Below are 115,343 nucleotides of genomic sequence, written 5' to 3' on the forward strand. Positions count from 1 at the left end.
GAACTCGGTACAGGAAGAGCTTGTCACGCAGATGGTGAAAGACCTTACCGACCAGATTTTCAATGCCACGGTTGCCAACTGGTAGCTCTTTTCTGCTTCTTGTCCTCGTGCGTCCCTGTCTGTCATCGGTTTTCTTGTCGTCAGCCGTCGCCGCCCCCTGCCGCCTGTCATCGCTTATCACTGCTCAACAACTTCTATGGACATAGCCCGACTCATCAACCATCCGGAGAATCTGAACAAGGAGACCCTATACGGTCTCCGGAGTATGCTTGCGCTCTATCCCTATTACCAGCCTGCACGTATCCTGCTGTTACAGAACCTCTTTCTACTGCATGACTCTACATTCGACGACGAGCTGCGCCGTGCCGCCGTGTATATTTCCGACCGCCGTGTCTTATTCAAACTCGTTGAAGAAGCGCATTATCAGTTGGTTTCACAGCACACTCAGGCTGTGGATGGTCCGGTCGGTAGTGAAGGGGAGACGGGAGAGGAGAAAGATCGCACCAGTTTGCTTATCGACAGTTTCCTCGAACAGATTCCAGAGGAGGCCGGTGATTCTCAGAAGAATGGGACACAGCGCAGGCCGACTCCTGCCGATGCCACAGTAGACTACGTTGCCTATCTGTTGGAAAGCGGGAGCGGACAGCAAAAAGAAACGGCTCCGCAGCTCAAGGGACAGGAGCTGATCGACGACTTCATCTTCAACGAGGGGGGAAGAATCACTTTACAGGAAGAGACAGAGTACGAGCCTGAAGGACCTGATGGAATTGAAGATGTCGAGAATGAGGATACCGGGTATTTCACAGAGACATTGGCAAGAATCTATATCAAGCAAGGGCGATATTCAAAGGCATTGGGAATAATTAAGCGATTAAATTTGGTTTATCCGAAAAAAAATCGTTACTTTGCAGACCAAATACGGTTTCTGGAGAAACTGATAATAAACAACAATAAAAAATAAAAGAAGAAAATGTACACGTTATTCGTAATCCTTATCGTGATTGCAGCACTCTTGATGATAGGTGTCGTACTGATTCAGGAGTCAAAGGGTGGTGGGCTTTCATCAAACTTCTCATCATCTAATGCCATCATGGGAGTCCGCAAGACGACTGACTTTATCGAGAAGACTACTTGGGGGCTGGCGATAGCCATGGTCGTCATCAGCGTTGCCAGTGCTTATGTCGCACCTACAGCAAACACAGATGAGAGTGTTATCGAGAAGGCTGCGACAGAGGGTAACACGACAAACCCGAACAACTTGCCTAATTTCGGTGCAAGCCAGCAGAAACAGGCTGCTCCGGCTGCACAGGGCGGTGCCGCACAGACTCCTGCCACCCCTTCTGCACCTGCAAAATAACAAACAAATGCAAAAAAGTACGGGAAATGTTTGCCTAAAACAAATAAAACCCGTACCTTTGCACTCGCTAAAATGAAACAGCCGTCATAGCTGTGGAAATAGCCGACATGGTGGATGTAGTTCAGTTGGTTAGAGCGTCAGATTGTGGTTCTGAATGTCGTGGGTTCGAGTCCCACCCTCCACCCTCCAAGAAACAAGCGGAAATCCTTTATGTAAAGGGCTTCCGCTTTTCTCTCTATAGACAGAAATGCAACCGGAAACATACTGGCAACGTCCGTAACTTTAAATTGCAATATTTTTTTAACTGAAGTCTGCCTGAATTCTTTCAAGACATTGGTCAGGAGACCGAAAGCTGATCGTTTGTTGGAAAATAGTGAGACGGAGGCTTGGGATATTCATCAGGGGAGAAGGAAACCGTATCGTTTTGGAGGAACTGGAATGGGGTGTACAGCTTATGCCAAGGCGATATAAACAGCACACAGTGCCAGGGTGATGGAACTTATGCGTGCAGCCTGTTGCTGGTAATCTGTAAAGAATCTCCGGAGACAACTGCCTGCTGCCAGCCAAAGCAGGTTGGCACCCGGACCGGCTATCAGCAGCCATGCTCCTACGGCAAGCAGATCGGCCAGTTCATTGCTGTAGGGCAGTACAAAAGTACTGAAAGCGGTCAGGTCGAACAGCGGCATCTTGGCATTTGTCATCTGTACCAGCATTCCGCTTGTGAAACTGCAATCATCATGCTTTCCGCCAGACTCCTGTCTGTTTTTCTTCACCTTATATGCCAGAAACAGTATATAGGCTGCTCCAAGATATTTCAGATATTGAATATATCCCGCAAAGGCGAGCCCAATACAGTGAGCCAGTACGGCCATCAGGCATACTGCAATGGAAAATCCTGTCAGCAGGCCGAACCACATGACAAGTGACTGTCTCCTTCCATACTTCAAAGACATGGCAAGAGAATAGATGTTGGCTGGACCTGGCGTGTATCCGACAACCAATATCTGCAGGAGCAAACTGGGGAGAAGCGAGAGCGGCATATTGCTGTTGTGGGTTTTATAGGAAACGCTGTATCATGACCGGACGGTTCGGCATGAGACTGCAAATTTACGAATAAAATCGCACACAGCTTTCTTTTCATTCTCAGAATTGCATTGTGTCTTCTGTTCTGATGGCAGTTCTGACAGCCGGACCAGCCCAGACATTCAAGATAGAAGTGTAATGTTTGTGACATTCTCAACGTTAGGCAACAAGCCTTCTGAAATATTCATTTTCGTTTTTTTTGTTCCAACTGATTTATAATTCGGGAATTTTATCTAAATTTGTACCTCATTATCAGCGAACAGAGACAGGAGCTGTTCTGTGGCCCTCAATGATAAGTCAGATACAGAATATGCCATTAATATTACCCGGCGGACTTCCCGCTATCGATATACTGAAACGCGAGAACATCTTTATCAGAGATGTATCGCAAGGGCAGGGAAGCGTAGAACGGCGGCTTCGCATAGTTATACTTAACCTCATGCCATTAAAGGAAGTGACGGAAACCGACTTCGTGCGTCTGCTGTCCAACAGTCCGCTTCAGTTGGAAATCTGTTTCATGAAGCTACGGAGTCATGTCTCCAGGCATACGACAGCGGAACACATGAAGAGGTTTTACCGTGACTTTGGTGATATTCGCAAGGAACGGTTCGACGGATTGATTGTCACCGGTGCGCCTGTCGAGGGAATGCCTTTCGAAGAGGTAGACTATTGGGACGAGCTTACAGAGGTCTTCGACTGGGCGCGGCAGTATATCACCTCGACGCTTTATATCTGCTGGGCAGCTCAGGCAGGGCTTTATCATTTCTATGGTATCCCGAAGCATCCTTTGGATAAAAAGATGTTTGGAATCTTTCCGACTGTTGTGTTGAGTCCCGATCTGCCGATTTTCCGTGGATTCGATGATGTCTTCCAGATGCCGCAGAGCCGTCATACAGAGATACGGCGTGAAGATATTGAGCCGGTAGCCGGTCTCGAAGTCATAGCCGACTCGGCAGAGAGCGGTGTGTCAATAGTCATGTCGCATAGTGGGTGCGAGTACTTTATCACGGGTCATCTGGAGTATGCTCCCGATACACTTGACAGGGAGTATCACCGTGATCTTGGCAGACGGAATGATGTTGCAGTCCCCAGGCATTATTACCGTGAGGACAAGCCGGAGAAAGGGCCGCTTGTAACCTGGCGCGCACATGCTAATCTACTGTTTTCCAACTGGATTAACTGGGTGCTGGGGGATAGGTGATGGGAGTTGATGAGATGAACTTTTGCAGTTCATCCATCCTCTCTAATCATTCATATTCACATCGCCTCACATTCTCCATCCATATGCACTCATGCCCATCATATAACCCATCCATATGCACTCATCATCACCGGTCTTTCATCGTCCATCACCCATTCCGATAGAATTACTTGCCCCGGCAAAGAATTTAGCATGCGGCATTGCTGCCATCGACCATGGTGCAGATGCCGTATATATCGGAGCTTCCCGCTTCGGTGCCCGCCAGTCGGCAGGCAATAGTGTGGAAGACATCCGTACACTGTGTGAGTATGCCCACCGGTATCGTGCTACCGTCCATGTCACCCTCAATACGATTGTCTATGATAACGAACTGGCGGAGACGCTTTCTCTTGTCCGTACACTTGTCAAGGCCGGTGTTGACGCTTTCCTTCTACAAGACATGGGGCTGATGAGCGAGGTCAGAAAGATAGTCCCCGACACTGTGGCCCTTCATGCCAGCACGCAATGTGATACACGGACGGCAGAGAAGGCCGGATGGCTGGCCAGGCAGGGTTTCGACCGTGTCGTGCTGGCTCGTGAACTGTCTTCCGATGAGATAAAACGGATTCACAAACAGCTGCCCGGGCTTGAGCTGGAAGCATTTATACATGGCGCTTTGTGTGTAAGCTATAGTGGAATCTGCTATGCCTCACAGTACTGTTTCGGCCGTTCCGCCAATCGTGGTGCCTGTGCCCAGTTCTGCCGGCTGGCATTCGATCTGGTCGATTCTGCTGGCAGGACCATAGAACATCAGCGGCATTTACTGTCGCTGAAAGATATGAGTCAGATTGACAACCTTGAGGCATTCATACGCTCTGGTGCGTGTGCCTTCAAGATAGAAGGTCGTCTGAAAGATGTTGACTACGTGAAGAACGTCGTCTCGGCTTACAGTCAGCGTATTGACGAGATAATACGCAGATATCCAGACGAGTTCCGTCGGGCATCGCTGGGAAAGGTTCGCTATTCGTTCACTCCCGACCTGAAAAAGACATTCAACCGTGGCTATACCGATTACTTCTTCAAAGGGCGGCAGGCTGACATTTTCTCACCTGATACGCCAAAGGCATTGGGAGAGTTTGTCGGAACGGTGAAGGAAATTCGCCGCGACAGCTTCAATGTAGCCGGTACGGCGACTTTTGCCAATGGGGATGGGCTATGCTTTCTCACAAGCAAGCGGGCTGACGGACCGACAGGCAGGCAAGTCGGTGGTGCAAGTAATCTGCAAACAACCGCCCCGTCTGCTCGTCACCCCGTCATCCCGCCCACTCATTTAGAGGGTTTTCGTATAAACCGTGTTGCAGGCAACCGGCTTTATCCGTTCAAGATGCCAAGAGGATTGAAACCCGGTATGGCTCTGTATCGTAACCAGGACCAGGCCTTTGATAAAATATTGAGTGGGAAGACGGCGGAGCGCAAGATTCCAATAAAGATACGGTTTGGGGTCAAGACTTCCTCCACCCTCTCTGAAGCGCACTCATCAGATACTTTGGAATTTCATGGAAATATATGGGTGAAAGCAGAGATGAGAAGTGGGGGAGACGTGGCTGAGGCATCAGTCCCTTTCGCTCTCCAGGTGGCCCGGAAGCCGCAGCACGACAATATTGTCCGCCAGCTAACGAAACTGGGAAATACGGTTTATACATGTACGGATGTGGAGATAGAAGAGGGGGGAGGGCGGTTCTTCCTGCCAAGCAGTGTGCTTGCCGAACTGCGCCGTAACGTGGTCGGGCGACTTGATGAACAGGTAAGGGGAATGAAGCGCATGACCATTCACCGTCTCTCTGTACATGAAGAGATAAGTGATAAGTCCCGGTTCTCGTCGGTAAATCCTTCCCAGTATGAGAAATTCCCCTACCTATATAATATCTCCAATGATGCTGCACGCCGGTTCTATGTGCAACAGGGACTCGGAACGGTCCGCCCGGCCTTTGAGATTGAGCCGTCCAAGAGCACTCCGATTCTCATGCAGTGCCGTCATTGCATCCGTTATTCCCTCGGCTACTGTGTCAGACGTGGCGGACGGAAGCCTGTATGGCAGGAGCCTCTCTTTCTCGTACTGCCCGACAAACGCCGCTTCCGTCTGGAGTTCGACTGTGAGCACTGCCAGATGAACATTCACCCAGCATAAGGCAGAATCCTTCCCGAAGCCTTGGACCAAGCGGTCTGTCCGCAGGGTATTTTGACAAGCAAAATCTTAACAAGTCAGCCTTTCCAGCCTCCTGGAAGGCTTAAATTCAAGCAATATGCGAAGAAGTTATTCTCTGTTACCGATAATTCTCTTAGGAATAAGTTTGCTGATGGCAGGCTGCTACCACAAGAAGACACCCTCTTCTTTCCGTCTGCCCGACAGTATACAGGAAGCCCAGATTTCCCGACGCCTGCAAGCCGGGGGGGATTCCCTGTTGAAACAGAGCGACAGTACAACAGATGATTGGCAGGGAGCGGCAGGCAGCGTCGATTCGCTTTCCTTCCGTGTAAAGCATCATTATTCACAGGGATTCAACTTTGTCGTCACGTCCGATTCTCTGATGCTGATTCGCCAGCAGCCCGAGGAAGCCGTGAACCGGATGGAGACGGACTCCTTTGCCGTGCGGAGGGGAAAAGGCATCGTGGTGGCCGATGTGCGCATTCTCCCGAATGACAAGCAGGATTCAGTCTGGGTAGAGATAGCCACGGAGGACTATGCTTTTGGATGGGTCCATGAGGGGCATCTGTTGAAGCAGGTTGATCCGGACGATCCCATTTCGCAGTTTATCTCTACTTTTTCGAATATCCACCTGCTCATCTTCCTGATTATCATATCTGTCATAGCCGTGGGATACCTTGCCCGCAAGATACTGAAGCAGAACGCACATATCGTACACTTCAACGACATCAACTCCCTGTACCCAACGCTGCTGGCTGTCATCGTAGCCCTCTCGGCAGCTTTCTATGCCAGCATTCAGCTCTTTGCACCGGAGACATGGCGTGAGTTCTACTTCCATCCTTCGCTCAACCCCTTTTCCCAGCCCTTGCTGCTCAATATCTTCCTGGTGCTTGTATGGGCGATGCTGATTATTGCCATTGCGACGGTAGATGATGTGCGCAGGTTGCTGCAGCCGGCTGAGGCTCTCCTTTATCTTTCCGGACTTGCAGCGGTGTGTGCCGTCAATTACATTGTCTTCTCGGTTCTCACCTTATACTATATAGGCTATCTGCTTCTTCTCGCCTATATCTACTATGCCTTCCGTATATATATGCGGCATAGCAGCGAGACTTATTACTGTGGCAGTTGCGGCAGACGGCTGCACCGGAAAGGCCGGTGTCCACACTGCGGGGCAGTGAATGAATAGCCTCCTTTCCCCATGGAACTATCATTTACACTGCACACTGATTCTTTACTGTCAGTGTGCCGAGGGTAAACACCATTGGTGCTGAGGGTGTACACCCATGGTGTCAAGGCTCAGTACGGATCACGCTAAGTATTAATCTGACAGAAGTAGTTTGTTATTCGGATAGAAGTTTGTTTGCAGAAAGTAAGCTTTCTGAATAAACATCTGCCCCCCGATAAAGAGTCTGCCGCAGAAGAATATACTTTAGGATAAAACATAGCCTGACATTCATCCAAGGCAGATGCGCCTGTGACCGGTCTGTTGTGAAATTATTTTCCTGTCACTGCCGTCACACTGTAAATACATATAACACACTAATAGACAATGTATTTGTGAAGACTGTTAAAAGTGACAGCAAATGAGAAATAAACTTTTGCAATAAACAGTTGGTAATTCTGTCCTCATTGTCAGCATCCTAGCCACTCTAAACTTTAGGAGTTTTTTTCATAAGTAGAATGATCTTACACCCTATTCAGATGGTCTCCTATGAACGCATAAATCCCGGTCTCCATACTTGGAGCCGGGATTATGTTGTTTGTTTGGAATAGTTTTGCTTTGTTTTGCTTAAGCTTCAGGCTTTACAGTCTTTGCAGCGTAGGCTTCCTCGGAAAGGACGGAGACAGTACTCTTATTGTACTTGCCCCTGTGGAAGTAAACGACACCGTCTGCAAGTGCATACAGTGTGTCATCCTTACCCTGTGCAACATTCTCGCCTGGGAAGTGCTTGTTGCCACGCTGGCGAACGATGATGTTGCCTGCAACAATCTTCTGTCCACCCCAGATCTTGACACCTAAACGCTTTGAAGCTGATTCGCGACCGTTCTTAGAACTACCTACACCTTTTTTATGTGCCATTCTTAAGTCCTCCTTTTTAAGCGTTAATTGATTTGATTTCTACCTGAGTGAAGTGGGTACGGTGACCGTTCTTCTTCCTGTAGTCCTTGCGACGCTTCATCTTGAAGACGATTACCTTGTCGCCTTTTACGAGAGGAGCTACTACCTCAGCTACTACCTTGGCACCCTCAACAGTCGGTGCACCTACTGTGACTGTTCCGTTGTTGTCAACCAGCAGAACCTTGTCAAACTCAACAGCCTTGCCTTCTTCCGCATCCTTGATGTGGTTTACGAAGAGCTTCTTGCCCTCCTCAGCCTTGAACTGCTGACCGTTAATTTCTACAATTGCGTACATTTTATTATTGTAAACGGGTTTGTACCGCTGGGCGGCTGAGCATCTTTCCAGCACTTGTTCTGAGCCCGAAACGGCATAATCGGATGCAAAGTTACTAAAATTTAATGTTATACGGATAAGTACGTATGGTTTTTCCTCCCTTGTTAACAATAATTAAAGACGGGTTTTGAAAATCCTTTGAGGTTTTTCAGAACCCGTTTTTAGCGTAGACTTCTTTTCCGGACTATCTGGTCAGTCCTTCAAAGGTATATTCTTCCAGAATTTCGAGTTGGCGGTCATCTTCCTGATAGATGTTGTCGATGTCAAACTCATGTTCATTGTGCATTTTCGGTTTACGCCTCATAGACTTGTCCTCCATAGAACAGCTCCCTGCCGCAGGGGCTGCCTTCGATAATGAGTGATAGGGGAGCGGCAATCCCCTGCTTCCTCGGTTACAAATATATGAAAAAGATTTGAGACATCTGTCAACAGACATGATTTTTTATGGCAGTTTCTGAAATCACCTTTATAGTACATCTGCTTTTCAGGCGATCAGATTCAGCTTTTTCCTTGAAAGAGCATAAGAAGGCAGTGCGACTGGAAGAGAAAGCAGAGCGTGCCGTATAAAAGCATGAAGACACAAGGAGCTGGCAATGTCTATAATAAACATTCATGTAGGCAAAGGTCCAACTTGGAATTTTCAGAATATGCTTTATATGTCTGGATGTATCTTCTGTCTGTCGTGGAGTGGAGATGTTTCACAAAGTTCATTTTAATTTGCTTATTTGAAAAGAATACGATAACTTTGCCTGTCCAAACCCCAAGACCGTTTACCCTATGGAGAAAGTAAAGCTACGTAGTGATCAGGAGATGAAATGGAAAACGCTCTCTTCCGAGCAGGTTGTCAATCGTCCATGGCTGAAGGCAAGACGTGATACCGTCCAGCTGCCTGATGGCAGGATATATGATGAATATTACGTACTTTCGTACCCGGGATGGGTCAATGTGATAGCAGAGACGGAAGATGGAAATATTATTCTGGAACGCCAGTACAGGCACGGTCTCGGCATTGTGTCAACAGAAATCTGTGCCGGGGTGATGGAAGAAGGTGAGACCCCATTGCAGGCGGCCCGGCGAGAGTTGAAGGAAGAAACCGGGTTTACCGGTGGCGAGTGGGAGAGAATCATGACCATAGCCCCCAACCCGGGTGTAATGGACAATCTCTGTCATTGCTTCCTTGCCCGTGGGGTAAAGAAGACGGACAGACCGCACCTTGATGAAACAGAGGATATTGACGTCTGTCTGTATCCCAAAGAGGAAGTCAAGCGGATGCTGCAGGACGGCGACTTTATCCAGGCTTTGATGGTGGCTCCTTTGTGGAAATATTTTTCATCATCGCATCCCTCTCCAGTGTGTGGTCTGGTACAAAATGATTGAACTATGATAACGAAAGACAGCATTGAAGAGGCCTTCTGCTTCTTCCATCAGAAGTATCAGGTTTATGCCTTTTCGCACAGCGAGCGGCAGAAAGACGATATCGAGTATGCCATCAGTTCGTATGTGGAGTCGATGAATCCGGAACTTTATGCGAGGCTTGCAGCAGGAAAGAAAGACTTTCTGTTGACACACTCAAGGTTTGCAGAGGATATGAAAGAGGCTCTCAGCGGTCTTTCCTTGGAGTGATGGCTATCTTCACATTCCTGTATCCCATTGCCTTCAGGAACTGTGAGAACTGCAGACGGGCATTTTCCTCGGCGGCCTTGAGGTTCTCGGATGTCATACAGCGGGCAAGCATTTTTTTGTATGCCCGGTCGTAAAGCTGATTACGATCAGCCGGAGACCAGTCTCCTTTCTCGAAGAAAGAGCGTGACCTGGCTTCGTCGATGAAATTAGAATCAAGCAGTTCTATGGATGGAAGTCGGGCTGCTATAATGCTGTCATTCTCAACGTGAATCCAATGAGGATGAGCTTTATGGAGATCGATGCCGAAGCGTAAAGTTCCATAGTAGATACGTACAAGCTCTGCATCGGAGAAGAACCCTCGCTTTACCGTATCGATAAGTTCTTCATCATTGACAGAAAGGAATTCCCACTGTCCAATGTCCTGAATCTGTCGGATCTGTGTCGGTGTGATGTCTATGTGCTGATCAGCTTCCACGTTGACCCTGTTGGATGAATTAAGCCATAGAAAAAGAATAATGCCGAGGCTGATGAGAGCAAAGAGAATCAGGAGGCGGAATCTGTACAACATCGGAACTATGTTGATAATCCGGTGACTGCTCTTCCCGCTTCCTTGTTTCACCATCTTGGTAATGAATTCGCCTTTTTGTCTGTTTCCCATTGTCAATCCTTTCTATTTGCTTTGATCATTTCCTGTAGATCACTAAGTGTAAATTTCTTACGGAAAGAAATAGTTATATCGGATTCCTTATATCCCATTGAAGTGAAAACAGGTACAAGCTGACGTGCTGCACTTGCCTGTGCCTGTTCGATAATACCCATCTGTGGTATGGCATCAATGATCTGCCTCCTGCCTTGTGCTTCATAACCAGTCAGTTCGGCATCCGTGAAATTTTGACGGGTCAGCGCAACGTACTGTTTTACATCTTTATGGTCTATTTTTGTTGATGTCAGTATGATTTTGGGGTCGGGTAGGGTGATGACAAGCTGTTTCCCTGTTCGCTTTATGTTTTTATCGCTGAAGCCTAACATATCTATATAAGCCTTGAGGGTGGCATCCATGGGGATTGCTATGCGACGGTCTCCCAGAGGGAGATTCACACTGAATTCATGTTTCATGAACGAGCCAGAGACCTTCATCTTGTCATCGTGTGTGATGATTTTGTGAATGTGATATTCTGTGGTATAGAGACGGGAGCATTGCTGTACCTGTGTCACCAACATAGGAATCGTGTCTACGTTCTTTGATGTTGAATCCTCTGTCTTTTGTCTGTCTTTACAGGCAGATGCTACCAATAACGGGAAGAGTAGTAGGATGGTGATTCTCTTCATACTTATTCTGTCTTGTTTGAACACTGCAAATTTAAATAAAAATATTGAATCATGCCATAACTTCCCTGCCGAAACTGTCTTTCCCCTGGGAGACAGGAAACCCGTATGAGCAGTCTGTTTCATCCCAGAAGTCCATAGGATGCAGAAATGTTTGGGAGGTATGAAAGCGGATGCAGAGAGAACCGGACTTCACCTTCTGGGCTGTTCTATGATATTCTGGTGCGAATACAACAACCGCCAAAAACTGTATGTTTCCTTTTTCCCGATTTTGTTTTGATTTCTCGTTTTTTTAGCCTATCTTTGCGTTTGCTTATACGGAAAGTATCAATAAACCAAGATGAAACAGGAAGACGATATCAAGAAAGCGATTGACGTGATGAAGAATGGCGGAATAATTCTTTACCCGACGGATACGGTGTGGGGTATAGGTTGTGATGCAACGAATGCAGAAGCTGTGGCAAAGGTCTATGCGCTGAAACGCAGGGATGACTCCAAGGCACTCATCTGTCTCGTGGATTCGGATGACCGTCTGCAGCGTTATGTGCGCAGTGTGCCCGATGTGGCCTGGCAGCTTATAGATGCTGTGGACAAACCGACAACGTTGATTCTTGACGGTGCGGTGAACCTTGCGGAAAACCTGATAGCTCAGGATGGATCTATCGGGATGCGCATCACGAAGGAACCTTTCTCACATGAGCTTTGCTATCGTTTTCAGAAAGCCATTGTAAGTACATCGGCAAATATCAGCGGTGAGCCGTCAGCACAGAATTACTGCGACATCTCACAGGAAATTATAGACGGGGTTGATTATGTATGCGAGTCAAGACGTCAGGAGCACAAGCCGCATACTCCATCAAGTATTGTGAAGCTGGGAATTGACGGACAGGTAAAAATTATAAGGAAATAATTGATCAGACAGATGGAGGTATCTGAAAGATTGGGAATTATATCTCGGGTGGATACTTGGAGAAAGAAGCATATCTCCGACCGTGAACTGGTCCTTGTACTTGCGTTTGCAGTTGGTTTCCTTGCTTCACTGGCTGCTTATGTCCTTCACTTTATTATCAAGCAAATAGAGGAACTGGTGACTTCCGGCTTTCAAGTTACGACCATAAACTGGCTCTACCTCATCTATCCTGTCGTAGGCATCTGGCTGACGAGTCTGTTTGTAAAATATGTCGTACGTGATAATATCTCACACGGAATCACACGTGTCCTTTATGCTATTTCCACAAAACAATCAAGGCTGAAACCGCACAACACCTGGTCATCCATCGTTGCCTCTGCCATAACCATCGGTTTCGGCGGTTCTGTAGGAGCCGAGGCTCCTATTGTGCTGACAGGCTCGGCTATAGGCAGTAACCTTGGGAAAATCTTCCATTTAGACAACCGTACGCTCATGCTTCTTGTCGGATGCGGGGCAACGGCGGCCGTATCAGGTATCTTCAAAGCTCCGATTGCCGGTCTGGTATTCACACTCGAAGTGCTGATGGTAGACCTGACCATGGCTTCGCTCTTGCCTATTCTCATAGCTTCGGTTACAGCGACCTGTTTCTCTTACTTATTCACAGGAGGGTCGGCAATGTATCACTTTCAAATGGATTATCTCTGGGGACTCGACCGTGTTCCGCCGACAATCCTGCTGGGTATAGCCTGCGGATTTCTCTCCCTTTATTTCATGCGCATGATGTCGTGGTGCGAGAACGGCTATGGGAAGCTGTCTTCCAGGCCTTATCTGAAACTCCTTGTCGGGGGACTCGTGCTCTCGCCGCTGATTTTCCTTTTTCCATCACTTTATGGTGAGGGGTACAGCAGTCTTGGGTTATTCATTGAAGGGAAGACCGAAGCCGACTGGATGCAGGTGATGAGCGGATCTATGTTTGCAGAAAAGACAAATTTTCTCGTACTTTACGTCGGACTCGTCATGTTGACAAAGGTTTTTGCGACAAGTGCTACAAATGGTGCCGGCGGGTGTGGAGGAACTTTTGCTCCTGCTTTGTTCATTGGCGGCTTCGGTGGTTTTTTCTTTGCTCGCCTGTGGAACATACAGCAGTTAGGTGTTTATGTTCCGGAGAAGAACTTCACGCTTTATGGCATGGCCGCCGTCATGGCTGCCGTCATGCATGCACCGTTGACTGGCATCTTCCTCATTGCCGAACTGACGGGGGGATATCAGCTTTTCATTCCACTGATCATCGTGACCATCAGTTCCTACCTTACTATTAATATCTTCGAGCATCACAGTATATATGCTGTCCGTCTGGCAAAACAGGGGAAACTTCTTACGCATCATACAGACAAGTCCATTCTTACCCTGATGAGTATGGACAAAATCATCGACCGTGACTTCACATCGGTTGGCCCGGATATGGAGATGGGGCAGCTCGTCCATGCGCTCAGTGCCAGCCGGAATGATTACATTCCCGTCCTGAATGAAAGCGGAAGTCTTTTGGGAGAGATAGACATCAACAAACTGCGGTATATCATTTTCCGGACAGAACTTTATCACCGGTTTCATGTCAGCCAGCTTATGACACCGCCTGCAGCAACTCTGGGAGCCGGTGACCCGATGGAAGATGTGATGAAAACCTTTGATCGTACGGGAGCACAGAATCTGCCTGTCGTGAGTGTGGATGGTCGGTTGATAGGGTACATTTCCAGAGCACGCCTCTATAGTATGTACCGGCAGTTGGTGGCAGATTTCAGTGCAGAATAAGCTCACTTCTTGGGGCAAAGGATGGAAAGTCCGACCCTTTACCTGCCTGCGAGGAAGTGCAGCTTAGAGAGGGTTCCTCTCTGTTTAATCATCAAAGAAAATGAAAAAAGAAAACATACGAATCGTTTTCATGGGAACTCCAGAGTTTGCTGTGGAAACATTAAAAGCATTGGTAGAGTGCGGCTATAATGTTGTTGCCGTCGTAACCCGTCCGGACAAACCTGTCGGCCGTCATCAAGACAGACTGCAGCCGTCTGCAGTAAAGCTGTATGCTGTGGAGAAAGGATTGCCGGTACTCCAGCCTGAAAAGATGAAAGATCCTGCATTCGTTGAGCAGCTTTGTTCTTTCAAAGCCGACTTGCAGGTGGTCGTAGCTTTCCGTATGCTGCCGGAAGTAATCTGGTCTATGCCGCCATTGGGTACATTTAATGTCCATGCGGCTCTGCTGCCGCAGTATCGTGGTGCAGCCCCGATAAACTGGGCAGTCATCAATGGGGAGACGGAAACTGGAGTGACGACTTTCTTTCTTGACAAGGACATTGACACCGGGAGAATCATTCTGCAGAAGCCGTTTGAAATACCTGATACAGCAGATGTAGAATATGTGTATGATGGGCTGATGCGTCTGGGTGCGGAAATTGCCCTTGAAACGATCAGTCTCATCGCCTCCAAGCTGCCGGAAGAAAATCTGGAGAGTATGGACTTCGGACACATTCTTGATGAAATCAGTACTCCCCAGATGTTTTTAGGATCTGAGCTTCATTCTGCACCCAAGATATTCAAGGAGACGTGTGAAATCTGCTGGAACCAGAACTCCAGGAATATTTATGACTTCGTACGTGGTCTCAGCCCATATCCTGGTAGCTGGAGTAAACTCCATATCATAGAAGGAGAGGTGGACAAACCGCTGGTGTTAAAAATATTCAAGGTTTCCAAGACCAATCGTCCCTGCATGGGTCGCTGTGGCACATTCGTCGTTGAGAAAACCCGCCTTTATGTCAATACTGCTGATTTTCTTCTGGAACTTCTTGATGTGCAGTTGTCAGGCAAGAAGCGTATGGATGTATGTTCTTTTCTCAATGGATTTAAAGAGATAAACAAATACAGATTCTGATTTTTTATTTTTAAGTCAAGTGAGCATGGAGTGTAGATAATCGTTTCGAATAGCATTCGATATTAATGTTTATCATAATCTCTTTTACCTGAAAGGCGTGTGCGGGAGGACGGACGGGCGGTCCGCAGCGGCTCCCGGCACGGCCCGGACGAGGACGTGCCGGGAAGGTCCGGAGCTTCCCGGCACGTCTATCGGGCTGGAATCCCCGCAGATCATTCCGGCCTGTGCCCATAATCCCAGAACGGGACACGGCGGCGGCAACGGATAGCTGCGGACAGACAGCATCAGGCCTGCGTTGACATCCAGGATCCCTGACGGCCGGCGACTCCGTCCGCGATGTCTGTGAACCTGTTTCCGGCACCTCCGGATTCCGTCCCTTGACGCACATGGAACTCCGTTCCGTCAATATTATTACAAGGTCCGGGCCGTAGACACGACCGGTGTCTAACGACAACACGATATGTGACTCACCGACAACACGGTATGTGACGGGTGTCAACACGTTTTCATGAGCAAGTACTTAGTGCTGGAAAAAGCCGGGATGGAGATTCATACGGAACCCTACTTAACGGGGTCGATACGATGCCATCTGGCTGGAAGGCATGGAACTATATTTGCATTCGTCCAAGGACAGATTGTCGGACTGTTGACAGTCGGAGTTATCCTTTGCCAGTCTGGAACAGGTCTTGTACACCTATATCTTCTTGATGACCTTACAGGGATTGCCTGCTGCCAAGACACCGCTTGGAATGTCATGTGTCACGACCGATCCGGCACCGATTGTGGTATTGTCGCCTATCGACACCCCCGGCACAACGACGACATTACCGCCGATCCATACGTTGTTGCCCACGTGGATGGGCAGAGCGTATTCTATCTTCCTGTTCCGCTGTTCTACATCAAGAGGATGACCGGCAGTGTAGAAAGAACAATTGGGTGCAATAAAGACATTATCACCGAAGGTCACCTTGGCCTCATCAAGAATCACGCAGTTGGTGTTGGCAAAGAAGTTCTCGCCCACCTCTATATTATAGCCATAGTCGCAGAAGAACGGACCAACGATAAACATCCCCTCACCTGCCTTGCCGAACAGCTTCCGCAGTCGTTCCATACGCTCCTCCCTGCGTGACGGTGAAATCCGGTTGATTTCGTAACACTCGCTCTCACAGCGGTAAAGGTCTTTCAACACCTCAGGGTCGCTGGCCTGGTAAAGCATTCCTTTCTGCTGTTTTTCTTTCTCTGTCATATTCCTGGCTTTAGTGTTTATATCGACAAAGGTACGAATCTTATTCCAAAGAAACAGAGATTTTTATTCATGAAAAAAATATTTTAAGGAGGAGAAGTGTGAAAAGAATGAAGTTTTTTTGTATTTTTGCGACAATGATTTATCTATCTATAATATGTAAAGGAGAGAAGACATGAACATGATAACTTATGAATTCATACTGAGGCTTTTCATTGCAGCCATGCTGGGCGGAGCCATCGGGCTGGAACGGGAATATCGTGCCAAGGAGGCGGGATTCCGGACACATTTCCTCGTTGCGCTGGGCAGCGGACTGTTCATGATTCTGTCACAGTTCGGCTTTGACGGTGTGCTGGGACATTACGAACAGGTGTCACTCGACCCGAGCCGCATCGCCTCTCAGGTGGTGACAGGCATCGGATTCATCGGCGCAGGAACCATCATCTTCCAGAAGCATGTGGTAAGGGGACTGACCACGGCAGCGGGTCTCTGGGTGACATCAGCCATCGGCATGACCGCTGGTGCAGGCATGTACGTACTGTCCATCGCTACGACCGTCCTCGTGCTTCTTTGTCTGGAGGCACTCTATTTTATCCTCAGACACTTCGGCACACGCAACATCACTGTAACCTTCAGTACGCCGGAAGAGGCCTCTATCCAGCAGCTGCTCCAGCGGCTGCGTGAGAAGGAAGTTGTCATCGACTCCTACGAGATGCAGCGCAAAGATACTTCTTCCGGACATTTTTATGCCGTGACGATGGAGATGAAGCTCAAACGCAACCGCTACCAGAATCATCTGCTCAACTTCATGACAGAGTTCAAAGAGGTAACGGTAGAGACAATTGAATAGGCCGATTTTTACAGACCTGTAAAAAACATAAGACATGGATTTCGACAAAAAAGAGTATGACACCCGGCGGGCAGAACTTGTCCGGGTGCTGGAGCATTCGGTCAGACAGCTGACATTGCCTGAACTGGAGGCTCTTTACTATGATCTCACAGCAAGGGGTTATATACGAGAATAGGAAGAGAGGCAGCTGATGGACAAGTGGAACAGAGAAATACTCCGTCTTGCAGTACCCTCCGTCATAAGCAATGTGACGGTCCCGCTGCTGGGACTTGTAGACCTCGCGGTCGTCGGGCATATCGGAAATGAAGCCTATATCAGTGCCATCGCCGTCGGCACGATGATTTTCAATGTCATGTACTGGCTGCTGGGCTTCCTGCGGATGGGAACGAGCGGCATGACCTCGCAGGCCTTCGGACGGCATGATGGCGGAGAATGCCTGGCTATCCTTGTGCGCACACTTCTTTTGGGGATAGGCATAGGACTGTTCTTTATCGCGGTACAGCAGGAAATAGAACGAGGGATGTTATGGCTGATGAACACGCCGGAAGCCTCATGGAATCTTGTCAGTACGTATTTCCGGATTGTGATATGGGGCGCCCCTGCCATGCTGGGACTGTATGGCCTGACAGGCTGGTTCATCGGCATGCAGGACACACGGACGCCGCTGCTGGTTGCAGTGCTGCAGAACGTGGTCAACATTCTCGCCTCGCTGTTTTTTGTCTTCATACTGGACTGGGATGTCAGCGGTGTCGCTGCAGGGACCATGCTGGCACAATGGACAGGATTTTCCGTGTCCCTTTCGGAGGCATACCGCCGGATGACAGTCCAGACAGAAGAGTTTGTCCTGTCTGGCGGAAAGGGAATCGGAATGCGACTGCGGGCAACGCTCAGGCATGTACTGACAGTGAAGAGAGCATGGGGCGAGTTCTTCCGTGTGAACAAGGATATCTTCCTGCGGACGCTTTGTCTGGTGGCTGTAAACTTCTTCTTCACATCTGCAGGTGGAAAACAAGGGACCATGATGCTGGCCGTCAATACACTTCTGATGACGCTGTTCACGCTCTTCTCCTATATGATGGACGGTTTTGCCTATGCTGGCGAAGCACTGGCCGGCAGATATCATGGTGCTGGTGACAGGGCGGGACTGCATAAAATCGTACGCCGTCTGTTCGTCTTCGGAGTCATTATGGCATCGTTGTTTACAGCCGTGTATGTCGCAGGCGGAGCTGGATTCCTGCATCTTCTCACAGACGACGCAGCAGTCGTGGCATCAGCACGCCCCTATCTGCTCTGGGCTTATCTGATACCGGCAGCAGGAATGGCAGCATTCATATTGGATGGTGTCTTTATCGGTCTGACAGCTACCAAAGGCATGTTGTTCTCGACGGCAGTGGCAATGACAACATTCTTCCTTGTGTACAGTCTGCTCCGGAACTGTCTGGCCAATGATGCCCTGTGGATAGCATTCCTCTCGTTTCTCTTCATGAGAGGTGCGGCTTCTTCCGTATGGGCATATCGTTATTCAACTTTATTTTAGCTCAAAAGGAAACCAACATGAATATTATCTGGATAATTGTGTTTCTCCTGACTCTTCTGTCAGGCTGCGGATATGTAAGCTGGCACGTTTGGCAGCTTCTGCCACTCACTGTTGCCGGAAAATGGATTGTCACAGGAGCTATGCTGCTGTCCATCGTCTGTCTTTTCACCAACTTTATCTTTGGACTTGACGACAAGCCCATGCGGGTTGCCGTAACATTATACGAACTGGGCAACTCTTCTGTCTTCATCGGCTTGTATCTGTTGATGCTGTTCCTGGTACTCGACCTGGGGAGAATGGTTCATCTTATCCCCCGTTCCTTTCTTTACAACAGCTGGGCAGGAACGGTGTCCGTCGTGGCTATCATGACCGGTCTGTTTGTCTACGGATATCTGAATTACCTGCACAAAGTGCGTGTACCGCTGGTATTGGAGTCCTCCAGACATCTGTGCCGCCAGCACCGGCTGGTGATGCTGAGCGACCTGCACCTGGGCTATCATAACCGTGCAGATGAGTTCCGGAAATGGGTGGACAAAGTAAATGCAGAACAGCCAGAACTTATCCTTGTTGCCGGTGATATCATCGATGGCAGCATCCGTGCACTGGCCGACCAGAATATGGCGGCAGAGTTCAGAAGACTGAAAGCTCCCGTCTATGCCTGTCTGGGCAACCATGAATATCTGAGCGGTGAACCACAGGCCAAGAGATTCTATCGAGAGGCAGGTGTACATCTGCTGGTTGACAGCCATGCTCTGGTTCCTCTGGCGGGCGGAGACAGCCTTCTTGTTATAGGCCGCGACGACCGGACGAATAAGCAGCGCACCACTTTGCAGGAACTGATGAAGTCCGCTCCACGAGGCTATTATACGATACTCCTGGATCACCAGCCCTATCATCTGGAAGAAGCACAACAGTGCGGTATTGATTTCCAGTTCTCCGGGCATACGCACTATGGGCAGGTGTGGCCTGTCAGCTGGTTAGAAGACGTCATCTATGAGGATGCTTTCGGGCCGTTGAGAAAAGGGCGCACAGGATATTACGTATCATCGGGAATAGGCATCTGGGGTGGAAAGTTCCGTATCGGGACACGGTCGGAATATATTGTAGCCGAACTCAAGTAAGCGGGACTCTTCGAAAGAGCGTATCAGACTATGCTTCCCGGCCTGTCTGATACGCTCTTTCTTGTTTGTCTTTTCGTAAACCGGTCCGGGTAGACCGGGTTCAGTCCATCAAATTGTTTGGCAGCTACCGGGAACTGTCAACGTGCATTCAGTGTCTGCCTGACGGCCTGCTCTCTGTGCGTTATCTGCACCTCTATTCCATATTTTTCATTGAGATGTTCTGCAAGATGCTGTGCACAGTAGACTGAACGGTGTTGTCCGCCCGTACAGCCGAAACTGAACATCAGGTCGGTGAAGCCACGCTGTATGTAGCGTTCCACATGATGGTCGGCCAATCTGTAGACAGGTTTGAGGAAGTCAAGTATCTCGCCGTCATCCTCCAGAAAGCGGATGACGGGCTCGTCCAGTCCCGTGAGTTTCTTGTAAGGCTCGTACCGCCCCGGGTTGTGTGTGCTCCGGCAGTCGAAGACGTATCCCCCGCCATTGCCTGACGTGTCCTCCGGAATGCCTTTTCTGAAAGAGAAGCTGAACACACGTACCACCAGCGGCCCCTTGCCGTCATACTTGGAGAAAGTGGCGGGTCCGTCCAGCGGATTGGCCTTGTATATGTCTTTCTCGGCAATCCGGAAACCGTCTGCCCTGTTGGCTGCAGGTTTCTCTATACGTGCAAACTGCGGCAGCTGTGTAAGCCGGCGCAGCATAGTCATCATATACGGATAGGGGAAGACACCCTCGCCCAGTGCTAGAAGGTCGCGCAGATTCTGTATGGCGGGGGGGATGGAATCGACAAAGTGTTTCTTCCGTTCAAAGTAACCGCGGAATCCGTATGCCCCCAGCACCTGCAATGTACGGAAAAGGACAAAGAGAGACAGCCGGTTGACAAAATGCCGCTTCGACGGCACCTCGGTATAATTCTTCAGACTCTGATAATAGTCGAACACCAGCTCCCTCCGCAGCTTGAAGGAATATCTGGCACTTGCCTGCCACAGGAAAGACGCAAGGTCGTAATAGAATGGACCTTTCCGTCCGCCTTGGAAATCGATGAAGAAAGGATTCCCCTTCTTGTCCAACATGACATTGCGTGCCTGGAAGTCACGATAGAGGAAGGCATCCATCTTCTCAGAGGTCAGGTCTTTGGCAAACATTCGGAAATTCGCCTCGAGCTTCAGCTCGTGGAAATCCAGCTCCGTTGCTTTCAAGAAGCAGTACTTGAAATAGTTCAAGTCGAAGAGCACGCTCTCCTGATCAAACTCCGGCTGCGGATAGCAGTTGCCGAAGTCAAGTCCGCGGGCACCTCTCAGCTGTATGTTCGGCAGCTCCCGGATTGTACGGCGAAGCAGTTCCTGCTCTGCAAGATTATACCTTCCGCCGGCTTCACGTCCACCCCGGATAGCCTCGAAGAGCGAGGTGTTGCCAAGATCGGACTGCAGATAACATATCTCATCTTCCGATACAGCCAGCACGTGCGGTACCGGAAGCCGCCGTTTTTCGAAGTGTCTGGCAAGATAGACAAAGGCATGGTTCTCGTCGCGGCTCGTCCCGATGACACCGATAACGGAATCGCCTTCCCCATCCGTCAGCCTGTAATATGTGCGGTTGCTGCCGGCTCCTTCCAGTTTCTCTGCACTGACCGGCTCGATGCCTTTCCAGTTTTCATATAACTCTAACAGTCTTTCCATATTCTATTCTTTATGTGACCTGTTTCCGGGCCGCTCCCGATATGCCGCCGGGAGTACGGACGTTTCCATGCCCGTATGCTGAGCATGACATACTTCTCCCCTACCCGACACCTCCGGAACGTGTACTCACTTCATGAAACAGGTGAGGCTTAGTCCTCCAGCTTCTTTTTTATCTCGTCTGCCTGCTTTTCTCCGCGCTTCTTGTTGTCGTACTGACGCAACAAACCGTCTATCAGCAGCAGAATGGCCAGGATGCCGCCTGTGACAAGCAATGACCTCGTAAGATAGTAGATGCCCCCGATAACGACAAAGAGCACAGCAAATTCTTTCCAGTTAATCAATCGTTTCATGCCACAAAGTTAGCGAAAAGATTACAGATAAGGATTGAAAGCAGTGAAGTTTTTCAGGACGGAGACCATTCTTTCCGGCCCACCGGATTGCAGACACCCTCTGACTGCATACCAACTAACGCCTACTTGCATTCCGATCAGGACTTACCTGGGTGCTTAACCGGTGATGTGTCGATGCCCATCACTTATGGAGTTGTCGGTAAACACCAGTCGTGTTGACGGCCCGCTCCTTGCGATGATATTGCCGGGACGGGGGCAGCTTGCAGCTGGAGAAAAGCCGTACCGGCAGTACTTGTCTGATCAGAGGGGCTTATCTCTCTGAAAACAATGCGGAACTGTCAGTTTGAAAGAAATCACACATGGGGAATTATGCTGTTTGAGTTTTACCGGACAGCATTAATTGACTGTCTTTTCCCGACACACAAAGGCATAGCCAGCCAGAGACCTCATCGATTCCAGGAAAATCCTTTCCTGACAAAAACAAAGACGAGATGTCGGGGAAAACGGCAAAAAACGCCCATACAGCATATCCGGATCAAGCCAGACAGCTGTATGGGCGGTTACAGACTACATTTCAGACAGAAGATTTACTCGGCCTTCCCACCGGCTGGGGCAGACTTTTTTTTCTTTTTTGCAGCAGGATCCGTGGCAGCTTTTCTGGCGGCAGAGCCCGTACGGGAAGACTTCCTGACCGGTTTTTTCTTCTCCTTTTCTGCACGCAGACGGTCTTCCTCTTTCTCCAGGGTTTCGACCTTTGCCTGCAACCGGGAGATTTCCTTCGATTTCATCTCAAGCTCTTCACCCTGATTACGGATAGTAGTAAGCAGACCATCCAGCTCTTCATTGTCTATCTCGGCAGGATAAAGGCTGTTGACACGGTTCAGGAAATCGCCCAGCACATTCATGTAATTGGTAAAGGCATCGAACGGACTTGCATAGATGCCACGGTCCATTCCCACACGGGAAGGCTTGGTGGACATGAAACGGAAGTTGTCGCTTGCCTGCAGGTAATCCCAATCTTGGTTGATACGCGGGTCGTTGACAATGCGTACACGGTCGGCAACACTATAGAGTTTGTTGAATGCTTCGCGCTGCATCGGATTACCCAGCCAGGTGCTCACATCACGTTCTTCATCCATCCAGCTCAATGTATCGGGTACGTCAAGACTGTCGACGCTCTTCAGCTTCATGCAGATTTCAGACGGAGTAGAGAAGGTGATACCCCGCTGCCTGGCACATGCCGGCCATGCCTTGAAGAACTCGAGGATGTTACTCGACAGAGGCTGCTCGATACCGAGAGCCGACAGGTTCATGAAGATGCCGATTACCTGCTCTTCCTCCGGGAGTGCCGCAATCTCGTCCATATATGTGTCGGCAAACAATGGATAGCCTTCCCAGTCGGAATTGTTGAAGCGGAGCGAAATGTCATCACTCAACTTCACGTCGCGCAACAACAGTTTCAGGTTCGGATCAAGCGCACAGTTATAGACGTAATGCGGGCTCTTCCAGCCCAGGACATGCTTTGCTCCTTCGGTCAGCATACCTTTGAAACCCATCTGGGATGCCAGCAGTCCGATTTCATCACTGTAGATAAGTGAGGAATTGCGGAGCACTTTCGGTGTCTGACTGAAGTACTCTTTGATTTTCTTTGCCTGACGCTTCACCTCTTCTTTGAAACTCTCTTCATTGGCAAGAGAAGCCAGACCATGGGAATAAGGCTCGGCAAGGAACTCCACGCAGCCGGTGCTGTTCAGTTCCTGCAGCTTCTCAAGTACCTGTGGAGCGTGAATTTCAAGCTGTTCAATACCCACGCCCGAGAGCGAGAAAGTCACCTTGAAGGTCTGTCCGCTCTCCCTGATCATCTGCAACAGAGCATCCAGAGCCGGCATATAGCTTTTCTCGGCGATTTCAGCTATAGTACGTTCGTTTTCAAAGCTGTCATAATAATAATGGTCGGTACCGATGTCAAAGAAGCGGTAACGTTTCAGGTGGATTACCTGGTGTATCTCGAAATATAAACAAATTGTCTTCATTGTCGTTTTGGTTTTATAGGTCATTAGTTTCCTTTCATTCAGATTCTTATTGCCAGCCCAATGTACGGAGGTAAAGCTCACGGATCCATGCGCCGACCTTCTCCCATGTTATCTGGTCAACCTCTCGCTTTCCTTCAACAGCGAGGTAATCGAAGAGGCTCTCGTTGTGACAGATGGAATACATCGCATCTGCCAGTGCATGGATGTCCCAGTAGTCTACCTTGATACAGTTGTCCAGAATCTCTGCGCATCCACTCTGCTTGGAGATGATGGTCGGCGTTCCGCACTGCATCGCCTCCAAAGGCGAAATACCGAACGGCTCGCTGACGGACGGCATCACGTAGACATCTGAGGCCTTCAGGCATTCATAGACTTCATTCCCGCGCATAAAGCCGGGAAAATGGAAGCGGTCGGCGATGCCCCGCTCGGCAGCCAGATAAATCATCTGGTCCATCATATCGCCCGACCCTGCCATGCAGAAACGCACGTTACGTGTACGGTGAAGAACCATGTTGGCAGCCTCGACAAAGTATTCGGGGCCTTTCTGCATCGTCAGTCGGCCGAGGAAAGTGACGACTTTTTCCTTTCCCTTATGGTCAGGACGCGGTATTCCGGCAATCTCCTGCTTCAGCGGATAGACGGCATTGTGTACCGTGAAGACCTTACGCGGGTCCTGGTGATACTGGTTGATGACGGTCTGGCGGGTTAGTTCTGACACACACATGATGCAGTCGGCATTGTCCATGCCGTCCTTCTCGATGCCATAGACCGTCGGATTGACCTTTCCACGAGAGCGGTCGAAGTCTGTGGCATGGACATGGATGCACAGCGGTTTGCCCGATACCCGCTTGGCATGGATGCCGGCAGGATAGGTCAGCCAGTCGTGGGCGTGGATGATATCGAAGTCGAATGTGCGGGCAACGACACCGGCAATAATCGAATAGTTGTTGATTTCTTCATGCAAATTCCCTGGATAACCGCCGGCGAAGTCCATCGCCCCGAGGTCGTTGACGTGCATGTAATTGAAGTCGGCATAGATGTGCTCACGCAACTTGAAGTACAGTTCCGGCGTCATCAGATTGCCGAGACGGTCTTTCACATAGTCATAGCCAAGTTCACGATAGGCGATGGGTACATGATCCATTGCCACAATGTCAGCAAACGTGTGGTCCTCATCACCGAAAGGATGCGGCAGGCAGAGGATTGTCTCGACATCCCCTTGTGCATGAAGTCCCTCGGAAATACCAAAGTTGGCAGTAGCCAGACCGCCATATACATGAGGAGGATACTCCCATCCAAACATTAAAACTTTCATATAGGTTCCTCCATTTTAATATTTATACTTCTCAAGTAACTCCAACGTACGGAGCACCTCGGCGACATTCATGGCAAAGGAGATGGCTCCACGGCCACTGAACGGCGGGTTGCCGTCGAAGAGTTCGGGCAGTGTGCTGAGACAGTGATTGAACATTTCGTCTTCATACCCCACTAGCTGGCGTTCGACGAAACTCAAGCGTGTCTGTTTATAGAGCTTCAGACAGGCCTCAAGATAGAATCCTCCCAGCCATGGCCAGGCTGTTCCCTGATGATAGGCAAGGTCGCGCTGTGTCTGCGGCCCGACGTACATCGGGTTGTACCCACCGCTCTTCGGAGAGAGAGATCTCAGTCCCTTCGGTGTAAGCAGTTCGCGCGTACAGACATCCAGTACGCCCCTCCGCTGCTTCTGGTCGAGCGGAGAATAGTCAAGTGCCACGGCGAATATCATGTTCGGACGCACGCTCCAGTCAATCATCCTGCCATCCACATAATCGTAAAGATAACCGTACTCGTTCAGGAAAGTACTGACGAAAGCCTCCTTGCATCTTTCTGCGAGTACTTCAAGTTCTTTCGCATGTTTCTCTTTGCCGCCCTCCCGCTCCATTGAAGCTACGAAACAAAGGGCGTTATACCAGAGTGCATTGAACTCGACGATATAACCTGTACGTGGAACGACCGGTTTGCCGTTGTTTGTAGAGTTCATCCATGTGATGGCCTCTCCCTTGGCATCGGCATAGAGCAGGCCATTGTCATCCATCCGGAGGTCAGGATGCCTGTCGGCAGCGATATAGTCAATGATGTCATGCAGCAGGGCACCATAGAGTTCCAGACAACGTGCCTTGCCGGCCTCCTTGGCATATTGCTGTATAGCCCACACACACCACAGCGGTACATCCGGCTTCTCCATCTCATAGATGTTGACGCTGAGCGGCCTGCCCTCCATGAATTCACGCAGTCCTTTCCCGGCAGTCTGCATTACCAGTTCGAAATAGTCCTGCTCCTCAATGCTCAAGGTAAGTCCGGGGAGAGCGATGAACTGGTCACGTGCGCGGCACTTGAACCACGGATAGCCGGCAAGAATATAACGTTCGTCATTCTTTGAACGGTTGTGGAACTGATGGGCGGCATTGACAAGACAGTGGAAGAAGTTGTCACGTGGGCTGCGTGACTTGACCTCCGTATCAAACAATTTTTTCAATGAAGAGGTGTCGCTTTCTGTCGTCGATGCGGCGAAGACGATACTCTCACCCTTGCTGATGTTCATTTCGAAATAGCCCGGAACATACAGGTCTTCATTGGAGGCATAACCTCGTTCCTGCTCCTTCGGGTATTCCAGTCCACGGTACCAATAGGGCTCGAAGTGGAATGTGTTCTCTTTCGAGAACTGCATGAAGAGTGAAGGATAGCCGGCATACATACGGGTACTGATGCCGTTGTCCACCTCATTGTACGAACGGTCAGCAACGGAATTCTCATGCGTGAACTGCCGTACACTGCGGAAAGCAAGGAAAGGACGGAACTGGAGGGTCGTCTGTGAATGTGCCTCCATCAGGGTGTAGCGAATCAGAATGCGGTCTTCATAGTGCTGGAAAACGACTTCCTTCTTCAGCAGCACACCACCGACCCGATAGACTGTTGTAGGTACGGTGTCACAGTCGAACTCGCGGATATACTTATGTCCCTGCGGACTGAAGTTGTCGCCCTGATACTTATGCAGGCCAAGGTTGAAGGCGGCCCCATGCTGGATGACCGTAGGGTCAAGCGAGCTGAGCAGTACATGGTTGTCGTCGTCCAGTTCCGGAACTGGCACGACAAGCAGCCCATGGTACTTCCGGGTGTTGCAGTCGACGATGGTCGAACAGGAATAGGCTCCCGAGCGGTTGGTCCGCAACAACTCCCGTGGAAGCGAGTCCTGAAGATTGGTCATCAGAGCCTTTTCAAATTTTAAGTAGCTCATGTCTTAAAAGGTTTTATGTTCTGTTGTTTGGTTCCAAGTCGAAAGAAGGTCGTCATGCGACTAAACTGTTTGGCTCTCCAAAGATACGAAGAAAAAATCAAAATAAAGTCACAAAACACATATATTTTTCCATTGCTGTCCGATTAAAATTAAATAGCATGATTTTCCATACGGAATCTACTTTGAACAGTCAATTCTGTATTGTTTTTAGGAAAGTCCCCCTCATCAAATAAGTTTCGTCAGCTTTTTAACTGCACTCCCAGCGTCATATTGTCAAGGTGTTGAGTGCTCACACGACTGGTGTTTGCCAACACCACCACACGTGGCTGGCATCAGCACGTAGGCTGGAAACAGGAAGACTGGCCTGTCTCTCTCAATATACTATATATCAAGGAGTTAATGAATAATCTATACAGGGGATAGTATACCAAACAGCTATATTTTTTTTCATTCTCAACAAGGTTGAAGGCTCCATGCAGTGGGAAATCTCAGCAGTCCATCAAGGCATCGGACATCAACGGGCAGGAATTCAATCCGGTATCAGGAAATTCACCACCTCCTTCTCTACGTTGATCTTACAGTCTCCGACCGGAGCAGCGTTCAAAAGCCGTCCGTCCACACTGACAGGTGTATGTGGCTCGACCCTCAGCGTAAGCTCACCTGTACGGTAAGGGCGGACACTCCGATGTGTCAGGATCTTCCCACGCAACAGAAGATAAAGTCCCTCGATGATCTGCATCGTCTTAGGTCGGGATACGACAGACACATCCAGCAGTCCGTTATACGGAACAGCATTGGGTGTCTGTCCATAACCTGATGCGTTTCCGATACAGACGGTCATGATGCGGTTCTTGATCTTTTCGGTATTGATATGGAGGTGCATGAGGAAGTCCACCCGCTGGAAGAGAAGCAGGAAACAGGATAGTATGAAAGACAGCCGGCGGGATACGAACAGATGGCGGGTACGGCGGCGGAGGCTCATGATGGTTGCAACGAGACCGAAGTTCACACAGTTGAGGAAATAACGTCTGCAATGTTCATTCTTCCTGTTCCGGTAACGGATACAGCCTATATCGATCTTCCTGACACGCATCTTGTCGAGCCATGCAACCGTCTGCTCTATCTTCGACTCGTCGAATCCCCAGAAATGGGCGAAGTCGTTCAGAACCCCGTTCGGAATCACTCCCAGTGCAATGCGATCACGCTCTCCCGGCTCCATGAGCATCAGACAGTTGACCGCATCGTTCAATGCAGAGTCTCCACCGAAGATGATAATCGTGCGATAACCATTGTTTACCAGCATACGTACCAGCCGTTCCACGCTCCGGGGATTCTCGCTCTGTACCATGTCATACAGTATGTGGTGCGATTGCAGACAGCGTTCTGCCTGTTCCCAACGCTTCACGGGATTGCCAAGCAACCCACCTTTCGGACAATAAACGATGCCCCATCTGTCTTCTTCTACCATAAGTTCAATATTTCTTCTATCTTCGCATTCATCGGCAGTCCGGCATTGAGCCAGTGTATTGCAAAGCCACGCCGTTCCATGCCGCGAAACCATGTCATCTGCCGTTTCGCAAACTGGTGGATGGCTATTTCAAGCTGACGGAACATCTCCTCATAGGACAGTCTGCCGACAAGATACTCCGTGACGAACTTGTATTCCAGCCCGTAATAAATCAGGTCGTCGGCAGGGATGCCACGCTTCAGGAGTCCGTCTATCTCATCCACCATACCCGCTTCAAGCCGGGCTTTCAGCCGGTCTGTTATCTTGCGCCTGCGCTCCTCACGGTCAATGTCCACACCGATTATCAGCGATTCTATGGGCGGGCACGGCCGCTCCTCCGTCGGCTTTGTGAGGTTGTACGTCTCAATCTCTATGGCCCGGACGGCTCGTTGACAGGAGTCCACATCCGTCTTGTTGTGCATGACAGAGTGATTCTTTGCCTTCAGTCCAGCCAGCAGCTGTGTCAGTTCTTCAAGCGACTTGCCCTCCAACGACTTTCTCAGTTCCGGATTCTGTGGCACCGGAGACAGACTGTACCCTTTCAGCACCGCTTCTATGTAAAGCCCTGTCCCGCCACAGAGAATAGGCAGTACTCCCCTGTTCCGCATATCTTCATAACAGTCGAGGAAGTCCTGCTGATAACGGAAGAGATTGTACTTCGTCCCTGGCTCACATATATCTATAAGGTGGTAAGGCACGCGATGCCCATCGACCGTATAGTCGGCCAGGTCCTTTCCCGTGCCGACATCCATGCCGCGATACACCTGCCGGCTGTCTGCACTGATGATTTCTGCGCCGAGCCGGCCGGCCAGGTGTGCAGCAAGGCTGGTCTTACCCGAAGCCGTAGGGCCGAGTATGGTTATCATCCGGCCTGCAACAGTCTTGCCCATGGCCGTACATCCACCTGTATGTTCGTCCTTCATGCCACAAAGATAACAAAAAAATCCCTGCCGGCAAGTCGGCAGGGATTAATATTTTATCCGTCAATGTCTCTCTACGCAAGAGAGAATTGCAGATTTACTCCTGTAAAGGTATTACTTCAGCTCTGCGAAGTACTTGATTGTACGAACCATCTGAGAAGTGTAAGAGTTCTCATTGTCATACCAGGATACAACCTGAACCTGATATGTGTCGTCGCTGATCTTGCTTACCATTGTCTGGGTAGCGTCGAACAGAGAACCGAAACGCATACCGATGATGTCGGAAGAAACAATCAGGTCCTCGTTGTAACCGAAGCTCTCTGTAGAAGCAGCCTTCATGGCAGCATTGATACCCTCAACGGTCACGTCCTTGCCCTTGACAACAGCAACGAGGATAGTTGTAGAACCTGTCGGAGTCGGAACACGCTGTGCAGAACCGATCAGCTTGCCGTTCAGTTCAGGGATAACGAGACCGATGGCTTTGGCAGCACCTGTTGAGTTAGGAACGATGTTGCAGGCACCTGCACGTGAACGACGGAGATCACCCTTGCGCTGTGGACCGTCGAGAATCATCTGGTCGCCGGTGTAAGCGTGGATAGTTGACATGATACCTGACTGAATTGGAGCGTATGCGTTCAGCGCAGCTGCCATAGGAGCCAGACAGTTGGTTGTACAAGAAGCTGCAGAGATAATCTTGTCATCAGCTGTCAGGGTCTTGTGATTGGTGTTGAAAACGATGGTAGGAAGATCGTTACCTGCCGGAGCTGAGATAACCACCTTCTTGGCACCAGCCTTGAGGTGAGCAGAAGCCTTCTCCTTTGATGTGTAGAAACCAGTACACTCGAGTACAACGTCTACCTTGTTGGCAGCCCATGGACAGTTTGCAGCATCCTTCTCAGCAGAAATCTTGATTTCCTTACCATCAACGATGATAGAGTCATCTGTAGCCTCTACAGTGTGCTTGCCCTCACCGTACTTGCCGGCGAAGCCACCCTGAGCGGTATCATACTTCAGCAGATGAGCAAGCATCTTAGGACTTGTCAAGTCGTTGATTGCAACAACCTCATAACCTTCAGCCTCAAACATCTGACGGAATGCGAGACGACCAATACGGCCAAAGCCGTTAATAGCTACATTTACCATTTTTTAACTTAATTTATTTATAAAAGTTCATAAAACAATTTTCTTTTTACCTCCTTATAGAAACATTTCCTTTGTTACGATTGCAAAGATACAATTTTTTTTTTATTTTTGCAGACGCTTTGCGTATTAAATATTATAAAAAATGGCTCGTTTCATCCACAAGATGATGAGACTGTGACACGACGAGCCTTGTTTGCAAACTCCATGTGCCAAAAGGAAGAATGTTAAGGGGGCAGACGACAAGAGAGACGTACAAAATCAACAACATAAATAATATGAGCAAACTTATTCAAGAATTCAAGGATTTTGCTGTAAAGGGTAACGCTGTTGACATGGCAGTCGGTGTAATCATCGGCGGCGCATTCGGCAAAATCGTTTCATCCATCGTCGACGACATCATCATGCCACCCATCGGATGGCTCATCGGCGGTGTCAAGTTCACTGACTTGAAATTCACGCTTCCTACTGTTGACATTCCTGGTGTCGAGAAGATGGAAGCTGCCACCATCAACTATGGCAACTTCCTTCAGACGACATTCGACTTCATCGTCATTGCCTTCTGTGTTTTCCTCCTCGTAAAGGGTATCAACAGACTGTCAAAGAAGAAAGAGGAAGAGGCTGCCGATCCGGCACCAGACCCGAAGCCGACAAACGAGGAGAAACTCCTCACCGAGATACGCGACCTGCTGAAGAAGCAGTAGACACCGTAAATGTCAAAAACCACAGGGCAACAAGGAGGTGTGTCAAAACTTAGAATTCAGAAAAGCCTCCTTTCACATTGACGGTCTCAATCTCTCATAAATATCAGAACAACCGCTATCATTGGGTTATCAACTCCTTGGTAGCGGTTATTCTTTGCAATGATAGCTGTCTTTAGTGGAGATCAAGTTTTGACATATCCTCCTTTTCCATTCATTTCGGTCGCATCTGCAGAACCAATGGCAGATGGTCACTGAAGCCGTTGTTATAGCGCATGCCATTATAGTTGCGACGTGGCTTTACCCCTCCGTACTTATCGTCTTCCTCCAACAGAAACGCCGCGTCATGGACATGACAGCTGATGACCCATGGGCACAGATTCTCGCTCACAAGAATCTGGTCCAGACTTCCCCACGCTCCGTGGTAGCGATAAGTACCTTTGGCTCCGTTGTTCCCATGTGCCCGTGCAGATACGTTTACGAATCCGCGGGTACATAAGAGTCGGACAGAGGGACTGTCGGCATAATCATTGTAGTCGCCCATTACCAGGATTCTGGGGTCAGCATACAGACTGCGGAGGGAATCGACCGCCTGGCACAGCAGTCCTGCCACATACAGCCTGAAAGGTCGGGAATAACGTTCGCCTCCCATACGGCTCGGTGCATGGAGCAGGAAGACGTGCAGCGTATCGCCGTTTTCTATCTCTCCTTCCACGTGCAGAATATCTCGTGTAGGACGCATATCCGCCATTGGAGCAACATGTATCGTATCGGCTTTTATCAGCCGGAAAGAGAAGGGCGAATAGAGCAGTGCCACGTCAATACCACGTCTGTCGTCCGAAGCCGTCATTACATATTCGTAGCGGGCCTTGCGAAGAAGAGAACGGCGGGTAAGGTCAAAGAGCACACTGTCGTTCTCCACTTCGCACAAGCCCACGATGTCAGGCAGATGCCAGCCGCTGCTGTCCTCGCCACAGGCAATGATGGTCTGCCCCGTTCTGTTCAGCTTCTCCCAGTACTTGGTACGTGTCCAATGGCGAGGGGAATCGGGCAGGAACTCATAGTCATTCTTCAATGTATCGTGCCGAGTATCAAACAGGTTCTCCGCATTCAGTTCTACGATGGTCAGACGGCTCTGGGCTGCCGACGGCACGGAGAGCAGCGTGAAGACGAGGATTAACAACGTGCGCATAAAGGTATAGGTTTTTGATAAAAGATAAAAGTTCCCCATTGGGAGTTCATGGAATAAAGCCATTGCCATTATATCCGTAAAAGAAGACTGAGAAAAGAGAAACAGTTTGGCACAGCTTCTTCAGTTTCCGACAGCCGCATCAGTTTTTCACGTGCCTGCGGATTTTTGCAAGATAGGCCTCCATGCCCCCGGCATCCTTGTTGTCGATAATCTGCAGCAGCTCCTTCAGTTCCGTGCGTATCTGTGCCACCTGGTCATGCGTGTAAGGATTGAAGAGAATTTCCTGAAGCAGGTAATCATCCTCGTTCAGTACTCCTTTCGCAATACGCATATGCCGTTTGAAAGTCGTGCCCGGCGCATCCTGGTGCTTCATCACGGCAGCGAAGACAAAGGTAGAGACAAACGGAATGCTAAGCGAGTAAGCTACCGTCCTGTCGTGTTCCTCAAAGCTGTATTCGTAGATGTTCAGGTCCAGCCTTTGATAGAGGTCCTTGAAGAATATCCTTCCCATGTAATCACCCTCGCTGATGATGATTGCATTCTCTTCGCTCAGCTGGTTGAGATTGGCAAAGGTCGGACCGAACATCGGATGCGTAGACACATAGGGGTGTCCGCATTGACCGTACCAGTCTTTCAGTCCCGTCTTCACCGAACTGATATCAGACAGGATACAGTCCTCCGGCAATACCGGCAGCACTTCTTCAAAGGCAGGTATCGTATATTTCACCGTCACCGCATTGATTACAAGTTCCGGCTGGAAGTTCTCCACTTCATCCAATGCCGTAAACCTCTGACAGTTATATGTAAAACGAAGGCGGCGTGCATCTTTCTCGTACGCAGCTACTTCGTGGTCGAAACTAAGCAGGTCGATGAAGAAACTTCCCATCTTTCCTGCACCCATTATCAGTATTTTCATATTCTTTTATTGGTGTCCGATAAAACTTTAACAGCATGATTTCCCATGCGTAATCTCCTTTAAGCAGGCAGTTCCTCATTGTCTTCGGAAATGTAAGCCTCCCTGACCGGATAAGTTGCGCTGGCACAGTTCTTTCTCCAGCTACAAGCTGCGCCCCTCCCGGCAATATTATTGCAAGGAGCGGACCGTCAACACGACTGGTGTCTGCCGACAACACAATATGTGACGGGCATCAGCACATCCGCAGGAAAGGCCGGTTCATTCCTGTCGTTATGGTATACGGCAAGACGCTGAGAACTGGCTTACACGTGAGATGTCCACCGGACGACACTAATATTCTTTCTTTTCAGGATGCCAGGTGGCCGGCGGCCGATGGTCACTTGACAAACAGCTGACAGTTAACTGTTTATCTTTTTAACTGTCGTGGAGAAGAAATACAACAGACCATTACAGCTCCAAGGCTATCCCAACAGCATCCAGCATTCAACATCCGCCACCTTACTGGTTCACGATCTCCAGCTGTTGGCGTACACTCTCCTCATGAATCAGTTCAAAGACCTGTGCGGCGAAGTTGGCATCCATGCCGCAGAGGCTTGCCTGCGCTCCTCGCTTTTCAAGGATTTCATTATACCTGCCAGCCTGCAGAACCGTCATATTGTGCTCTTTCTTGAACGTTCCTATCTCACGGCAGATGCGGAACCGCTTGGCAAGAAGTCCCATCAGCGAGTTGTCAACCTCGTCGATCTGCGACCGGAGCAGGCGGAGGTCCTCCGTAGTTGAATGCACATCACGCACTATGAGCAGCGAAAGGATATAGTCAAGGATGTCGGGTGTTACCTGCTGCTTGGCATCACTCCAGGCCTTCTCCGGATTGCAGTGGCTCTCCACGATCAGTCCGTCGAACCCCAGGTCCATAGCCTGCTGGCAGAGCGGCGCAATCAGGTCGCGTCGTCCGCCGATATGGCTCGGATCGCAGATGATGGGCAGCCCCGGTATGCGTCGCCGCAGCTCGATAGGTATCTGCCACATAGGCACGTTGCGATAGATTTTCTTGTCGTAGCTTGAGAAGCCACGATGAATGACACCCAGCCGCTTCAAACCTGCCTGATTGAGACGCTGCAATGCTCCTATCCACAGTTCAAGGTCGGGATTGACAGGATTCTTTACCAGCACGGGGAGGTCGAGCCCCTGCATGGCATCAGCCAGAGCCTGCATGGCAAAAGGATTGGCAGAGGTACGCGCACCCACCCAGAGGATGTCCATACCGTACTTCAAAGCCAGTTCAACGTGCTCGGGTGTCGCCACCTCCGTTGAAATCAGCATTCCTGTTTCCTCCTTCACCCGCTTCATCCAGGGCAAGGCCGTCTCGCCATTCCCTTCGAAACCGCCCGGTTTCGTGCGTGGTTTCCATATACCGGCACGGAATATATGGCATCCTTTGGCTGCCAGACTGCGTGCCGTTGACATTACCTGTTCTTCTGTCTCTGCCGAGCAGGGCCCGGCTATGACTACCGGACGCTCATTGTCGCTCGGGAGTCGCAAGGGTTCTAAGTCTAATTCCATAATCTGTTTTTTTATTCTTAAATTCACTCTATGTGATGGAGACACTCCCTACGGAGGACTGCCCTACCATTTCAGGGCGGCGATACGGTTGCATGCTTCAGCCATTTTCTCGTCCTTTGCACACAGGGAAATGCGGACATAATGCCTGCCGTTGCTTCCGAAGATGAAGCCGGGAGTGACGAACACACGTGCCTCATGCAATATGCGTTCTGTCAGCTGTTCCGCATCAGCATACTTCTCCGGAATCCTCCCCCACAGGAACATGCCCGTCTGTGAGGCATCGAAACGGCAGCCCAGCAGGGTCATGATTTCTTCGGCAATCACACGGCGGCGGCGATAAACCTCAATGTTATACTGCTGATGCCATTCCGCCGTATTCGTGTTCATGGCTTCCGCCGCTGCCAGCTGTATGCCCCGGAAAGTACCGGAGTCAATGTTGCTCTTCACTTTCAATATCCACGAGATGAAAGTCGGGTTACTGATGCACATCCCCACACGCCATCCGGGCATATTATAAGCCTTCGACATGGAGTTGAACTCGATGCAGCAGTCCTTTGCACCGGGTACCTGCAGCAGGCTCAGCTTCTCTCCTTCGTTGAGAATAAACGAGTAGGGATTGTCGTTTACCACCACGATTCCGTGCCGGCGGGCAAAGTCTACCAGGTGTTCATAGGTCTCACGGCGGGCATTGCCGCCAGTGGGCATATTCGGGTAATTGGTCCACATCAGACGGACACGGCTCAAATCCATTTTCTCCAGTGTTTCAAAGTCAGGCTGCCAGCCGTTGTCTTCCCTCAAATCGTAAGGTACGACCTCTGCTCCGAGCAGTCGGGAGAGTGAGGTGTAAGTAGGATAACCGGGGTCGGGGACCAGTACCTGTTCACCTGGATTGACGAAAGCCAGGGTAACGTGCAGGATACCCTCCTTCGATCCGATAAGCGGTTGGACTTCTGTCCCTGCATCAACGGCAACACCGTACCACCGTTTATAAAAGCCTGCCATGGCCGAACGCAGCTCCGCCGTCCCGGCCGTTGGCTGATAGCCGTGTCCGGTTGTCTCCCGGGCAACCTCGCACAGCTTGTCTATTGTCTGTTCCGAGGGCGGCATATCGGGACTGCCGATGGCCAGAGAGATGATGTCCTGTCCGTCAGCATTCATCTTCGCCACTTCCTTCAGTTTGCGCGAGAAGTAGTATTCCTGCACTTCGTTCACGCGGCTTGCCGGCTGTATCATAGGCTGTCTGCTTTTTATCAATTGTTATCGTCCCGTCTGCAGAGACCGTTCCCCCAGTGTGCCAGGAACTAATGTTCCTTGTACTCTCCTAAGATTCTGATGCTTTTCACCAAAGGAGTGATGGCATCTATCGCCTGTCGATAGCGGGTAAGACTGTCGAAAGTCAGGTCTATATAAAAGAGGTATTCCCACTCATGTCCGATGACAGGCAGCGACTGGATTTTCGTGAGGTTGATGCCGTAGAAGGAAAGGATTGTCAGCACTTTGCTCAGAGAACCCTCCTCATGTGGGAGCGAGAAGACAATACTCGCCTTGTCGGCTTCGGACAGCGGACGAAGGAAGTCGGCCCTCTGCGGACGGCAGGCTACAAGAAAACGTGTGAAATTGTGCTTGTTGTCTTCTATCGAGTCCTCAAGTATCTTCATCCCATAGAGCCGGGCAGCCTCTGCCGAGCAGATGGCAGCCTGTCCGTGGCACTGGTTCTGCGTAATGTAGGCAGCCGCACCGGCTGTATCGGTTGCCTCCACAGCTTTGATGCCGGAATGGATGTCGAGGAACGAGCGGCACTGCATGAGGGCTACGGGATGAGAATGGACCTCGACGACTGTCGCCCAGTCGTCATCAGGCAGGCAGCAGATGCAATGCCGGATATGGAGCCGCTGCTCTCCCACGACCGTCGTACCCGACTTGCGCAGTAGGTCGTAGTTGTGCAGCAGGCTGCCCGCTATCGTGTTTTCTATGGCAAGCAGGGCAATCACTGTAGGGTCGTTGTCCACCTGTTCAAAAACCTCCTCGAAGGTAGCACAGCACGTAATCTGTACCTGCTCACCGGAAAAGTAGGCATGGGCTGCAATGTCGTGGAAACATCCATGTTCTCCTTGTATGGCTATTCGTTTCATCCGTTCCGTTGTTTTACTGTTTCTTCCGTCTACAGAAGGCTGTCAATCAAGAAACGGCCCTGCTCACTGATGGGCGGGACCGTTTCGTTGTCTGTTTCTTGTTTTATATGATTTTCATAAGTTGAAATCTACACGCAACTTCCCGCTTTGCAATCATTTGCAAAGTAAAAGTAATGGAAAGACGCATAAGACTTGCTCATAATCTTCATTTTCGTTTGTATTCGCCTGCAAATATATTACTTTTATTTCTCACAGCCAAACTTTTCTCACAGAATTTATGTTTCCAGAAGTACACCTCCTTCAAAGTCCAGCCAAGGCATTTGGGAATACAGTAGTTTCTTACCCACTGTTAGAACATCATGCGTATCAGGATAGGACAGTTGTAGTCTGACTGTAGATTTTGTCCGGGACTTCAGACAGCTATACTGACAGCTGATAAGCCTGACGGGGGTCTCCATTCTCCAAATAGATTACACCGCAGTAAACGAATCCTAAACGGGACAAGGCCGCCTGCATGGAGCGGTTGTCGGCATGGGTATCAATACGGATGGAGGATGCAAAGGACGAACAATAGCTGATGATATCTGCCATGACACCGTGGACGCCATCAGCGGAAGCCACACGATGGATGACATGATAGGGACGGTCGTCGATCCAGCTGCCACCCTCTATATAAGAATAGGTAGGATCGGGGCCAGGAAGAAAAGCAAACGTGGCGACAGGGAGACCGTCTTCACAAAGCAGATAGGAGTACCCTTGCACTATATCTTGCGTTATTTTCTTTCTCGACGGGTGTGCAGCCGACCACTGATTGGGATTGCCCGAAGCAATCATCTTCTCTCTTCCCTGCTGAATAAGTTTCATCACGAGCGGGAGGTCGTCCATCACAGCTTTGCGGATGGTACGTTTGTCAGCCAAGATTATTCTACTTTCGTTTGTCATAAGAAATCATCTTCAATAGGTTCGGCAATGCAAAAGTACAAAGAAATATCTAACATTAAGCCCTGGAAAAGATTAAATGTCATACAAAAAGTCAGAAGCAGAGATGCGGACGAAAGGAAAAGTATGAAAAATAGTACGCAAAATAATTGCGAATGATAAAATTAATGTGTATTTTTGCCCACAGAATCGAATACTAATTTCTAAAAACCTATAACAATGGAAAATAACCTTTTCAAGCATTCAGCCAACAGACTGGAAGCACACTTGGGCAAAGACGCACACAAGTTTACGAAGGAGGACATCAAACAGGTTGTCAGCGACCTGAACATCCGGATGGTCAACTTCATGTATCCTGCTGGTGACGGACGGCTGAAGACCTTGAACTTCATGCTGCACACACCGGAATATCTGGAGACCATCCTTACCAACGGTGAACGCGTCGACGGGTCTTCCCTCTTCAGCTTCATCGCCGCAGCCAGCAGCGACCTTTATGTCATGCCGCGTTTCTCGACGGCATTCGTTGATCCGTTCTCGGAGATTCCTACGCTCTGTATGCTCTGTTCGTTCTTCGACCGTGACGGTAATCCGCTGGCATCTTCCCCGGAATATACGCTTCACAAGGCCATGGCTGCCTTCAGGAAGGTGACAGGTATGGAATTCCATGCCATGGGCGAACTGGAATACTATGTTATCCGCGACGATGAGGGCGTTTTCCCTGCCGACGACCAGCACGGCTACCACGAGAGTTCTCCTTTTGCTAAAAGCAATGACTTCCGTATGCGCGCCATGCAGCTGATTGCCGAGTGCGGCGGCAAGATCAAGTACGGACATTCCGAGGTGGGCAATTTCGTCGAGAACGGTCGCTGCTACGAGCAGAACGAGATTGAATTCCTGCCTGTCCCCGCTAACGAGTGTGCAGAGCAGCTGCTCCTTGCCAAATGGATTATCCGCAGCTTGGGCTATGAAGAGGGACTTGATGTTACTTTCGCACCGAAGATTACCGTAGGTAAAGCCGGATCGGGTATGCACATCCATATGCGTATCATGAAGGACGGAAAGAACATGATGCTCGACCATGGAAAACTGTCTGTTGATGCTCGCCGTGCCATCGCCGGTATGATGGATCTGGCAGAGAGCATCACGGCTTTCGGCAACAAGAATCCGACCTCTTACTTCCGTCTCGTTCCACACCAGGAGGCTCCGACGAATGTCTGCTGGGGCATGAGCAACCGTTCGGTACTGGTACGTGTGCCACTGGGCTGGACTTCCGGCGAGGATATGTGCCACAAGGCAAATGAGATAGAACCGTTCACAGCACGCGACTACTCAGGCAAGCAGACCGTAGAGATGCGGTCGCCGGATGCTTCGGCTGACATCTACCAGCTGCTGGCGGGTCTTTGTGTTGCCTGCCGCCATGGCTTCGAGATGGCGAATGCAGAGGCTGAAGCCGAGCGTACCTTTGCTGATGGCGACATCCACGACCCGAAGAATGCCGAGCGTTATGCCACACTGGCCCAGCTGCCTGACAGCTGTGCTGCGTCAGCCGACTGTCTGGAGCGTCAGCGCAAGGTCTACGAGGAGTACGATGTTTTCTCTCCGGCCATGATTGATGGTATCATCAAGCAGCTCCGTTCCTTCAACGACCGCACACTGCGTCAGGAAATCGAAGGCAAGGAGATGATGATGGAGCAGCTCGTCCGCCAGTACTTCCATTGCGGATAAACTCAGAAAGACAAGTCCTATCCTTTATAACGAATCCCAGGCAACAGAAGCGTTACCTGGGATTTTTCTTCCACATTTTTTTTATTCCCCTATCCCCCTTATTCATTAGACATAATGTACCGATAAAGCTCCCGTATGTAGATAGGTTCTCTAAATAAATTAATGTTTAAAGTTGGCATACACTTTGCGTTCTTAACAAAAAGGCTTATACGGATTAAAGTTTATTGAGAAATTATGAGTTTACTGGAAATTTTAAACCACAGAAGAGCTGTCAGGCATTTCGACCCGGACAAAACGCTCGACAATGCGGTTGTAAAAAGGTGTATAGAACAGGCCACCTTAGCTCCGACAAGTTCTAATATGCAGCTTTGGGAAGCTTATCATGTCACGGACAAGAATGTATTGGAGAAATTGTCTCATGCCTGTCTGGACCAGCTGACAGCACGTTCGGCACAGCAGATTGTCGTATTTGTCACCCGACAGGACCAATACAGGCAGCACGCACAGGCAGTATTTGCATTTGAGAAGGACAATGTCAGAAGCAACAGTCCAGCCGGAAAGCAGGGGAAACGCATCAGGAAGCAGGAACTGTATTATACGAAGCTGATTCCTTTTGTCTATTCGCGCTTCTTCGGTCTGCTGGGACTTTTCCGCAAAGCCCTGGCGCAGTGCATAGGTCTGTTCCGTCCCATAATGCGCCAGGTAAGCGAAGGAGACATACGTGTCAGCGTACACAAGAGCTGTGCCCTGGCTGCCCAGACTTTCATGTTGGCAATGAGTGAGGCCGGATATGATACGTGTCCGCTTGAAGGGTTTGACAGTCGGCTGGTGAAAAAGGCTCTGCATCTGCCTTATGATACAGAAATCAACATGGTCATTACCTGTGGTGTCCGTATGCCGGACGGTGTCTGGGGCGAACGTTACCGCCGTCCATTTGAAGAAACTTACCATCCGGTTTAGGCTTCAGGCCCTGTCTGCCTTTATAAAGGGGAAGAGAAGTTTTTATTCTCATCTGTTATACCTTTCAAAGAAAAAACGTATCTTTGCAGATAATCTGAACAAGACACAATGGATAAGGACTTAAAAGACTTGAGAATTGCTGTTGCTGGGACCGGCTATGTCGGTCTCAGCATTGCCACGTTATTAAGCCAGCACCATCGGGTAGTGGCTGTCGACGTGATAAAGGAAAAGGTCGACCTGATCAACAACCGCCGTTCCCCAATCCAAGACGACTATATCGAACAGTATCTGGCCGAAAAGGAACTGAACCTCACGGCGACGTTGGACGCTGAGGCGGCCTACAGGAATGCCGACTTCGTCGTCATTGCCACACCGACGAACTATGACCCGGTAAAGAACTACTTTGACACACGTCATGTCGAGGAGGTCATTGAGGTGGTAATGAAGGTGAATCCAGATGCTGTCATGGTGATCAAGTCGACAATCCCTGTAGGCTATACGGAGAACATCCGGGCTAAATATAAATGCGACACCATCCTCTTTGCACCAGAGTTTTTGCGTGAGAGCAAAGCACTCTACGACAACCTTTACCCCAGCCGTATCATCGTCGGCCGTCCGGACGGCGACGAGCGACTCGACCGTGCGGCGCATCTCTTTGCCCGATTGTTACAAGAAGGAGCCGTCAGACAGGACATCCCTACCCTCTTCATGGGACTTACCGAAGCAGAAGCTGTAAAGCTCTTTGCTAATACCTACCTGGCCTTGCGTGTAAGTTACTTCAACGAACTGGATACATACGCCGAAGTAAAGGGACTTGATACTTCGAATATTATCCAAGGTGTCTGCCTTGATCCACGTATCGGATCTTTCTATAACAACCCATCATTTGGCTATGGCGGATATTGCCTGCCGAAAGATACGAAGCAGCTGCTTGCCAATTATGCGGATGTCCCCGAGAATCTTATTCAGGCGATTGTGGAAAGCAACCGCACACGCAAGGATTTCATTGCCGACCAGGTGCTGCACACAGCAGGCTATTATGACTATTATGACCGGGGCGATTATAACCCAGATGAAGAGAAGGAATGTATCATAGGAGTCTACCGCCTGACAATGAAGTCGAACAGTGACAACTTCCGCCAGAGTTCTATTCAAGGAGTGATGAAGCGTATCAAGGCCAAGGGAGCACAGGTCATCATCTATGAGCCGACACTGGAAGACGGTGCCACTTTCTTCGGCAGCCTTGTCGTCAACGACCTTCCCGCCTTCAAGCAGCGTTGCCATGCCATCATCGCCAACCGCTACGATAAATGTCTTGACGATGTGAAAGAGAAAGTATATACAAGAGATATATTCAGACGGGATTAATTCTCCTTTCATCCATAAAAGAACAAGCACTGAATGAGTACTCATTTGGTGCTTGTTTCATTTTTCTTTTTGCTATGGTACCAAGTGAGCAACCATTGGGTGCTTTTTTATAGGGGAAAGTCTTAAACGCTAAAAGGGCTTGTTTCACAACAAGCCCATTTATAATACAAAAACATTATGAAATAATTTATTTCGCGAACAAGATTATCATTTAATAATTATGGCTTATGTCGCACACTTGCAAGTACGACACTTGCGCTCGCAGTACCGCTCGCACTGCACACGTATATCATAACCCAGCATCGCACCGAGGATGAAGTCCTCCTCCGGCGAGAGCTGGTTGAGAGGTTTCGTCACCATCAGCCGGATGGCATCAAGACATTCCTTGCGACCGAAGAAGAGATTCATGCGGTCGTGCCCCACCGGCTGGATAAGGTAAGGGATGTTCTGATGTTCGAGCCGGAGCGTAGCGAATGATTCGTACTTCTTGTTGCAAGTGTACAGAACCATCTGTCTGACTCCCTTCTGGTACTCGTAGATGTGATTCATCAGCACCTTCATGTCGGCGGTCATCATATCTGTCATCATCGTCATTCCCCTACTGTAAGAAGAAGTTATAATGCAAGCAGTCCGATCCGTCTTACAGTGCCGGCTTGATTTCTTCCAGCCATGCGTCGATGCGTGCTTCTGTCTGGTCGCCCTCGTTTACATCATCCAAGGCAAGGCCGACGAACTTGCCGTCTACAACAGCCTCGCTGTCGTCGAAGGTATAACCGTCAGTTGACACCCCTGGGAGGATGTTCGCTCCCTGTGCAGCGTCATAGAGTTCCTTCATGCCGCCGCAGAATGTGTCAGAATAGCTTTCAGCGTCGCCACAACCGAAAATCGCTACGGTCTTGCCGGAGAGGTCAGCACCTTTCAGTACGTTGACACCATCATACCAGTCGTCCTGCAGCTCACCCGCACCCCATGTGGAAGTACCGAGAATCAGGTTGTCATTCTCTGCTATTGTCTCTGCCGAGAAGTCTGCAACGTTAATGGCCTCAACGCCGAGCTTCTCGGCGATGGTGTTTGCAATGCTTTCACATGTACCGGTTGATGAACCGTAAACAACAATTGTCTTCTTCATATTTCTGTTACTGATTTAATATTCTTGTTTATTTATTTTTACGTCTGCAAAGATACGATGAAAAAACATTACCTGCAATACCTAAAAATGATGGTTTATGAAAAATACCTACTTTTAGGGAGCGGAAATCACCGTTTTACAAACTTCCTGCCGTTCCTTATGTATATTCCTCTGGGGAGTTCCTCCTGAGAAGTGCCTGCGCACCGGCCATCTAGAAGATAAATGCGTGCGTCTGTCAGCCTGTTTTTCCCATGACCGTCAACCTCCCTGATGCCCGCTGCCTTTCTACGCAGCACTTCGCGCAAACCGGCCTCAACATCAATCTGTCCATATCCATAGAGGTTGTTGGGATAGGCAAGCGACGTGTCATAATGCGTGCAGGTCTTCGAGAAGATGTCCAGACAGTCGGCAGGTGTCAGCCGGGGATCGGCCTGCAGCCACAGTGCGATGGCACCCGTCACGACCGGCGCCGCCATGGACGTACCGGCATCGGCATTCCATGCATAGGTGCGTCCGTTGTAATCGAAGTGGCGCACGTCGCTCTGCACAGGACCGTTTATGTTCTTCGGATTGCTGATGAAGAAAGTGCTGTAAGAAGAGATGATGTTCTGTCCCGGTGCCATGACATCGGGCTTCGTGCGGCCGTCCAGCGTGGGGCCCATGGCGGAGAAGGGTGTCCGCACACCGTGTTGACCATTATCATATACTTTCCGTTCGCCGAGATAATTGACGAAACTGGTGCGGTAACCAGTCGCACCGACACAGATTACGTCGGGCGAACTGGCCGGCGAAAAGACCGTGCGGCTGCAGTCTCCCGCGTCAAGTCCCGGGTCGAGCGTGTGAGGGAACAGATATCCCGACATCCGGTAAAGTTCCACATCGGCATCCCTGCCCATCACCTGAAGGGAGACATAGGGACTGTTACCCACACCGGAATCACAACCCAGCAGAAAGTCATAGGCAATCTCACCGAAATCGTAACAGTTGGGATACGCCTGCACACGCCACACATACTTCTTCCCGTCTATCACCGCCGAGTCGGCAAGAAGCGAGTCGCGGGCCGCACAGACATCCGCCGTAGAGACCTCCAGCACCACAGGGGCGTCCGCCTTATCATATAAGGTCAGCCGGAATGCAAAAGGTTTTCCGGACTTTGCCGTGCAGCCGACCCTGTTCGGGTTGCCCTTGACAAATGCCCCGGCACGTTCCTGTCCTGCCGGTTTATGTATGTAGGTGTTCTTCGCCCCGTCATTCCCTGCCGACGAGACGATAATGTGTCCCGGCCCTGTCATGGCGGAGAGCAGCTGGTAATACAGCTGGTCGTCGCCATGGAAGTCTTGGTGGCTGCCCTCACTGAAGTTGATGACACAGGGCTGGTGATGGCGGTCGGCATAATCGAAGATGTACTTGAAGCCGAGCGCATCCGTGGCGTAGGTGTACTTGTAATAGTCCTTCGGATCAATCAGCGAGGCATTGTCCGCCGCATTGTCGACCAATACCAGGTCAGCATCGCAGGCCATGCCCCGATAAGGCGAAACCACCCCGTTTCCCTCCGCTCCGCCGCCGGCCGCTATCCCCACCGTATGCGTGCCGTGTGTCTGCGTCTCACCGTCAACGGCATGGCCGATTCCGAGCAAGGCCTCCTGCCCGACGTAATCCCGCCCGACGTAAAGGCTTGAACCCAGTGTGTCGCGTGACAGCTGGTCCCACATTGCCTTGATGCGGTAACGGCTCATGTCCGTAGAATAGAAGTTGGGATGCGTCAGGTCGAAACCAATGTCCTGCACGCCTACGACGACACCGTGTCCTGTATAAGCTTCCGGCAGTCCGTCCCCGGCATGGACAGGCTCTGCATTGACAACCACACGTGTCGTATCCATCTGTACGCTGCACCGTCTTCCAGTCTCAATCCTGCTTACCTGCCGGCAGCAGGACAGTCTCCCGAGTTCTCTCAGAGGTATGGCGGCAATGCTGATGTCCCCCATCCGGGCCAGTTCCTTACAGCCATGCCGGTGCAATATTTCCGCCGCATTTCCGTCAATGCGCACGAAAGCCGTCAGCAGCCTGTCGTCACCCTCTCCCCGGGTAAGCTGTCGTACGGTGAGTGCAGAGGTCATCGCCTCACGCACAAAGGGCGACATTTTCTCGTAGCGGGGGCGCTGGGCACTGAGACTGACTGGCAGGAACACCCAAAAGAGAATATACAGAAAACGTTTCATTTGCTTTTGTCTATTGAGCCTGATACGAAAAGGAGGGACTTTCTGTCCGCCTTCAGATGCAAAGGAACGAAAAATAAACGAATCTTGCAAGAAAAGTAATTTCTCCCGCACAGAATCCGACTTCAAAATGTACCCCATAGGCAGAAGCCGGACCGTTCCATCATTCCAGTTTGGATATTCCGCCTGTGCAAGACAATCCCACAGACTTATAAAGGAGGTGTCTGCCGATTCGGCTAATATAGGAAGAAGTGTCTGATCAAATCGGGAGCAGGAGTACCAGGCATTGGGAACTGGAGTACCAGGTATTGGGAACTGGAGTACCAGCCGTTGGGAACAGAGGTTCCAGCCGGTCGGGAACAGATGACTCTCTGTAACCGCATTGAGCAGGCGGATACATGAAAAAGGTCACAAGCCGTTTTCCCGGCCCATGACCTTTGTATATTTCGTATGGACTTCCTTATGGAAGCACGAGACAGGCTGCTTACTTGTTCAGCCCGCGGTTGTTCAGTGTGACATTGAGGAGCTTTACGTACTCACGATACTGACGGTTGTTCAGAATGTAGTGCATATAGGAAAGATCCTTCTTGATGGCATCGTTCACCTTTGCCTCACGCTCAGAGCTGTCAGCAACAGAGGCATTCATCATCTCGGCAGCAAAAGTACGGTTGATGTCCTCGACCACGTCAATCTGATCCTGGTTCAGATTCAGAGCACGGCTCAGAGCGTATGTACTTACATTGAACTTATATGCGTTGGCGTTTGCAGTGTTGTTGTCGTTCTCACCAGCTGCGAAAGCCATTGTCATACTCATCACCGCTACCACTGTCAATACAATCTTCTTCATAATCATTTTCCTTTCTTGATCATTATGAGCTGCCCGAAGGGAACCCGTTGTTATCCTACTTAATTGTAAATTTTATCTTTGTTTCGATTGCAAAGTTACAGCGTAATTCGGAAATGACATGGTCACCCGTCACTTTTTATCCGTTTTCTCTTGTATTTTTGACACACGTCAAGACGTTTGATTTAAATCAGCGGCAGACATCCGGTTCAACATCCGTCTGTTCTTACAGAACGTATGCAGAAGAACCGGAAAACGAAAAAACAATCAGTACACCCCCTTTTCTCATTTTAAATCCTTACCTTTGCAGAAAACAAGTTTTTATACATCAAAAAGAAAATAATGGAGAACAGTACACACCGACTCATCGTAGTCAGCTACGAGCTATACAGTGTAGAGAACGGTCAGGAACATTTTATCGAGAAGACAGAGGAACAGAAACCCATGCAGTTTTATACTGCCTGCGAGATGGCGTTGCCGGCTTTCGAGCAGGAAATCGTTAAATACGGAAAGAACACCGACTTCGAGTTCTCGCTCCCCAAGGAGCAGGCTTACGGTGAGCACGATGCCAAAAGCGTACTGGCACTCGACAAGGAGACGTTTTCTCATGATGGCGTGTTCGACTCGGAGAATATATACAAGGATGCCATCGTTCCGCTGCAGAATGAACAGGGACAGCGTTTCCTGGGAAAGGTGCTGGAGGTGTCGGCCGAAAAGGTGACCGTTGATCTCAATCATCCTCTTGCTGGAAAGGACCTTCAGTTCCGTGGGCACATCATCGAAAACCGTGTGGCAGACGAAGCGGAAGTCAAGGACTTCTTCGAACGGATGAACCAGCACCACTGCGGTTGTGGAGGAGACTGCGGAGGAGACTGTAACTGCGGAGGAGGAAGCAACAGCTGCGGTGAAGGCAGCTGCGGCGGCAATTGCGGCTGCCACTAAAGTCCACCATTGTCTATTCTTATGAACACATTTGGAAAACTCTTTACTCTGACCACCTTCGGCGAGAGCCATGGCGCAGCTGTGGGTGGTATAGTCGACGGGATGCCGGCCGGCATCTCCATTGACACAGATTTCATCCAGCATGAACTTGAACGTCGCCGGCCAGGGCAGAGCCGTATCACGACAGACCGCAAGGAAGCCGACCGGGTGGAACTGCTGAGCGGTGTGTTCGAGGGGAAATCCACTGGCGCACCGATCGGATTCCTTGTCCGCAACACAAACCAGCATTCAAAGGACTACGACAACCTCCGCAACCTCTTCCGTCCGTCACATGCCGACTATACCTATTACAGCAAATATGGCATCCGTGATCATCGTGGGGGCGGACGTGCATCGGCACGCATCACACTGTCCCGAGTAGTGGCAGGCGCACTGGCAAAACTCGTACTGCGGCAGCTGGGTATCAGTATCACGGCCTATACATCTCAAGTCGGCGATATACGGCTCGGCGGAGACTACCACCAATACGACTTCAGTCTCATCGAATCAAACCCTGTCCGATGTCCTGACCCGGAGAAAGCCAAGGAAATGGAAACGCTCATAGCACAGGTAAAGCAGGATGGTGATACCATCGGCGGGGTCATCACCTGTGTCATCAAAGGCTGTCCTGCCGGCCTGGGCGAGCCGGAATTCGGGAAGCTGCACGCACTGCTGGGTGCCGCCATGCTCAGCATCAACGCCGTAAAGGGATTTGAATACGGCGAGGGATTTGCCGGCTCATCATGGCGTGGGAGTCAGCAGAACGACATCTTTCTGCCTGCCAAAGACAAACCTCAAACCTCAAACCTCAAACCTCAAACTCCAAACCTCAGACTCCAGAGCAATCACAGCGGCGGCATACAGGGCGGTATCAGCAACGGAGAAGACATCTACTTCCGTGTGGCCTTCAAGCCTGTCGCGACTCTGCTTATGGAACAGCAGACTGTAGATAAAGAGGGGCATCCCGTCACAATGACCGTATGTGGCCGGCACGATCCCTGTGTCCTGCCCCGTGCAGTACCCATCGTTGAGGCCATGGCTGCCATGACGATACTTGACACACTGCTGATAAGCAGGACAAACAGACTTTAGATAGAAGCGGAACAATACATACAGGCATACTGCCGTCATGAACCCTGACACTTCAGGCATATTACTGTCGGGGAAAAAGAAAAACAGTCGGGTGACTGGCCAGGTCACCCGACTGTTTTCTCCTATGGGACAGACTCTGAAATCCATCTTATTCCAGCATTCCCTCTTCATACTGAAAGTACCGCAAGAACATCACCTGGCAGATTCTTTCCTGCGCAACAAAGCGGAGATGCCCACTGTTTCTGGACGGTTCAGTCCAAGGTCTTTATAAATGCTTTCAGCGTCGACCCGCCGTCAAGCGACGGAGCATAGGCCTCAAGGATGTTCAGACGTGTATTTCCGCCCCTACGCTTCAGGTCTTCTGCGGTGTTCAGTACACAGATGTCCCCTGCCAGACCGCAGACATCAATCTGTTCTATCCCCAAGGCACGGACCAGCCGGTTTATTACGTCTGCAGACACCTCATTCTGCATGATGGAATACTCATCCCTCTGGATACTGTCGCCTTTATATAACAAGGTAAAACCTCCTTTCGACTCATTGAGGGTCACCAACAGCGGCTCCCATATAGCCGCACCTGCAGAATGCTGCACACAGTGGCGCGGCCATTGCCCACCCTCATCGGCAAAAGAACAGTGGTGGTAGGGGTGCCAGTCTGAAGTGACTATCTTCACTGCATATTCATCACCATGCGCCTTTACATACGCTGCCAGTGCATCCATCGCCTCGGCAGCGCCTTTTACTGGGAGTGAACCACTGATAAAGTCGATCTGCGGATCGACTACCAATAACATTTTCTTCATCGTCAATCTTCCTTAGACATTATCAGACACAACCGATTACCTCTGTGATCGAGTGGCAGCCATGACGGTCGAGCCAGTCGTTGATACCGTCACGCACTTTAATCGTCACCTGCGGATCAATGAAGTTTGCAGTTCCTATCTGGATAGCGGTAGCTCCTGCCATAAGAAACTCGATGGCATCCTCGGCTGTGGAAATACCGCCCAGACCGATGACTGGTATCTTCACAGCCTTTGCAACATCATTGACCATACGGACTGCTACGGGCTTTACAGCAGGACCACTCAGCCCCCCCGTACGGATACTCAGCTTCGGGCAACGCCGTTCAATGTCAATCGCCATTCCCATCAATGTATTAATCAGCGATACTGAGTCGGCACCTTCATCCTCGCAGGCACATGCTATACCGGCAATATCCGTGACATTAGGCGAGAGCTTCACAATCATTGTCTTATGGTAATGTTGGCGAACAGCCTTCACTATAGAAGCTGCACCGGAACAGGTAACACCGAACGACATACCGCCTTCTTTCACGTTAGGACAAGAGATGTTGACCTCAATGGCAGGAATACTGTCCAGGGCATCAAGCCTCTCAGCCGTCTCAGCATATGATTCGGGGGAATCTCCACTCACGTTGACTATCATATTAGTATCAATATCCTTTATCTCAGGATAGATGTGATCGATGAAATAATCCACTCCCTTGTTCTGTAAACCCACACAATTTAGCATTCCCTGAGGCGTCTCCACCATACGTGGATAGTCATTCCCTTCACGTGGTTTCAGCGTCGTTCCTTTGACAATGATGCCTCCAATCTCTTCCAATGGTACGAAATCAGCAAACTCCAATCCATAACCAAACGTGCCGCTGGCTGTCATTACAGGGTTCTTGAGATGTAAGTTATTTATCTTTACATTTAAATCAGCCATACTATAATTATCTTTTTTACATAATTACACCTTAACTCATAAGGATTATTGCCTCCACATAAAGTTCTTGCTTGTGTAGAATCATCCTTATTAGCCCTGTCAGGCTAATTGAACTGACCCAACTGACCGGATCCGATAAAGCCAATAATCCTAACTGTCCCATCCACCTTACTCCCCCCACAACAACCGTCGGGTATCGAAGACTGGTCCTTCTTTACAGACACAGAGATTACCTTCTGTGGTTTTCTCTACACAACAAAGGCAAGCACCAACGCCGCATGCCATCATATTCTCTAAGGATGCTTCACAAGGAATAGACTTCTGATGGGCGTAACGTGCCACAGCCATCATCATAGGCTTAGGACCACAGGTGGAGATACGGTCAAAAGGTCCGGTTGAAAGGACTGAATGATTCGTCACAAAGCCTTTCTCACCCGCAGAGCCATCCTCCGTAGTTATGCAAACCTTTCCATACTTCTCGAAAAGCGGAACCTCTGCCAAATCGGCTGCCGTGCGGGCACCTAACAAAAAGACGGGACTTCCACCAGCCTCCTTGATCTGCTTACCGAAATAGAGCAATGGGGCAACGCCGACACCACCTCCAACAAGCAGAATACGCTCTGCAGGATGAGACAAAGGCGTAAATGTATTGCCCAAAGGGAGTACACAATTCAACATATCTCCCTCGTGCAGGCGTGCGAGCGTGCGCGTACCTTCTCCTACGGTTGCAACAAGCAGCCACAACTCATTACGGTCACGATCAACGAAATTAATGGAAATCGGACGGCGAAGAAAGGTAGAAGGCGAGCCGTCCACTCTCACCCCTACGAATTGACCGGGAAGCATCTCTGGAAGGGGCTTGTCGTCTGTCAGCTTAATAAGGACATTCCTTGCATTGATACGTTCCGCAGAAGATACCTTCAAATCGAGGACATACTTCTTCATCTTTATCTTGCCTTTAAGTATTATGCAATTACTGCAAACGAGGGCAGAGGAAATTTTAATTTCAATCTGTCGAGTGCAGCTTATTTTATGCAAAAATAATGCAAACGAGGACAAAAGAGAGCTTGCTCTCTGTTTGTCGAGTGCAGCTTATTTTATGCAAATTTAGATAAAATATCCCGATTAAAAGCTGATTGGGGGAAAAAACAGAAATAAATCCTTTGCCGACAGGCTTACGGCTGTGTTTGTACAAGAAACAAAAGTTTGTACAAGAAACAAAAACCGAAGACACGCAAATCTGACATACAGACTTTCATATTCTCCTTATAGATGACCGGGACTATCAGTTCAACAGGAGAAGATGGGATACAAAAACGGAAAAGCAGGCGATAACCAGTGGTTCCTTGTTTTCCCGGCCTCGAAATATCTTTGCATGAAAATTGTCTGACATATTAAGCACAGAAGGCAGAGAGGATAAATTGTATGTTTACAACCATCAGATGTTCAGTTAGGTATAATACCGTTTTACAAAGGTGCCCGATAAGACCTCAATCAAGCACTACTTATCCTCAACTAAGCACTTGTCAGATTTCAATTAGTGTTTAATAGCGTTGCAACTAGACTCCTTTTTTACACCGTCTGTAATTATCTGGTAATCAGTATGCTGTAAGAGCAGTTCTTGTCTGCGTAAGACAGGATGAACGAGGAAGGTCGGCATCAGAAAGCAGTTGTACAGCAATATCCAGCAATAATGTTTGCAGTCTGCACATGACATTTTATTCAAGTACCGATACTGGAATTACAGAAAAATGCGTAATTTTGCACCCGTTTACAGTTTACCAGACATTAATAAGTTGTGGACCATTCATCTACCATAAAGGGCTATGGCTATGCCACCCTTTCAGCCATCACATTCGGAACGATTCCCCTTTTCTCCATCCCGGTTATGGAGGCGGGTATGTCGCTGCCGTCTGTACTGATTTACCGTTTTGCATTCGGCTGTCTCTCGATGATGGCAGTTCTGCTCTGGCGTAGGCAGACCCTGCACATCCGGTGGGGAGACGGTCTGCGCATCATGTTTCTTTCCCTCCTATATGCCGTATCGGCGGTATGTCTCTTCAGCAGCTATGAGTATATGCCTGGCGGTGTCGCAACGACGTTGCTGTTCTCCTATCCTGTATGGACGGAGATACTGCTCATTCTGTTCTTCCATGAGAAGATAACGTTGCGTATAACTCTGGCGGTTTTTCTGGCAATTGCCGGTGTGTTCTTTCTCGGGGGTATCGGTCAGATGGATGGCATCAAGTCGGTATGGGGGATAGTCCTCGCCATGTCTTCTGGGCTGCTTTATGCCATCTATATGGTCATTTTTCCCCATATGCGTATCCGAAGACTCCCGGCACTCAAGCTGAATTTCTATATTTTTTTCATGGCAATGCTCCTGCTTGTCCTGTATGCCTCGTTCACGGCAGGCGGTGTACAGCGTATTCCTGACGGGGCATCATTTTTTTCGCTCATACTTCTCGGGCTGGTTCCGACTACGGTCAGCAACGTCACTCTTGTGCGGTCGCTTACACTGATCGACTCTGCCAGCGTGGCAATCCTTGGTGCTTTCGAGCCCCTTACAGCAATGGCCATCGGCATCACGCTCATGGGCGAACCGCTCACTACCGCTGTCGTCATCGGTTTCGTGCTCATCATTGCCTCTGTACTGATTCTTATCACCAAAGGGAAAACCTCACCAAATCCGCTTCGGAAATATGCCAGTCATAAAGAATAACATCATCCTGTGGCATCTCCTCGCTGCCGTCATCGTCGGCGTATGGGGAACGACCTTTGTCAATACGAAAGTCCTTTACAACAGCGGACTGACCCCATTGGAGATTTTCTTTCTCCGGTTTCTAATCGCCTATATCTGTATATGGTTCATCTCGCCACGCCGGCTTTTTTCCCGGACATGGCATGATGAGCTGATTATGCTGCTGCTGGGTGTCACGGGAGGTTCCGTCTTCTTTCTCGCTGAAAACTATGCTGTAGGGCTTACCTATGTCAACAACGTCAGTTTCATAGTCTGCACGGCTCCCTTGATGACTGTGATACTTGGCATTGCCTTCGTAAGAAGCATCAAGGCACGCTGGCCACTGATAATCGGTTCGCTGGTTGCACTGGCGGGCGTGGCAATCGTCATCTTCAATGGCAGCCTTGTCTTGCACCTCAATCCATGGGGCGATCTGCTGGCTCTGCTGGCATCGGTATGCTGGGCTGTCTATTCTCTGCTGATGAGGAAGGTTTCACACGCTTATTCTGCATTTTCATTACACGTAAGATTTTCTTTTACGGGCTTGTGACGGTATTACCGGCATTCTTCTTCGATCCATGGACCGCCGCCCCATCCATGCTGCTGATGCCGAAGGTTGTCTTGAACCTGCTCTTCCTCGGGCTTGTTGCCTCTTTCCTCTGCTTTGTCCTGTGGACATTGGTCATTGGAAAAATCGGTGCCATGACCTCTTCGAACTATCTGTACCTCAATCCTGTCACCACCGTTGTTGCAAGCGCTGTCTTTCTCAGCGAGCCCATGACTGCCATTGCGTATGTCGGAAGTGCGTTGATACTTGCGGGTGTAGCGGTGGCGAATAAATAATCTCAGGAGAATTGTACACGTCTGAATAACCGTTGTAGCACCCATACAAGCTCAGTATATGTTCAGCCAGCCTCAACTATGTAAGTCGAGAGTGTTTCAAAATACAAACCAACGACTTGACAACTTTCAATCTGTAAGATGATATTTCCAAAAAGGGAAAAGCCCGTTTCTCTACTCACAAAGGAGTTTTGAAACGGGCCTTTCTTATTGTGTCGTTTTAGGCTGTAAGACTTTCAAAAAGGCATTCGTGTTTTAACGCATCCTCCTGTTCTTCTGCCGCGACCTTATCTTATTCCCACTCGATTGTCGAGGGCGGTTTGGAGGAGATGTCATAACATACGCGGTTGACGCCTTTTACCTTGCGGATAATCTCGTTGGAGACATCAGCCATGAAGTCGTAAGGAAGATGTGCCCAGTCGGCTGTCATGGCATCCATTGAGGTGACAGCGCGGAGGGCAACAGGATGCTCATAGGTTCGTTCGTCGCCCATGACGCCTACGGAGCGGATAGTAGAAAGCAGTACGGTTCCTGCCTGCCATACATGGTCGTAAAGACTTGTTCCATCGGGCATCGTGTAGTCGTGCATCTTTTCAATATAAATGTCGTCGGCATCCTGAAGAATACGTACCTTCTCACGGGTGATGTCGCCCAGAATGCGGACAGCAAGGCCAGGTCCGGGGAAAGGATGGCGTTTGATAAGACGCTCGGGCATTTCCAGCTGATGGCCCACCCGGCGGACTTCATCCTTGAAGAGCCAGCGGAGAGGCTCGCAGAGCCGAAGTCGCATCTCATCGGGAAGTCCACCGACATTGTGGTGGCTCTTGATGACCATACCCGTAATGCTCAGGCTTTCAATGCGGTCAGGATAGATTGTACCCTGCGCCAGCCACTTGGCATCCGTGATCTTCCTGGCCTCTGCATTGAATACCTCGACGAAGTCCCGGCCGATGATCTTGCGTTTCTGTTCAGGGTCAGTCACGCCTTCCAGATCCTTGAAGAACTTTTCAGAAGCATCCACGCCTGTCACGTTCAGTCCAAGTCCCTTGTAAGCCTTCATTACCTTTGCAAATTCGTTCTTGCGCAGCATGCCATGATCAACGAAGATACAGGTAAGGTTCTTGCCGATTGCCTTGTTGAGCAATACCGCACATACGGAAGAGTCGACACCGCCGGAAAGACCAAGGATGACACGGTCATTGCCGACCTGTCCTCGTATCTCCTGAACAGTGCTCTCGATGAAAGAGGCCGCACTCCATTCCTGCCTGCTTCCGCAGATGTCAACTACAAAGTTCTTCAGCAGCTGTTTCCCCTGCAGGGTGTGGTAAACTTCCGGGTGGAACTGCACTGCCCATACCGGTTGCGTCTTCGATGCGAATGCAGCATACTTGACATCTCCTGTCGATGCGATGGCCTCGTAATCTGCCGGGATGGCCGTTATTGTGTCGCCATGACTCATCCAGACTTGAGACCCCTTTTCGAAACCTGCAAAGAGACGGTTGTCAAGGCTGATTGTCTCCAGATTGGCACGACCGTACTCACGCGTACCGGTCTGTTCTACCTTTCCTCCATTTGAATAAGAGAGGAACTGGGCGCCATAACAGATTCCGAGGACCGGGATCCTGCCGATGAACTGGCTGAGGTCTGTCTTGAAAGCCTCCGGGTCGTGGACGGAATAAGGCGATCCGGAAAGAATCACTCCGATCACCGACGGGTCGTCCTTGGGAAACTTGTTGTAAGGAAGAATCTCGCAGAAGGTGTCAAGCTCACGTACACGGCGGCCGATGAGCTGTGTGGTCTGTGAGCCGAAGTCCAAAATGATAATCTTCTGTTGCATTGAATGATAATAATATTTAAAGGGCGTATCAGTCCTCCGGACTGGAGACCTGACGACCTGAATTTGCAATAAAGTCTTCTGCTGTCTGCAGAGTGTTGAGTTTGCCTACATCCACAAGATGAAGGTCGTTCTTCAGTTCACCACGGATGTCCAGCCTTGCGCAGTTGCTGATATAGAAATCCATGATCGGGAACTTGTCTTTCCCTACGGCCTCGATTGCCTGCAAGGCAGAGGGAGCCACTACGTGAATACCCGAGAAGGCATAGAGGTAGCAGTTGTTCTGGTGATATGAAGCCACATCTTCTGACGGTGATACGAAATGCAGCCGGCGGATGTCTGCATGAGGCGATTTCACTTCGCCGGTAGCAATGTTCGTCCATCCTGCCAACCGCAGGTTCTTGTCAAAGACAAGGTAACGCTGGGTGACACGTCGGCTTACCAGGAGCAGTGCATCAGCCTTTTTCTCCAGGGCATGTCGATAGAAGGCAGCCAGATCTACATTGCTCAATATGTCCACATTATGGATCAGCACCGGCCAGTGTCCGTCAAAAAGCGAAGCAGCTCGCTTGATGCCGCCGCCGGTATCAAGGAGCTGCTCTGATTCGTCAGACACATGGATTTCCACGCTATAATCGTGTGTCTTCAGGTAGCTTTTTATCTGGTCTGCAAAATGATGCACATTCACAACCATGCGGTTGCATCCTGCCTCTGTCAGTCTTCTGATGACATGTTCAAGCAGCGGCGTATCCCCTACCCTTACCAACGCCTTGGGCATTGTGTCAGTAAGTGGTTTCAAGCGGGTCCCGAGACCGGCTGCAAAAATCATTGCTTGCATTGGCTTCTTTTTTATGCCTGCAAAATTACGTTTTTTATTTCAGTCTGCAAAGGAAAGGACCGCATAAATCATAAAAAGAAGCAGAGGGTGACAGCCGGCTTTCCGGCCGATGATATTTTCTCTGTTCCTGTCCTTTATTTTCATTTATCCTTCTTTTTATCCTGCCGTGGGAATGTCTGTTCTTTATGGAAATACCATCCATCTATATAATGGAAACACATGACTATTGTCCCGAAGAGTTTGTGTACGAAACGGAATATCCCGCTGTTACGGAATTGACGTATATCAATATTTCCCTATACGGGAGATAATTGTCTGCTGTTATTTGTCCGGAAACATAGCCTGTGACTACCTTTGTACCACGGAAAGAAAAATCATTTAGGACAGCAGTAAATAGATTCAGGTTTTAGTTATCTCAGGTAGAATTAATTGATTGTTTCAGTGGAAATCAGGCTGTCAGTAATTTTAAGGTTAATTTGATTAGGGTTCAGGAGAAACACTATGGGCTGTCTGTCGACAGCTATGGAGAAGGCACAACAAGGCGGGTGACCGCTGTTGTGCCTTTTCTTCGTTGACGACTTGTTGTTCCCGGGTGAACTCTGCGTTTCCAGTACAAAGGAGTTGAGGATGTCCGTAAAAACAAGAGTTCCATGTAGACCTTTCAGCATACGCCTATATCGTTTGCGTGTCGATATAGGCTTTTCAAGATGGTTCATATCTTGTTGATGTCGATGTAACCGTGCATGACGGCGTAAATCGTCAATGCCGACACGCTTCTCATGCCGAGTTTGTACATGATGTTTTTGCGATGCGTGATGACGGTCGTCAGACTGATGTTCAGCTTTTCGGCTATCTCCTTGTTGATCATTCCCTGGACAATGAGCGACAGTACTTCAATCTCCCGGTTGCTCAGAATCTTGTTCTTCAGCACCTGCGGCAGCTCCGGAAGATTACGTCCGCCTGAGTGCCCATACTGCTCTATCTTCAGAATGGCCCTGACCAGCTCGTCTTCCGGTACATTGATGCAGAAGCTGTGAAAGCCCGAAAGCTGTGCATTGGGATCCTTCGTGATGGTCAGAACGATTGTCTTGTGGATGCACTGTGAGAAGAACTGTCTGTTCTCCAGTACAATCACCTGTGCGACGAAATAATGGTAAAAGGACTCCGGATGGGCATCTTCAAAATCCTGAAACGTAGAGAATGTCTCAACGGTCATAATCGGCATGACATTCTGCAATATCTGTTTCAGGCCCAATACGGCAAGTGTGTTGGGATCGACGATGGCCATCCTGGGGCGTTCTTTCTTTATCTCTGTATTTTCCATGCCTGTCAGTAAAGGTACAAATTAATATTCAGAAGCGTAGTCCGGCACTGTGGTTTTACGGCCCCCATTACAGTTTTACACTGCTGATGTCTACCAGATTATTGACTATGGCATAGATGGTCAGCCCGGCCGGGGAGTGAATCTGCAGCTTGCGTGCGATGTTGCGCCGGTGGGTGATGACTGTGTTGGTCGAGATACAGAGATGGTCGGCTATCTCCTTGTTTGTCATTCCTTGTGCTACAGCCACGATGACATCCTTTTCCCGGTCGCTCAGCACCTCGTTGGAGTCAGGACTCTGCGTAATCATGTTCGTTATCTTCAGGCTGACGTCTTTCTGCTGGGTTTTCTGTTCCAGCCGGCGGATGACGGGAATGAAGATTTCCTCTTCCACCTCGGCGTGCAGTGTCAGCCATCCCTCACAGTTGTAAATATCGTATAGGGTAGCCGTCAGCCGGTTATTGTGATGGGCATCAGAGGGAAGATACTTGATGATGATGCTCTTCAGTTCCCGAAGTTTGAGGTCTGTCTGACTATGGTGCTTCGAGTAGGTTTCAATATCATAAGCATCGCTCGCCTCCCCTTTCAGCATGGCTTCAACGTAGGGGAACACCATTTTCTCTTCATACTTCATGTGGTTACGGATGTCATGCGCATACTCGTCGAAGAGCCGGAGAATAAGGCGGGCCAGATTGTCGGTCTCGTCCAGGGCGGCTGTCAGCTCCTTGCGGATAGAGGGCAGCTCAAAATCAAGATAATAGGTATGACTTGCCTGCAGATACTGCATAAGTGTCGGGATTGAGAGGCGGTCCATGTCGTCAAAGCCTTTGTATCCATTGATGGTGAAATTGACGACCGACAGGAATGTATAAGTATCTACATTCTGCTCGTCGCAGACTTCGCGTACCGTCTTGTCTCCGAAGCCAAGACTAATGCCGAAGCAGCCGAGACTCTGCAGCAGGTCGTAATTATCCTTGATAAGATTGATCATCTTGTCTTCAGGCTCATACATCTTCTGATTCTTCATCTTGTTCTTCTTTTCAATATAGTATGCAAAATAACAAAAAAAAAATCAATGACACAATAATTATTATTAGGTATTTGATTTTTCATCCTTATTTGTTGGTAGGAGAAGGACAACTCGAGGGGCTTATCCGTATCGGGAAGTGTTTGACAGCTGTCAGAATGGCGATTATCCAGCCGTTTCAGCCGATCGGAACCGGCCGGGATATATTCATGTACCTGCGCCTTGCAGGCAGGTAAGGAAGTGCTGTTCTCTGATGGAGAGTGCTCTGAGAGAACGCCAGGGAAAGTTTTATGATGTTGTTTTATGTCATATAATAATAAGCTGTATCACAATGATTTTATTTACATATATTCATGTTCTTGTTTCAAGCTGGTCTACTTGGTTCTCAAAGCCTCACACCATGGAGGCACATCGCCCTGTCTGGTACGATTGTTCCCGACTGCTTGGGAACAGAATTCCCAAGTACTTGGGAACGGCGTTCCCAGCCCTTGGGACGGGCAGTCCCGACCACTGTGTGTCAGCGTATGCCCTGCTTTTCAGAGCTGCATATATACTTCAATGCCTTCCGAAGATACCTAAATATAATGATAAAAAGGACTGAAAACAGAGACAGAAGGCAAAAAGGAAGGCTGATAATATCAACAAAACTGGGTATTGCCGAATACTGTATAATATTATACCTTTGCAGGTAAAATTATATAAAATACCCGTTGGCGGAATTAATTTAGTGCGTATTTAATTCTTCCGATGGGTTTGTTATTAATAAAGTTGACATATTGTAATATGGTCAGCGCACTAATTTTCCCGATTATTCGGGCAAACAGACCATTTGTTATTTTCGCATAATTCCTGATAACCAAAAATTGATCTGTGAGTTGTGAGAAGAGAGTTTCAATCCTTTTTCTGGCTTTGGCAAAAGGGATTAATTTTGGTTTCCAATTCTTTTGGTCCAGCCTATATGGACATTCCAATCTAATGTGAGCCGTTTGGAAAAGATCGAGTTGAACATCAGCCCCTATATATCCCTTGTCGCCATAGATGTTACAGTCATGATAGACCAGCTTGACATCTTTCATATAATTGAGGTCATGCACGCTGGCCTTTGACAAGTCATAGGAGTGTATCACCCCACTTAACCCACAGAGTGCATTGAGTTTATAGCCAAAGTAATACATATTTTGAGATGCACAGAAGCCGAAATCCGGTGCTTGTGAGAAATCTCCCATTCGCCCCATCTTGCAACGCTTCCCTCTGGCAACCCTGCATACGGCTATCGGCTTGGAATCTACGAAGAATTGAGTTTCCCCACCGTCCATTTGGGCAGCGATTCTCTTTCGTATGTCTTCGCATAATCCTGCGGTATTCTTTCTACGGTCGTTGAATTGCCTGCGAGATATGAGGTTAGGTATTTTGTCTTTGTACTCCTGAAGCTTATAATCAAAAAGCCATTTTTCACTATCAATGCTCTCTGATTCCGCTGTCAAGGACAAGGCAACGACCTCCAAATCTGAAAATTTTGGCATGGGACCACGACGGGGTATATTTCCCTGCTCATTGACAAGGTTGTGAGAGAATTGCTTGCATATCTCAAGGATTTTGACGAATTTTGTGTATAAGTTGCACATACGAGGATTTGTACTTAATGGTTTTGACTTCACTAAGTTACTAAAAATCAACGATATGTGCAACTTTTTGTATATCATTATAGCTACATTTTAATTCCGCCAACGGGTATAAAATATATTAAGTTAGAGATGGATAATTTTACACTTGGAGTTATTTTAGGTGCGGCACTGCTTGCAGGTACAACTCGTATACAGGCACAGGTAAATGCCTCTGACTCTGTAATGAATCATGCCAAAGGCAATAAACTCAGTGTGGGTGGCTACGGTGAAGTGGCCTATTCACGCAATTTCTACAGCGACCATGTCAGCAGATACACGCTTGCCGACGAGCACAGGAATGACCCTTCGCACGGAAGGTTCGATATTCCTCATGCGGTTGTCTACCTTGGCTACGACTTCGGCAAGGGCTGGACAATGGGAACGGAGATAGAATTTGAACACGCCGGAACCGGTGTTTCGTACGAGAAAGAGAATGAAGAGGGAGGAGAATGGGAACAGGAAACAGAAAAAGGCGGTGAAGTGGAACTGGAACAGTTCTGGCTCCAGAAGTCATTCTGGGGAGGAAAGTTCAACATCCGCGCCGGACACATCGTCGTGCCCGTCGGCCTGAACAATACGCACCATGAGCCTTTGAATTTCTTCACGGTCTACCGTCCCGAAGGAGAGAACACCATCCTGCCCTCCACCTGGCATCAGACGGGTATCAGCTTCTGGGGAAAGCTGAAAGACTGGCGTTATGAGGCACAGATTCTCGCTGGTCTGAACGCCGACCATTTCACTCACGACTACTGGATTCATAAGGGTGCGTCGTCTCCACTGGAGTTCGACGTGGCCAACAAGTATGCGCTTGCCTTGCGTATCGACAACTATTCGGTCAAAGGTCTCCGTCTTGGCCTCAGCGGTTACTGTGGCAATTCCATCGGCAACACTTATCCCAATGACGCTGCAGGGGCAAGCCAGAAGTACAAGGGGACAGTTCTGATCGGCTCGTTCGACTTCTCCTATAATGCACACAACTGGATTGTACGTGGTCAGGCAGACTATGGTTATCTCGGCGATGCTGCCCAGCTGAAGTACTTCTCTAACCGTCGTAACAAGCTCTCTCCATATCACCATACCCCAAGTGTCAGCAAGAATGCTTTTTCGTACGGTATAGAAGCCGGTTATGATGTCTTCTCACAGATTCAGAAGCTGCGTGATGACCATCAGAAATTATATGTCTTCGGGCGTTTTGAGCAGTATAATCCTTATGCTTCCAAGACGAACAACGAGAACTACGATTATACAGCAAAGAAGAATGTCAGCTTCGGCATCAACTATTACCCGTTGCCGCAGATTGTGGTAAAGGCTGATTACAGCTGTCGCATACTGAAAAGCCAGTACAACAACGAGCCGAGCATAAACATCGGTATCGCTTATGCCGGCTTCTTCCTCTGACCTGTCCCCAGTACGAACTCATAATTTAATCAATAACAGTATTACAAATGAAAATGATCAGAAAATCAGCCCTGCTGTTTGCTGTAGCAGGCACACTCAGTTTAGGTTTTACAGCATGTTCCAGCAATGACGATCCGGGTATTTCCGAGGAAGACTATACCAACAAGCAATTCGGCAATGAGGCCATGGCTGCCTGTACGGATCTGACGACCGCTTTGACCGAGGCCAACCAGGCAATCGTATCTTCACAGCTCAGTGCCGAACAGAAGAAAGAGCTGCAGAACATTCTGAATGCCAATGTGGATAACGTCATCTACCCCACCTACAAGGAGCTGGGAGATGATGTTGAAGCATTGCATGCTGCTCTGGGCACACTCTCCGAGAAGCAGATCAGCCAGAAGAATGTAGACGATGCCTGTGCTGCTTTCCTCAAGGCGCGTGAACAGTGGGAGAAGAGTGAAGCATTCCTCATGGGGCCCGCTTCCGACTTCTCCATCGACCCGCACATCGACTCCTGGCCGCTCAACCGCACGGCACTGCACGCCTATTTCGGCAACCCGACTGCGGAGATCAAGGATGAGAGCATTCTGGGCTTCCACGCTCTGGAGTTCATTCTTTTCAGAAACGGTAAGCCGCGTAAGGTAGCAGAGTTCCAAGGCAATGATACTTATCCTAACTTTACCGACATCAAAGGCTCGGATGAGTTGAAGTATGCTGAAGCAGTCATCAAGGACCTGCTGAACCATGTCTATGAGCTTGAGGTTGCGTGGAATCCGACGAACGCAACTCGTCTTGCAGCTGTAAAGGCAGCCAATCTGAAATATCAGACGGAGAAAGGACTTTCATACGGCGAGAACATGAGGTCTGCCGGTGATGCGGCCAAGAGTACATTCGCTTCGATAGATGTGGCTGTCACGCAGGTTCTTTCCGAGACGGAGGGCAGTTGCCTTGGCATTGCGAATGAGGTCGGTACCGCCAAGATTTCCAATCCGTTCCAGGCTGGCGACATCAGTTATGTAGAGTCTCCGTACAGTTACAATTCAATCACTGACTTCCAGAACAACATCCGGAGCATTGAAAATATATGGTATGGTGGCAGAAACGGTAAGAACAGCAATGCTGCATACAGCTTCCACAAGTTCTTCCAGAGCAACAAGACAGCAGTCGGAAGGAAGGTTGAGGCTGCGATAGAGACTGCAATCCAGAAGATCGGCAGAATGCCGAAACCATTCGTCAAGTACGTCAGTAAGGTCTGGAACAAGAAGTTCGAGGACGACAACGACTTCGATGTGAAGGAATAGAAAACTGCTCCTGGAGAGATACTACGATTGCGTTCTGCCACTGATTTTATGCGGCAGGACGCTTTCCTACATGACATCACAAAAACATTACAATAAGATTTATGAAGAGAAATAATGGATGGGTATTGGCCGCCTTGGCGATGATGCCGTTACTCAACACAGCCTGTTCGGATGACACCACTACACCGGCAGATGAAGACAAACTTGCAAAGAAAGAAACGAATTTCGGCAAGAAGAACGATGTGTTCAGTGCCGAAGAGTGGTATCCGGGAGGTGAATTGGGTACGACGGAAGGAAGAGCTTATTCCGACCCGACACCGGCTGTCACGAATGTTCCTGGTATGGAAGACAGCTTCAACAGAGGTGAAAACTTCTTCGAGCGTTCCTTTACCTTGACGGACAACCCCTACCGGGGACTTGGTCCGGCATGGGTACGCAACAACTGTGAACAGTGTCATCCTTCTTACGGTCATGGAAAACGCCAGACAATCTATAACGGAAAGGCGTTCGGAAACGGTTACCTGCTGGTTATCTACCATCCGACAGCCGGTGTGGACGGTGACGGTGTGGCATACGCTGCAAACAGTTACGTAAGGCACGTGACCGGTATGCCTCAGACTAACGCCATGACGCCGTTCAAGGCACCTGTTGATGAGAGCGGCATCAATATCGAGTGGAAAACGGTTTCCGGTACGATGCCGTCAGGTATCTCTGCTACACAGTTCCCTGATGGTGAGAAATTCCAGCTGATCTATCCGGAAGTCACCATCAAGCAGGAAGCTTTCAACACTTTCCCCAAACCTGACAATTATGAAGTCAGACTGGAATCGACCATTGGATTGTATGGTACCGGACTGCTCGATGCCATTGACAAGGAGGATATGAAGGCGCAATATCAGAAAGAAGCCAAAAAGGCTGATTTGAACCCTGTCATGTGGAACAAAGCTGCTGACGACTGGGCTGCAACAGCATGGTACACGCTGGCTGACGGCACCAAGGCCATCAAGAAATTTACATACGGCATGACCCGTGCCTCATTGCAGGACGGACCGGGTGCGAATGCCATGTGGAACATTACAAATGTTACCCGGTCTGACCGTCGTTACCTCTATACCACGGATATGTGGGCAAAGGCCATGTCGATGGACAAGGATGTCATCAGCTACATCAAGCAGAACGGTAAGCAGTCAGGCTCTATTCTGCACCCGTACTATGGCAACGGAACGGACGAGGATATCAGTAAGAATGTAAATATGTTGCTCGGCCTCAACGCGAAGAGTGATGCCGATGCCTACAAGAAGCATTTCGTTGACAATGGACCGTTTGCTGGACAGGACGAGATGAGCAACAAGGACTACTACGACTTCATGGTCTGGCACCGTGGCCTGGCTGTCCCGGCTGCACGTGGTCTCGACAACCCTGTCGTACAACGTGGCAAGAAAGTCTTCATGGAAATAGGCTGTACAAGCTGTCACCGTCCGTCATGGAAGACCGGAAACGACAACTACTGGGTTGACAATGCCATCAGGGATTATGCCAAGAGCATCGGTAAGAATCCGGAGACGATGCTGCCCAGGTATGCCCACCAGACCATCTGGCCCTACACGGACCTCGTCCAGCACCGCCTGTTCATGGCAAACGACATCCGTACCGGCTGGTGCCGCACGACTCCGCTATGGGGACGTGGTCTGAGTCTTGAACGTACCGGAGCGGAGGACCGTCTGCATGACTGCCGAGCACGCAACGAAATCGAAGCGATTATGTGGCATGCGTATGACAGGCGCAGCGACGCCTTCTGGGCAGCCAGCAAGTTCTATAACTTGCCGAAGGCAGACCGTGATGCAGTAGTCGCATTCCTCCGTGCCATTTAACAAGCTATACGCCAAAGAGAGTGCCAGAAACCGACACGGGCTTCTGACGCTCTCTTTTTCTATTATTGTAACACAACAATATGAACAGGAAAGTCATCTTTGTTTTTTACATGCTGACTGTCATCGTACTGGCAGGGAGTACACTTGTCGAACACGTCAACGGAACTGGTTTTGCTGCACGGTATATCTATGGTGCATGGTGGTTCTCGCTCCTTTGGATGCTGCTTGCCGTGTCAAGCCTGCCTTATATTCTCAAACTGCTCAAGAAAGACAAAAGCAAACTGCTCCTGCATCTTTCCTTTTTCATCATGCTTGCAGGAGCTCTCCTCACCCATCTGCTCTCGACACAAGGGGTTGCGCATCTTCGGAAAGGACAGCCTGTCAACGCTTATACAGAGCAAGTCGCGGATGACGAAACTGATACGGCACGGTTACCGTTTACAATAGAACTTACAGACTTTGAGATTAGTTATCATCCAGGTACAAAGGCTGCAAGCGACTATACAACCCATTTCACCATCAAAGACGACGGGGCAGAGATTCCCGCACAGGTCTCAATGAACAAGGTATTCGACTATGCAGGCTACCGCTTCTATCAGTCAAGCTACGACGAAGACGGACAGGGCAGCTATGTGACGGTAAAGAGCGACCGATACGGCACACCGGTGACTTATATGGGCTATGCCCTGCTGTTTTTTTCTCTGATATGGTTGCTCATCAGTCCGAAAGGCACATTCCGCCAGCTGTTGAAGAGTCCGATACTCAGGAAGTGTGCGGTAATCGTCTTCGCCTTGTTTCCTGCACATCATGCTGCCGCCGCTCCATCGTTTCCCCAAAGTACTGCCGACAAGTTCGGAAGACTGTATATACTGCACAACGACCGCATCTGCCCCTTGCAGACCTATGCCATGGACTTTACAAAGAAACTCTGTGGAAAAGATGCCTATAAGGGCATGACTGCCGAGCAGGTTCTCATGGGTTTCATTTTCTGGAGAAAGGAATGGGACAATGAGAAGATATTGAAAGTGAAGGATGGAGAGTTCAAGGATGAGTTCCATCTCGGCGATTACGTCTCTCTCAATGATTTGTTCTCAATGGGCAGCTATCGTCTGAAAGCTCCCATAGAAGAATATTACAACGGCAACAAGGATGCCTACCACAAGGCTGCAGCTGCCTTGGATGAAAAGGTGAACCTTGTCATGGAGCTTCAGAATGGGACACCTCTTGCTATCTTCCCTTACAGACAGAAGGGCAGGACGGAATGGTACGCCCCCAACCAGGAGTACCCTGCTGACATTGACCAGGCGGATATAGCCTACTGGCAGGGCTTCTTTTCAACGCTCTATGCCGATGCGCTGTCGGCAAATAGCGCTCAGGCTGACGAAGCCATCAAGCAGCTTTCTGCCTATCAGCAGCGCAACGGCGGTAACAGCCTGCCTGATGTGTATGCCTATAAAGCAGAACGGTTGTACAATGCCTTGCCTCTGGCGACCATCCTTTTTATGTTCAATCTGACGATTGGATTCTTTGCTTTTGCGTTCCTTATCTATCGTCTGATGGGCAGTCGGAAGCCGGAGAAGGGTGAACATACGATACGGAAAGGATATACTGTGCTTTTCTTTCTTCTGCTTCTGTCGTTCCTTGTCCTGAGCTATACACTCGGCCTGCGCTGGATGATTTCCGGCAATATACCCATGGCAAACGGCTATGAGACGATGCTCACCGTTGCATGGCTTACACAGCTGCTTGCACTTGCCGGCTATCACAAGGCACGGATTCTGATTATCTTCGGCTTTCTTCTGTCGGGTTTCTTCCTGCTTGTAAGCCATATATCACAGATGGATCCGGCCATCGGACAGATGATGCCTGTACTGAACTCTCCCCTGCTGAGCGTACATGTCAGTATCATCATGATGAGTTACGCCCTGTTGTCAATAACCTTCATCTGTGGACTGACAGCACTCCTGCTGCATTTGGCCGGTAGAATCATGCCGGATAAACGTGAAGCTGTCCTGCAGCAGGCAGAGGCCTTGCAGGTCCTTTCACGTATCTTCCTCTATCCGGCCGTCAGCACATTAGGAATCGGTATCTTTATCGGTGCCATCTGGGCAAACATGAGCTGGGGGACTTACTGGTCGTGGGATCCCAAGGAAACATGGGCGTTGATAACCTTCATGGTCTATGCTGTTGTACTTCATACACATAGTCTGCCTGCCTTCAAGCAGCCGTTTACTTATCATTTATACATCACATTAGCCTTTCTCACTATCCTCATAACCTACTTCGGAGTCAACTACATCCTGGGAGGGATGCATTCATACGCATAAAGAGTCCGGGGACTTTTAAAGGGATGCCAGTCTTTTAAACAGACAGATCCAGCTTTCTTCTTGAAAAAGCATAGCAGACGATGCGGCTGAAAGAGGAAGCTGGATTTTTTTGCATATAGAAGTAAAAGGCTGCAAGGAGGCGACAGCTTTCACAGTACCGACAGGCGATGTGGATTTATTTAGAACATACCCATCCAATCCCTGATTTATTTTATCTTTGGTTGCTGTCATTTCTGACATTCTGCTTAAAGCACACATTACGAACTACTTACGACACACGGATACGTGACGGAAGTGACAGCAACTTCCAGACTTCTTTTACACACAGTCCCTGCGTCCGTCTTGTCTTCTGCAGACCGGTGTCGCCATCTGTCCCTATGCTGTCACGTTCCGCCGTCACCGGAGACTCCGTCCCCTATAAAGAAATTCGCCGTCCGGGCAACATTTCCGTATAAATCATCCATTCCCCACCTATTATTCTGTATATAATCGTGGCAGGGAGAATCCTGTCTGTCCACCTCCTGCCAATGTGCTGATGCCCATCACGCATCGTGCTGTCGGTAAACACCAGTCGTGTTGATGCCCCGCACGCTTATGTTCTGCTGTCGGAATGAATCTTCTTGACATAGCTGAAGATGCCGCATAGAAGCAAAGACACAAAGAGCTGACAAGATTCCTATCGGCGACAGACCAGTGCGGAAATTTCAGAACAGACCTTAAGTTTTAAAGTTGAGACTGGGAAAGAGTATCAGAGGACAGACCTGCGGGAAGATGCTCCTGTGCAAATCTCTCCCCCAACAGGAAGCCTTCCTCATAAAGAGCCTCGAGCTTGCTGATGTCTTTCTCCATCCGTCCGACGACGACCGGCTTCTCCGGCCGGATGACGAGTATTTTCCCTTGGCGTTCCAGTTCATCTACCATGTCAAGCTGTCGGTTATATGATTCTATCCGATGGCTCAAGGCGACCCTTAGTCGGGGGTAGTTCCGATAGATGAATTTGGGCTGCTTGTGGTCGCGTCCTGTCTCTCGCCATCCCTTGTTACGCGTACATACAACTACGTTTGTTTCATGGCCCATCTCTAAGGAACGCATGACAGGGATGGAATCGACTATACCGCCGTCCAGCATGGGAATGCCATCAATCATGACAATTTTGCTCACATAAGGAAGACTTGAGGACGCACGAGCCAACTCGTTGAGCCTATGTGTGTTGCCGGATGTTTCTGTAAGATACTCTGCAAAGCCTGTCTGGCAGTTTGTTGTAACCATTTCGAAAATATCGCCATGCCTGCAGTTACGGAAATATTCGTCATAATCAAACGGGACAAGTTCGTAGGGAAAGCGATGATAAAGCAGCTCCGGGTCGAAGATACAGCCCTGCGTCACCAGATGGCGCAGGCCGATATAATCGTATTTGGCAAGCATATCGATGTTGGAGATACGTGCGCGCCGAGGTTGCCGACTGGCGTATGACAGCCCGTTACATGCTCCGGCCGAGACAGCTACCGTGTAGCGGAAATAAAGTCCATGCTTCATAAAAGCATCCAGCACACCGGAGGTGAATACGCCACGCATCCCCCCTCCTTCCAACACCAAACCTGTTTTCCTGTCGACTTGCATAAATTCTCGTTAAAAAACATCTGCAAAGTTAATAACTTTCAAACAAAAATAGCTATCTTTGCAATCAAACCATCTAATTATTGAAATATGTTTAACAAAGAAACCTATGTAAAGCGCCGTGCAGAGCTGAAAAAGCTTGTCGGGAATGGTATCATCATTCTTTTCGGCAACAATGAATCGCCTGCAAACTTCCCTGCGAACGGGTATTATCCTTTCCGTCAGGATTCATCATTCCTCTATTATTTCGGACAGCAGCGTGACGGACTGGTCGGCGTTATCGACATTGACAATGACACCGAGACGCTCGTCGGCGATGATATTGATATTGACGACATCGTCTGGTATGGCAGTGTCGATTCCGTAAGGGACATGGCGGATGCTGTCGGCGTGGCAAATACGGTCAATATGAAAGGTCTGAAGACCATCTGCAACAACGCGCTGCGCGAACACCGCAAGGTACATTTTCTGCCCCCTTACCGTGCAGACATCAAAATCCAGATATTCGACCTCTTCGGCATTCATCCCAATCAGCAGAAGGAGTCTGCAAGCATGGATCTTATCCGTGCAGTTGTCAAGATGCGTTCAACGAAGACACAGGAAGAAATCGAGGAACTGGAACGTGCCGCCGTCATCGGATACAAAATGCACACGACTGCCATGATACTGGCACGGCCGGGTGTGACGGAGAAGTTCGTCGGCGGTCAGGTGGACGGTATCGCCCACTCTTACGGTTCGATGGTATCGTTCCCCACTATCTTCTCACAGCATGGTGAAATCATGCACGGGAATCCGTCGATGGCGGTGCTGGAATCCGGAAGGCTTGCACTGTGCGACTGTGGTGCAGAGACCATCAATCACTACTGTTCTGACAATACCCGCACGTTCCCGGTGAATGGGAAGTTCACTCAGAAACAGCTCGAGATATATAAGGTGGTGGAAGAGTGCCACGATGCGGCATTGAAGTATGCCAAACCGGGTGTGAAGTACGCCGATGTCCATTTCGCCATCTGCCATATTCTTTTCGACCGTATGAAGGAGCTGGGACTTGCCAAGGGCGATACCGATGCCGCCGTAGCTGCCGGAGCACATGCCATGTTCCTGCCGCACGGACTGGGGCACATGATGGGTATGGACGTTCACGACATGGAGTCGTTCGACCAGATCAACGTTGGATTCGACGAGGAGACACGTCCTAACCTGGAGCAGTTCGGGACGAACTGCCTGCGGATGGGACGCCGGCTGGAAGAAGGATTCGTCGTTACTGATGAGCCTGGCATCTATTTCATCCCGGCACTCATCGACGAGTGGCGTGCAAAGAAGCATTGTGCGGAGTTTCTGAACTTTGACAGGTTAGACGAATACAAGGAATTCGGCGGAATCCGTCTTGAGGACGACATTCTCATCACAAAGGACGGCTGCCGCTTTATCGGGAAAGACCGTATTCCGTATCATCCGAAGGATGTGGAAGATTTCATTGCAGCAAACAGAAAGTAAACCAAACATTTAAAACCAATAATTTTCATCAAGGTTGCCGCAAGAGACCGTCTCACTACGGCAACCCAATTTTCTACGATTTATGAGAAAGACTTTAGTAGCAGCACTGCTCGCTTTGATGGCGATGAGTGCAAATGCCGCGGACAAGAAGGAGGGTGCAGCCTCCAACAAACCTGTTTTCACAGTTGTAAAGCAGATTCCCATCACAAGCATCAAGGACCAGAACCGGTCTGGCACGTGCTGGGACTATTCCACGCTGAGCTATTTCGAGGCCGAGATTCTGAAGAAGACCGGCAAGACCTACGACCTCTGTGAGAGCTTCGTCGCCAACAAGACTTACATGGACCGTGCCATACAGGTTGTACGTCTGCACGGCGACTGTCAGTTTGCACAGGGAGGATCTGCGTATGATGTCCTTTACACGCTCGAACACGATGGTATCTGTCCGGAGAGTGCCATGCCGTTTCCGGGATCTCTTTATGGCGATTCTCTGAACAACTTCAACGAGTTCTTCTCGCTTCTGGAGCCATACGTAAATGCGGTTGCACGTAACAAGGCCAATAAGATCTCCGGTCAGTGGAAGCAGGGACTGCAGGGTATCCTTGACGCTTACCTCGGCAAGTGCCCGGAAACCTTCACCTATGAGGGCAAGCAGTACACCCCGAAGAGCTTTGCTGCCAGCCTCGGCCTGAACTGGAACGATTATGTAAGCATTACTTCTTATACACACCATCCTTTCTACTCCCAGTTCGCCGTCGAAGTACAGGACAATTGGCGTAACCCGCTGTCTTACAACCTGCCGATGGACGAGATGATGCGCATCATCGACAATGCTGTCATGAACGGTTACACAGTAGCGTGGGGCGGCGATGTCAGTGAACCGGGTTTCACCCGCCAGGGGCTGGCCTACATGGTCGACGGGAAGAAGGTCGAGAGCATGAAGGGCAGTGACATGGCGCACTGGCTCGGTCTCTCGAATGCCAAGAAGAAGAACCTCATCGACTCCCTCGGTGTCAATGTACCGGAGGTTGTTCCTACACAGAAGCAGCGTCAGGAACGCTTCGACAACTGGGAATTGACGGACGACCACGGAATGCTCATCTTCGGTATTGCCAAGGACCAGAACGGAAAGGAGTACTATATGGTAAAGAATTCCTGGGGAGAGACCGGTGCCTACAAGGGTATCTGGTACATGACAAAGAACTTCATCGCCGCCAACACGATGGACTATCTTGTAAACAAGAATGCCATCCCCAAGGACATCCGCAAGAAGATGGGACTTTAAGAAATCTGCAATGAGGAGTGTCGCATCGGAGGCATTCATGACAATGTTTTGATTTTCAGATTGATTGTCTGCTCCCGGCCATTCTTCCATATATGAACAATCCCGTTCCAAGTTCTTTGGAGCGGGATTGTTGTGTTTACAGTTCCCCCTTTAAATCTGAGATTGTCGGAATCTCCGTTAGCATCATCAGGAGAGACAGATTCAATTCCGATGAATGACATGAAACCAAATATTCGCCGTACACAACTGTTACATTTGGCTTTTTTTTTGTACCTTTACGCTCAGAAATAAAAAACAATTGAAAATGCACTTCAAATGGAACCACACACCGCCCACAGCTGAACAGGAGAGTGCTACCGGAGAGCTGGGGGAAAAGCTGGGAATCAGCCCCATTCTCGCCGCCTTGCTGATACGCCGAGGCATAACGACGGAGAGTGCTGCCAAACGGTTCTTCCGTCCACAGCTTGCCGACCTCATCAACCCTTTTCTGATGAAGGATATGGATGCGGCTGTCGACCGGCTCAATGATGCAATGGGACACAAGGAACGCGTGCTCGTCTATGGCGACTACGATGTAGACGGCTGTACGGCTGTGGCATTGGTATATAAATTCTTGCGACAGTTCTATTCCAACATCGATTACTATATTCCCGACCGCTATGATGAAGGGTATGGCGTGAGCAGAAAGGGAATTGATTTTGCCAAAGAAACAGGAGTCAGACTCATCATCATTCTCGACTGCGGAATCAAGGCAGTAAAAGAAATCGCCTATGCCAAGGAACAGGGGATTGACTTCATCATCTGCGACCATCATGTTCCCGACGAGACGATGCCGCCGGCTGTGGCCATCCTTAACCCGAAACGGCCTGACGATGCCTATCCGTTCAAGGATCTCTGCGGCTGCGGCGTAGGTTTCAAGTTCATGCAGGCATTCGCCAAGAACAACAACATTCCGTTTTCACGGCTCATCCCCCTACTCGACTTCTGTGCCGTGAGCATTGCCGCCGACCTGGTACCTGTCGTCGACGAAAACCGTATTCTTGCTTTCCACGGACTGAAGCAGCTGAATCAGAACCCGAGTCTCGGGCTGAAAGCCATCATTGACATCTGCGGGCTGAACGGACGCGAACTGTCCATGAGCGACATCATCTTTAAGATAGGACCGCGTATCAATGCCAGCGGACGTATGGAAAACGGCAAGAAGAGTGTCGACCTGCTTGTCGAGCGAGAATACGGAATGGCTTTCCGGCAGGCAAAACACATCGACGAATACAATGAACAGCGGAAGGATGTAGACCGCCAGATGACCGAGGAGGCCAATCAGATTGTGGCACGCCTGGAAAGCCAGAAGCATCAGTCGAGCATCGTGCTCTATGACGAGCACTGGAAGAAAGGTGTCATTGGAATCGTGGCTTCCCGGCTGACTGAAATCTATTTCCGGCCGACGGTAGTGCTGACGCGCGACGAGAACCTTGCAACGGGTTCGGCCCGCAGCGTGGCCGGATTCGATGTATATGCAGCCGTCAAGAGCTGCCGTGACCTGTTGCTGAACTTCGGCGGACATACCTATGCCGCCGGAATGACAATGAAATGGACTGATGTAAAGGAGTTCTGCAGACGTTTCCAGACCTATGTCGAGGAACACATCGAGCCTGAACAGCGTGAAGCCATACTGGATATTGATGCGGTTATCGACTTCAAGGATATTACCAAGAAACTGCACAACGACCTGAAACGCTTTGCCCCGTTCGGACCTGGCAACCCAAAGCCGCTCTTCTGCACGCTGGATGTATATGACTTTGGAACGAGCAAGGTCGTAGGGCGTGAACAGGAACATATCAAACTGGAACTGGTCGATTCCAAATCGAACAATGTCATGAACGGCATTGCTTTCGGGCAGAGTGCGTCAGCACGATACATCAAGTCCAAACGTTCGTTCGATATAGCCTACACCATCGAGGATAATGTTTTCAAACGGGGAGCTGTCCAGCTGCAGATTGAGGACATCAGGCCTACGGACGAAAGTTGACCGATAGAAAAGTCTGCAAAGTAAAGAACAGTCCCAGGGACTTGGAACATTATTCCCAGGCGTTGGAGATAGTGTTTCCGGGTGTCGGGAATAATGTTCCCGACCAGTTGGAATATGAACCAGGAAGAATGGGATAGACAGTTCATAAGCCGGATACGACTGCTTTTCCGGATTTTCCACACCCTGAGAACTTCTTTGGGATATATCTGCCGGCTCCATTCAGGCGAACGCATAAAGTTCTAAGTTTAATGACCTATCTTGACATTCTTCATCAGTATTGGGGCTATCCTGACTTCCGGGGTATTCAGAAAGAGATTATCGAGAGTATTGGCGCAGGGAAAGATACTCTGGGCCTTATGCCGACGGGCGGAGGAAAGTCGCTCACCTTTCAGATTCCGGCCTTGGCACAGGACGGGGTATGTATAGTCATAACGCCTCTCATTGCCCTGATGAAAGACCAGGTCGATCATCTTCGTCATCAGGGTATTCCGGCGGCAGCCGTCTATTCCGGCATGCACCGTGATGCTATCGTGGCAACATTGGAGAACTGTGTTCTCGGTAGCACCAGGCTGCTTTATATATCACCGGAGCGCATCGGGTCGGACATCTTTCAGGTAAAGCTGCGGCACATGAAGGTCAGCTTCATCACTGTTGACGAAGCCCACTGCATCAGCCAGTGGGGTTATGATTTCCGTCCCTCTTACCTGCAGATTGCTGCTATACGCAGGCTGGTACCCGAAGCACCTGTCCTTGCATTGACGGCAACGGCCACGCCGGAGGTTGTTGATGACATTCAGGAACGTTTGGGATTCAAGGTGAAAAATGTCTTCCGCATGAGTTTCGAGCGGAAGAACCTTGCCTATGTTGTCCGGCAGACGGAAGACAAGGATGCTGAAATGGTGCATATCCTTCAGTCCGTTCCTCAGACAGCAATCATCTACTGCCGTAGCAGAAAGCGGACAAAGGATGTCGCGCAGAAGCTCACGGAATATGGAATTTCTGCCACATGGTATCATGCCGGGCTGGAGCCTGCCGTCAAGGACCAACGGCAGAACGACTGGCAGAACGACAGAATACGGGTCATAGTTGCGACAAACGCTTTCGGCATGGGAATCGACAAGCCGGATGTGCGGGTGGTTATCCATCTTGACTGCCCAAGTTCTTTGGAGGCCTACTTTCAGGAGGCCGGGCGTGCCGGACGTGACGGCAGGAAGGCGTATGCTGTCTTGCTTTATAATGGGAGTGACAGGCGGACACTGCAAAAGCGTGTTGAGGACACCTTCCCTCCAAAGGAGTATGTCCAGACTGTCTACGAGCATCTGGCTTATTTTTATCAAATAGGTGTAGGCAGCGGTGCCGGATGCACTTTTGAATTTCCGATAGACAGATTCTGTACCACTTTCAAGCATTTCCCTACCCGTGCAAATGCAGCACTCACCTTGCTGCAGCGGGCAGGCTACATAGACTATGAGCAGAATCCTGATACCCAGGCACGCATCCGTTTCCTGCTGAACCGTGACGACCTTTACCGTCTCGATGCGCTCAGCGACAAGGAGAATGAAGTTGTCACGGCACTGCTCAGAAACTATGGCGGCCTGTTCTCAGATTACGGCTATGTGGACGAGAGCTATATTGCCCAGGAGGCGGGACTCGACAGAAACCAGACCTATACGGTACTTGTCAACCTGAGCAAGAAGCGCATCATCAACTTCATTCCCCGAAAGAACACGCCGATTGTCCGATACAGGAGCGACCGTATTGACGGTGCGGACATTGTCCTTGACCGTAGTGTGTATGAAGACCGGAAAGCCCAGTTTGTGAAACGAATCCATTCGGTGATAGACTATGCACAGAACGGCCGTGTCTGTCGTAGCAGACAGTTGCTTAGATATTTTGGTGAAACGAAGTCGGTAGATTGCGGGCAGTGTGATGTATGCCTTTCACATACTGATACTGAAGACGGCGATGAGCGGAAACTGATCAGGCAACAGCTGCTGACACTGCTGGCTGACGGGAAAAAACACCACATCACGGAAATACGCCGACTGAACAGTGACTGGGAACTCATTGGAGACGTGATGCGGGAAATGGTGCTGGAAGAGGACATCTGCATGGAGGGGAGCTTCCTGCTTCGCTCATGCTGACTCTCTCTCTGCAGAGACAGACGGTTTCCGGTATGACACAGACAGATTTTCTCGTAAGATGGTTAAAAAAAGGACATACGTGTTGTGCGTACGTCCTTTACCGATTATGATATACAGTTCAAACATGAATGTCTGTCAAAGTCGTTCGTACTGACAACATTCCTATGAGAACAGTACTCTGCAACGGCAGACTTCAATCTCCTCTCCTCGGGTACAGTCTTTTGTGATTCTTATATTGAAGTCCACTTCCGTATCTCCCTGTTCACGGTAAAAACACAGTCTGTCGCCTTGATGCGACTCTGCAACATAGGCAATCTCGAACCGCCTGACCGTATGCTGCCGGTACCAGTCCAGATTCCATAAGTCCAGGACATGTTCGATGTATTTCACAGAGTTGATATGGCCATTGATATCGACATCATTATAGCAGGTGTCTATTATCCGTATGGGTTCGGCATTAAAAGACAGTTTCACACGAGATGATTTTGCTATCGGGCAGGGACTTTCCCGGTCGATATACTCATTAATCAGACCGCCGCGTACGGCAGTGATATCCACAGGCTGGCGCGTCCTCACATCAATCATCGCCCAGATGCTCTTCCCATAGCCATAGACATGACCAGTATCACCTGTTATCTTGAAGTTGCGGCTTGTAAAAAACCTCATTACGTCATCAACCCAAGTCTCTACAAAGAACCTGTCATACGCCTGCGGCATATCCTTCATATCAATTGCCAGCCGGCTCAACACCCATGTCTTATTGACAGTATTGAGATAGTTCATCCCATAACCGCGCTCATTGCTGTGGAAATCAGCTGCATTCAGCAGGTGATTGCCTAAATGTCCCATGAATAGATGATTGGAGAAGTCGCAATGAAACGGCTCTGCCAGGAATTCATATCTCCCTGTTTTTGATAACTTTTCCATCTTGTTTTTCCCTTCTATTTCACATAACTGATGTCCTGTTGCTACGACCGGAGATGTGTGGATATACAACGAAGACCGGACAATGATATTTTCTCTGGCAGGACGGATATGCTGGCTGTCCTCTTCTACACCTTGAGACATCCTGCTGGAAACAGCTCTTGTTGTCTTCGTCATAGTCTTCAAAAAAGGGATGCATCACAACTGATGCATCCCCGATAACTCTATTCAGTCTGAAGGGTATACCTTCTTGAACTGCGTATACTTACTTTACGTAAACAACTGCGAGACGATTAGAAGTCGTACCCTGTACGCCCTTGCCGGTAGCCTCGTCAACGTTTACGCCACGAGCCTTGAGGTAGTTGGCAACTACGTCAGCACGAGCCTGTGACAGACGGTCGTTGATTTCCTTAGAACCCTCTGGAGAAGCTGTACCGATAACCTGGACGTGAGAGCCTTCCTTGATGTTGTTCAAAGCAGACTTAGCGTCGTTTGTAAGAGCATACTTGCCCTGTGCGAATGTTACGAATACGAGGTCGGAAACGGTGAACTCCTTAACGGCCGGAACTTCCTTGACAACCTCCTTGGTGATAACCTCTGGCTTGCGGTTGCGGAGCTCGTTGATCTGTGCGTTCAGAGCGTCAATCTCAGCCTGGTCGCGCGGAGTAACGATTGTGAAGTTGTGAGTACCGTTAGAGTTCTTGAACTTGTAAACGACACCTGCATTCAGCTGTACGAATGAGTTGTTGATGTTGTAAGCTGGCTGACCTGCATTTGAACCTGCCTTGTAGCCGTAGTCAGTAGTATAGTCGACCAATTCTGTTGTTGGAGGTACAGTATTCTTGATTCGAACAGTCTTCTTTGTAGACTGACCAAGGAAGGCGAAGTTGATAGAAGGCTCAACATATACCTGCCACTGCTTCTCTGAACCGAAGTTGAAAGCGAAATCAAGAGCTGCCTTGGAAGTCATACGGTTACGCTGACCAGAAGTAAGTTCCTTGAAAGCCTTGTCGCTTGTGAACAGATGTGCCCAGCCGAGACCATAGAGTGCGCTGACTTCGAATGTACGAGGCTCACCCTTGTAGCCACCGAACCAGTTGCTCAGGTTTACAGTACCGAGCAGGCTGACGTTTGTAGCACGAACGACAGTACCTGTTGAACCCCAAGGCTTGTTTGAGAAGTATGCGTTACCCTCAACTGCGAGACCGAAAACTGGAGTGAAGTAGCGGCCGACACGGATACCTGCATTAGGATCGAGGTCGCTCAACCACTTGTGACCTGTTGTCTTTGTTGCAACACCACCGTTAATACCTACGTAGATGTTGTCAAATGTCTTGCTTTCTGCAACTGTCTGAGCAGATACAGATGCTGCCATAGAAGCAGCTGCTAACATTAAAACTAACTTTTTCATTTCTCTCTGAATTAATTAATATTTATAATAAAATGTATTGTATCAATGTCTTAAATCGGCTGCAAAGTAATAAAAAAATAATGAAACAACCAAATGTTTTTGAAAAAAAATGTGCACAACACCCCCTGTTGTGAGCAAAAGAAACCACAAAGATGGAATTACAGGACAATCTGTTACTGTGACGACGGTATCGATCGACATGAAATCGCATAGGCAAGTAGTATACGATGTTGTTATGGAGTGAAGCTTTCAATATGTCAGTCCGGAACTTATTTCGGGACAGTAGATCTTTCGTGGGGGTAGACTCATTCTGCTTATAAAAAATCTTCTGAAGTTTAGAGTGGCCAGGATGCTGACAATGAGGACAGGATTACCGACTATTTACTGCAAAAGTTTATTTCTCATTTGCTGTCACTTTTAACATTCTTCACTAATACATTGTTTATTAGTTTGTTATATGTATTTACAGAGTGACGGTAGTGACAGGAAAATAATTTCATAGCAGACCGGTCACAGGCACATCTGCCTTGGATGAATGTCAGACTATGTTTTATCCTAAAGTATATTCTTCTGCGGCAGACTCTTTATCAGGAAATGTTTATTCAGAAAACTTACATTCAAACTACTTCTATCCGGTTATAATGCTTAACGTGATCCGTACTAAGCCTTGACACCATTGGTGTACACCCTCGACACCATTCGTGTTTACCCTCGGCACACTGACAGTAAAGAATCAGTGGAGGTAAATGATAATCCCCATTAATTATCTGGTCCACTTACTTAGGTGCAGCACAAGAAAAAAGGGACCCGTGGCATCACTGCTAAGGTCCCTCAAACAAATTAGAGAGTTATAAAAAATCAGGTTTTTCTGTTTGACTCTTCAATACCGGTTGCAGGCTTTCAGCTTGACTCTGCAATGCCATGCAGCAGTGCGCACTCTTGATCGCTGCAATGGCAATCAAGGGTCTTCAGCTTGGCTCTGCCTGCCAGACTGTAGATCTTATTCCAGCTTGCTGTTGGAAATGATCTTCATACCCTCTTCCACAGCCTGCATATTCAGTGGAATAAGGTTATGATGACGTTCCGGGAGACTCTTGAAGAGAGCTTTCTTCAGTCCGTCGGTACTTACTACAGGACAGACCTTGAGTAATCCGCCCAGAACAATCATATTGAACACCTTGGCATTCTTCATTTCTGCAGCCTTGTCCATTGCGTTGATGCGATAGACTGCAATATCCTTACGTCTCGGAGGACTTATGACACCATAGCCGTCATAAATAAGAATGCCACCCGGTTTCACCTTGGGTTCGAACTTATCCAGTGAAGGCTGGTTCAGGACGATTGCCACATCATACTTGCTGAGGATGGGAGAAGAGATGCGTTCGTCACTTACGATGACCGTCACATTGGCTGTTCCGCCACGCTGTTCCGGTCCATAGGCAGGCATCCAGGTTACCTCCTTTTCTTCCATCAGCCCCGAGTAAGCCAGAATCTTACCCATTGAGAGTACACCCTGGCCGCCGAAACCACTAATTATTATCTCTTTTTTCATTTTACACCTTTTTATATATTAAGGAACAGATAATGCATCAAAGATAGTCCCAATAGGGAATATCTTACCTGTTTTCCACTGACAGCCACCTTCCTATTCCTATAGGCCGGTTGTATCTTTCAGGTCTCCCTTTTGGTATTCCGGGAACATATTTTCCCGCATCCACTCGTTCGCTTTCACCGGAGTGAGCTTCCAGCCACTGTTGCAGGTGGCAACAATCTCTACCAGCGAGCTGCCTTTTCCCTGCATACTTGCTTCGAAGGCCTTGCGAATCGCACGTTTCGCCTTGTTGATTGAAGCGACCGTATCAACACTCTGGCGGGTCACATAGCAGGTACCTTTCAGATGGCTTGCCAGCTCTGTAATGTTCAGATTGTAGCCATGAAGAGCCGGCTCACGGCCATAAGGGCAGGTTGCGGTTTTCTGACCGATAAGCGTAGTGGGTGCCATCTGCCCACCTGTCATGCCATAGATTGCATTGTTGATGAAGATGATCGGAAAGTGCTCACCACGGTTCAGTGCATGGATTGTCTCGGCAGTACCGATACAAGCCAGATCGCCGTCGCCCTGATAAGTGAAGACGAGGCGGTCCGGCCACAGCCGCTTGATACCTGTCGCCACAGCCGGGGCACGTCCATGCGGTGCCTCCTGCCAGTCAATATCAAGATAACGATAAGCGAAGACTGCACATCCCACAGGGCAGACTCCGACCGCCTTGTCGCTCATTCCCATTTCCTCGATTACCTCTGCAACCAACTTATGAACCACACCATGTGAACAACCTGGACAATAATGCATTGTCGTTTCGTTCATCAAGGCAGGCTTCTTATACACCAGATTTTCCGGTGAAATAATCTCATTTGCCATAATACACGTCCTCCCTCATTACTTTATCAACGTTTTCTTGAGTGCCTTGACAATCTCTTCCGGGTCGGGAACGATACCTCCCAGACGGCCGAAATGCTCTACCGGCAATGCTCCGTTGACAGCCAGACGGACATCCTGTACCATCTGACCGGCATTGATTTCGCTCACCAGCACACCTTTCTTCCCCTTGCAGAGTTCTGCAAGCTGTCTGCTTGGGAAGGGCCAGAGAGTTATCGGACGGAACAGACCGACCTTCAACCCAGCCTCCCGGGCCAGCTCAACGGCTTTCTCTCCGATACGTGCGGCACTGCCGAAACTGACGATTATGTATTCCGCATCGTCACACAGCTGTGCTTCGAAACGCACTTCGTTCTCACATATCTGCCGATACTTCTCCTGTAAGTGGAGGTTTCTCTGTTCCATTACTTCTGGCTTCAATTCCAGAGACGTAATGATATTCGGCGTACGGTCCTGCGTGCGTCCGATAGAGGCCCATGGACATTCCTTTCGGATTTCTTCCTCCGTACGGCGCGGTTTCACCGGCGGGAGAACCACTTTCTCCATCATCTGTCCGATTACGCCATCAGACAGAATCATGGCCGGGTTACGGTATCTGAAAGCCAGTTCAAAGGCCAGATCGACAAAATCGGCCATTTCCTGAACGGAATTCGGAGCCAATACAATCACATTGTAATCACCATTACCACCGCCACGCGTTGCCTGGAAATAATCGCTCTGACTTGGCTGAATCGTACCAAGGCCAGGGCCTCCGCGCTGTACATTGACAAACACGCCGGGCAGCTCAGCACCGGCCATATAGCTGATGCCTTCCTGCATCAAGGCGACACCAGGTGATGAAGAACTCGTCAGTACCCGCTTCCCAGCACCTGCGCCTCCGTAGATCATGTTGATAGATGCCACCTCGCTCTCAGCCTGCAGGACAACCATGCCGGTTGTCTCCCACGGCTTCAACGCTGCCAGTGTCTCGATTATCTCACTCTGAGGGGTAATGGGATAGCCGAAATAACCGTCTGTACCACAACGGATGGCGGCATGGGCGATGGCCTCGTTCCCCTTCATTAATTTTACTTCTTGTTCTGCCATAAATTATTCCTCCACTTTCTTGCGATAAACCATAATGCAGCCGTCAGGGCAGACCATTGCACAGGCAGCGCAACCGATACAGGCCTCCGGAACGGCGGCTTCAACATACGGATATCCGTGGACATTCACCTTCTTCTGAGCCAAGGCAATCACATCTTTCGGGCATGCAACGATGCACAACTCGCATCCTTTGCAGCGGTCAGTGTTCACTACGATGGCACCTTTCATCTTGCTCATAGTTTTTGTATTTTAAGGATTGTATGCATCCTTGTTATAGAAGTTGAGAATACTCTCCAGCATCTCTTTTGCCACGACTGCCGGCGAATCGGGATCCAACTCGATGGCCTCCATGTAATTGGCCAAGGCATTCTGCCAGTCTCCCCTCTTCCGGCATTCGTTTCCCAGTTGGAAATATTCTTCGGCTGTCATTTACTTGTAAAATTCTCTCTTGCCCGCAGCAAGCGTATTCTTCATCAGCGAGCAGATAGTCATGGGGCCGACGCCACCCGGTACGGGGGTAATGAAAGAACAAAGAGGTGCGACCTCGTCGAACTTCACATCACCGTTCAACCGGAAACCGCTCTTGCGGGTTTCATCGGCAACACGTGTAGTACCGACGTCAACGACAACTGCTCCCGGTTTCACCATGTCTGCCGTCACGAAGTCGGGTCTGCCTATAGCGGCAATGATGATATCAGCTTCCCGGCACTCTTTCTTCAGGTCCTTTGAATGGGAGTGGCAGACCGTCACCGTTGCGTCACCGTACTGTTTCTGCATCATCAGCTGTGCCATGGGCTTGCCGACGATGTTGCTGCGGCCGAGAATGACACATTTCCTGCCGGAAGTTTCGATTTTGTAATGTTGCAGGAGCGTTAGGATTCCCAGCGGGGTCGCTGATATGAAGCAGGGAAGGCCGATGGACATACGCCCGACATTGATCGGATGGAATCCGTCAACATCCTTGCGGTAGTCAATAGCCATGATGATTTTCTGCTCGTCGATGTGTTTCGGCAAAGGCAGCTGGACGATAAACCCGTCCACATCCACGTCCTTGTTCAATTTTTCTACGCAGGCCAGAAGCTCCGCTTCGGTAACATCAGCCTCGAAACGGATGAGGGTAGACTTGAATCCGCATTGTTCACATGCAATCACCTTATTCTTCACATAGGTTTCGCTTCCCCCGTCATGCCCCACCAATATGGCTGCAAGATGAGGTTGCTTTCCACCTGCGGCTACAATAGCCTTCACTTCTCCGGCAATCTCCTGCTTGATGGCAGTAGCGGTTGCCTTTCCGTCGATTAACTGATATTCCATAGTAAAATATTATTTGATAAATAGATTTCCTTTTACAGCTTCGGCATGTTCGGCATACCAGGCATCCCTTTCATGCGGCTCATCATGCCTGACATCTTCGAACCGGTGACCATCTTCATCATTTTCCGGGTCTGGTCAAACTGCTTGATCAGGCGGTTCACCTCCTGAAGATTCGTGCCGGATCCTTTGGCAATACGCTGCCGGCGGGAATTGTTCAGCACTTCCGGATTCGTGCGTTCCTTCGGGGTCATACTCTGGATGATGGCCTCAATCCCCTTGAAGGCATTGTCGTCGATGTCCACGTCGCGGATTGCCTTGCCCACACCGGGAATCATCGAAGCGAGGTCTTTCAGATTACCCATTTTCTTGATCTGCTGAATCTGGTTGTAGAAGTCGTTGAAGTCAAACTGGTTCTTCTGGATCTTCTTCTGCAGACGCTTCGCTTCTTCCTCGTCAAACTGCTCCTGCGCACGTTCGACAAGTGAGACTACGTCGCCCATGCCCAGAATGCGGTCGGCCATACGTCCTGGATGGAACACATCTACTGCCTCCATCTTCTCACCTGTACCGATGAACTTGATAGGCTTGGTCACAACGGTACGGATTGAAAGGGCAGCTCCGCCGCGCGTGTCACCGTCGAGCTTTGTGAGGACAACGCCATTGAAGTCCAGACGGTCATTGAACTCCTTGGCCGTATTCACTGCGTCCTGACCCGTCATAGAGTCAACGACAAACAGTGTTTCATCGGGGGTTACATGCTTCTTGAGACTTTCAATCTCATTCATCATGTCCTCATCTACCGCCAGACGGCCGGCGGTATCGATGATTACCACGTCATTGCCCTTGGCCTTGGCCTCGGCGATAGCATGGTCGGCAATCTCGTTCACTGTTTTATTGTCAGGCTCGCTGTAGACGGGCACTCCCACCTGCTCGCCCACCACTTTCAGCTGCTCGATGGCAGCGGGACGATAGACATCACAGGCCACCAGCAGAGGGTGCTTGTGTTCTTTCGTCTTCAGCATATTGGCCAGCTTACCAGAGAATGTCGTTTTGCCGGACCCCTGCAGACCACTCATCAGAATGATGGCCGGGCGGTTGACCAGGTTCAGTCCTACGGCTTCACCACCCATCAGCTCTGCCAGCTCGTCATGCACGATCTTGACCATGAGCTGCCCTGGCTTGACGGCGGTCAACACATTCATACCCAGTGCCTTTTTCTTTACCGTATCCGTAAACGACTTGGCTACTTTATAGTTGACATCGGCATCGAGCAGCGCTCTGCGCACGTCCTTGAGGGTTTCTGCTACATTTATCTCTGTTATCTTTCCCTCTCCTTTAAGAATCTTAAAAGAGCGTTCAAGACGATCACTTAAATTTTCAAACATTGCCTTTTAAAGTAAACTCGTTTTATTTCCAACATACAAAGATAGTAAAAAGGAAAATAAAAAAACAAGTCTCATCCTCTTATTTTAAAATATTTTAAAACACACGGCTTGTATTCATGCGCACATAAATAATGTTTGTGCAAGAAAAGCAAGGCGCGAGATGTGTTTCTGTCCGCATTATTCGTATCACTTGCATGAATCTGCGGACAGAGGAGGTCCTGAAATCCTATAGGTGCCGCACGGTCTGATTTCTGCCTGTTGGCAGTCTATGTCACATGGACTATGCTCGCCTACCGTACACATAAACTCATGCAGCCTGCCCTTGGGAATGATGTTCCCGAGGCCTGGGAACACGCTTCCCGACGGCCGGGACTCCGGTTCCCAACCGGTTGGGAACCGGAAGCCCAGCGGGGCCGTATCAGAAGTTCATATGGTAGCTAAACTGTAGGGACATACACCCTCTTCTATCTGCAAAACAGACTATTTATTGGACAGACGAGGGCATCTGTCCCTACTTGGGTATATGACACATTTTCTTTCGGATGTTTCAGTCTTACTGTCTATCCCGGCTTCCGGGATGAAAGCTACACCTGTGCATTGTTAGGGTCGATTTCATCAGCATCGACTTCATCTTTCCCGCGCTTTACGTGTCCTTCAAACGTAACGAAGTAAAAGCCTTTCCGGGGAGTCCATTCCATGCAGAAGAGTTCTGACGGGCCCTTGAATCCGTTGTGTTTGATGGCACGTATCACCCATGACTGCGACCGTTCGCACTGGGCGAGGCTGCTCTCTACGATTTCTCCGTTATTGACCAGCAGGACAGAATAGGAGGTTTCTCCTGGTGAAAGCACGGTGACAGCACCGTTGGCCTCGAACAGCACATCCTCTACATCGAACATGGAGAAGATGCCCTTCTGCCTTAACATCAAGCGGAACTGTTCCATTTCAAGACTGTTGCGTTTGAAATTCTTGAAATTAATGATACCGTTCTTGACCAGGAACACACCCTCTCCTTTTATAAGGTGGCGCAATAGCGATGAACGCATGGCAAAACGGACAAGCATATTGAAACCGGTCCAGACGGCCAAGGCAAAGATCAGATGCCATATCGTCATATCCGGATTATAAAGCACACCACCGACCAGTGCGCCGATTACGAATGCGCTCACTGTGTCGAGCGGTGTCAGCTGTCCCATCTGTGCCTTTCCCGTTATACGCAGGAAAGCCAGAATTCCAATCATACCCGTAATAAGCTTTACGGCAATAGCCACATAGGGCTGTAATAAATCAATCATGCTTTTTTTTATTTTAAAATCAGCTATCTGTTACTTTATGCTGCAAAATTAGTGTTCCCCCTTAATATGTGCAAGGAAACAGGTGAAAATCCGTTTGGTAAAACCGACCGTAGAAACAATTCCATTAAACAATTCAATTCGCGCATTCTGCAAAAAAGAAGCAAACTTCTTTGCCAGTTGGGAAATAATAAATAACTTCGCATCCGAAAAAACAAGAAGCAAATGGAATACTATATCAGCATTGATAATGAGAAACAAGGTCCCTACAGTCTCCAGGAGCTGGAAGAACGCGGCATTCAGGCAACGACTCTGGTAATGCCGGCTGGCGGCACACGGTGGATTCCTGCCTGGCAGATAGAGGAACTGCGCAGGATCCTGGAGGGTAATGCCTCTACAGAGAATCAGACGGGGACGGAAGGGATTCCGTTTGTAGAGGCAACCCCCATGGCACAGTCTGCTCCATCGGCAACCGAAGTACCGCCGCAGCCGCTGCAAAAGAGAGGTCATACGGGATGTCTGCCGGGCATCCTGATTACGCTTGTCGTCGTCGCTGCGGTACTGATACTTACCTGTCCGAAGCCCGAACAGCACAAGGAGGTTCTTTCGAGCGTCATTACCGCCACGGTGAACGATGCTGCCAACGACAGTACCAACACTACCGGCAATGAACTCATTGACAATGCATTCCGAAGCATCAGCAATGCGTTCGCCGGGAAGGTCGTCGAAGCCGCTGTTGACAATCTCGTGACGGTGGACAACTATGTGGTCTGTTCTCTCGGAAAGGTGAACTACAACGGAAAGGACTACGTCGTTTCCTTGGGACTTTTAGGACATATCTTTACGGTTGACGAAGACGACCTTCAGAAGGCGGCAGAGCAGTATTACAAGAAGTCGGAGATAAACGTGAAGGAACAGATCAGGCAGAAAGCACAGAAAATGTTACGGGAGAATGTCGTCGATCCTGCTACGACAGCCATAGAAGGTGTGCTGGGCGGAGCATTGGACGGACTGCTGGACGGTATCGGATTGGGCACAAAACACTCGCATTCAGAGGCTGACAGGAAACAACCCGAAGATTCTCTTTAAGGGATTTCCTGCCTGTTAGGATGGAGGCAGAATGATGTCAGGACACATGGTCCCGTGTATCCGAGCTGAAGCCGGGAACACGTGGATATGTTCAAGGCTGGTTTTGGGAACCACCTTTGGAAGGATTTTTTCCTTTTATCCGGCATATTCTGCCCATCGGAAATGGAAAAACATTATAATAAGTTGATTTTCTGTCCCTGCCTTTAAAAAAGGTCTTCATATATATGAAATCAGAAAATATGTGGACTATTGCTTGTGTGATAAAGAAATAATATGTATTTTTGCAGTGTGAATTTAAAATGTTTTTTAATATGAAGAAATTACTGTTGATCGGGATAATGTCTTTGTCGGCCATTACCGGCTTTTCCCAGAACGCTGCTACAGTCGACAATTTAAGGGAACAGCAGAAAGTACTTAACCTGACTGCAAAATTGAACAAGCTCCAGCTCGATTACGAAAAGGAGAAAGCGAATTACAATGCTCTCAGCGGAAAGGCTGCCAGCGTCAATGCCGACGCAAATGTTGCTACGACTGATTTCACGGCATCCGATCCTGCAAGCACTGTAAAGCAGGCAAAGAATACGGTAAAGAAACTCAAGGAGACGAAAAGCGTCAACAAGAAGTTGGCCAAGAGCCAGAAGAATATGAGCAAGATGGAAAAGAAGATGGCCAAGCTTCAGGCGCAGATTGACGAATTGAACAAAAAGGTTCAGATTATTGACAAATAACATCTTGTGGATAATCCCATTCATGTGGGGGACAGGCAACTGTGTCTGTCCTCTTTCGTTTTTTCGGACAGACGAAACGTCTGTCTTTATTTTTGTTTCGGACAGGCTTCATCATTTCAAACAATGAAAAAGAAAACCCTCTTATTTCTGTTATCGGTATTATTCTCTTACCTCCCAGCCTATTCACAGATGCTCTTTTCGGAGAACATGACAATGGATATTGACAGTGCGAAGACCATACAGGGGTCGTTGCAGCCGGTGCTGGATTTCAAGACTGAGAAGGAGAATGTACTCACACTCAAGAATACAGCCAATCTCAATCTACTGATCAGACACAAGCGTGTTGTCAATCTGATCAACAAACTTGAGTTTTCAACCTATGGTAAGAAAGTGACGGTAAGCGGAGGTTACGTACATGTAGAATACCGCTATCTGCTAAGTCGTGCCTTTGAGATTTATCCTTATGCAGAGTCGCAATGGGCTGAGAGCCGCGGTATGGAATATAAGATATCCACGGGCTTGCAGTCACGTTACCGTCTGGTCAACAAGGAGAAGTTCCTGATGTTCGCAGCAGTAGGGATGTTCTATGAGTTTGAGAAGTGGGATGATCCTACTCCTAATGCAGCTCAACCGCATGCTTACAGCCGTAGTGTCAAGAGTCATCTGTCCGTCAGCTGCAAGCACCATCTGGGTGACCATTGGGAACTGACAACCACAGCGATTCATCAGGCAAAACCTGACGGCTACTTCAAGGCGGCGCGTTTCGGCGGTGCTATCGACCTGAAATATAACATCACGCCGAAGATCGGCATTAATGGTGCCTACCGTCTCATATATGACACTGCCCCTATCGTCCCTATAAGGAAGACTTACACTACGGTAGAGGCCGGGCTCAACATCGCATTTTAGCGGCTTCACCGATACATGTTCCGGATGTACCGGCCTGTATCAGGCGGCGGTGTACTTCATACGGAAAGGGGCGGTATTGCTGTCGGTTTCTTGTGGAGTACAGATTCCTGAGAATGAATTATCCCCGCGAAGATAAAATTATCGTCGCGGGGATAATGCGATTCTGCCGGCAAGGCTTATACGGACTTGTCGAGCGGATTACAGGGCTGTGAAAAGCAGGCGGTTATTTTCGTAGCTTTTTAGCAGTTAGTTCAAATAAAAGCAGTATCTTTGTAGCTTGAAGCTATCATAGGATACATGATGAAGGCAAAGAAGACAGACATGGCAACTGAAAAGACAACCACACGGAAGGTCACCCCCCGGAAGCGTGGAGCGAAAGCACAGAAAGCTCCACTGAAAAGCCGTACCATATCGAACGACCTTATCCCCATAGAAGAGGAAACATGGCTTCTGCAGCCCATCGCAGTGACGATGATGCGCCATGACTATTCCCTCATTCAGGTGAGGATTCTGGTGTCTATTGTCGAGAGCCTGCAATCGATTCTGCATGGTATTCTGAACAACAAGCGTGGTTTTCAGCTGGATCTGTTTCAGACGGATGAACTGGATGAAGACGGGCGTATGCCGATCAAACTCCCTTTCAAGGAGCTGGGGGTTGATCCGAACCACTATCCACAGCTGCGGAATTCGTTGAAGATGCTTGCTTCCATTCCTGTAGAGATACCTTACAAGACAGCTGAAGGAAGAAAGTACACAAAGGCAACCAACCTCTGCGATGTTTATATTCCGGAGGACAGATCCTATAATAAATATGCAATCCTGAAACTCGACCATACTGTTGCCGAGCGTCTCGTCTCATTGGACTTTGGTTATCACCGGTTGGGGAAACAGATTGTCTTTGCCTGCAAGAACCGTTACACACAGCGAATTTATATGTTCATTGAATCCTGGGTAGACAAGGGACGGACCGTCATCAAGACCTTGGAATTCAGAAAGATGCTGCGACTGGAGAACAATTATAAGAAGTTTTCCGACTTCTGCCGCCGTGTCCTTGATCCTGCCATGCAGGAATTGAAGGAGCTTGCCGAGAAAGGGTTCTGTGATTGTTATTTTGAGTATGAGAAGAAATATGACCGTGGTCAGCGCGGCGGTGAGCCGGACGAACTTGTCTTTGTCATTCATCGGACAAAGGACAAGATGAACTTGCAGTTGCAGGAAATGACCCAGAACCAGCGGCGACAGTTCCAACAGTATCTTGTACAGTATTTCGACTTTACACCAGCGAATGCCAAGACAATGTCTGACCGCATTACCGCCGAGACCTATCAGGAGGCTGTACAGAAGCTGATGAGCCTTCGTGACAGATTCACAAAGACTTTCGTAAAAGACAAGGCTGCCTACACTTTCAAGAGCCTTGACGAAATGCTGAAGTCGAAGGAAATTCCCAATACGATAGTAGAAGAGGTGGAATAAAAAATAGGAAGTCCCCCTTGCAGAATAGGAATATTCCTACTTCATATTTGAAACCAAAAGACTATTTTTGTTTCAGATAAAGGACTAAAGTAGTCATTCTAAAGGGTTACAGATATGAAAAAGATGTATTTATACACATTGGCACTGATTTTTACAGGTCTCACACTGACTTCCTGTGGTTCGTTTCTCTCGATAGGTGGAGGCGTCGGAGGTCCTGTTGCTTCGACAGCTACGGTCTACGATGACGGTTATAACGTGGGATACAACAGTACTTATGGCAGAATATCTTACGATGATGCACGCCGTGAAGCCCTGTTCCTTTCAGACAAGATGGCCTACGAGCTCGGATTAACCGACGCACAGTACGAGGCCGTCTATGAGATAAACCTTGATTATCTGCTGAATATGCAAGGGGAGAACTCTCTTTATGGAAACTACTGGGCACGGCGTAACAGCGACCTGTTCTATGTTCTGGATGCCAGACAATATAATTATTATATAGTTGAAGATTATTTCTACCGTCCGGTTTACTGGTATAATGACAGTTACGCTTACAGGGTATATAATCGTTATGCGGACCGTAATCATTTCTATCGCTCTCGTCCGGCAGATTATTTAACCTATCGCGGAGGCCGGAACAGGTATGCCGGCAGTTATTATGAGGGACGCTTTGGTTATCGTCAGCCCCGTCCGGGTATGACGATGGACCGCACAAGGAACAGGCAGGAAGTTTACCGGAATGGCGGTTCATGGAATGCTCAACAGCAAGACAATCGGCACTACAGTTTCGGCAATGCAAGCAGGGACAATGCAAATACGACACCGGACAGGTCGTACAATCAGAGTTTTGGCGGTTCACGGCAACAGACGGATCGTCCGGTCTACCAGTCCCGCCAAAGTTCAACATCAGTTTCGCAGCAGACCGGCAGCAACGGCAGGGCTTCATTCGGGAATGCTTCCCGGCCGTCCATGCCGACCTCGACGGCGAACAGTCAGACACAGTCAATCCCGACACGTTCAAACGTACCGAGCAACAACGGTAGCTTCGGCGGGCACAGATAAGAATAATAAAGGTGCAGAGACGTAGAATAAAGGCACAATAAGCAACATAGAAGATATATGAGGACAACGGATATAAACCGCTCAAGAGTGGCCTCGGCAATGGTCAGGGGCTACTTTCATGCATTCTTCTCCGGCCAGGGCGAAGTTCTGTACCCAGGAAAGAAAAGGCTGGAAGCCAAGGAATACAAGCGGATAGTTGTGGATAACTTTGAGAATTTCTCTAGCCACTTTGTTACAGTTCTTTTCCCGGTCCTTGTCCGTCTGAACTATTCTGATGTAGAAGCTGTGACCGAGGATATGAAGCGGCATCACTTTTCTGGTTCGACTCCCTCAAAAATTCTGCTACGTTATGCCTGTGGAAACAAAAAGCTCTATGAACTGGTGACCACCGAATATCAGAAGCATATGTGCGCCCTGCTTGAAGGTCATCTGATGTCTGCCGATGCCTATTTTTCAGATTGTCCACCACTGACTGGCGATGACAGTGTTTCTGTCTCTCTGGCCATCCGGTCTCTTGTCCGTGTTCAGATGCAAGCTTATGCTTCAGGGATAACTCTGGCAAAAACGGAGGCGGCCGGACTGCGTCAGGCAACAGTCTATCGTCTGATGTTGTCGGGAATGATGTCACTGCTTCATGAAACGCCGGTCAATCTTGAAGAAGAGAACTTGGAGATGATGTTCAGAAAGGTTGCATTGAACTCTGAAAACTTTGAAACCTTGATGAATGAGATGAATCAGGCATACGAAGACCTTGTTTAGGCAAAGTCCCCGAACCTGTAGATAATTAATGGGGATTATCATTACACCCACATGATTCTTTCCTGTTGGTGTGTCGAGGATAAACACGAATGGTGTTGAAGGTGTACACCCATGGTGTCAAGGCTCAGTATGGATCACATCAAGCATTATAATCGGATAGAAGCAGTTTTTATGCCCCGATAAAGGGGCTGCCGAAGAATATGCTTTAGGGTAAAACATAGTCTGACATTCATCCACGGCAGATGCGCTTGTGATTGCTCTGCTGTGAAATTATTTTCCTGTCACTGCCGTCACTCTGTAAACATATATAACATACTAATAAACAATGTGTTAGTGAAGAATGTTAAAAGTGACAGCAAATGAGAAATAAACTCTTGCAGTAAACAGTCGGTAATTCTGTCCTCATTGTCAAGTATCCTGACCACTCTAAACTTTAGAAGATTTTTTATAAGTAGAATGAGGCTTCCTCACGAAAGATCTACTGTCCCGAAATTCCTTTTATTTTACCGAGACCTGTACCCTCGCCTTCCTGTTACAACCTGACAGGCTCAATATAGATGAGGCAGAATGACTGTATGAGACAAGGGACGCACCCAAATCCATGATTCAAGTGCGTCCCTTTACTCAATAAGGTAAATATTCAAACACGAAAAACAACTTCTCAGTTGTACCAGATCTCACCACCAAGTAGCTGGTGTACGTCAGTGCGTTCTTGATTGTTCTGATTTTCGAAATCATACTCATCGAAGAATTCCAAGGTCTTAGTTTCCTTCATTTTAATTCCCTCCTGTAAATTAGACTAATTAGTAATTATATTACGCTCTTTGTTAAATGACTGATACAAAGATAGGTAAAATAAAGAGAAAAAGCAAGAATGAGGCCGCTTGTCAATCTCTTTTTAAATATTTTTTACCTCAATAGAGGCTTTTCTGTTGTGTTTTATGCAATTTTTATCAAACACGACTTTAACCCCACTTACTTTGTGAAGCAAATGGGGTTCTCAACCAAATCAACAAAAACCAATCTAAATTACCAATCTCACATGACTAAGACAAGCTCATGAAAAGCCAGATGTACATAACATCAATCATCCTTTCTCATACTCGTCCTGTCACGACTATCCTGAACAATCTGTCTTTTCGATACTGCAAATTTACGAATTTAGGCATACAGATTATATCAGAAAAGGAGGATTTTCAGCAAAAGCAATGAGCAAACGATTGCACATACTGCTGTTTATGCAAATTGTTCTCGATTGCTGACAGATGTTGAAGACGTACGGTCAGTACCAAGCATAGGTCAATACATACGCCGGAGTGACTTCACGTCTGAAATCAATTGTAATGTTATGCTTTAGGTTTGTCATCTTTCCTGATATCGGGTCAATCTTCATTTCCTGATATCCAAGATGTTCGGAAGAAAAGAGTTTATACATGGTCTCCTTGGCACACCAGGCGGTAAGCAGTTGTTCCTGACTTGTAAAAGATTCGTCTTTCCTGAGAAATCGCCCTGCAATACGTTTGACACGGTCGGAGACATACTCTACATCAATTCCTACCTCGTGGTCGTGCGAGAGGATGACAGCCACGTAGCCGATGGTATGAGAGATACTGATGTGACAATCATCTATCAGCGGCTTACCGTCTTCGTTGTGCCTGATTACAGGTTCATAGCCCAGAATCGCTTTCAGAAGACGACGTTCGCCATCCACTTCCGCCTGTCTCCCCTTCTCTATCTCAAGCAGTCCGATGCGCACCTTTCCGTCCGCATCACTTTTTATTCTCATCACAGACCGTCACTTTCACTTTGCTGATTCTGCGCTCATCTATAGCCAGAATCTCGAACTTATATCTCTTGTAAACCAGCACCTCATGTACCGCAGGGAAATCCCCCTTGATTTCCAACAGCAGACCGGCCAGTGTATCAGCATCGCCCCCTATATCATCAAACTCATCATCAGGGAGAGAAAGAATCTTTGTGAAATCGTTCAGCAGTGTCTTTCCCTCAAAGATATATGTGTTGACTCCCAGGCGTGTATAGTTGCGCTGCTCTTCATCATATTCGTCGTTGATTTCGCCGACAATCTCCTCGAGAATGTCCTCCAGTGTCACGATTCCACTCGTTCCCCCGAACTCATCCACGACGACGGCGATGTGTACCTTGTTTTCTTGAAAGTCACGCAGCAGGTCATCAATCTTCTTTGTTTCCGGAACGAAATAAGGTGGACGAATCAGACTCTGCCATCTGAAATTCATCGGTTTGGACAGATGAGGCAGAAGATCCTTGATGTAAAGGATGCCTCGGATGTTGTCCTGGTTGTCCTGATAGACGGGGATTCGCGAATAGTTGTTTTCAACAATGCACTTCAGTACATCCTCGTAAGAGCAGCGGATGTCCAGGTCAACGAGGTCCTGTCGCGAGGTCATCACTTCCTTGGCAGTCTCATCGCCAAAACGGATAATTCCTTGAAGCATACTCTGCTCGTCCTTTATATCGCTTTTATCGGTCAGCTCCAGGGCCTGCTCAAGATCGTCAACAGACAGCTGGCGGTTCTCCTTCTGAACCACCTTCTCGGCAAAGGCACCGCTCTTCAGCAGTACTGTCTCTATCGGCCAGAAAAACCGACGGAAGAAGACTATCCCCTTCACGCCCTTACGGCAGAATGCCAGTGGATTTGCCCTGCTGTAGACTTTCGGTACGATCTCGCCGAAAAGCAGCAGGATAAACGTCAAAAGAATTGTAACACAGAGGAACTGCAGCCACTCTGCCTTGAAATCGAACAGACTGTCGAAGATGTAGTTGCACAGCATGATGATGGCCACATTGACGAGATTGTTCGTAATGAGAATCGTCGCCAGCGTGCGTTCGCTGTCTTCCCTGAGCTGCTGGATAAGCCGGTCCGAAGGGTTCTTGTCCGGATCCAATGCTTCTGCATCTGCCGGAGACAGACTGAAGAAAGCTATCTCTGAAGCACTGGCGAAAGCGGAAAGCAGCAGGAGACATACAGCAAACAGGATTGCAATGACAACACTGAAATCAATTGGATTGATGCTGATGTAAGAAGAAATATCTACTAAAAAAATATCCATTAAAACGGTAATTTAGAATTTTCTGCGGATCCGGCAGAACCGTCTTCCGTCTTTTCTCCAGACTTGTTTCCTTCTTTACGGGGTGAGGCCAGCCACTCCAGATTCTCCCCGAAGATTTCGGTAATGTAACTTCGCTGTCCTTTTCTGTCGTCAACCGATCGATACCGTATACGCCCCTCTATGTAAAGTTTATCCCCTTTATGAATGTATTTCTCGGCGTATTTTGCCAGCGACCTGAACAGGACAATGTTATGCCAGTACGTATGGTCGGACACTGATGTGCCGTCCGGAAGCGTGTAACCACGTTCTGTCGTTGCCAATGTGAAAGAAGCTACACACTGGTCGGCCTCATAATACCGTATCTCCGGGTCACGGCCTACATTGCCGATCAACATCACCTTATTCATCAGAAACCGATAACAAAAAGGTATATGGAATTTACTTCCACATACCTAAATACTTGAACCTGAAGTTCTTTCCCTTTGCCGACGGGAACTGGCTGCGGTTGTCAACCCTGTCTTTCAGGTACTCCACGATGCGGTTATAGCAATCCCATCCTGACAAAGCCTTGCAGCGTGCCACGAAGTGGGTGTCACGGTACTCATGCTTGCCGGAAGCCGGAATAAGAACGACACGCTTGAAGTCCAGCTCGCCTTCATACCATCCTTCACGCTCCTCATTGAGATGCATGATGGCGGGATTTTCCTTGCGTGACATCCCGTCACCAGCGGGCCGGAGTGCCTTCTTCTGCTTGAAATCCATCATATTCGCAGCTTCGGTCTTGATAACTATGAAATAGACGCGAGGGCGTACTTTATAACGTTTCGGATAGAACACGTCATTCGATGCATAGTTCCTGATGTCATCTTCCAGTTCCGGGGTAAGCTGAATATCCGGAATGGAACTGAGAAAATCTAAAGCCTCGTCAACATTATGTACTAATACTTCATTGTCGAAATATCGAAGATATAAATTCATAAAGAAAATGCTATGTATGTTTCTCCCTTTTAAAAAAAGAGCGGCAAACGAGACTCGAACTCGCGACCCCGACCTTGGCAAGGTCGTGCTCTACCAACTGAGCTATTGCCGCATCGGATGTAAGTAACAACTTACGATGAACGATTTATGTGAAGAGGAGGAGACTCGAACTCCCACGAAACAATTTTCACTACCCCCTCAAAGTAGCGCGTCTACCAATTCCGCCACCTCTCCAACATATTTCTGACATTCTGAAAACATTGTGCCCAGAACAGGACTCGAACCTGCACGTCGTAAAACACACGCACCTGAAACGTGCGCGTCTACCAATTCCGCCACCTGGGCATGATGCTGGAAGTAAACTTCCATATTATGTATTTCAGAATGTCAAAGAGCGGCAAACGAGACTCGAACTCGCGACCCCGACCTTGGCAAGGTCGTGCTCTACCAACTGAGCTATTGCCGCATTTTTAACGTCTCCCTTTCTCTAAAGAGTTAGACTTAGGTCGGGGCGACAGGATTCGAACCTGCGGCCGCCTGGTCCCAAACCAGGAGCGCTACCGGGCTGCGCTACACCCCGTCGCTTTTCCCAAATGAGTGAACTCATTTCTGAATTGCGAGTGCAAAGGTAGTGCTTATTTCTGATACCGCCAAACTTTTCGCTTCTTTTTTCAGCAAAAAAATGACAGCTGATGGCTTGTAATGTGATGCTGGCAGGTGAAGACGGTAGTGTGGAAATGGATAAATGACTGGCCGTCAAAGAAGAATGTATAAGTGTCTTTAGCATTTTAAGAGAGTGACCGCTGTCCGCAATGAGCACACCAGACTGCAGCTTGCTATACCCTATAATCCTTCACAGTGTCTTGTCACAGCAGGCTTCATTGCGATTTGTACAGTGGAACCAACCGTATGGGACCTGTATTCCCAAGGTTTGGGAACACGGTTCCCAGTGGCTGGGACTCCTGTTCCCAACCGGTCGGGACTACGCTTCCCGTGTAGGTAATCCGTACCGGAAGAGTGTTCCGTCGTGACGGCGGGGGTGCAGTCTGTCCTCGTCTGTCATGAGTCTTCCCCGGCGGGTGCCGAATTCTCCCGTTCTTTCAAACCGGCAGGGTCGGCATTTCATATAATAGCCGAAGGGGCCGTTCAGCAAGAACGGCCCCTTCGGCTATTGGTATTCCCTTTTGTGCAGTGAGAGCTGTATGCTGCTTACTTGATGATACCCTGCTCTCTGAATATCTTGGCCAGGGCCTTGACACCGCGCTCAACCTGTTCCTCGGTATGGGTAGCCATCAATGCGAAGCGTACCAGGGTGTCCTGTGGAGCACAGGCAGGCGGAATGACGGGATTGATGAATACACCGGCCTCGTACGCCAGCTTGGTGACGAGGAACGTCTTGTCGATGTCACGGACGTAAAGCGGGATGATCGGACTCTCTGTCTCTCCGATTTCAAATCCCTCCTCCCTGAAGCGTTTCAAGGCATAGTTGGTCACTTTCCACAGATGTTCTATGCGTTCCGGCTCCTGTTCTATGATATGGAGAGCCTCCAGGGCCGCAGCCGTTGCAGAAGGCGTGTTACTTGCCGAGAAGATGTAAGTGCGGCAGGTGTGGCGCAGATAATTGATGGTGTCTTTGTCACTGGCAATGAAACCGCCGATGGAGGCAAGGCTCTTCGAGAAGGTTCCCATGATGAGGTCTATCTCATCGGTCAGTCCGAAGTGGTCGCATACGCCTCTTCCCTGACGGCCGAAGACACCGAGTCCGTGTGCCTCGTCCACCATGACCGAACAGTTGTACTTATGCTTCAGCTCGACAATTGCCGGCAGATTGGCCAGGTCGCCTTCCATGGAGAACACGCCGTCAACGACAATCAGCTTGACAGCTTCCTTAGGCAGTTTCTGGAGCACACGCTCCAGATCTTCCATGTCATTATGTTTATAGTGAAGCTGGGTGGCGAAGCTCAGACGGCGGCCATCTACGATGCTTGCATGGTCGCGGTCGTCACAGATGATATAATCGCCACGCCCGACGACCACAGCGAGAACACCGGCGTTCACTGAGAATCCAGTGGAGAAAACAAGTGCCTCGTCCTTACCCTCAAAGGCTGCAAGCTCTTTCTCCAGCTGCACGTGGAGGTCGAGCGTACCGTTCAGGAAACGACTGCCGGCGCATCCTGAGCCGTACTTGTCAAGGGCACGATGTGCGGCGGCAATCACTCTTGGGTCGTTCGGCAGGCCTGTATAGGCATTCGAACCGAACATGAGTATCTCGTTGCCGTCAATATCAGTGACTTCTGTCCCTTGCTTACTTGTAATCTCACGGAAGTAAGGATAGACACCTGCCTTCATAAACTTCTGCGGATCGCGGTAGCTCTTGTACTTGTCTTGTAACTGTCCCATTATATTTAATAAGGTGTAGCCAATGGCCACATAAAATTATTTTTCAGGCTGCAAAGTTACTAATTTAGAATGACAAAACGGAGAATTTGGTTGGAAAAGTGTTTTTTAAAGTTTTTTTCACTCATTAACCTCCATGTCATAAGCGATAAATATGTATCTTTGTCAGGCAAACCATGCGCTGATCTATCTTGGCACAATGAATAAGAAGAAAATCATTTTCATTCTCAACCCCATATCGGGTACCGTCAGCAAGGCCGGCATTCCCGGTCTTATAGAAGAGCGGCTTGACAAGGAAAAGTTTGACTGCCGCATCGCAGAGACAAAGTATGCCGGTCATGCCACAGAGCTTGCACAGCAGGCTGCACGGCAGGGCATCGACATCGTAGTGGCGGTGGGAGGTGACGGTACGGTCAACGAGGTCGGCAGAGCGCTCGTCAATACGAAAACCGCCATGGGCATTCTTCCCTGCGGGTCGGGGAACGGACTTGCGAGGCATCTGAACCTGCCGATGAATCTGAAGAAATGCATCGACATCCTCAACGACTGTGACATCCATACGCTCGACTACGGTCTTATCAACAGGCATCCTTTCTTCTGTACCTGTGGAATGGGCTTTGATGCGTTCATTTCCATGAAGTTTGCAGAAGCCGGCAAGCGCGGCCCCATCACCTATATGCAGAAGATACTGGAGGAAGGACTGAGCTACCAGCCAGAGACCTATGAGATTGAGGACGAGGAGGGGACGCGCCGATACAAGGCTTTCCTCGTGTCAGCGGCCAATGCGTCACAGTATGGGAACAATGCCTATATCGCTCCTCAGGCTTCCATGAGCGACGGGCTGCTCGACATTATCATCATGGAACCCTTCGACCTCATCGAAGCTCCGCAGGTCGCCATTGAGCTCTTCAACAAGACACTGGACAAGAATCTGAAGATAAAGACCTTCAGAGCCAGTCACATTCATATACACCGGAAGTCTGAAGGGATTATCCACTACGACGGCGATCCGGTCATGGCCGATGCCGACGTAGACATTTCCATCGTCCCCAAGGGCATCAACATCATCGTAAACCCTAAGGGGACCAAGGACTACCGGCAGCCGAACATACTGCAGACGGCCTTTTCGGAACTTTTCTACAACATCGACCTGATGCGGCAGGACATCACAAAACAGGGCAGGAAGGTACAGGCCCTTAACAAGAACCTTCTGCGCAAGCTGAATATGTAAGATGGGTTTTACGTTTAAGAATTTCCACATCAGTCAGGAACATACGGCCATGAAGGTCGGAACTGATGGCGTATTGCTGGGTGCATGGGCAGAAGGCGGAGCGGACATTCTGGATATCGGGACCGGTACAGGACTCATCGCACTGATGATGGCGCAGAGATTCCCGTCGGCACATATCGATGCGGTTGAAATGGACGAAGGCGCATTGGCTGATGCACATCTTAATATTGTGAGGTCGCCTTTCAGAGACAGGATAAACATCATTCACACGTCCCTCCAGGACTATCATCCACAGAACGGATGCCGGTATGAAGCCATCGTGTGCAATCCTCCCTACTTTATCAATTCATTGAAAAGTCCTTTGCGGCAGAGATCTACTGCAAGACATGCCGACACGCTCTCCTGTCAGGAACTCGCCCGTCATGCAGAAAGACTCCTGAAAGAGAACGGAAAGCTGTCGGTAATCATACCTGCTGAAAATAAAGAAACACTTGAGTCGGAAGCCCTATTCTGCGGTCTGTCAATTCGGAAGATTGTTTATGTCAGGACGAAAGAGGCGAAACCGGTAAAACGTTGCCTGATGGAATTTACAAAGGCTTTCCCTGCGCACTGCGACGTACACGAGGCAGTGCTTACCTTACCTGACGGAAGGCGTACGGAGTGGTATCGCCAGCTGACAGAAGACTTCTACATCAGGTAGATCCGTGAAGGGTGATGGTACTGCAACATACGGACTGCACGATTAAAGCAGTTCTATTCTTCAGTCTTTCGGTTTTATTTTGTAACTTTGCAGGCTAAAAGAGGAATAAAAGAACTTTATGAAACAAAACAGCTCTATACAAATGATTACAGACTACGAAGGCGATATGCCCGACCTGAACGTGCAGGTCGATGGCGAAGTCCCCATCTTCGTAACTCGTAATCTCGTGATGTTCCCGGGCATTCTCTCCCCTATCCTCGTCGGCAGGAAGCCTACCCTGACACTTGTCAAGTATCTGGAGGAGAATCCGAATGCCATCATAGCCATTGTCAGCCAGAGAGACAGCAATGTAAACGAACCACAGGCAGACGACATCTATACGACGGGAATCTATGCCCGCTTCGTCCGTGCCTTTGATATGCCTGGCAACTATGAGGGTGACAACCGGACAGTGATTCTGCAGGGGCTCGGCAAATGCCGGATAAAGAAAATTACGGCTGTAAACCCTTTCATGAAAGGACTTACGGCATCTCTTCCGGAAGAGCCGGAGCCGAAAAGGGACAAAGAGTTTTCAACGGCAGTTGACGACATGAAGCTGGTGGCAAAGGAATACATTCACGGCAGTGACGACATTCCTGATGACTCGCAGTTCGCACTCGACAATATCAGCAATCCTGTTGTCGCCGTGAATTATGTATGTTCGTCGATGCCCTTCTCCGTGACAGACAAGATACGGCTGCTGGAAGAAAACTCCATCAAGGATCGTCTGTTTACATTGATGAAAGTGCTCAACCGTGAAATACAGTTCCAGCATCTTCGTCAGGACATCCGTTCAAAGACGCGGGAGGATCTTGACGAGCAGCAGCGTGAATACTTCCTGCACCAGCAGATCAAGAATATCAAGGAGGAACTGGGTGACGGTGATGCCGCCCCCGACAAGAAGGAACTGATAGAAAAGGCCAAGACCAAAAAGTGGTCGGATGATGTTGCCAAGACCTTTCAGAAGGAGTTGGACAAGCTGGACACGCTGAATCCGCAGAGCCCGGATTACAGTGTACAGGTGAACTATCTGCAGACGATGGTCAATCTGCCTTGGAATGAATATACCAAGGACGACCTTGACCTGAAGCGTGCGAAACGCATTCTTGACAAGGACCACTATGGTATGGAGAAAGTGAAGGAGCGCATTCTTGAGTACATTGCCGTCCTTCAGCTGCGCGGCAGTCTGAAGTCGCCGATTCTCTGTCTCTTCGGCCCTCCGGGGGTGGGCAAGACCAGTCTGGGGAAAAGTATTGCCGAAGCCATGAAGCGCAAGTATGTGCGTGTTTCTTTGGGCGGACTGCATGATGAGTCGGAGATAAGAGGGCACCGTAAGACCTACATCGGTGCCATGCCCGGCCGTATCCTTAAGAACATCCAGAAGGCAGGCTCCTCCAATCCCGTTTTCATTCTTGACGAGATAGATAAGGTAACCCAGAACACCATCAACGGTGATCCGTCATCCGCCTTGCTGGAGGTGCTTGATCCGGAACAGAACAACGCTTTCCATGACAATTACCTTGACATGGATTACGATCTCTCGAAGGTTCTGTTCATTGCGACGGCAAACGACCTCAACACGATTCCACGCCCTTTGCTCGACCGTATGGAACTCATTGAGGTTTCCGGCTATATCACGGAGGAAAAGATTGAGATTGCCAAACGGCATCTGATTCCCAAGGAACTCGAGAATACCGGTTTGGACCTGCTGGAAGATAAACCGAAATTTGCCAAGGCTACTTTGGAGAAGATCATCGAAAGCTATACACGTGAGAGCGGTGTGCGCCAGCTGGAGAAGCAGATCAACAAGGCAATGCGTAAACTGGCCTTCAGACAGGCGATGGACGGGCAGCTGCCTTATACGAAGATTACACCGGACAAGCTGGAAGACCTGTTGGGAAAGCCGCCTTTCACACGTGACATCTACCAGGGAAACAAGTATGCCGGTGTCGTAACGGGGCTTGCATGGACCAGTGTCGGTGGTGAGATCCTTTTCATCGAGACCTCTCTTTCAAAGGGGAAGGCCGGAAAGCTGACCCTGACGGGTAACCTCGGCGATGTGATGAAGGAGTCGGCTGTCATTGCCTTAGAGTATGTCAAGGCGCATATTGATGCACTCGGGGTTGACTACCGCATCTTTGAACAGTGGAATGTTCATATCCATGTGCCGGAAGGTGCTACTCCGAAGGACGGTCCGTCGGCCGGCATCACGATTGCCACAAGCATTGCCTCGGCATTGACACAGCGTAAGGTCCGCAAGAACACGGCCATGACGGGTGAGATAACTTTGCGTGGGAAGGTACTGCCGGTTGGCGGCATCAAGGAGAAGATTCTTGCAGCCAAACGTGCCGGTATCACTGATATTGTCATGTGTTCTGAGAACAGGAAAGACATTGAGGAGATACCTGAAGTCTATCGCAAGGGACTGGAATTTCATTTCGTAGAGAACATCCAGCAGGTATGGGACTTTGCATTGACCGATGAGAAGGTAGACCACCCCGTATCGTTCACCATTACCGATGACAAGAAAGAGGACACAAGGAAATGACATTCGAATTACAGCATACGGACAATGCCAGTGATGCCCGGACAGGTGTCATTACAACCGACCATGGACAGATAAGGACGCCAATCTTCATGCCTGTCGGTACTGTCGGCTCTGTAAAAGGGGTACACTTTGAGGAATTGCGCCGGCAGGTCAAGGCGCAGATCATCCTTGGTAATACTTATCATCTTTATCTGCGTCCGGGACTGGACATACTTAGGGCGGCGGGCGGCCTGCATGGCTTCAATGGCTGGGATCGTCCCATACTGACCGACTCCGGAGGTTTTCAGGTGTTTTCCCTGACGGGTATCCGCAAACTGACGGAGGAAGGCTGTGAGTTCAGAAGTCATATCGACGGTTCCAGACATATCTTCACACCGGAGAACGTCATGGATACCGAGCGTGTCATCGGTGCCGACATCATGATGGCGCTGGATGAATGTCCTCCAGGAAGGAGCGACTATGCTTATGCCAAGAAGAGTCTGGGACTGACGCAGCGCTGGCTGGACCGCTGTATCAGAAGGTTCAATGAGACAGAGCCTCTCTATGGCTACAAGCAGAGTCTCTTCCCGATAGTTCAGGGTTGTACCTACAAGGACCTGCGGTGTGAGGCAGCCAAGTTCGTGGCAGACAAGGGGGCGGATGGTAATGCTATCGGCGGTCTGGCAGTCGGTGAACCGACGGAAGTGATGTACGAGATGATTGAGGTGGTCAATGAAATTCTGCCTAAAGACAAGCCCCGTTATCTGATGGGAGTCGGTACACCGCAGAATATTCTGGAAGCTATTGAGCGAGGAGTGGATATGTTCGATTGTGTCATGCCGACCCGTAACGGCCGCAATGCAATGCTCTTCACCTACGACGGCACGATGAACATGAAGAACAAGAAGTGGGAAGACGACTTCTCGCCGATAGATCCGGAAGGCTGTGACGTGGATCTGATTACAAGCAAGGCCTATCTCCACCACCTTTTCAAGGCCGGGGAACTGCTTGCCATGCAGATAGCCAGCATCCATAATCTGGCTTTCTATCTCCGTCTCGTAACCGATGCACGAACGCATATTGAGCAAGGTGACTTCGTGCAGTGGAAAGCCTCTGTTATCGAACAGCTGGGAAGAAGAATTTAACGAGTAATGAAATGTTTAAGGTCAAAGAGATTGGTGACAGAGTAAAAGGAACAGAACTGCATGTTGTACAAGATGCTGCTGGACGTCTGCCTTTCATGAGGAAGATAGGCGATCTGCTCCTGTTGCTCTCCCCTACCCGCTATGTCGGCATTCTGGACTGGTACATCATCAGGAAGTTCATCGGTACATACATCTATGCCATCCTGCTGATTATCTCCATTGCGATTGTGTTCGACTTCAACGAGAACCTCTCGAAGTTCACGCAGTACCATGCACCGTGGCGGGCGATAGTCTTTGACTATTATGCCAATTTCATCCCTTATTATTCAAACCTCTTTTCACCGTTGTTCGTATTCATTGCCGTCATCTTCTTTACTTCCAAGCTGGCTGGCAATTCGGAAATCATAGCAATGCTGGCTGCCGGCGTGTCTATCAGGCGACTGATGCGTCCTTACATGATTTCATGTGTTCTCATTGCCGGTCTGACGTTCTATCTGAACAGCTTTGTCATACCCCATGGCACGGTAATCCGTCAGAACTTCGAGTCGCTTTACCGCAACTCAAAGAAGAACACTTCGGCCGAGAATGTCCAGCTGTATGTCGCAAAGAATACAACGGCCTACATCCAGCATTATGACAACCAATACAAAAGAGGCTACGGCTTCTCGCTGGTGAAGATCAAAGACAAGAAGATTGTCAGCCACATGACAGCAATGGAAATCCAGTATGACACGGTTGCCGACACGAAGTTTCATTGGAGACTTAGTAACTGGAAGATGAGAACCCTCAAGGGGCTGAAGGAACATATCCAGAGCGGAGCCTCAAAGGACACTGTCCTGCTTATGGAGCCTACCGACCTTGTCTATTCCAAGGGTCAGCAGGAGACCTTCACTTCGCCGGAACTGCTGGACTACATCTCCAAGCAGACAAGTCGTGGGTCGGGCAACGTGGTGCAGTATGAGGTGGAGTTTCACAAACGCATTGCAATGTCTTTTTCGTCTTTCATCCTCACCATCATCGGTCTGTCACTCTCTTCCCGAAAGCGCAAAGGAGGAATGGGACTGTATCTGGGCATCGGCCTCGCATTGAGTTTCAGCTACATCATGCTTCAGACAGTATCGTCGACTTTTGCCATTCAGGCAGACACACCGCCGCTTCTGGCAGCATGGATACCGAACATTATCTTTGCTGTCATAGCCTACTTCTGCTATCGCCATGCGCCAAGCTGATAAGGCACAGAGAACAAAAGAATTAAGAACAACCCTTTGTGAAGAAGGGAAAAACAGTAGAATATGTATTTTGAAGATTTAGATTTAAACGATAACGTACTCGACGCACTTTATGATATGCGTTTTGACGAATGCACTCCGGTTCAGGAGAAGTGCATTCCGGAGATTCTGAAAGGAAATGATGTGTTGGGCGTTGCCCAGACAGGAACGGGCAAGACGGCGGCCTATCTTCTTCCAGTTCTTTCCAAACTGGCAGACGGAGGTTATCCGGAGTCAGCCATCAACTGCGTAATCATGTCGCCGACCCGTGAGCTGGCACAGCAGATCGACCAGGCCATGCAGGGTTTCGCCTACTATCTTGACGGTGTGTCATGCGTTGCTGTCTATGGCGGCAACGACGGCAACCGCTACGACCAGGAGCTGAAGAGCCTGTCGCTCGGAGCCGATGTCGTCATCGCAACGCCGGGACGTTTCATTTCCCATATCTCTCTTGGCAATGTCGATCTCTCCAAGGTGAGCTTCTTCATCCTTGACGAGGCTGACCGTATGCTTGACATGGGATTTTCCGAGGATATCATGACCATTGCCAAGAAGCTGCCGGCATCCTGCCAGACGATCATGTTCTCGGCTACCATGCCGAAAAAGATAGAGGAACTTGCCAAAACACTGCTGAAGAATCCTGTTGAAATCAAGCTGGCAGTCAGCAAACCGGCAGAGAAAATCCATCAGATGGCATACGTATGCTACGAGACACAGAAGATGGGAATCATCAAGGACATTTTCAAGGCAGGCGACCTCAAGCGTGTCATCATCTTCTCTGGATCAAAGCAGAAGGTAAAACAGATTGCGGCATCGTTAGGCCGCAAGCACATCAACTGCGGAGAAATGCACTCCGATCTGGATCAGGAACAGCGTAATGATGTTATGTTCAAGTTCAAGAGTGGACAGATCGATGTACTTGTAGCCACAGATATTGTGGCACGTGGAATCGATATTGATGACATTGCCATGGTCATCAACTACGACGTACCACATGATGCCGAGGATTATGTTCACCGCATCGGGCGTACGGCCCGTGCCGACCGTGACGGAAAGGCAATCACATTCGTGAATGTTGATGACATCTACTATTTCAAGCAGATTGAATCGTTCCTGGATAAAGAGGTGGAAAAGATTCCGCTTCCAGAGGAACTGGGCGAAGGACCTGAATACAAGAGCAACGGAAAGCCCAAGAGAGGGGGAAACGCCAAGACCCGTCGTAGGAAAGACCGTGACCAGCAGAGCCATAAGGACAAGAAGCAAGGCGGGAACAGACAGCGCAACCGGCGTCCTGCAGTACAGAACCAGAGCACTGCCGACGAAAACAGTGCTGTCGGGTTGGAACGTAAGACGAACAGCCGGGAGAACGCTGCTCCGCAGAAGAAACAGGAGAACCGTCCAGCAGCAGCCGAGGAGAAAGGTGGTAATAAGAAGAACAACCGGCAGGGAAAAGGCAGGAGTCAAGAACGCCAGCCCAAAGCCGCCAATGAAAACCGCAGTGACAGGAAACCGGCCAGCAGCAAGAATGCCGCCGGAAATTCTACCAGCCAGCAGGCCCGGAAACAGAACGGAAAGCGCAAGAAGCGTAATAACCGACAGCGTGTACCGGAGGAAAAGGCGGTCAGGAGAAGTACGAAGTATGACATTCGGGAAGACTTCCCAGCAATTTCCAAGGGGGATTCAGGACTGAAGTCACTCATCAAAAAACCTTTGAAGTGGCTTCGTGGACTTGGCAGGAAATAAGTACGGAGACAATATTATTGTACAATGCCCGTAACCAGGAAAATCTGGTTGCGGGCTTTTTGTATCGTCAGAACACGGTTCCCCTGCCAATGCAACCCATCAGTGTGTGACTATATATAATAAGGTGAAGAGCAGAAAATCATTCCTTTCGAATCTTGGATATGACTATTTTTTAATAAATCAATACGTTTTGTATCAAAATGTCGTTGATTTGAACAAATTGTATTACCTTTGCAATGTAGAAGGCAGATTTGACAACATCGTTGTCGTTTCAGGATTTAGGAGAGAGCATCCAATAACATATAGTTAAGTATGAAAGCAACAGAAGTCGTAGAAAAGCTAGAACATCGGTTCCCATACGAACCGGAGTACATTCAGGCAGTGTCACAGGTACTGGCCACCATAGAGGATGAATACAACAGACACCCGTCATTCGACCGGGCCAATCTTATCGAACGTCTCTGCGTACCTGACAGGATTATCAAGTTCCGGGTAAACTGGACAGATGACAAGGGAAATGTGCAGACCAATATGGGGTATCGTATCCAGCATAACAATGCCATCGGGCCTTACAAGGGCGGTCTCCGTTTCCACTCATCCGTCAACGAATCCATCCTGAAGTTTCTTGCCTTTGAGCAGACTTTCAAGAACTCGCTTACGACACTTCCGATGGGCGGTGCAAAAGGTGGTTCCGACTTCTCCCCCCGTGGCAGGTCGAATGCCGAGGTCATGCGGTTCTGTCAGGCTTTCATGAGCGAGCTATGGCATTATATCGGTCCTGACTGCGATGTTCCGGCCGGCGACATCGGTGTGGGAGGACGTGAGGTAGGCTATATGTTCGGCCAATACAAGAAGCTGACGCACCAGTTTACCGGCATATTGACGGGGAAGGGACAGACATTCGGCGGATCCCTCATCCGTCCTGAAGCGACCGGATACGGCAATGTGTATTTCCTGCAGAATATGCTCAGGACCAGGTCTGTTGACCTTAAGGGAAAGACGGTACTCGTGTCCGGTTCCGGCAATGTGGCCCAATACACGATGGAGAAGCTGCTGCAGCTGGGGGCAAAACCGGTTACTTGTTCCGATTCAGACGGATACATCTATGATCCGGATGGAATAGACGAGGAGAAACTCGCCTTTATCATGGAACTGAAGAACGTTGACCGCGGGCGTATACGCGAATATGCAGAAAAGTATGATGTCAAGTACGTTGCCGGTGCAAAGCCCTGGTTTGAGAAGGCAGATATAGCCACTCCTTGTGCTACACAGAACGAGATAAACGGAGAAGCTGCCGCCGCACTTGTCCGTAACGGTGTCATTGCTGTTTCGGAAGGAGCGAATATGCCTTCAACCCCTGAAGCCGTAAAGATATTTCAGGAAGCAAAGGTGCTCTACTGTCCGGGAAAGGCAAGCAATGCCGGAGGCGTGGCTGTATCCGGCCTTGAGATGACTCAGAATTCTGAAAGGCTGAAATGGAGCTGCGAAGAAGTGGATCGCAAACTGCACCAGATTATGGATGATATACATGCCAACTGCGTAAAATATGGTACTGAAGCCGACGGCTACATCAATTATGTGAAAGGTGCCAATGTCGCAGGATTCATCAAGGTCGCCAAGGCTATGATGGCACAGGGCATTGTTTGACCGGGAACAACACGGAAGAGGAAGGCGCGCACTGACAGGTCTGTCTTGAGAAATCGTCTTTGATGGATCTTCAGGACATGGCCTGCACCTATGTACGTGGGTTTCTTCCGTGTTCCTCCAATATTCCCCGCACAGGAAAATGTATTCCATCTTGTCTGAAGCCGTCTCTATGGCACATGAAAAACAAGACTATGTAGCTTCGTCTGTTTCCGTTTTATTTCGTACTTTTGCAAGGGAAATAAACATCAAATTATGAAACTCTCTACAATAGCACTCACCATCATGTTAGGACTCAGTTCTTCCACAATGGCACAGCAGAAAGACATTACAATCAAACTTATAGAAACTTCGGATGTCCACGGCTCGTTCTTCCCCTACGACTTTATCAGTCGGAAGCCGAGGAGCGGTTCCATGGCGAGGGTCTGCACGTTGGTTGAAAAGCTGCGTCGGGAAAACGGAAAGGAAAACGTCTACCTGCTCGACAATGGGGATATCCTTCAGGGACAGCCCATCTCCTACTACTATAACTATGTGACACCTGAAAAGACAAACATAGCAGCCAGTATCCTGAATTACATGGGATATGATGTGGCGACTGTCGGGAATCATGACATCGAGACTGGGCATGCCGTCTACGACAAATGGTTCAAGGAGCTGGACTTCCCTATCCTCGGTGCCAACATCATCAGCACGGCAACCGGGAAACCCTATCTTCTTCCCTATTATACAATCAAGAAAGGCAACGGAATCAAGGTGTGTGTCATCGGCATGCTTACTCCGGCCATCCCCAACTGGCTGAAGGAAAAGATCTGGAGCGGTATGCGCTTTGAGGAAATGGTATCATGTGCAAGAAGGACGATGGCTGAGGTGAAAACCAAGGAAAACCCCGATGTTGTCGTAGGCTTGTTCCATTCCGGATGGGACGGCGGGATCAAGACACCTGCTTACGACGAAGATGCTTCGAAGAAAGTGGCACAGGAGGTGCCGGGGTTCGATGTCGTCTTCTTCGGCCATGATCATACCCCGCATAATTCCGTTGAGAAAAACGCTGCCGGCAGAGAGGTCATCTGCCTCGACCCTGCCAACAACGCACAGCGCATAGCCCTGGCGACGCTGACGCTCAGGCCGAAGACCGTAAAAGGAAAGCGGCGATACACACTGACGAACGCTACAGGAGAGCTCGTCGATGTCAGGGAGCTGAAGGCCGATGAGGCTTTCATCCGCCACTTCCAGCCGGAGATAGACTCCGTAAAGAGATGGAGCGGACAGGTAATCGGAAGATTCGAAAATACCATCTATACGAAGGACTGCTTCTTCGGCAACTCCGCTTTCAACGACCTCATACTCGACCTTGAACTGAAAATCACCAAGGCCGACATTGCATTCAACGCACCTTTGCAGTTCAACTCTTCCATTCAGGCAGGCCCTGTTACCGTAGCTGATATGTTCAATCTATACAAATACGAGAACAATCTTTGCACGATGCGCCTTACCGGTCAGGAAATCCGCAGACACCTTGAGATGAGTTACGACCTCTGGTGCAATACGATGAAGTCTCCAGACGACCACCTGCTTCTTCTTTCCGATACACAGAACGATGCACAGCGGCTGGGCTTCAAGAACTTCTCGTTCAACTTTGATTCTGCTGCGGGTATCGACTACGAAGTAGACGTAACAAAGCCTGACGGTGAGAAAGTACATATCCTCAGTATGAGCAACGGACAGCCGTTTGATGAGAACAAATGGTACACAGTGGCAGTGAACAGCTATCGTGCCAATGGCGGCGGAGAGTTGCTGACCAGAGGTGCGGGCATTCCGCACGACTCTCTGCAAAGTCGCATTATATGGGAGAGCCCTAAGGACCAGCGGTTTTATCTCATGGAAGAAATCAGAAAAGCCGGCGTGATGCGGCCGCAGCCGCATCACAATTGGAAGTTCGTGCCGGAAGCATGGACTGTACCGGCTGCTGCACGCGACCGCAGACTCCTTTTCGGGGAATAACCGACACGAAGTCCTGCGGTCCCTGCTTCTTTCGTACATAAATCCGATGATCCGGCGAATCCTCAATGCGACGCGGTCAGAAAAGTATTCCATAGCGCGGTCTGAAAGGAATTGCAAGACGGTTCATATGCCGTTGGGCATTTTTGGCAGTCTGTCGCCAAAAGATTGGCACACGGCTGCCAAAAATGGACAATACAGTGTGGAAGACTCTGATGACAGATGTTTCACTTCTCCGAAAGGCAGGCTTTTTGTGGCACGGTGTCTACACAAATAGAATCCTGTGCAGATTTTTTGGAATTTCATGAACTTCCACCGATAAACAGACATACAGATGAAAAAATACTGGTTTGTCTTCTGCAAGACAGATGTCATGCTGGAGAAAGTGGGTGACAACTACACCATCCCGCTTTCCGACGAAGCACCGATACCCCTGCATCCGTGGACGCACGTCCTGAACGTTACGCCTATGGAAAATGGGATCGAGGTGAGAGCTTTTATGGTTGAACAGCCCGTAACGGGCAACCCGCAATACGAGATGTGTGGCTTGCGTCCGTCATTCTATCTGCTTTCCACGGAGTTCTACCTGAAGGCCGGAAAATGCCATGAACTGCTTTACTGGGACGGCAATACGAAGTTCTGTGGTGTATGCGGTGCCCCGATGAAGATGCACACCGACATTTCCAAGCGTTGTACCAATTGCGGAAAAGAGGTGTGGCCGCAGCTGGCAACGGCCATCATTGTCCTCGTACACCGTGGCGATGAAGTCCTGCTGGTTCATGCCCGCAATTTCAAGTCCGACTTCTATGGTCTTGTAGCGGGTTTTGTCGAGACAGGTGAGACCCTGGAGGAGGCTGTACACCGTGAGGTAGCCGAGGAAACCGGCATCCAGATTGGAAACCTGCGCTACTTCGGGTCGCAGCCCTGGCCCTATCCCTGCGGCCTGATGGTGGGGTTCAATGCCGATTATGATGGTGGTGACCTCCATCTTCAGCAAAGTGAATTGTCAAAGGGGGCATGGTTCACCAAGGACAACCTACCGAATATCCCCGAACGTCTGTCGATTGCGCGGATGATTCTCGATTCCTGGATAAAGGAAACTTCAATATAAACCAAAGCATATTCAAACTCTGAAAATGATGACTTTCTTAGAAAAAGCACTCGGATTCAATCCGAAGTCCATGAAGCTCCGGACTGAACTTATTGCCGGAGCAACTACTTTCCTGACGATGAGCTATATCCTGGCCGTCAATCCAGACATCCTGTCGTCTACGGGAATGGACAAGGGCGCACTCTTCACCGGTACGGCACTTGCCGCAGCCATTGCCACGCTGCTGCTGGCCTTTATGGCGAAGCTGCCTTTCGCACAGGCTCCTTCCATGGGGCTTAACGCCTTCTTTGCCTACACACTCTGCCAGACGATGGGCTACTCCTGGCAGCATTCCCTCGCCATCATGCTCATAGAGGGTGTCGTGTTCATCATCATCACCTTCTTCAATGTACGTGAGATGATTCTCAATTCCATCCCTACCAATCTCCGCTACGCCATATCGGCGGGTATCGGTATGTTCATTGCATTCATCGGTCTGAAGAATGCCGGTATCATTGTTGCAAAGGAAGCGACATTCGTCGGGTTGGGTGCCTTCACCCCTACCTGCATACTTGGTATTGTTGCCATTCTGCTCAGTGGCGTTTTCATGGCGAAGAATGTCAAGGGCTCGCTGTTCCTGAGCATCATCATTACCACTGTCATCGGCATACCAATGGGAGTGACAGTAATCCCGGACAGCTGGTTGCCGGTCTCTATGCCTCAAGACATCAGCCCGGTCTTCTGCAAATTCGACTTTACAGGTCTGTTGACGCTCAAGACGGTACTGGTTGTCTTCTCTCTGCTCCTGATCAACATCTTCGATACCATTGGGACGCTGATGGGCTTAGCTGACAAAACCGGAATTGTCGAACAGGACGGGAACATCCCGCATGTGAAGGAAGCCATGATGAGCGATGCGATCGGAACGACGTGCGGTGCAATGCTGGGCAGCTCGACGCTGACGACATACGTTGAGAGTGCCAGCGGCATTGCAGAGGGCGGCCGCTCTGGAGTAACCTCTTTCACCGTAGGACTTTTTTTCCTCATTGCCTTGTTCCTTTCTCCGATCTTCCTGCTGATTCCGAGTGCTGCCACCAGCGGAGCACTGGTCATGGTGGGCGTACTGATGATCGATTCGGTGAAAAAGATCGACCTGCAGGACATCACCGAATCTTTCCCGGCCTTTATCACCATGATTACGATGGTACTCTGCTATTCCATTGCAGACGGAATCTGTCTGGGTATTCTCTCTTTCGTAATTATGAAACTGTGTACACGGAGATGGAACGACCTCAACTGGACACTCTGCGTCCTGGCTGTACTTTTCGTCCTTAACTTCGTTAACAGTTGAAAAAAGTTGCCGTGCAATTGCACCTGGAGGTGTCAGACATTCCGAAGACAAACATACAGTATGAACAGGTGCTCTCATCTGTCTGGAAGACAAGCTGTTTATCAGGCAGAACGAGAGTATCAGTTCCTGTTTTAGATTAGACATTATACCTCCCTTGGGGAGACTTCGGGACAGTAGATCTTTCGTGGGGGTAGACTCATTCTACTTATAAAAAATCCTCTAAAGTTTAAAGTGGAAGGATGTTGACAATGAGGACAGAATTACCGACTGTTTACTGCAAAAGTTTATTTCTCATTTGCTGTCACTTTTAACATTCTTCACTAACACATTGTCTATTAGTGTGTTATATGTATTTAAAGAGTGACGGCAGTGACAGGAAAATAATTTCACAGCAGACCGATCACAGGCACATCTGCTGTGGATGAATGTCAGACTGTGTTTGATCCTAAAGTATATTCTTCCGTGGCAGACTCTTTATCGGGGGGCAGATGTTTATTCAAAAAGCTTACTTCCTGCAAACAAACTACTTCTATCCGAATAACAAACTACTTCTGTCCGATTAATACTTAGCGTGATCCGTACTGAGCCTTGACACCATAGGTGTACACCCTCAGCACCAATGGTGTTTACCCTCGACACACTGACAGTAAAGAATCAGTGTGTAGTGTGGGTGCAAATCCCCATTATCTACTGGTCCGAGACTTCACATTGTCTATAGACTACAGACAATACCACAGACCACACAGACAAAGACAAATCTTGCAAAAAAAAATGCTAAAACTTGCACAGTCAAAATAAAATAACTACTTTTGCAACCGCTTACGAAAAGTGAGGGCGTTTAGCTCAGCTGGTTTAGAGCATCTGCCTTACAAGCAGAGGGTCGGCGGTTCGAATCCGTCAACGCCCACCCAACCGGGTAGTTTCCAGAGTGGCCAAATGGGGCAGACTGTAAATCTGCTGCTTCTAGCTTCGGTGGTTCGAATCCATCACTACCCACAGAAGAGTTGCAATCATACGAATGCAGCTCTTTTTATTTTTCCATCGTTCCTGAACGTGTTTTCCCCAGGACTTTCGTTACATGGCATATTTTTTGTAACTTTGTAAAACAAAACCATCCTATAAAACAAAAAGAAGGAAATGAAGATAAAAGAGACACCGGTCCTGCTGCTCACAGGCTATTTAGGCAGCGGCAAGACAACACTGGTAAACAGGATTCTTGCCAACAGAAAAGGAATCAAGTTTGCAGTCATTGTAAACGATATCGGAGAGGTCAACATTGATGCCAACCTCATCGAAGCCGGCGGCGTAGTCGACCAGAAGGGCGACTCTCTCGTCGCTCTCCAGAACGGCTGTATCTGCTGTACATTGAAAATGGATCTGGTACAGCAGTTGAACGAGATAGTATCTCAGGGAAAGTTCGACTATATTGTCATTGAGGCAAGTGGTATCTGCGAACCTGCACCGATTGCACAAACCATCTGTGCTTACCCGCAGATGTATCCGAATCTGGCGAAGAACGGGAAGGCTGTACTCGACTCTATCGTAACGGTTGTGGATGCACGCCGTATGTGTGACGAGTTCTCAGCTGGAAATGACCTGTTGAAGAAGGACCTCCAGGAAGACGATCTCGAGAACCTGCTTATTCAGCAGATAGAGTTCTGCAATATCATCCTGCTCAATAAGGTTGATGATGTCAGCAAAGAAGAATTAGGACTGGTCAAGAGCATCATCCGCTCGCTTCAGCCGAAGGCTGAGATTATCGAGTGCAATTATGGCGATGTCGATCTTGACCAGATCATCAATACCAAGGCCTTTAATTTCGACGAGGTGGCAACATCAGCTTCATGGATTGCAGAGATTGAAGGGCATGAAGAAGACGAATACGAGCATCACCACGAGCATGGAGAAGACGAACATCATCAAGGACACCACCATCACCATGGTCTGGAGAATGAAGAGAGCGGAGAGGCACTTGAATACAACATCGAGACTTTCGTATATTATGCCCGGAAACCGTTTGACATCAACTTCTTCGACGACTTTGTGGCACGGAAGTGGCCAAAGCAGATTATTCGCTGTAAGGGGCTTTGCTACTTTGCCAACGAAAAGGAGGTCTGCTACGTCTTCGAACAGGCCGGAAAGCAGGTGAGCCTCCGCAATGCCGGTCAGTGGTATGCCACTATGCCGCAGTTCCAGCTGCGAGAATTTCTTGAGAAGAACCCCAAGGTGAAGAAGGACTGGGAAGAACCATACGGAGACCGTATGCAGAAACTGGTGTTCATAGGGCAGAATCTCGACAAAAAAGAAATTACAGAGACACTTGACAAGTGTCTA

The 115,343-nt window shown here is 49.2% G+C and carries 97 protein-coding genes, 8 tRNA genes and 1 pseudogene (2 of these 106 running past the window's edge); 51 read left to right on the forward strand and 55 right to left on the reverse strand.

Translation table 11 applies throughout. The features are described from left to right. The 4 genes from DYH27_RS02925 to DYH27_RS02940 all read left to right on the forward strand — a co-directional run. Nucleotides 1–85, forward strand: the end of a protein-coding gene (locus tag DYH27_RS02925; protein WP_025067642.1) for an LptE family protein. Its footprint begins 452 nt before the window's first position; only the last 85 of its 537 coding nucleotides appear in the window; the start codon falls outside the window, past its left edge; its stop codon occupies nt 83–85. 111 nt (nt 86–196) lie between these two features. Continuing rightward, complete coding sequence (locus DYH27_RS02930) at nt 197–961, forward strand: hypothetical protein (protein ID WP_025067641.1); 765 nt, start codon at nt 197–199, stop codon at nt 959–961. Nucleotides 962–970: 9 nt separating this feature from the next. Continuing rightward, nucleotides 971–1,357: a preprotein translocase subunit SecG gene (secG, locus tag DYH27_RS02935; protein ID WP_025067640.1), complete on the forward strand. Its 387-nt coding sequence runs from the start codon at nt 971–973 to the stop codon at nt 1,355–1,357. Nucleotides 1,358–1,466: 109 nt separating this feature from the next. After that, nucleotides 1,467–1,542, forward strand: a tRNA-His gene (locus tag DYH27_RS02940). A 267-nt stretch (nt 1,543–1,809) separates the two neighbouring features. On the opposite strand, the gene DYH27_RS02945 is transcribed toward DYH27_RS02940, so the two are convergent. Then, entirely contained in the window at nt 1,810–2,397 is a 588-nt protein-coding gene (locus tag DYH27_RS02945) for a LysE family transporter (RefSeq protein ID WP_029216455.1), read from the reverse strand. Between the two features lie 353 nt (nt 2,398–2,750). On the opposite strand from DYH27_RS02945, the gene DYH27_RS02950 reads away from it, so the two are divergent. The 3 genes from DYH27_RS02950 to DYH27_RS02960 all read left to right on the forward strand — a co-directional run bounded on the left by DYH27_RS02950 (nt 2,751) and on the right by DYH27_RS02960 (nt 7,012). Beyond that, a complete protein-coding gene (locus DYH27_RS02950) occupies nt 2,751–3,641 on the forward strand; it encodes a homoserine O-succinyltransferase (protein ID WP_025067639.1) in 891 nt (296 codons plus the stop codon). Between the two features lie 115 nt (nt 3,642–3,756). Then, on the forward strand, nt 3,757–5,808 hold the full coding sequence (locus DYH27_RS02955) for a peptidase U32 family protein (protein WP_025067638.1): 2,052 nt from the start codon (nt 3,757–3,759) through the stop codon (nt 5,806–5,808). A 115-nt stretch (nt 5,809–5,923) separates the two neighbouring features. After that, nucleotides 5,924–7,012 carry a hypothetical protein gene (locus DYH27_RS02960; RefSeq protein WP_029216456.1) on the forward strand — a complete coding sequence of 363 codons (1,089 nt, stop codon included), beginning with the start codon at nt 5,924–5,926 and terminating at the stop codon, nt 7,010–7,012. 603 nt (nt 7,013–7,615) lie between these two features. Here DYH27_RS02960 and rpmA read toward each other — a convergent pair. Both rpmA and rplU read right to left on the reverse strand, forming a co-directional pair. Next, nucleotides 7,616–7,906 carry a 50S ribosomal protein L27 gene (gene rpmA, locus DYH27_RS02965; protein WP_004354217.1) on the reverse strand — a complete coding sequence of 97 codons (291 nt, stop codon included), beginning with the start codon at nt 7,904–7,906 and terminating at the stop codon, nt 7,616–7,618. 16 nt (nt 7,907–7,922) lie between these two features. After that, nucleotides 7,923–8,240 carry a 50S ribosomal protein L21 gene (gene rplU / locus DYH27_RS02970; protein ID WP_004354248.1) on the reverse strand — a complete coding sequence of 106 codons (318 nt, stop codon included), beginning with the start codon at nt 8,238–8,240 and terminating at the stop codon, nt 7,923–7,925. 816 nt (nt 8,241–9,056) lie between these two features. Here rplU and DYH27_RS02975 point away from each other — a divergent pair. Then, nucleotides 9,057–9,656, forward strand: a complete 600-nt coding sequence (locus DYH27_RS02975; protein ID WP_025067637.1) for an NUDIX hydrolase — start codon at nt 9,057–9,059, stop codon at nt 9,654–9,656. A gap of 3 nt (nt 9,657–9,659) precedes the next feature. Beyond that, nucleotides 9,660–9,902, forward strand: a complete 243-nt coding sequence (locus DYH27_RS02980; protein WP_004354191.1) for a hypothetical protein — start codon at nt 9,660–9,662, stop codon at nt 9,900–9,902. Here the strand turns inward: DYH27_RS02980 and DYH27_RS02985 are convergent. Then, nucleotides 9,880–10,560 carry a DUF4230 domain-containing protein gene (locus DYH27_RS02985; RefSeq protein WP_025067636.1) on the reverse strand — a complete coding sequence of 227 codons (681 nt, stop codon included), beginning with the start codon at nt 10,558–10,560 and terminating at the stop codon, nt 9,880–9,882. The genes DYH27_RS02980 and DYH27_RS02985 overlap by 23 nt on opposite strands. A 2-nt stretch (nt 10,561–10,562) precedes the next feature. Then, nucleotides 10,563–11,231, reverse strand: coding sequence for a DUF4230 domain-containing protein (locus DYH27_RS02990; protein ID WP_029216457.1), 669 nt, complete (start codon nt 11,229–11,231; stop codon nt 10,563–10,565). Between the two features lie 337 nt (nt 11,232–11,568). Here DYH27_RS02990 and DYH27_RS02995 point away from each other — a divergent pair, with 337 nt between their 5' ends. From DYH27_RS02995 to fmt, 3 genes are all read left to right on the forward strand, one after another. Then, on the forward strand, nt 11,569–12,138 hold the full coding sequence (locus DYH27_RS02995) for an L-threonylcarbamoyladenylate synthase (protein WP_004354235.1): 570 nt from the start codon (nt 11,569–11,571) through the stop codon (nt 12,136–12,138). Nucleotides 12,139–12,150: 12 nt separating this feature from the next. After that, a complete protein-coding gene (locus DYH27_RS03000) occupies nt 12,151–13,947 on the forward strand; it encodes a chloride channel protein (protein WP_025067635.1) in 1,797 nt (598 codons plus the stop codon). Nucleotides 13,948–14,047: 100 nt separating this feature from the next. Beyond that, nucleotides 14,048–15,061 (forward strand): methionyl-tRNA formyltransferase, encoded by a 1,014-nt coding sequence (fmt, locus tag DYH27_RS03005; RefSeq protein WP_025067634.1) that lies wholly within the window; start codon nt 14,048–14,050, stop codon nt 15,059–15,061. A gap of 694 nt (nt 15,062–15,755) precedes the next feature. Here the strand turns inward: fmt and DYH27_RS03010 are convergent. Next, nucleotides 15,756–16,307: a sugar O-acetyltransferase gene (locus DYH27_RS03010; protein ID WP_004354264.1), complete on the reverse strand. Its 552-nt coding sequence runs from the start codon at nt 16,305–16,307 to the stop codon at nt 15,756–15,758. A 172-nt stretch (nt 16,308–16,479) separates the two neighbouring features. Here DYH27_RS03010 and DYH27_RS03015 point away from each other — a divergent pair, with 172 nt between their 5' ends. From DYH27_RS03015 to DYH27_RS03025, 4 genes are read left to right on the forward strand one after another with little or no spacing between them, the layout of a single operon-like run. Continuing rightward, on the forward strand, nt 16,480–17,154 hold the full coding sequence (locus DYH27_RS03015; RefSeq protein WP_025067633.1) for an MgtC/SapB family protein: 675 nt from the start codon (nt 16,480–16,482) through the stop codon (nt 17,152–17,154). Between the two features lie 34 nt (nt 17,155–17,188). Next, nucleotides 17,189–17,329: a hypothetical protein gene (locus tag DYH27_RS13360; RefSeq protein WP_004354244.1), complete on the forward strand. Its 141-nt coding sequence runs from the start codon at nt 17,189–17,191 to the stop codon at nt 17,327–17,329. Between the two features lie 15 nt (nt 17,330–17,344). Then, a complete protein-coding gene (locus DYH27_RS03020) occupies nt 17,345–18,691 on the forward strand; it encodes an MATE family efflux transporter (RefSeq protein ID WP_025067632.1) in 1,347 nt (448 codons plus the stop codon). 17 nt (nt 18,692–18,708) lie between these two features. Continuing rightward, nucleotides 18,709–19,812 carry a metallophosphoesterase gene (locus DYH27_RS03025; protein WP_025067631.1) on the forward strand — a complete coding sequence of 368 codons (1,104 nt, stop codon included), beginning with the start codon at nt 18,709–18,711 and terminating at the stop codon, nt 19,810–19,812. A gap of 137 nt (nt 19,813–19,949) precedes the next feature. On the opposite strand, the gene DYH27_RS03030 is transcribed toward DYH27_RS03025, so the two are convergent. From DYH27_RS03030 to gap, 8 genes are all read right to left on the reverse strand, one after another. Beyond that, nucleotides 19,950–21,491 (reverse strand): RapZ C-terminal domain-containing protein, encoded by a 1,542-nt coding sequence (locus DYH27_RS03030; RefSeq protein WP_025067630.1) that lies wholly within the window; start codon nt 21,489–21,491, stop codon nt 19,950–19,952. 149 nt (nt 21,492–21,640) lie between these two features. Continuing rightward, nucleotides 21,641–21,841 carry a hypothetical protein gene (locus DYH27_RS03035; protein ID WP_013671451.1) on the reverse strand — a complete coding sequence of 67 codons (201 nt, stop codon included), beginning with the start codon at nt 21,839–21,841 and terminating at the stop codon, nt 21,641–21,643. Between the two features lie 587 nt (nt 21,842–22,428). After that, complete coding sequence (locus tag DYH27_RS03040) at nt 22,429–23,874, reverse strand: glycoside hydrolase family 57 protein (RefSeq protein ID WP_004354189.1); 1,446 nt, start codon at nt 23,872–23,874, stop codon at nt 22,429–22,431. Between the two features lie 46 nt (nt 23,875–23,920). Continuing rightward, nucleotides 23,921–25,189 (reverse strand): glycosyltransferase family 4 protein, encoded by a 1,269-nt coding sequence (locus DYH27_RS03045; protein WP_025067629.1) that lies wholly within the window; start codon nt 25,187–25,189, stop codon nt 23,921–23,923. Nucleotides 25,190–25,204: 15 nt separating this feature from the next. Further along, nucleotides 25,205–27,148, reverse strand: a complete 1,944-nt coding sequence (locus DYH27_RS03050) for a glycogen debranching enzyme N-terminal domain-containing protein (protein ID WP_025067628.1) — start codon at nt 27,146–27,148, stop codon at nt 25,205–25,207. A 529-nt stretch (nt 27,149–27,677) separates the two neighbouring features. Then, the gene (locus DYH27_RS03055) at nt 27,678–28,616 is read right to left on the reverse strand and encodes a diacylglycerol/lipid kinase family protein (RefSeq protein WP_025067627.1); all 939 of its coding nucleotides are present in this window, start codon (nt 28,614–28,616) and stop codon (nt 27,678–27,680) included. Continuing rightward, a complete protein-coding gene (gene miaA, locus DYH27_RS03060; RefSeq protein WP_025067626.1) occupies nt 28,610–29,578 on the reverse strand; it encodes a tRNA (adenosine(37)-N6)-dimethylallyltransferase MiaA in 969 nt (322 codons plus the stop codon). Before miaA ends, DYH27_RS03055 begins: the two co-directional genes overlap by 7 nt. A gap of 111 nt (nt 29,579–29,689) precedes the next feature. Beyond that, on the reverse strand, nt 29,690–30,718 hold the full coding sequence (gene gap / locus DYH27_RS03065) for a type I glyceraldehyde-3-phosphate dehydrogenase (protein WP_004354199.1): 1,029 nt from the start codon (nt 30,716–30,718) through the stop codon (nt 29,690–29,692). 275 nt (nt 30,719–30,993) lie between these two features. Here gap and mscL point away from each other — a divergent pair, with 275 nt between their 5' ends. Further along, nucleotides 30,994–31,419, forward strand: a complete 426-nt coding sequence (gene mscL, locus DYH27_RS03070; RefSeq protein ID WP_025067625.1) for a large-conductance mechanosensitive channel protein MscL — start codon at nt 30,994–30,996, stop codon at nt 31,417–31,419. Between the two features lie 211 nt (nt 31,420–31,630). On the opposite strand, the gene DYH27_RS03075 is transcribed toward mscL, so the two are convergent. The 6 genes from DYH27_RS03075 to DYH27_RS03105 form a co-directional block, all read right to left on the reverse strand. After that, complete coding sequence (locus tag DYH27_RS03075) at nt 31,631–32,608, reverse strand: endonuclease/exonuclease/phosphatase family protein (RefSeq protein WP_029216458.1); 978 nt, start codon at nt 32,606–32,608, stop codon at nt 31,631–31,633. 139 nt (nt 32,609–32,747) lie between these two features. Next, nucleotides 32,748–33,524, reverse strand: a complete 777-nt coding sequence (locus DYH27_RS03080) for a prephenate dehydrogenase (protein WP_013671444.1) — start codon at nt 33,522–33,524, stop codon at nt 32,748–32,750. 498 nt (nt 33,525–34,022) lie between these two features. Beyond that, nucleotides 34,023–35,087, reverse strand: a complete 1,065-nt coding sequence (locus tag DYH27_RS03090) for a bifunctional 3-deoxy-7-phosphoheptulonate synthase/chorismate mutase type II (protein WP_025067624.1) — start codon at nt 35,085–35,087, stop codon at nt 34,023–34,025. A gap of 63 nt (nt 35,088–35,150) precedes the next feature. Then, nucleotides 35,151–36,320 carry a pyridoxal phosphate-dependent aminotransferase gene (locus DYH27_RS03095; RefSeq protein ID WP_025067623.1) on the reverse strand — a complete coding sequence of 390 codons (1,170 nt, stop codon included), beginning with the start codon at nt 36,318–36,320 and terminating at the stop codon, nt 35,151–35,153. A gap of 68 nt (nt 36,321–36,388) precedes the next feature. After that, nucleotides 36,389–37,219 carry a prephenate dehydratase gene (locus tag DYH27_RS03100; protein WP_029216459.1) on the reverse strand — a complete coding sequence of 277 codons (831 nt, stop codon included), beginning with the start codon at nt 37,217–37,219 and terminating at the stop codon, nt 36,389–36,391. 420 nt (nt 37,220–37,639) lie between these two features. Beyond that, complete coding sequence (locus DYH27_RS03105; protein ID WP_025067622.1) at nt 37,640–38,161, reverse strand: GNAT family N-acetyltransferase; 522 nt, start codon at nt 38,159–38,161, stop codon at nt 37,640–37,642. Nucleotides 38,162–38,377: 216 nt separating this feature from the next. Here DYH27_RS03105 and DYH27_RS03110 point away from each other — a divergent pair, with 216 nt between their 5' ends. The 3 genes from DYH27_RS03110 (at nt 38,378) to DYH27_RS03120 (ending at nt 42,211) form a co-directional block, all read left to right on the forward strand. After that, complete coding sequence (locus DYH27_RS03110) at nt 38,378–39,883, forward strand: glutamine synthetase family protein (protein ID WP_029216460.1); 1,506 nt, start codon at nt 38,378–38,380, stop codon at nt 39,881–39,883. Nucleotides 39,884–40,117: 234 nt separating this feature from the next. Beyond that, nucleotides 40,118–40,843: a nitroreductase family protein gene (locus tag DYH27_RS03115; RefSeq protein WP_004354219.1), complete on the forward strand. Its 726-nt coding sequence runs from the start codon at nt 40,118–40,120 to the stop codon at nt 40,841–40,843. Between the two features lie 108 nt (nt 40,844–40,951). After that, complete coding sequence (locus tag DYH27_RS03120) at nt 40,952–42,211, forward strand: nucleotide sugar dehydrogenase (protein WP_004354159.1); 1,260 nt, start codon at nt 40,952–40,954, stop codon at nt 42,209–42,211. Nucleotides 42,212–42,436: 225 nt separating this feature from the next. Here DYH27_RS03120 and DYH27_RS03125 read toward each other — a convergent pair whose 3' ends face one another. The 4 genes from DYH27_RS03125 to DYH27_RS03140 all read right to left on the reverse strand — a co-directional run bounded on the left by DYH27_RS03125 (nt 42,437) and on the right by DYH27_RS03140 (nt 46,409). After that, nucleotides 42,437–42,796, reverse strand: coding sequence for a DUF2023 family protein (locus tag DYH27_RS03125; protein ID WP_025067621.1), 360 nt, complete (start codon nt 42,794–42,796; stop codon nt 42,437–42,439). A gap of 55 nt (nt 42,797–42,851) precedes the next feature. Further along, nucleotides 42,852–43,340, reverse strand: coding sequence for a flavodoxin FldA (gene fldA, locus DYH27_RS03130; protein ID WP_025067620.1), 489 nt, complete (start codon nt 43,338–43,340; stop codon nt 42,852–42,854). Between the two features lie 128 nt (nt 43,341–43,468). Next, on the reverse strand, nt 43,469–45,559 hold the full coding sequence (locus tag DYH27_RS03135) for a S8 family serine peptidase (RefSeq protein WP_029216461.1): 2,091 nt from the start codon (nt 45,557–45,559) through the stop codon (nt 43,469–43,471). A gap of 481 nt (nt 45,560–46,040) precedes the next feature. Continuing rightward, a complete protein-coding gene (locus DYH27_RS03140) occupies nt 46,041–46,409 on the reverse strand; it encodes a hypothetical protein (RefSeq protein WP_004354255.1) in 369 nt (122 codons plus the stop codon). A 333-nt stretch (nt 46,410–46,742) separates the two neighbouring features. Here DYH27_RS03140 and DYH27_RS03145 point away from each other — a divergent pair, with 333 nt between their 5' ends. Further along, the gene (locus tag DYH27_RS03145; protein ID WP_025067619.1) at nt 46,743–47,342 is read left to right on the forward strand and encodes an FKBP-type peptidyl-prolyl cis-trans isomerase; all 600 of its coding nucleotides are present in this window, start codon (nt 46,743–46,745) and stop codon (nt 47,340–47,342) included. 21 nt (nt 47,343–47,363) lie between these two features. Continuing rightward, entirely contained in the window at nt 47,364–48,473 is a 1,110-nt protein-coding gene (gene aroC / locus DYH27_RS03150; RefSeq protein ID WP_025067618.1) for a chorismate synthase, read from the forward strand. Nucleotides 48,474–48,724: 251 nt separating this feature from the next. Here the strand turns inward: aroC and DYH27_RS03155 are convergent, their stop codons facing one another. From DYH27_RS03155 to DYH27_RS03165, 3 genes are all read right to left on the reverse strand, one after another. Continuing rightward, nucleotides 48,725–49,276 (reverse strand): isochorismatase family protein, encoded by a 552-nt coding sequence (locus DYH27_RS03155; protein ID WP_025067617.1) that lies wholly within the window; start codon nt 49,274–49,276, stop codon nt 48,725–48,727. A gap of 22 nt (nt 49,277–49,298) precedes the next feature. Beyond that, nucleotides 49,299–50,204: a dihydroorotate dehydrogenase gene (locus tag DYH27_RS03160; protein ID WP_004354228.1), complete on the reverse strand. Its 906-nt coding sequence runs from the start codon at nt 50,202–50,204 to the stop codon at nt 49,299–49,301. A 168-nt stretch (nt 50,205–50,372) separates the two neighbouring features. After that, nucleotides 50,373–51,149, reverse strand: coding sequence for a dihydroorotate dehydrogenase electron transfer subunit (locus DYH27_RS03165; protein WP_025067616.1), 777 nt, complete (start codon nt 51,147–51,149; stop codon nt 50,373–50,375). A gap of 853 nt (nt 51,150–52,002) precedes the next feature. Here DYH27_RS03165 and DYH27_RS03170 point away from each other — a divergent pair. Next, nucleotides 52,003–52,926 (forward strand): DMT family transporter, encoded by a 924-nt coding sequence (locus DYH27_RS03170; RefSeq protein ID WP_025067615.1) that lies wholly within the window; start codon nt 52,003–52,005, stop codon nt 52,924–52,926. Continuing rightward, nucleotides 52,907–53,787, forward strand: a pseudogene (locus DYH27_RS03175) (DMT family transporter). Before DYH27_RS03170 ends, DYH27_RS03175 begins: the two are co-directional and overlap by 20 nt. Nucleotides 53,788–54,076: 289 nt before the next feature. On the opposite strand, the gene guaA reads toward DYH27_RS03175, so the two are convergent. The 6 genes from guaA to DYH27_RS03215 form a co-directional block, all read right to left on the reverse strand. Continuing rightward, entirely contained in the window at nt 54,077–55,621 is a 1,545-nt protein-coding gene (guaA, locus tag DYH27_RS03180) for a glutamine-hydrolyzing GMP synthase (RefSeq protein WP_029216462.1), read from the reverse strand. 28 nt (nt 55,622–55,649) lie between these two features. Beyond that, on the reverse strand, nt 55,650–56,456 hold the full coding sequence (locus DYH27_RS03185; protein WP_025067614.1) for a nucleotidyltransferase family protein: 807 nt from the start codon (nt 56,454–56,456) through the stop codon (nt 55,650–55,652). 425 nt (nt 56,457–56,881) lie between these two features. Further along, a complete protein-coding gene (locus tag DYH27_RS03190; RefSeq protein WP_004354203.1) occupies nt 56,882–57,172 on the reverse strand; it encodes a hypothetical protein in 291 nt (96 codons plus the stop codon). Next, nucleotides 57,169–57,780, reverse strand: a complete 612-nt coding sequence (locus DYH27_RS03195) for a response regulator transcription factor (protein ID WP_004354265.1) — start codon at nt 57,778–57,780, stop codon at nt 57,169–57,171. The genes DYH27_RS03190 and DYH27_RS03195 overlap by 4 nt, the downstream gene beginning before the upstream one ends. 67 nt (nt 57,781–57,847) lie before the next feature. Then, entirely contained in the window at nt 57,848–58,804 is a 957-nt protein-coding gene (locus DYH27_RS03200) for a LuxR C-terminal-related transcriptional regulator (protein ID WP_013671423.1), read from the reverse strand. Nucleotides 58,805–59,523: 719 nt separating this feature from the next. Further along, complete coding sequence (locus tag DYH27_RS03215) at nt 59,524–60,504, reverse strand: IS982 family transposase (protein WP_115338009.1); 981 nt, start codon at nt 60,502–60,504, stop codon at nt 59,524–59,526. A 54-nt stretch (nt 60,505–60,558) separates the two neighbouring features. On the opposite strand from DYH27_RS03215, the gene DYH27_RS03220 reads away from it, so the two are divergent. From DYH27_RS03220 to ccsA, 4 genes are all read left to right on the forward strand, one after another. After that, complete coding sequence (locus tag DYH27_RS03220; protein ID WP_004354810.1) at nt 60,559–61,866, forward strand: hypothetical protein; 1,308 nt, start codon at nt 60,559–60,561, stop codon at nt 61,864–61,866. A 53-nt stretch (nt 61,867–61,919) separates the two neighbouring features. Further along, the gene (locus DYH27_RS03225; RefSeq protein WP_244595140.1) at nt 61,920–63,167 is read left to right on the forward strand and encodes an imelysin family protein; all 1,248 of its coding nucleotides are present in this window, start codon (nt 61,920–61,922) and stop codon (nt 63,165–63,167) included. Nucleotides 63,168–63,268: 101 nt separating this feature from the next. Continuing rightward, nucleotides 63,269–65,038, forward strand: a complete 1,770-nt coding sequence (locus DYH27_RS03230; RefSeq protein WP_029216607.1) for a di-heme oxidoredictase family protein — start codon at nt 63,269–63,271, stop codon at nt 65,036–65,038. A gap of 80 nt (nt 65,039–65,118) precedes the next feature. Then, entirely contained in the window at nt 65,119–67,365 is a 2,247-nt protein-coding gene (gene ccsA / locus DYH27_RS03235) for a cytochrome c biogenesis protein CcsA (RefSeq protein ID WP_029216606.1), read from the forward strand. Nucleotides 67,366–67,380: 15 nt separating this feature from the next. On the opposite strand, the gene DYH27_RS13270 is transcribed toward ccsA, so the two are convergent. Both DYH27_RS13270 and DYH27_RS03240 read right to left on the reverse strand, forming a co-directional pair. Beyond that, nucleotides 67,381–67,605: a hypothetical protein gene (locus tag DYH27_RS13270; protein WP_172462787.1), complete on the reverse strand. Its 225-nt coding sequence runs from the start codon at nt 67,603–67,605 to the stop codon at nt 67,381–67,383. A 483-nt stretch (nt 67,606–68,088) separates the two neighbouring features. After that, nucleotides 68,089–68,985: a patatin-like phospholipase family protein gene (locus DYH27_RS03240; protein ID WP_025068044.1), complete on the reverse strand. Its 897-nt coding sequence runs from the start codon at nt 68,983–68,985 to the stop codon at nt 68,089–68,091. Between the two features lie 87 nt (nt 68,986–69,072). On the opposite strand from DYH27_RS03240, the gene DYH27_RS03245 reads away from it, so the two are divergent. The 4 genes from DYH27_RS03245 (at nt 69,073) to DYH27_RS03260 (ending at nt 75,937) form a co-directional block, all read left to right on the forward strand. Beyond that, entirely contained in the window at nt 69,073–70,479 is a 1,407-nt protein-coding gene (locus DYH27_RS03245; RefSeq protein WP_025068043.1) for an aminopeptidase P family protein, read from the forward strand. An 82-nt stretch (nt 70,480–70,561) separates the two neighbouring features. After that, nucleotides 70,562–71,764: a C1 family peptidase gene (locus tag DYH27_RS03250; protein ID WP_004354803.1), complete on the forward strand. Its 1,203-nt coding sequence runs from the start codon at nt 70,562–70,564 to the stop codon at nt 71,762–71,764. 304 nt (nt 71,765–72,068) lie between these two features. Continuing rightward, nucleotides 72,069–73,793: a single-stranded-DNA-specific exonuclease RecJ gene (gene recJ / locus DYH27_RS03255; protein ID WP_025068042.1), complete on the forward strand. Its 1,725-nt coding sequence runs from the start codon at nt 72,069–72,071 to the stop codon at nt 73,791–73,793. Between the two features lie 248 nt (nt 73,794–74,041). Beyond that, nucleotides 74,042–75,937 (forward strand): RecQ family ATP-dependent DNA helicase, encoded by a 1,896-nt coding sequence (locus DYH27_RS03260; RefSeq protein WP_025068041.1) that lies wholly within the window; start codon nt 74,042–74,044, stop codon nt 75,935–75,937. 162 nt (nt 75,938–76,099) lie between these two features. Here DYH27_RS03260 and DYH27_RS03265 read toward each other — a convergent pair whose 3' ends face one another. From DYH27_RS03265 to DYH27_RS03310, 10 genes are all read right to left on the reverse strand, one after another. Continuing rightward, on the reverse strand, nt 76,100–76,864 hold the full coding sequence (locus tag DYH27_RS03265; protein WP_025068040.1) for an acyl-[acyl-carrier-protein] thioesterase: 765 nt from the start codon (nt 76,862–76,864) through the stop codon (nt 76,100–76,102). Between the two features lie 262 nt (nt 76,865–77,126). Continuing rightward, on the reverse strand, nt 77,127–78,272 hold the full coding sequence (locus DYH27_RS03270) for an OmpA family protein (protein WP_025068039.1): 1,146 nt from the start codon (nt 78,270–78,272) through the stop codon (nt 77,127–77,129). 1,000 nt (nt 78,273–79,272) lie between these two features. Beyond that, complete coding sequence (locus tag DYH27_RS03275; protein WP_004354766.1) at nt 79,273–79,824, reverse strand: 2-oxoacid:acceptor oxidoreductase family protein; 552 nt, start codon at nt 79,822–79,824, stop codon at nt 79,273–79,275. 99 nt (nt 79,825–79,923) lie between these two features. Next, the gene (locus DYH27_RS03280) at nt 79,924–80,691 is read right to left on the reverse strand and encodes a thiamine pyrophosphate-dependent enzyme (RefSeq protein WP_025068037.1); all 768 of its coding nucleotides are present in this window, start codon (nt 80,689–80,691) and stop codon (nt 79,924–79,926) included. Between the two features lie 18 nt (nt 80,692–80,709). Beyond that, nucleotides 80,710–81,795 (reverse strand): 3-methyl-2-oxobutanoate dehydrogenase subunit VorB, encoded by a 1,086-nt coding sequence (locus DYH27_RS03285; RefSeq protein WP_025068036.1) that lies wholly within the window; start codon nt 81,793–81,795, stop codon nt 80,710–80,712. A gap of 3 nt (nt 81,796–81,798) precedes the next feature. After that, entirely contained in the window at nt 81,799–82,032 is a 234-nt protein-coding gene (locus tag DYH27_RS03290; protein WP_004354841.1) for a 4Fe-4S binding protein, read from the reverse strand. Between the two features lie 12 nt (nt 82,033–82,044). After that, a complete protein-coding gene (locus DYH27_RS03295) occupies nt 82,045–82,224 on the reverse strand; it encodes a tetratricopeptide repeat protein (protein ID WP_004354799.1) in 180 nt (59 codons plus the stop codon). Beyond that, nucleotides 82,225–83,109: a bifunctional methylenetetrahydrofolate dehydrogenase/methenyltetrahydrofolate cyclohydrolase FolD gene (folD, locus tag DYH27_RS03300; protein WP_004354821.1), complete on the reverse strand. Its 885-nt coding sequence runs from the start codon at nt 83,107–83,109 to the stop codon at nt 82,225–82,227. A gap of 32 nt (nt 83,110–83,141) precedes the next feature. Further along, on the reverse strand, nt 83,142–84,494 hold the full coding sequence (ffh, locus tag DYH27_RS03305; RefSeq protein WP_025068035.1) for a signal recognition particle protein: 1,353 nt from the start codon (nt 84,492–84,494) through the stop codon (nt 83,142–83,144). Between the two features lie 584 nt (nt 84,495–85,078). Next, entirely contained in the window at nt 85,079–85,789 is a 711-nt protein-coding gene (locus DYH27_RS03310) for a DUF421 domain-containing protein (RefSeq protein ID WP_029216605.1), read from the reverse strand. A 222-nt stretch (nt 85,790–86,011) separates the two neighbouring features. On the opposite strand from DYH27_RS03310, the gene DYH27_RS03315 reads away from it, so the two are divergent. The 6 genes from DYH27_RS03315 (at nt 86,012) to DYH27_RS03340 (ending at nt 91,806) form a co-directional block, all read left to right on the forward strand. Continuing rightward, on the forward strand, nt 86,012–86,875 hold the full coding sequence (locus DYH27_RS03315; protein WP_004354834.1) for a DUF4339 domain-containing protein: 864 nt from the start codon (nt 86,012–86,014) through the stop codon (nt 86,873–86,875). A 311-nt stretch (nt 86,876–87,186) separates the two neighbouring features. After that, the gene (locus DYH27_RS03320; protein ID WP_025068034.1) at nt 87,187–87,603 is read left to right on the forward strand and encodes a hypothetical protein; all 417 of its coding nucleotides are present in this window, start codon (nt 87,187–87,189) and stop codon (nt 87,601–87,603) included. A gap of 123 nt (nt 87,604–87,726) precedes the next feature. Further along, nucleotides 87,727–88,512 (forward strand): DUF481 domain-containing protein, encoded by a 786-nt coding sequence (locus tag DYH27_RS03325; RefSeq protein ID WP_025068033.1) that lies wholly within the window; start codon nt 87,727–87,729, stop codon nt 88,510–88,512. Nucleotides 88,513–88,833: 321 nt separating this feature from the next. After that, nucleotides 88,834–89,985, forward strand: a complete 1,152-nt coding sequence (locus tag DYH27_RS03330) for a replication initiation protein (RefSeq protein WP_081457137.1) — start codon at nt 88,834–88,836, stop codon at nt 89,983–89,985. Between the two features lie 114 nt (nt 89,986–90,099). Continuing rightward, entirely contained in the window at nt 90,100–91,047 is a 948-nt protein-coding gene (locus DYH27_RS03335; RefSeq protein WP_029216604.1) for a hypothetical protein, read from the forward strand. 57 nt (nt 91,048–91,104) lie between these two features. Then, nucleotides 91,105–91,806, forward strand: coding sequence for a hypothetical protein (locus DYH27_RS03340; protein ID WP_025068031.1), 702 nt, complete (start codon nt 91,105–91,107; stop codon nt 91,804–91,806). Between the two features lie 1,282 nt (nt 91,807–93,088). On the opposite strand, the gene DYH27_RS03345 is transcribed toward DYH27_RS03340, so the two are convergent. The 10 genes from DYH27_RS03345 to spt form a co-directional block, all read right to left on the reverse strand. Then, nucleotides 93,089–93,592 (reverse strand): 4'-phosphopantetheinyl transferase family protein, encoded by a 504-nt coding sequence (locus DYH27_RS03345; protein WP_025068030.1) that lies wholly within the window; start codon nt 93,590–93,592, stop codon nt 93,089–93,091. Continuing rightward, nucleotides 93,576–94,895, reverse strand: coding sequence for a gliding motility-associated protein GldE (gldE, locus tag DYH27_RS03350; protein WP_013671397.1), 1,320 nt, complete (start codon nt 94,893–94,895; stop codon nt 93,576–93,578). The genes DYH27_RS03345 and gldE overlap by 17 nt, the downstream gene beginning before the upstream one ends. Beyond that, complete coding sequence (locus DYH27_RS03355) at nt 94,895–95,302, reverse strand: single-stranded DNA-binding protein (protein WP_004354770.1); 408 nt, start codon at nt 95,300–95,302, stop codon at nt 94,895–94,897. Before DYH27_RS03355 ends, gldE begins: the two co-directional genes overlap by 1 nt. A 31-nt stretch (nt 95,303–95,333) precedes the next feature. Further along, nucleotides 95,334–95,873: a hypothetical protein gene (locus DYH27_RS03360; RefSeq protein WP_004354785.1), complete on the reverse strand. Its 540-nt coding sequence runs from the start codon at nt 95,871–95,873 to the stop codon at nt 95,334–95,336. A 39-nt stretch (nt 95,874–95,912) separates the two neighbouring features. Next, a tRNA-Gly gene (locus DYH27_RS03365) sits at nt 95,913–95,985 on the reverse strand. 38 nt (nt 95,986–96,023) lie between these two features. After that, nucleotides 96,024–96,107: transfer RNA gene (locus DYH27_RS03370), tRNA-Leu, on the reverse strand. A 29-nt stretch (nt 96,108–96,136) separates the two neighbouring features. Beyond that, nucleotides 96,137–96,218 (reverse strand) — tRNA-Leu (locus DYH27_RS03375). Between the two features lie 48 nt (nt 96,219–96,266). Continuing rightward, nucleotides 96,267–96,339 (reverse strand) — tRNA-Gly (locus DYH27_RS03380). A 40-nt stretch (nt 96,340–96,379) separates the two neighbouring features. Then, nucleotides 96,380–96,453, reverse strand: a tRNA-Pro gene (locus DYH27_RS03385). A gap of 629 nt (nt 96,454–97,082) precedes the next feature. Beyond that, a complete protein-coding gene (gene spt, locus DYH27_RS03390; protein ID WP_025068029.1) occupies nt 97,083–98,273 on the reverse strand; it encodes a serine palmitoyltransferase in 1,191 nt (396 codons plus the stop codon). A 196-nt stretch (nt 98,274–98,469) separates the two neighbouring features. Between spt and DYH27_RS03395 the strand changes: the two genes are divergently transcribed. The 13 genes from DYH27_RS03395 to DYH27_RS03455 form a co-directional block, all read left to right on the forward strand. Continuing rightward, a complete protein-coding gene (locus DYH27_RS03395) occupies nt 98,470–99,501 on the forward strand; it encodes a diacylglycerol/lipid kinase family protein (RefSeq protein WP_025068028.1) in 1,032 nt (343 codons plus the stop codon). Between the two features lies 1 nt (nt 99,502). After that, on the forward strand, nt 99,503–100,201 hold the full coding sequence (locus DYH27_RS03400; RefSeq protein ID WP_025068027.1) for a tRNA1(Val) (adenine(37)-N6)-methyltransferase: 699 nt from the start codon (nt 99,503–99,505) through the stop codon (nt 100,199–100,201). Between the two features lie 118 nt (nt 100,202–100,319). Beyond that, nucleotides 100,320–102,788 (forward strand): endopeptidase La, encoded by a 2,469-nt coding sequence (gene lon, locus DYH27_RS03405; protein WP_025068026.1) that lies wholly within the window; start codon nt 100,320–100,322, stop codon nt 102,786–102,788. Then, the gene (tgt, locus tag DYH27_RS03410; RefSeq protein ID WP_004354761.1) at nt 102,785–103,912 is read left to right on the forward strand and encodes a tRNA guanosine(34) transglycosylase Tgt; all 1,128 of its coding nucleotides are present in this window, start codon (nt 102,785–102,787) and stop codon (nt 103,910–103,912) included. The genes lon and tgt overlap by 4 nt, the downstream gene beginning before the upstream one ends. 11 nt (nt 103,913–103,923) lie before the next feature. Further along, on the forward strand, nt 103,924–105,141 hold the full coding sequence (locus tag DYH27_RS03415; protein ID WP_004354768.1) for an LptF/LptG family permease: 1,218 nt from the start codon (nt 103,924–103,926) through the stop codon (nt 105,139–105,141). Nucleotides 105,142–105,204: 63 nt separating this feature from the next. Next, nucleotides 105,205–106,923: a DEAD/DEAH box helicase gene (locus DYH27_RS03420; RefSeq protein WP_025068025.1), complete on the forward strand. Its 1,719-nt coding sequence runs from the start codon at nt 105,205–105,207 to the stop codon at nt 106,921–106,923. 312 nt (nt 106,924–107,235) lie between these two features. Then, entirely contained in the window at nt 107,236–108,570 is a 1,335-nt protein-coding gene (locus tag DYH27_RS03425; protein ID WP_013671392.1) for an NADP-specific glutamate dehydrogenase, read from the forward strand. A gap of 252 nt (nt 108,571–108,822) precedes the next feature. Beyond that, nucleotides 108,823–110,571, forward strand: a complete 1,749-nt coding sequence (locus DYH27_RS03430) for a bifunctional metallophosphatase/5'-nucleotidase (protein ID WP_025068024.1) — start codon at nt 108,823–108,825, stop codon at nt 110,569–110,571. Between the two features lie 331 nt (nt 110,572–110,902). Next, entirely contained in the window at nt 110,903–111,679 is a 777-nt protein-coding gene (nudC, locus tag DYH27_RS03435) for an NAD(+) diphosphatase (protein WP_025068023.1), read from the forward strand. 28 nt (nt 111,680–111,707) lie between these two features. Then, nucleotides 111,708–113,009 carry an NCS2 family permease gene (locus DYH27_RS03440; RefSeq protein WP_025068022.1) on the forward strand — a complete coding sequence of 434 codons (1,302 nt, stop codon included), beginning with the start codon at nt 111,708–111,710 and terminating at the stop codon, nt 113,007–113,009. Nucleotides 113,010–113,841: 832 nt separating this feature from the next. Beyond that, nucleotides 113,842–113,916 (forward strand) — tRNA-Val (locus DYH27_RS03445). Between the two features lie 7 nt (nt 113,917–113,923). After that, nucleotides 113,924–114,005: transfer RNA gene (locus tag DYH27_RS03450), tRNA-Tyr, on the forward strand. Nucleotides 114,006–114,146: 141 nt separating this feature from the next. Beyond that, nucleotides 114,147–115,343, forward strand: the 5' portion of a protein-coding gene (locus DYH27_RS03455) for a CobW family GTP-binding protein (RefSeq protein ID WP_025068021.1). The gene runs 12 nt beyond the window's last position; 1,197 of the gene's 1,209 nt are visible here — the first part of the coding sequence; the start codon lies at nt 114,147–114,149; its stop codon lies off the right edge, out of view.

It is taken from the genome of Prevotella denticola, assembly GCF_900454835.1.
GTDB lineage: Bacteria > Bacteroidota > Bacteroidia > Bacteroidales > Bacteroidaceae > Prevotella > Prevotella denticola.

Coding starts and splice junctions, on each gene's coding strand:
- DYH27_RS03360 (WP_004354785.1), bottom strand. CDS start 95,873: ATGAATTTATATCTTCGATATTTCGACAATGAAGTATTAGTACATAAT.
- DYH27_RS03115 (WP_004354219.1), top strand. CDS start 40,118: ATGAGTTTACTGGAAATTTTAAACCACAGAAGAGCTGTCAGGCATTTC.
- DYH27_RS03095 (WP_025067623.1), bottom strand. CDS start 36,320: ATGATACAGCCGGCAAGCCGCGTGAACGAAGTGCAGGAATACTACTTC.
- recJ (WP_025068042.1), top strand. CDS start 72,069: ATGCACTTCAAATGGAACCACACACCGCCCACAGCTGAACAGGAGAGT.
- DYH27_RS03260 (WP_025068041.1), top strand. CDS start 74,042: ATGACCTATCTTGACATTCTTCATCAGTATTGGGGCTATCCTGACTTC.
- DYH27_RS02995 (WP_004354235.1), top strand. CDS start 11,569: ATGAAACAGGAAGACGATATCAAGAAAGCGATTGACGTGATGAAGAAT.
- gldE (WP_013671397.1), bottom strand. CDS start 94,895: ATGGATATTTTTTTAGTAGATATTTCTTCTTACATCAGCATCAATCCA.
- DYH27_RS03025 (WP_025067631.1), top strand. CDS start 18,709: ATGAATATTATCTGGATAATTGTGTTTCTCCTGACTCTTCTGTCAGGC.
- DYH27_RS03160 (WP_004354228.1), bottom strand. CDS start 50,204: ATGGCTGATTTAAATGTAAAGATAAATAACTTACATCTCAAGAACCCT.
- DYH27_RS03050 (WP_025067628.1), bottom strand. CDS start 27,148: ATGAGCTACTTAAAATTTGAAAAGGCTCTGATGACCAATCTTCAGGAC.
- DYH27_RS02985 (WP_025067636.1), bottom strand. CDS start 10,560: ATGGGAAACAGACAAAAAGGCGAATTCATTACCAAGATGGTGAAACAA.
- mscL (WP_025067625.1), top strand. CDS start 30,994: ATGAGCAAACTTATTCAAGAATTCAAGGATTTTGCTGTAAAGGGTAAC.
- DYH27_RS03030 (WP_025067630.1), bottom strand. CDS start 21,491: ATGGAAAGACTGTTAGAGTTATATGAAAACTGGAAAGGCATCGAGCCG.
- aroC (WP_025067618.1), top strand. CDS start 47,364: ATGAACACATTTGGAAAACTCTTTACTCTGACCACCTTCGGCGAGAGC.
- DYH27_RS02955 (WP_025067638.1), top strand. CDS start 3,757: ATGCACTCATCATCACCGGTCTTTCATCGTCCATCACCCATTCCGATA.
- DYH27_RS03320 (WP_025068034.1), top strand. CDS start 87,187: ATGAAGAAATTACTGTTGATCGGGATAATGTCTTTGTCGGCCATTACC.
- DYH27_RS13270 (WP_172462787.1), bottom strand. CDS start 67,605: ATGTCAGAAATGACAGCAACCAAAGATAAAATAAATCAGGGATTGGAT.
- DYH27_RS03295 (WP_004354799.1), bottom strand. CDS start 82,224: ATGACAGCCGAAGAATATTTCCAACTGGGAAACGAATGCCGGAAGAGG.
- DYH27_RS03155 (WP_025067617.1), bottom strand. CDS start 49,276: ATGAAGAAAATGTTATTGGTAGTCGATCCGCAGATCGACTTTATCAGT.
- DYH27_RS03420 (WP_025068025.1), top strand. CDS start 105,205: ATGTATTTTGAAGATTTAGATTTAAACGATAACGTACTCGACGCACTT.
- DYH27_RS03190 (WP_004354203.1), bottom strand. CDS start 57,172: ATGAACCATCTTGAAAAGCCTATATCGACACGCAAACGATATAGGCGT.
- spt (WP_025068029.1), bottom strand. CDS start 98,273: ATGGGACAGTTACAAGACAAGTACAAGAGCTACCGCGATCCGCAGAAG.
- DYH27_RS03020 (WP_025067632.1), top strand. CDS start 17,345: ATGGACAAGTGGAACAGAGAAATACTCCGTCTTGCAGTACCCTCCGTC.
- DYH27_RS03355 (WP_004354770.1), bottom strand. CDS start 95,302: ATGAATAAGGTGATGTTGATCGGCAATGTAGGCCGTGACCCGGAGATA.
- DYH27_RS03100 (WP_029216459.1), bottom strand. CDS start 37,219: ATGAAACGAATAGCCATACAAGGAGAACATGGATGTTTCCACGACATT.
- DYH27_RS03250 (WP_004354803.1), top strand. CDS start 70,562: ATGAGAAAGACTTTAGTAGCAGCACTGCTCGCTTTGATGGCGATGAGT.
- nudC (WP_025068023.1), top strand. CDS start 110,903: ATGAAAAAATACTGGTTTGTCTTCTGCAAGACAGATGTCATGCTGGAG.
- DYH27_RS03045 (WP_025067629.1), bottom strand. CDS start 25,189: ATGAAAGTTTTAATGTTTGGATGGGAGTATCCTCCTCATGTATATGGC.
- DYH27_RS03200 (WP_013671423.1), bottom strand. CDS start 58,804: ATGAAGAATCAGAAGATGTATGAGCCTGAAGACAAGATGATCAATCTT.
- DYH27_RS03275 (WP_004354766.1), bottom strand. CDS start 79,824: ATGAAAAAAGAGATAATAATTAGTGGTTTCGGCGGCCAGGGTGTACTC.
- DYH27_RS03080 (WP_013671444.1), bottom strand. CDS start 33,524: ATGAAAATACTGATAATGGGTGCAGGAAAGATGGGAAGTTTCTTCATC.
- DYH27_RS03145 (WP_025067619.1), top strand. CDS start 46,743: ATGGAGAACAGTACACACCGACTCATCGTAGTCAGCTACGAGCTATAC.
- DYH27_RS03415 (WP_004354768.1), top strand. CDS start 103,924: ATGTTTAAGGTCAAAGAGATTGGTGACAGAGTAAAAGGAACAGAACTG.
- DYH27_RS02960 (WP_029216456.1), top strand. CDS start 5,924: ATGCGAAGAAGTTATTCTCTGTTACCGATAATTCTCTTAGGAATAAGT.
- DYH27_RS03090 (WP_025067624.1), bottom strand. CDS start 35,087: ATGGAATTAGACTTAGAACCCTTGCGACTCCCGAGCGACAATGAGCGT.
- DYH27_RS02990 (WP_029216457.1), bottom strand. CDS start 11,231: ATGAAGAGAATCACCATCCTACTACTCTTCCCGTTATTGGTAGCATCT.
- DYH27_RS03040 (WP_004354189.1), bottom strand. CDS start 23,874: ATGAAGACAATTTGTTTATATTTCGAGATACACCAGGTAATCCACCTG.
- tgt (WP_004354761.1), top strand. CDS start 102,785: ATGACATTCGAATTACAGCATACGGACAATGCCAGTGATGCCCGGACA.
- DYH27_RS02980 (WP_004354191.1), top strand. CDS start 9,660: ATGATAACGAAAGACAGCATTGAAGAGGCCTTCTGCTTCTTCCATCAG.
- folD (WP_004354821.1), bottom strand. CDS start 83,109: ATGGAATATCAGTTAATCGACGGAAAGGCAACCGCTACTGCCATCAAG.
- lon (WP_025068026.1), top strand. CDS start 100,320: ATGAAACAAAACAGCTCTATACAAATGATTACAGACTACGAAGGCGAT.
- DYH27_RS03290 (WP_004354841.1), bottom strand. CDS start 82,032: ATGAGCAAGATGAAAGGTGCCATCGTAGTGAACACTGACCGCTGCAAA.
- DYH27_RS03325 (WP_025068033.1), top strand. CDS start 87,727: ATGAAAAAGAAAACCCTCTTATTTCTGTTATCGGTATTATTCTCTTAC.
- fmt (WP_025067634.1), top strand. CDS start 14,048: ATGAAAAAAGAAAACATACGAATCGTTTTCATGGGAACTCCAGAGTTT.
- DYH27_RS03105 (WP_025067622.1), bottom strand. CDS start 38,161: ATGACAAACGAAAGTAGAATAATCTTGGCTGACAAACGTACCATCCGC.
- DYH27_RS03245 (WP_025068043.1), top strand. CDS start 69,073: ATGTTTAACAAAGAAACCTATGTAAAGCGCCGTGCAGAGCTGAAAAAG.
- DYH27_RS02930 (WP_025067641.1), top strand. CDS start 197: ATGGACATAGCCCGACTCATCAACCATCCGGAGAATCTGAACAAGGAG.
- DYH27_RS03270 (WP_025068039.1), bottom strand. CDS start 78,272: ATGAAAAAGTTAGTTTTAATGTTAGCAGCTGCTTCTATGGCAGCATCT.
- DYH27_RS03335 (WP_029216604.1), top strand. CDS start 90,100: ATGAAAAAGATGTATTTATACACATTGGCACTGATTTTTACAGGTCTC.
- secG (WP_025067640.1), top strand. CDS start 971: ATGTACACGTTATTCGTAATCCTTATCGTGATTGCAGCACTCTTGATG.
- DYH27_RS03000 (WP_025067635.1), top strand. CDS start 12,151: ATGGAGGTATCTGAAAGATTGGGAATTATATCTCGGGTGGATACTTGG.
- DYH27_RS03195 (WP_004354265.1), bottom strand. CDS start 57,780: ATGGAAAATACAGAGATAAAGAAAGAACGCCCCAGGATGGCCATCGTC.
- DYH27_RS02950 (WP_025067639.1), top strand. CDS start 2,751: ATGCCATTAATATTACCCGGCGGACTTCCCGCTATCGATATACTGAAA.
- DYH27_RS03015 (WP_025067633.1), top strand. CDS start 16,480: ATGAACATGATAACTTATGAATTCATACTGAGGCTTTTCATTGCAGCC.
- DYH27_RS03400 (WP_025068027.1), top strand. CDS start 99,503: ATGGGTTTTACGTTTAAGAATTTCCACATCAGTCAGGAACATACGGCC.
- DYH27_RS03220 (WP_004354810.1), top strand. CDS start 60,559: ATGGATAATTTTACACTTGGAGTTATTTTAGGTGCGGCACTGCTTGCA.
- DYH27_RS03185 (WP_025067614.1), bottom strand. CDS start 56,456: ATGCAAGCAATGATTTTTGCAGCCGGTCTCGGGACCCGCTTGAAACCA.
- DYH27_RS03140 (WP_004354255.1), bottom strand. CDS start 46,409: ATGATTATGAAGAAGATTGTATTGACAGTGGTAGCGGTGATGAGTATG.
- DYH27_RS03315 (WP_004354834.1), top strand. CDS start 86,012: ATGGAATACTATATCAGCATTGATAATGAGAAACAAGGTCCCTACAGT.
- DYH27_RS03225 (WP_244595140.1), top strand. CDS start 61,920: ATGATCAGAAAATCAGCCCTGCTGTTTGCTGTAGCAGGCACACTCAGT.
- DYH27_RS02975 (WP_025067637.1), top strand. CDS start 9,057: ATGGAGAAAGTAAAGCTACGTAGTGATCAGGAGATGAAATGGAAAACG.
- DYH27_RS03055 (WP_025067627.1), bottom strand. CDS start 28,616: ATGGTAGAAGAAGACAGATGGGGCATCGTTTATTGTCCGAAAGGTGGG.
- ffh (WP_025068035.1), bottom strand. CDS start 84,494: ATGTTTGAAAATTTAAGTGATCGTCTTGAACGCTCTTTTAAGATTCTT.
- DYH27_RS03285 (WP_025068036.1), bottom strand. CDS start 81,795: ATGGCAGAACAAGAAGTAAAATTAATGAAGGGGAACGAGGCCATCGCC.
- DYH27_RS03280 (WP_025068037.1), bottom strand. CDS start 80,691: ATGGCAAATGAGATTATTTCACCGGAAAATCTGGTGTATAAGAAGCCT.
- DYH27_RS03035 (WP_013671451.1), bottom strand. CDS start 21,841: ATGAAACGATTGATTAACTGGAAAGAATTTGCTGTGCTCTTTGTCGTT.
- DYH27_RS03230 (WP_029216607.1), top strand. CDS start 63,269: ATGAAGAGAAATAATGGATGGGTATTGGCCGCCTTGGCGATGATGCCG.
- DYH27_RS03265 (WP_025068040.1), bottom strand. CDS start 76,864: ATGGAAAAGTTATCAAAAACAGGGAGATATGAATTCCTGGCAGAGCCG.
- gap (WP_004354199.1), bottom strand. CDS start 30,718: ATGGTAAATGTAGCTATTAACGGCTTTGGCCGTATTGGTCGTCTCGCA.
- DYH27_RS13360 (WP_004354244.1), top strand. CDS start 17,189: ATGGATTTCGACAAAAAAGAGTATGACACCCGGCGGGCAGAACTTGTC.
- DYH27_RS03110 (WP_029216460.1), top strand. CDS start 38,378: ATGGAAAATAACCTTTTCAAGCATTCAGCCAACAGACTGGAAGCACAC.
- DYH27_RS03395 (WP_025068028.1), top strand. CDS start 98,470: ATGAATAAGAAGAAAATCATTTTCATTCTCAACCCCATATCGGGTACC.
- fldA (WP_025067620.1), bottom strand. CDS start 43,340: ATGAAGAAGACAATTGTTGTTTACGGTTCATCAACCGGTACATGTGAA.
- miaA (WP_025067626.1), bottom strand. CDS start 29,578: ATGAAGGACGAACATACAGGTGGATGTACGGCCATGGGCAAGACTGTT.
- DYH27_RS02945 (WP_029216455.1), bottom strand. CDS start 2,397: ATGCCGCTCTCGCTTCTCCCCAGTTTGCTCCTGCAGATATTGGTTGTC.
- guaA (WP_029216462.1), bottom strand. CDS start 55,621: ATGCAACAGAAGATTATCATTTTGGACTTCGGCTCACAGACCACACAG.
- DYH27_RS03010 (WP_004354264.1), bottom strand. CDS start 16,307: ATGACAGAGAAAGAAAAACAGCAGAAAGGAATGCTTTACCAGGCCAGC.
- rpmA (WP_004354217.1), bottom strand. CDS start 7,906: ATGGCACATAAAAAAGGTGTAGGTAGTTCTAAGAACGGTCGCGAATCA.
- DYH27_RS03125 (WP_025067621.1), bottom strand. CDS start 42,796: ATGACAGATATGATGACCGCCGACATGAAGGTGCTGATGAATCACATC.
- DYH27_RS03120 (WP_004354159.1), top strand. CDS start 40,952: ATGGATAAGGACTTAAAAGACTTGAGAATTGCTGTTGCTGGGACCGGC.
- DYH27_RS03440 (WP_025068022.1), top strand. CDS start 111,708: ATGACTTTCTTAGAAAAAGCACTCGGATTCAATCCGAAGTCCATGAAG.
- ccsA (WP_029216606.1), top strand. CDS start 65,119: ATGAACAGGAAAGTCATCTTTGTTTTTTACATGCTGACTGTCATCGTA.
- DYH27_RS03240 (WP_025068044.1), bottom strand. CDS start 68,985: ATGCAAGTCGACAGGAAAACAGGTTTGGTGTTGGAAGGAGGGGGGATG.
- rplU (WP_004354248.1), bottom strand. CDS start 8,240: ATGTACGCAATTGTAGAAATTAACGGTCAGCAGTTCAAGGCTGAGGAG.
- DYH27_RS03075 (WP_029216458.1), bottom strand. CDS start 32,608: ATGCGCACGTTGTTAATCCTCGTCTTCACGCTGCTCTCCGTGCCGTCG.
- DYH27_RS03330 (WP_081457137.1), top strand. CDS start 88,834: ATGGCAACTGAAAAGACAACCACACGGAAGGTCACCCCCCGGAAGCGT.
- DYH27_RS03430 (WP_025068024.1), top strand. CDS start 108,823: ATGAAACTCTCTACAATAGCACTCACCATCATGTTAGGACTCAGTTCT.
- DYH27_RS03425 (WP_013671392.1), top strand. CDS start 107,236: ATGAAAGCAACAGAAGTCGTAGAAAAGCTAGAACATCGGTTCCCATAC.
- DYH27_RS03165 (WP_025067616.1), bottom strand. CDS start 51,149: ATGAAGAAGTATGTCCTCGATTTGAAGGTATCTTCTGCGGAACGTATC.
- DYH27_RS03135 (WP_029216461.1), bottom strand. CDS start 45,559: ATGAAACGTTTTCTGTATATTCTCTTTTGGGTGTTCCTGCCAGTCAGT.
- DYH27_RS03345 (WP_025068030.1), bottom strand. CDS start 93,592: ATGAGAATAAAAAGTGATGCGGACGGAAAGGTGCGCATCGGACTGCTT.
- DYH27_RS03340 (WP_025068031.1), top strand. CDS start 91,105: ATGAGGACAACGGATATAAACCGCTCAAGAGTGGCCTCGGCAATGGTC.
- DYH27_RS03310 (WP_029216605.1), bottom strand. CDS start 85,789: ATGATTGATTTATTACAGCCCTATGTGGCTATTGCCGTAAAGCTTATT.